Origin of the sequence: Bradyrhizobium sp. PMVTL-01, assembly GCF_051861855.1 — a bacterium.
GTDB lineage: Bacteria > Pseudomonadota > Alphaproteobacteria > Rhizobiales > Xanthobacteraceae > Bradyrhizobium.
Window position 1 is genome coordinate 2260346 of sequence record NZ_CP193982.1, and the last position, 115343, is coordinate 2375688.

Consider the following 115343-nt stretch of genomic DNA (forward strand, 5'->3'; position numbering starts at 1 on the left):
TAGCGAGTTGCGACACGCCTGAAATCCTTGAGGCGGCAGAAACAGCGCTCGATAACGTTGCGCCCCTTGTAGGCGCGTTTGCTGAAGCTGTGGAGAGTGACCCTGTTGGATTTGTTTGGAATGACGGGCTTGGCACCACGATCGACGATTTCGGCTCGAAAGCCGTCGCCGTCGTACCCTTTGTCGCCAATGAGGGCAGACATGGGTGGCGCGAGTTCCAAAAGGGCTGGCGCTGCGGCAATATCAGCGTCCTGGCCTGGAGTGAGATGAAATGCGCAAGGTCTGCAGTCAGGGTCGCTCAGCGCGTGGATTTTCGTGGTCCGCCCGCCGCGCGAGCGGCCGATCGCTTGTTCATGCTCCCCCCTTTTCCGCCGCTCGCCGAGCGATGCGCTTTGATCGTGGTGGAGTCGATGGACAAAGTCACGCCGTCTTTGCCGCAGCGGGCGAGCGCTTCAAAGATCGCCCGCCAATGTCCGCGCTTGGCCCAGCGATTGAAACGATTGTAGATCGTCGTGTACGGACCATAGTCGGGCGGGCAATCGCGCCAGCGTGCGCCGCACTGAAGCATGTGAATGATACCGCTGATGACGCGTCGATCGTCGTCGCGCACCGGTCCGGTCTGGTTCGTTGGCAGATGCGGCTCTATCAGAGCCCATTGCTTGTCGTTGAGCCAGAACAGTCCTTTGCGCATCGAAGTCCCCCGCGTGGAATCAACCCGCTGCGAGGGAATCACAGTTCGCTAATTAGGTACAGACCCTAGTTTTAAAGGGCGTCCTACGAGTAGGCGACGCGATCATGGCTGCGAAATTGGGCGCCGACGGCATCGTCGTCTCGAATCATGGAGGCCGAAATTTGGACAGCTCCGTGGCGCCGATCGAAGTAATTGCGGAAATAGTGAAAGCGGTTGGTGAGCAGATGACAGTCATTGCCGACAGCGGAGTTCGGCGAGGCAGCGATATCCTCAAGCTCCTTGCAGCGGGGGCTAAGGCCGTTATGGTTGGCCGGATGATGCTATACGGCACCGCGGTTGGCGGAATGGGTGGCGCGAGCCGAGCAATCGGGATTTTGCGACAGGAGCTGGACACTGCAACGGCCATGAGCGGTTGCGACGATATCCGCAAATTGAACAAGGACCTACTCCAAATGCCAGATCAGTCTGGCTAGAAGTGGTGGCAAGCGTGAACGCGAAGTCGGGGCGCTTGTTCCGTGGTGCCTCGTCTTGCGCAGCACCGCCGCCTCCTTGTGTAATCGAAGCTTTCTTCGCTTCGCTTGCGGATGCGCTGACTGGATCGTGTAGACGGGGATGACGCGTAGTGCGGCCGTCCATCGAGGTTGGTTTTGCCGGTCTCTTAGTGAGATACGCCCGATATACGGCGTCACGCTTTCCCGTGCGGACGCCGCACTTGTTCCGGGCGGACGAACCTCCATTCCGGCCCCATCCGGCCGATCTGCTTGACCGGAAAAAACGCACTCTTTGCCGCTCACGAGCTCGGTGCCCAAAACTGGGCTTTGCTCGCATCCATCGTAGCCACTTGCAAGCTGAACGATGTTGCCTACATCGCCAAGAGCGATCATCTCCGGCCATCCCAAAGCAAAATCGCAGACCTCCTGCCGTGGCGATTCCAACGTCAAGCCCGCATTAATAGGGTTGCGGCTAAGCGCCTACTGAAGACCTGCACGTACCGGTCTATCCGGCGCGTACCACGCGCAACTAAGCTGCCCCCGGTATATCCGAAGGCGGATGATCCTCACGCGTGCTTGCAGTGGCTGCCATGAAAGAAAGAGATCGTCCAATGCGCGATCAAGGTCTTAGATGTTTAGTCCCGGGCTTTGATGGTGCATCCTTATCGCACGATTCGAAGGAAGCGCTATGGGACAAATTTTACACGGCTGCGCCACCACGACGGAAGCGTTAAAGTGGACCCCGGGACCAGGACCACTGACGCCGCCTTCTTAGTTGGCAGTCTCGCCGCTCCGATTTTCTGATATCAGGCCGCGAGGGCCTCTGTCTGCGTCTGTTGTTGAGGTTGTGGGCATGTGGGCAACGCCTCTTCGGCGTTGTCCAGCATGTCCACAGCCTTTGCTGTAGCGCCGGCGCGCCAGACCGCCATCGGGGTGCGATAGCCGTGTGCCTGGTGCGGGCGCTCCTCGTTATAAAAGGCGATCCAGTCGGTGAAGCCCGCGTGCAGCTCTTTGCCGTCGGCATAGAATTTGAGATAGACGTCCTCGTGCTTGAGGCTGCGCCACAGCCGTTCGATGAACACGTTGTCCATCCAGCGGCCGCGACCGTCCATCGAGATCCGAATGCCGGCGGCCTCCAGCACGCCGGTGAAAGGCCGCGCTGGTGAACTGGCTGCCCTGATCGGTGTTGAAGATTTGCAGCTTGCCGAACCGCGCCAGCGCCTCCTCCAGGGCGTCGATGCAGAACGACACGTCCATCGTATTGGACAGGCGCCAGCTCAACACGGCCCGGCTCGGCCAATCGATCACAGCCACCAGATAGAGGAAGCCGCGTCCGATCGGGATGTAGGTGATGTCGGTCGCCCAGACCTGGTTCGGCCCGTCGATGGTCATGCCGCGCAGCAGATAGGGATAGATCAGGTGCCCCGGCGCAGGCTTGCTGGTGCGCGGCTTAGGCCCCAGTGCCTCGATCCCCATCTTGCGCATCAGCCGCTGCACGCGCTTGCGGTTGATCGGAACGCCATCCTCGCTCAGCAGCCACGCCATCCGCCGCGAGCCCAAAAACGGCCGCGCGGTGAACAGTTCGTCGATCTGGCGCACCAGCGTCAGATCGTCGTCATTGGCCGGCTGCGGCGTCCGGTAAACGCCCGAGCGCGACAGCCCGAGCAGCCGGCACTGGTGGCGGATCGACAGCACGCCATGCGGGCGGTCGAGCTTCGCCCTGCGGTCCGGGACGCTCATCTTCCGGACCTCTTCGCTAAAAAATCCCGCTCCACGACCAACTGCCCGATCTTGGCATGCAGCTTCTCGATCTCACGGTCGCGACCAACGTCCGCCGGCTCCCCAGCGGGATCAAAAGCTCTGGCCGCCTGATCCAGCAGTTGCTTCTTCCAGGAATAAATCTGGTTGGGATGCACCTCGTAGCGCTGCGCCAGATCGGCCACGCTCACCTGTTCACGCAGCGCCTCCAAAGCGATCTTCGCCTTCAGCGCCGCGTCGATCTTCCGTCTCGTCTTCTTCGTCATCGTCCGCTCCGTTTACCAAACGGAACGGCTACATTCCAACTAGGCTTCTGGTCCCAAATCCGGGGGCCACTTCACCACAGCGGTTGCTTATCGAGAAACATCACATCATCTGGCGCCGTGGCTCCAGGTGTCCGCCAAGTGGCATAGGGGGGCGAAATGGCAGCAGGCATCGCGATTGTCGGACTGTCACCAGGGACTAAGGGCTTGAAGAGATCATCTAGGGCGACAGCGCGACAGGAGTCGCCTGGGTACGTTCAAGCACGCCGCGTGACGTTCAGGCGTCAACTCGAAGAAGCGAGTTGGCGCGGTCGTTGCACCTGAAGGATCATCAAGGTGATGGAGAAGAAGATGCGAGTTCCTAACGAGCGGTCCTTTGGAAGCTTTTCCGAAGTGGCAGAGTTTTATCCGGAGTTTCCCCCTATTCGCGACGGGTCCTTAACATGCTTCTTGATCAGGTAAGGCACCTAACCGAGAGTCCGGTTTTCGGGAATATCGGCGCGGGCGCGGGCCTGATCACCTATGCTTTAGCTGACGAAGGGCTCTCAGGCTACGCAGTCGAACCGGACAGTGAGATGTTTGTGGTGGGGCAGAGGCTCGGCCGAGCTTATCCAGCAGTATCTTGGATTAATGCGTCGGGAGAACATACGGGGCTTGCAGAGGCTTCGCTCGATTGGGTTTGCTATGGTATGTCGTTCCATCTGACGAATGCGCGCGAAGCACTCCGTGAAAGCATGCGAATCTTGCGGCCTTGCGGGTTCTTCACAATTGCGACCATCTTTGCAGATCTTGAGACCGATCCGTTTCAACTCGAAACCGAAAATCGGATTCGCGACATGGCTCCCGCTCTACGACGGGCGCGTACTCCACTCATCGGCCAGATGGGAATGTCCGAGGCGCTCCTCAACCAATATCTTGGAAACTGTATTTCTCTCGCTACCACCGAAGCAGTATCCATGAGCGAGGAGAGCTATGTCGTATTGGTCAGGGAGGCATGATATCCCGAGTCAGGTCTCTCCTGAGGTTTGGAATTCCATATTGCAAATGATCGCGGAGACCTTCCGAAGGCGGCAGCCCGCCAGCCTCCAAATTCGTTGTACGGCGTGGCGCTCAACGCGGTTGAACTGATTGCATGCGCCTTGGTTCTTAGTCCCGGCATTTGCTGCAGCAGCGGGACCGACAGTCTGCGCGGCTCCCGCGCGTAGGCGATGCGCTCCGGGATCGTGCTGTGGCCGCGCGTCACCCCGTAGAAGAATCGCAACGCACAGACGATCTGGTTCAGGCCAGGCCATTAGATCCCCGTGACCACCAGATGAACTGGAACGCGTGACAGTCCTCCAAGCCTAAATGGTCGTCGACCGGCCAAAAACTTTCGGCTGAACTTCGATACCACGTTCAGATACGATCGTTTGCGTCGGCGTCAACAAATTATGCACCGTCATGTCCTCGATCATGCGGCGGCCGAGAGGGCTCATCTGGGCCATCGGAAAACCTCCTGTCTGAAGGGTTGGGCTCTGAGAACCCTGCATCCTCTCAGACGGGAGGCGGCCGTTACTAACTCTCCTCACATGCCGCGCCAGCGGCTTCGTTCAATCACGCTGCCCGTTTTCCGGTAAATCTGGTCATGGCACTTCACGGACCGCTTCAGTAATCAATCCGACATGGCCGTGTTTAGTTGAGGACAGCATGTTCGAAGTCTGACACTAGAAGGCGCCTCAGCCAGCCCGGCCGGCGCCCAGCGTACGCCTCTGTGTCTTTGCCAAAGCTGGCACGTTTGTTGCTGAGAGTTGGCAAAAGTGCAGTTAACTGGACGGACTTCACTGCCAGGCAGCATTGCCATCATTACCCTGCATGAAGGATGAAAAGCATGGAAAATGCGCCCCATGTCTCCGACGCGTACGGACAAGCAGAACCTTCCTGGATAGGTCCAATTGCGTGGAGCGGAGGATTGCCAACGATTTTCCGATCCAAGGACCCCATAAGGCGATCCATGTCGGGACCGGTATGTGTAGGGAAGGTCGATCCGGCAAACATCAGCTTGTGCATGTCAACCGAACGCCCCGATCACGGCGGTCGATCGTTTTGCAAGATCGTTTTCCGGAGAGGTGCCATTGAGGTACCGCGGAGACGAATTCGAGATCGGATGTCATGTAAGGAGTCTCCATATTGTGGCCGGGCGAGTTGATGGTGCTTTGCGAGACCAACGCTCCCAACGCTCATTTATGGTCGTGTACAAAAAGGGCGGCGCAGCCATAACGAACACCACAATCGAACGCTGGCAGACCAACGGAAACGACAACATGCAGGACCCGGATCGGCCCGCAGATAATCTATGAGGCTGCTATCGAACTGGGCAGGCTGCAAAGGACAAAGCTAACGAAAGGAAGGTCGCGTGAGATCAGTTGTCATTGCAGTCGCAATAACGGGGTCAGTTCCACGCAAGCGCGACAATGCCGCCTTGCCTGTGTCAGTCGCCGAACAAATCGAGTCGACACACGCCGCTTTCGAGGCTGGGGCATCGCTGGTACATATTCACGTTCGGAATGCGGACGAAAGCTCCTCGTCAGATCCAGAGCTCTTCGCTCAGGTACAGGAAGGTATTAAACGCCACTGTCCAGGGATAATTGTGCAATTTTCGACGGGCGGGCGCGGTCGAGATCCGAGCGCGCGCGGAAGTGCCCTTTATCTCAAGCCGGATATGGGCTCGCTCTCGACTGGTTCGATAAACTTTCCGACAATTGTGTATGAGAACTCAGCTGCTTTGGTCAAGGATCTAGCGACCCAGATGCGGAAATGGGGTGTCCGAGCAGAAATCGAAATTTTTGATTTGTCCCATATCCATGGTGCACGTCTGCTGGTTGATCAAGGACTGATCGACGATTACCCCCACGTTCAATTCGTCATGGGCATTCAGAACGCGATGCCAGCAAAAGAGCATTTGCTCGACATCCTTGTGGGCGAGCTCAAGCGTGTCCTTCCCAACGCAACGTGGACAGCAGCGGGGATTGGCCGCCACCAGAACTCAGTCATGAATTGGGCGTTGGCTCGCGGTGCCCACGGGGTTCGCACGGGTCTGGAGGACAATATTCGCATCAGCAAAGATCGACTGGCTAGCAGCAACGCGGAGCTCGTCGAGATCGCCGTCACTATTTGCGCGCAGCACGATACACGGCCCGCTACGCCGCAAGAGGCGAGAGCCGCGTTTCGTTTATCGAACTAGCGCCCAGTCGAAAGTGCTCTGAATGTTGCTAGCGGCAAGCAAGCGTTCTGCGGGTGAATGGCAACTGCCCTTGAGATCGCCATGTAGGAGTAATTGTAATTAAACGACACGACCGAAACGTGAGTACGTGGAACAGAAGCCAATTGAACGAAATTGGGCCTGCTCGAATCGATCAATAGCCGATCTCGGCTTCTCCAGAAAAGCCCGGCGTCATTTGGCAAAGGAGAGCGTCGATTGGTCGTGCTATCCAAAGGAAGTTCGCTAATGATGTCGCTGCTTCGACCGGGAGAGCGACAATTCCGAACTCCTCGCCGAAATTCCTATCGCAACTGAAGGTTATGTATTGAAACAGCTTGTGCGAGCTCACAACGGCCTTGTGTGCTGGGGCGGATCGCGATGAGTAGCTGGTACCCAGCGGCCTCGAAGTAATTTTGTGCACTCGCGCGGCGTGAAGCGTCCTTCTGTCTGCTGGGATTATCCACGACGCACGGCCACCGGGGGACGACCACCTTAGTCGCCTGCACCTGTCGGGCATGGTCGCCCCGATGGTCGTCAATGGGCCGATCAACGGGCGAGCGTTCCAGATCTACTCGATCAGGTTCTCATTCGCGAATTGCGGAAAGGCGATATGGTCGCGCCCACCACGAGCGGCTGCGTGCCTCCAGGCCGCGCGTGCCCACGAGTCTGCGCCATATCGGTCGACGCCCATGGTCGGTATTCAGATTTTCACCCCGAGGCTCTTGAGCGTTTCGGAGGTCGTGATCACGCCTTTCAGGCGATCATAATCACTCATTCCAGAGCTTACCGTTTCCAGCGATCGTGATCAGGCAGTCGAATAGCTGTTCGGGCGTTTCCGTGGTGGAGCGCTAAAGCGGGTTGGCTGCGCATGTTCGAAGCGCTGCCACATGATTCAAAGTTTTGAATGCCTGGTTGTCGGCCACCATTTGTCTGCGCGCATCAGCACGCCCATGGTGCAAAGGTATGGCCCGTCTAATGGGTAAGCAGTCTCCACAAACCTATCCAGCATATCGGTCCGATTGCCCCCGAAGATGGAGACCGGCGTCTCCCATCCTCATAGAGCGGCCGGCCCGAGAGGGATTCGACGCCAGAGAGGCTGTCGGAGCACAGTTGACTGTCAGGCCATCTTCCTTTCACCGCTGCCCGCCCGCGCTACCACAACATCACCGTCATCTCCTTAGCCGCAAAGATGGCGCAACGTCTGCGTGCTGCTCCATTACGGTCGGACTTATCAGGGCGAGCCGATGATGGCCTCACGAACCTACACCCGGAGAACACTTCGCCGGACGCAACGAACCAGTGCGATCTGCGCTTCAGCCGCGTCAATCTTCGGTCTCGTCCTCTGCGTCATTCTCCGCTCAGTCGGTTGCGACGGAACGGCCCAAAAAATACAATTAGTTCCCCTCCGATTTTCTGAGTCCACGAACACCTTCACCAAGCTGAAAGCACACTTGCGAAAAGCCGCTTAACGCAGCGTCGCTGTCCGCGGGACGCGATCGGGTGCATCATCCACACCTACACGCCAATAGAATCTAAGAACAGCCCGTGCAAAGAAGCGACTGCTCTGTCTGATAGCGACTATTTTATGAGGTAGTCAATCATGCGGCTTCTGATCATTCCGATCGGGCATAATCCATAGAGAAACCGCCGTTCGTCATTAGGCGAAATCGTCACTGATACACATCAGCCATCGCCAAGGACAGTCGAGCAGTTACTTCCGCACGCGGATATTGTCGCGACAGTGAGCCAGTCCCGAACTGCTCGGCCGACCGTGTCGAAGGAAAGCTCCGCTGCGGTCGCTTTGTCAGAACATTCCGGATCGAGTTACTGCTCAGGCAACGGAAAGCCCGCCTACCAGGTCGGAGCTTCACGACATGTGCAAGGCAATCCCGGAGAACGGCATCGCTGCGCCCACAAGGGCATGTACAAGATCTGGTAGGTGCCAACTACTCTACGTCTGTTACAAATACACTCCGCTTGCGCTGCTGCTGTTTGCCGGGTTGATGTTGAGCATGGAACCAACGCCCGCGGCTACAGCGCGCAATCGATCAGATGCTAGGGCGGAAATATTCGTACGGTCTCCGCACCGTTGCTGAGGAATTCGGACAATACCCGGCGTGCAGGATGATGACGGCTCGGATTAAGTTATCGAAGCGTAACGAGGTTGATCGCGCCTTTAGCCGTGCGAGGCTCGATGCGCTGGAATCGCTTTTGAATTCGAAAGTCGAGTGGGTGCTGACGCGCCACGAGCAGGCCGCGTTGTCCACGCGGCGACTTACGAGCGGTTTGCTGACCACCGCCCGGACGCGTACATTGCACCTCGCGGACTTGGCGCTCTTAACCTCTCGATCGCGGCTGGCCATGCTCAGGTTCGCCCAAAGTCGATGGCACCCGATAGGCGATCATGAGCAGTCGAGAGCGATGTTCTCAGCACGTCGGTTCGATCGTATCGATGAAACCAGGTACGAGGGCGTCGTGACAGATCGCATGTTTCGCGAGTATTGTTTCGGTTGCGAGGATCGGCCACGCGCCTGCATTTTGGTGACGACCAAGCGGAAACTCGCAAGGCCCGTTGCTGGACATTATCGAGCAACCGGAGCGACGCCGGACGCTGATAGCGTCTCGGTCCAATCGAGACGGTTCGATCGTCTACGCGTTCGACATCCATCTCCAGGAGATTGTGAGATGATGTTCTTCCACGTTTGAGATTTCGATTGCGTTTAAAAAACCAGCTTCGGCTTGGGAGGACGACTTGGCGACAGAGAGTGAAATCTTGACATCGGTAAGGCCGGGCAGACCCCCAGCGGATTCTCCCGTGCTTGGTACATGGCGGCTCTGTTCCTACGTTCGTGAACGATTGTCGGACGGACATCGTCACAATCAATTCGGCGAGGGCCCGGTCGGCTACATTGGCTACGCAGCGGACGGCAGGATGTACGCTATCTTCACGCGGGATGATCGGGTCGTACCTCGCAATGTGGTGCCCACCGCTGAAGAAGGCGCGGAACTGCTTGGCACCATGGTCGCCTATGCTGGCGCGTTCTCGTTGGGGGAAAACGTCGTCGTCCATCACATCGACACATCGTGGAACCAGACGTGGACCGGCACCAATCAAATACGATACTTTGTGCTCGAGGGAGATACCCTGACTATCACGACCGCTCCGTACAAAAGCTATCTGGACGGCACCATGGGGCGATCGATACTCGTGTGGAACAGGGTCAAGTAATGCCGCTGCCTCAGGTTACGCGAGATCTGCGGGGCGTATGTCGCGGTCGCAGGTCGCTTGAGCGCTCTTGCGGGTGCTCGCGTGCTGCCGGGCAGCGGAAGCTCTGACTAAAAACAGTCAATGACGTTACTGTGGCCAAGGGCTAGGCATCTGGAATGCAAAATTTGCCACGCAACGGAGCGCCGACCTCTGGAGGAGAGCGCATGTGGGAAATGCAGCTATGAGAAACTGGCCGATTGCACCGTTAGCGTTGGCTCAGCAAGAGCGAGCGTACCTGGAGCGGCAAGTTCATCTCATCGTGCTGCCCGGTCGTGGATCACCGAGCAAGTCTGCGGCATCCAGCGTCGCATCGCCCAGAATTTCTATTTCACTCGCACCGCACCTAGTCACGGTGTCGGGCGTTGTCGACCTCGGATACGCGTCCGATGCTGCTCCAACCGCCCCTCAACCAGATGCCGGCGCTCGGACTAGCCGGCATCGCGGCCCTTACCGGAAAGGCGGAACAGGGATGCCGCCGATGTCAGCCGGAAGAGTGGCTGGCCTAAGGCTCGGTCGCGAAGCCGCCAAGTGCGCTGACAAACGCCTGATCTGTCGCCTAGCCGCAGCAAAACTGCGCTTTGTCGATGCTATCGAAAATCCCGTCGCACCCACGGGCTTGACTGGCGTAACAACCTCAGCTGGCGCGCAGGGCGCCTCGCTCGAACCCATGCGAAACCCGATCGTCACGGTCAGACCATTTTACCGGCAAATCCTGCCCTCCTATTGCTCGAGTTCCTCAGCTGGTTGCGAGACGATACACTTGTTTCCAGCCGTGACGTCTGATCGATTGCGGCCACAATCGGCAAGCACTTCGAGACTGCCTTGAGATCGACGACGCATCCTGCCGGTGCAATCGGAATCGTAATCCAGTGGGGCCTCAAGTTGGGGGCAGCTCGACTTTTGGGATATTGCCAACATCAATTCCGATTGCCTGAGCCTTCTTAAGGATCTCCATGGCAGTCCGAACAAGTGCATAGTCCACTACCGTCGTTGACTTGTACCGAATCGCGCCCTCGCCGCGGGCGGTAGCCTCCGCCAAGGCGGATATGACGTCACACGCCTCATTGATCTCATCCTGCGTTGGCGAATAGACCTCATTAATGACGGGGATATGACTGGGATGGATCGCCGACGCAAACGATGCGCCCATGCGCTTCGATCTTTCGCCGATTCGACGCACTAACTCGAGGTCACCCAATCGTCCCGTCATGGCGCCTTCGACCTGTATAATCCCGGCAGCGCGAGCCTGCAGCGCGGAATAGGCTCCGAAGTAAATCCCCTCTTCAGTCGCGTGGTTAAGGCCCAGGGAGCGAGCCCCGTCTCCACCTGGGGTCGGACCGCCAGAACAGCCGGCGCGTTTGACTCGCTGGGATGCCATGCAGAGATGGTAAATCCTGTACATCCCCAACGCAGATTCCGGGTGCGGCCAAATCTCGATTCGGCCGGCCGGCAGCCCCCGCGACCTCTCCATATCCCCAAGCACAAGGTCCAGAGCGGCAATCTCTTCCGGATCTTCAGTTTTAGCCGGTGCCACCCCGTCGAGGCCATCGACTACAACCGCATTAAGATCGTCTAGCAGATGGCCTGTTCGCCAACCATTGAGCCTCACAAAACGCCCGAAGGGGCCAGTGCTTAGGTCCGCGATAGCTGCCGCGACCGCCTTGCGAGCTCCAGCCTTCTGAGTAACCTCGACCGAGTCTTCGAGATCGAAGATTAGGGCATCCGCTCCATATTTGGGCGCCTTTAACATCCAGTCGAGTTTGTCTCCAGGCACGTAGAGCATCGAGCGATACCAGCGAGCGTCTCGATATGTCTGTGGCATAATCTCTTCCTCGTTTGGAACTCGCATTACTAACGCCACATCAAGGTGAGAGCCTTTTGTCTGGGTCGATCGTTGTGGCTTGGCTATCGTTTGCATATCGGAATTGGCTGCACACCTACCTTTCCTTGTAGGCTGACATCGCGAGATCAAACTAGGCTGCACACTGACGCCACAGGTCTGCACATGAAGGCCTGTCACCTTCCGTTCAGCACGAGCTGTGGAGCAGGTTGCGTAGAGCTTGAATCGCAACGGTTTCTGTTTCTACCAAAGTGACGCCGGTGCTACCGGTCTCACTGATCGGCTTTACAATTGCAGGCAAGCCGACCCGCGCAATGGCGTGCCGAGCCACGATCTCGCATTTGCGGAAATGGGTCGGTGTCACTTCGATGCCGCTGTGGCCGGCTTCGACCACGAAGTGCCCCATGCGGCTCGGCTCCAACATGACGCGGGCGACCGATCTATCGGCGTATGGGATGTGAAGTGAGACCAGCGCCCGTACCGTTCTGCGACGCCCCGCTTCTCGGACTTCGAGGGCTCCTTGGAGCAGTTCGCCGAAACGCAGGTGGCAGAACCCTATGCCGCATGTTTTCGCGACCAAAGGATGAACACTCCTGTGCGTCTGAAGTTTCAGTGGGATCTCGATCGCGCCTTGCCGTGGCGGCGTGACCAAGCCGCAAAGGGCCGGTACTAGCATTACAGTTGGTGCGCCGGGAGACCGGCAAGGAGTAAGTGGTGGAAGTCCACTGCGATGAAGGAGTAGCGACCCACATCGGCCCCGAGCCGTGCGCAGGCGTCCGCGAGGATGTCGGCGAAGCGTCGGCAGGGGAGCGCATAGGCCAGCCATCGAGCCGCGAAAGAATGTTTTCCCGAGAGCCGACGCTGTCAACTGAGCGGAAGGCAACACGAAGGGGCGCGATATCGCGAGCGCCCGGTCGTCTCGGCGTGGTCGCAGACCCTGGCATGTGCAGAAGCTTCTTGTACGGGAACCGGGAGCTCTCTTGGTCGGCCAGATGCTCATGGAAGCAGCCTGGTCCGCGGCGGGAAGGCGAGGAGCTGTAGCCGCCGATGAACGATCAGGAGAAGTCTGACTCCGCCATAGTAGCTATGAAGTCGCCGAACAATGCCGGAGGTGCGGTGGCGGAGGCGATGGAGCGAAGGGCGGGGACCAAGGGAAACGCGAGACAGCAAAGCACACTCCGGACACGGGGCCGGGATCGTGTGATCCAGGAGCTTGATCGCGTACGGCAAGCCGCAAGGCAGAGGAAGAAGGAGCGGTTCACCGCGCTTCTCCACCATATCAACACAGACACGCTCCGTATGGCTTTCTACGCGCTCAAGCGCAAAGCAGCCCCCGGCGTGGATGGTGTGACATGGCAGGACTTCGAGACAGATCTGGAGCCTCGGCTTGCGGATCTGCACCGGCGGGTCCACGGAGGAGCGTACCGTCCCCAGCCGTCACGTCGGACGTACATCCCGAAGACTGACGGCCGGGAGAGAGCGTTGGCGATCGCTGCCTTGGAGGACAAAATCGTCCAGGGCGCGACCGTCATGGTGCTCAACGCCATCTACGAAGGCGACTTCGTCGGCTTCTCATACGGGTTTCGACCCGGTAGAGGCCCACATGATGGGTTGGACGCCCTGGCGGTAGCGATCACCACGCGGAAGGTGAACTGGATACTTGACGCCGACGTGCAAAACTTTTTCGGAAGTGTGAACCAAGACTGGCTGGTCCAGTTTCTGGAACACCGCATCGGCGACAAGCGCATCATCCGCCTGATCCGTAAATGGCTGAAGGCGGGCATTCTCGAAGACGGGGTCGTAACTGTGGACGACAGGGGCACGGGGCAGGGATCGGTGATTTCGCCGCTGCTCGCCAATGCTTACCTGCACTACACGTTTGATCTCTGGGCCGAACGCTGGCGACGGCAAGAGGCCCACGGCGACATGATTATCGTGCGCTATGCCGATGATCTCGTGGTTGGCTTCGAGCATGAGGACGACGCTCGCCGTTTCCTTGATGCGATGCGTGAACGGTTTGAAGCATTCGCGTTGACGCTCCATCCAGACAAGACCCGCCTGATTGAGTTCGGTCGCCGTGCGGCGGCCAATCGCAAAGGGCGCGGCCTTGGCAAACCGGAGACCTTCATGTTTCTGGGCTTCATCCACATCTGCGGTAAGTCACGCCGGGGGAACTTCCTGCTCGAAAGGAAGACCCGTCGCGACCGTCTGCGGAAGAAGCTTCAGGACATCAAGGAAGAGCTGCGACGACGGATGCACCAACCGATCCGTGCCCAGGGTGCATGGCTGAGACAGGTCGTCACCGGCCACTTCGCATACTATGGGGTTCCTACAAATGGGCGGGCGCTCTCAGCGTTCCGCTACTGTGTGACCGATCTTTGGCGTCGAACGCTTCGGCGGCGAAGTCAACGAGGCGGCTTCACGTGGGACCGTATGACGAGGTTGGCGGACGAATGGCTCCCACAACCCCGCATCCTCCATCCCTGGCCACAGCAACGCTTCGCGGTCACATACCCAAGGTAAGAGCCGGATGCCTTAATTGGGCTCGTCCGGATCCGCGCGGGGGGCGCTCAGCAATGAGCGTCCCTACCGCGAACAATTTTTTCCTGAGATGGGCTTTGCGCGCGTTGGCCTGGTGGGCCCTACGCCAAGACGACCATGCGAGGATATGGGCGTGCGGGATGCGCCGCTGGGCAAGCTTCATGGCGAGGCGCCGGATTTCCTGGATCGACCAGCGGATCAAGAACGATGCTTCGGTCGAGGCCGCGGTCGTGTTTTTTTAAGCAACGACCCGGTGTTGGCCCGATGACGGATGACGGCCATCATGGCGAAGGCAAGCATGACGAGTGCGACATGGCGATGCCAGCCATGCCAGGAGCGGGTTTCGTTGTGATCAAGGCCGAGCTCGTTCTTGGCGGTTTCGAAGCTGTCCTCGATGGCCCAGCGATGGCCTTCCACCGACACCAGCTTCTGCATGGACGTGCCTTTGGGGCACCATGTGGAGAAGAAGGCCAAGCTGCCGTCGGCGATGTTGCGGCGGATCAGAAGACCCCGCGTCCATTCCCCGGCAAGGTCGTCGTTGTATTCACCGGCGTCGAGATCGGCCAGCTCGAGATAGGCCCAGTCGTGCCAGCGCGGCCCTTTGATCCCCTCGCCGGACGCCAGGCGGCGCCAGGCCTTCTTGGGAAGGCTCTGCGCAATCGCGGAGGCGGTGCCGGCGACAGGCTGCGGCTTGCCCCAGGAACGGAACACATGATTGGACGCAACACCCAGAACATAGCCCTTGCCCTCCTTGCGCAGCAGGGTTTCGATCTCACCGGTGCCATACACGCTGTCCGCGGCCACGAACGCGAACGGCACCTGTGCGGCGATCGCGCCAGCGATCATGTGACGCGCGATCTTGGGCTTTGTCGCAAAGCCCGCATCGCTCGGGACATGCGCAGCCTTCAGGCGAGCGGGGTCGTCCGTCCAGTCCTTTGGCAGGTAGAGTGCCCGGTCGATGAAGGCATGGCCATGCCGCGACACGTAGGCGGCGAACACTCCGATCTGGCAGACCGTATGTTCGTTGTCAGAGAGGTGGCTCGTCCGCAGTATGCGATGAGCGAGGGTTGCGCCGGGTGGGCCGGCACCGAGCCTCTCGCATAGGAGGACGAGCCGTGCGGCAGGATAGCAAAATCTACGTGGGACTGGATACGTCGAAGCTACAGATCTCGGTAGCCGTGGCCGAGGCGGGACGCGATGGCGACGTGCGCTTCATCGGAGAGATCGATAGCGCGCCTGATGCGGTGGAGCGACTGGTTACGAAGCTCGCCAAAAGGCACCGGGACCTCGCCTTTTGCTACGAAGCCGGTCCGACCGGCTACGGTCTCCATCGTCAGATCACACGGCTTGGCTACGACTGCATCGTGGTTGCACCATCACTGATTCCAAAGCGGCCTGGAGAACGGGTCAAGACCAACCGCCGTGATGCGCTGACCCTGGCCAAGCTGCATCGTGCGGGAGAGCTGACCGCGGTCTGGGTACCGGATCCGGAGCACGAGGCGGTGCGAGAACTGGTGCGTGCCCGAGAAGCCGCGATGGAAGATCTGCGGCGGGCCCGTCAGCACTTGCAGTCCTTCCTGCTACGTCACGGCCGGGTCTTCACCGGCCGTCAAGCGTGGACCAAGGCGCATACACGATGGCTGTGCGAGCAACGCTTCGAGCATCCGGCGCAGTATCTCGTGCTGGCCGAGTATCGCCAAGCGATCGAGGCCGCCGAGATCAGGCTCAAGCGCCTGGACGAACAAGTTGCCGAGGCGGTGAGCTCATGGTCCATGGCTCCAGTGATCGCAGCCTACCAGGCGCTACGCGGCGTCGCCTTCCTGACCGCGATCACCTTCGTCACCGAAATCGGCGACGTGCGCCGCTTCGACAGCCCGCGCCAATTGATGGCGTATCTCGGCCTGGTGCCTTGCGAAAACTCCACGGGGGAACGCATCCGGCGCGGCGGCATCACCAAAGCTGGTAATGGCCGGGCGCGCCGCGTGCTCATTGAGGGCGCCTGGACTTACCGTTTTCCCGCCCGGATAAGCCGCCTGCTGCAGGAGCGGCAGGCCGGCCTGACGAAAGCGGTGTGCGACATCGCCTGGAAAGCCCAAGTCAGACTCTGTGCTCGCTATCGCAAGCTGATGGCACGTGGCAAACGCCAGGCAGTCGTCACCGTGGCCATCGCCCGAGAACTGGCCGCCTTCCTCTGGGCTATCGGCCGAAAGGTGGAGCCGCACAGCGCAACCTGATCGCTTACCGAATTAGCCAACGCTTCCTTCCACCTCAACACAGGAGAACTCTCAGGAGCGACATCATTGTTGCGCATCGCTGGGGGCAGAGCCCCGGTTGGGGAACTCTCGCACCAATTGTGTGGCCGACATTGTCGATGCCCGCTGGCAGATCGAGGCAACCCCGGACGAACAAACGGAAATGCGGTATCCAACCCGCGTATCAGAGTCTGCAAACCGTCGTCTCAGCGGCTCTGCCTCCTGCGCTGCGTAACAATCATCCAATTGGCAACTCCGGGATAAACGGAGATCGCACTCTCATGCCAATAGCCCTGGACTGGTGATCTTGCCCGCCGAGCCAGTGTACTGGCGCGCAAGCTCGCATAACGCTTTGCCCCGTTTCAAAAAGCCGGTCTCATCGATGACCAGAACCGCGTCCTCATCGGGCAGCGTTTCCAGCACGTATTCACGGACAATATCGCGCAGCGCATCGGCGTCCCACTGCCCCCGACCCAGGATCGCTTGCTGGCGCCACGGGCCTGGATCGCCGGCCGCTTCCGCCCGCATCCAACCTGTCTTGCGCGGCTCGTTGCCCAACAGTCCGTCGAGAAACTGCCCCGCCGCGGCCGCGACACGCTCCTGCGTAAACAGCGGACGGATGCGTTGCTTGATATCTCGCAACGCCGAAGCCCACAGCGTCAGCGTATCTTCAACTGACGCGCCACCAATCATCAGATCCCGAATCATGGTCGCCCATGGATTCAGAACCTTCAGGAAGATGCAACTGTAATGCTAGGGCTCGGACTCAATTGATCCAATAGGCAACGATGGCGGCGAGATGGACGGCAGCCAAGAAGTTCCTGGCTAGTTTGTCGTAGCGAGTTGCGACACGCCTGAAATCCTTGAGGCGGCAGAAACAGCGCTCGATAACGTTGCGCCCCTTGTAGGCGCGTTTGCTGAAGCTGTGGAGAGTGACCCTGTTGGATTTGTTTGGAATGACGGGCTTGGCACCACGATCGACGATTTCGGCTCGAAAGCCGTCGCCGTCGTACCCTTTGTCGCCAATGAGGGCAGACATGGGTGGCGCGAGTTCCAAAAGGGCTGGCGCTGCGGCAATATCAGCGTCCTGGCCTGGAGTGAGATGAAATGCGCAAGGTCTGCAGTCAGGGTCGCTCAGCGCGTGGATTTCGTGGTCCGCCCGCCGCGCGAGCGGCCGATCGCTTGTTCATGCTCCCCCCTTTTCCGCCGCTCGCCGAGCGATGCGCTTTGATCGTGGTGGAGTCGATGGACAAAGTCACGCCGTCTTTGCCGCAGCGGGCGAGCGCTTCAAAGATCGCCCGCCAATGTCCGGGCCCAGCGATTGAAACGATTGTAGATCGTCGTGTACGGACCATAGTCCGGCGGGCAATCGCGCCAGCGTGCGCCGCACTGAAGCATGTGAATGATACCGCTGATGACGCGTCGATCGTCGTCGCGCACCGGTCCGGTCTGGTTCGTTGGCAGATGCGGCTCTATCAGAGCCCATTGCTTGTCGTTGAGCCAGAACAGTCCCTTGCGCATCGAAGTCCCCCGCGTGGAATCAACCCGCTGCGAGGGAATCACAGTTCGCTAATTAGGTACAGACCCTAGTCCCGGCATTAGCTGGAGCGGAGTCCTGCTGTTCGGGTCGCAGGTTTGTGCCGCTCTTCCGACTACAAAGGAGCTGCCCATGACGGAGATCGTAGATGAAGAGTGGCGGCCGGTCACAGCGTGCTCGTGGAACGAATGCTGGCGCTGGCATCGGCGCGACGGATCAGAACTATCGCAGAGCGGGCGCAACGATCGTGGGCTCGGCATGGAGGGGCAGGGCAGGGACATCATCTACGATGGCGTATCGCCGGTTATCTGATAGGCCTCGGTGCTATCTGGGAAGACGTCGCACGGGCGGATTGAACGCAGCCGTCAAGCACGCCACGAGTTTCGTCCATAAGGACCGAAACAAGAGCCTGTCGGACTACCACGCGATCCGGCAGGAACTGGGTGCGGCAAAGGTCCTCGTCGAGACATTACCGCCGTGCGGCTGGAGCTTGCCTCAAGCTCGATGAGCTGTGGCGGGCGGTAAGCCGCACAGCGATATCCTGTTTCCTCTGACCGAGTTCAAGGTGCATGCCACCGAAGTTGCCAACAAGGTTGCGGCAGCCGCGCTCACAGTCACGGGAGGTTACGGTTACCACCGCGCGCAGTGTCGCGATGCTCATGCGCTATTTCGAGCACATCGCCGCCGCCCGCGCCACGATCAAAATAGCTGCCGAGTCATTCTGCCGCGGTTATCCCGCCACCTGCGGGCGCCGTGCTTCTTCCGGGCGGACCAATCTCCAATCCAGCCCTTCGAACAAGGCAGCGAACATCGCCGGCGACATGCGCATCACCCCGTCCGCGATCGTTGGCCAAACGAACTTGCAACCTTCGAGGCGTTTGTGCACCAACACCAGACCCGTTCGATCCCAGACCAAAATCTTGATCCGGTCCGCTCGTTTCGATCGGAACACGAAGGCTGCGCCGCTGAACGGATCGAGACGAAGCATCTCCTGTACCTTCGCCGCAAGCCCGTCGTGGCCACAGCGGAAGTCGATCGGCCGCGTGGCAACGTAAATCTTCAGATCAGCACCGGCCGCGATCATCGTGACGCTCGCACCGCACGGATCACCCGGGATAGCTGGTCAGCATCTATGGCTGTGTCAGTCCGCAGCACGACATCGCCGATCGCAATCTCAAGCTTGACCGCCGGAGCCCGACGCTCCTCCAACGCATCTTCCACAACCAGCGGCGCAAACGTTGGTGGAGACGCCTCGCACGGCGGCAACATACCTCGCTGTCGAAGCCGCCGTCGCCAATCGTAGACCTGCCAGCGCGTCACTCCGTGCCGCGCGCTACCTCGGATACCTGGACGCCGGGCAACAGACTCTCCGCGGCGATCCGAGCTCTCTCAGCTTCCGACCGCACACGACGTCCTGACGGCCCTTCAAGAATCTCCAGCCGGCTCACCGACCCCGCCGATGAGCCGTCCAAATAGACGTCCTTTTTGCTGTCCAATCCCATCCGAAGCCTCCGTCCTAACCGGAGGCTTCTTCGCACAGCCATCCCAGTCCCGAAGCAAGGGTTCCCGCTTAGCGCTTACTGTTGATCTGCGACTTGCGGAGCTCAGAGAAGATCATCCAACTCAAATCCGCCGAGTTTTCAAATTGGGACCTTGATTGCTGGTCAGAATAGTCTGCCGCCTTTGGGTTGGTTTGCAAGTTTTGCGGCACCTCTGAAGCAATCGGGTCCACCCGCGGAAGTGAGCAGCGCGTGCGCTGGCGCATCAACGCACTCGATATAGAGCCCGGCGTCACGCTCGACCCGCCGGCGTGGAGCGGGGGCGCACGGCTCTTGAACGCCGTCGTGGGCTATAAGCGTTCAGCTCCCTGGCTACTTGACGCATTGCCTAGGAGATAAAATGCGTAATGATTACTGAACTAGCGCAGGATTTGCGCGGTATCCTGTCGAATTTGAAGAAGTTCAGCATGGGAGTAATATACAACACGCGACTGTGATCCCATCGGGCCCCGTTGTCACGCGGGTGCGGCGGGATGAGATGAAGCTCTTGTCTTTGAGCGAGTGTTGGATCGGGCGGCTAACGAGGGACACGCCAGTATGTTGGTCGAAGTAGGTGAGCGGTTGAATACCGATCAAAACGGTCACACAGAAGAATTGTCTCAATTCGAGCATGTGCGCCGGAAGCATATCGGCCGCTATGTCAGCGCTGCCGTGGTTCTCGCGGCCGCTTTATGGATCATTCGGGCATTCGCCCATGGTCAGATCGAGTGGTCTGTTGCTGGGCAATACCTCACGGCGCGAACCATCCTGGTCGGACTCGGTAACACCGTATTGCTGGCAGTTTTGGCAATGTTGCTCGGTGTTGCGATAGGCGTGGCCGTCGCGATCATGCGGTTTTCGGCCAGTCCGATCATCAACTGGGCGGCGCTTGGTTATGTGTGGCTCTTTCGCGGCATCCCTTCATTGCTGCAGCTGCTGTTGTGGTTCAATCTTGCGCTGGTGTTTCCAACGATGGGGATCCCAGGATTGTTCGAATGGCGCACGGTAGATGTGATGACGCCGTTTGTTGCGGCATTGCTTGGACTGGGGATCAACCAGGGTGCTTATACATCGGAAGTGGTGCGCGCCGGACTGTTGTCCGTCGATGATGGGCAATACGAAGCCGCCAGCGCGATCGGAATGCATCGTCTTCAAGCGCTGCGCCGAATAATCCTACCCCAAGCCATGCGCGTTATCCTGCCGCCGATCGGCAACGAATTTATCGGCATGGTCAAGTGGACGTCGCTGGCTAGCGTCATCCAGTTTTCCGAGGTTATGTATGCGGCAGAGACAATTTACTACGTGAACAGCAGGGTCATCGAACTGCTTTTTGTCGCGGCCTTTTGGTATTTGATCGTCGTCACGGTGCTCTCTTTCTTGCAGACACGAGTGGAGCGGTATTTCGCCCGTGGGTCAGGACGTGCTGCTCAATCACGCTAACCGGGACAAAAACATGGACCGTATCCTTAAAGCCGTTGACGTGCGCAAGTCCTATGGGTCGTTCGAGGCGCTTAAGGGCATCGATCTGGAGATCAACCGCGGCGAGGTTCTGTGCCTGATAGGGCCATCTGGCTCGGGGAAGAGCACCTTCCTGCGCTGCATCAACCAGCTGGAAGTTATCAATGGCGGAGCGTTGTGGATCAACGGGGAGTTGGTCGGCTACCGCCGCGTCGGCCAAAAGTTATATGAACTCTCGGAGCGCGAGGTCGCTCGGCAGCGACTGGCGACCGGCATGGTGTTTCAGCGCTTCAACCTGTTTCCGCACAAGACGGCCTTGCAAAACGTCATCGAAGGTCCGATCCAGGTACTCAAAGTTGAACGTAGGCAAGCCGAGGCAGCCGGTCGTGAATTGCTAGACCGTGTGGGACTTGCGCAAAAATGTGACGCGTACCCGGTCGAGCTCTCTGGTGGGCAACAACAGCGTGTGGCGATCGCCCGCGCGCTTGCGATGAAGCCAGCGCTCATGCTGTTTGATGAACCCACTTCTGCACTGGACCCCGAACTGGTTGGCGAAGTGCTCGCGGTCATGCGCGACCTCGCTCGGTCGGGGATGACGATGGTCGTCGTTACACACGAACTCGGCTTCGCGCGCGAAGTTGCAAACCGAGTGCTGTTCATGGACCATGGGCTCGTCGTCGAAAGCGGGCCCTCCAACCAGATTCTCGGTAGTCCGACACACGCTCGCACTCGAGACTTCATCTCAGCCGTCCTGAGTTGATTGAGCGTACAGAGCCTTTCGAAGTGACACAGAAGGGCGCTTATATGCCACGAAAAATTGACGTTTGTCTCGTGATGATTGGACTTGCCCTCGCGGCAAGCCTTGCCACCGGGACGGTGTACGCCCAGGATGCACAGAAGGTCATCAATGCGGGCACGATCACCTATTATCCGCCATTTGCGTTCAAGGATCCCAAAACTAATGAGCTAATGGGATTCAACCACGACTTGTTCGAAGCCATGGCAAAAAAGCTGGGTGCCAAAGTCAACTGGATCGAATTCAAATACGCGGACCTAGCCAGCTTTGCTCCGCTTAGTTTCGTAAACGAAGTCGATAAAACTCACGCCGACTTTGCGCCTTTCGGGCGTATCGGTCAGCGCATCGCCGGCATCCGAAAAAAAGATCTCGGCGAAACGCTCAAAAAGGCGCTGGATGAGCTGATCGCCGATGGCACCTATGTCAAGCTACTGCAAAAGTGGATGATTGTTCCATTGGGACCAACGTCCTCGATCAATGCGGGCCCTCAGCTATGATAATCCCAAGGTGCGGCTCGAGTCATTGCCTCGGGATGAGCGCTTGCGGTCGCTAACTCGGCGAATTCGACCATCGAATTCCGCCGGTCCTTTGCCAAGAACAAGGACCGGCTAGGCTTGGGTGTAATCCACGGGCGATTCATATCCCCATTCTCGCCGGATAGTAGGAGGTAATAGGCATCCCGAGCGCGTACGGCCGGCGGAGCCAAACTAGATGCGGTAATGGGCCCGGCTCCGGAGCAAGGGGTCATGATGGTGGCTGTCCCCCGATAGATGATGAAACGGGGTCACGACTTGAGTCGGCCCCAAGCATCTGGAGACGGAGGACAGCCGTGGAGAATTATGCCGGAATCGACGTGTCATTGGAACTGTCGAGCGTGTGTGTTGTGGACGCCCAGGGTAAGATCCTGAAGGAAGCGAAGGTCGCAAGCGAACCCGACGCCTTAGTTGACTTTTTTGAGACGCTCGGCTTTGCAGTGAAGCGGATCGGGCTGGAGGCTGGGCCGCTGTCGCAATGGCTGCATGCAGGCCTGAAAGGTGCAGGATTTGAAACAGTTCTGCTGGAAACGCGGCACGTGAAGGCCGCATTATCTGCAATGACGGTCAAGACGGATCGCAAGGATGCCCGCGGGATCGCCCAGTTGATCCGGATGGGATGGTTTCGGCAGGTACACGCAAAGTCGGTTGATGCGCAAGAGATCCGGGCACTCCTGATCGCACGCAAACAGCTTCTCGGGCGGCTGATCGATGTAGAATTAAGTATCCGAGGGATTTTGCGCGGCTTCGGTCTGAAGGTTGGCCCGGTGACGCGAAGGAATTTTGAAGCGCGGATTCGAGAGTTGGTTGCAGGCCAGGCGACATTGGAGCGCATTGCTGGTGCGATGCTTTCGGCACGATCGGCCCTGAAGGCAGAATACGGAAGACTACACAAGGCTGTGCTGGCAATTGTGCGTGATGATGCAGTCTGCCGCCGGCTTATGACAGTACCAGGCGTTGGCCCCCTGGTGGCCATCACCTACAAATCGGCGATTGATGATCCTCATCGCATTGTAAAGTCAAAGGCAGCAGGCGCGCTGTTCGGGCTCACGCCAAAGAAATATCAATCGGGAGAAAAGGACGTCACGGGCGGAATCACGCTGGCCGGCGATGAGACGGTGCGGACGGCCTTGTATGAAGCCGCCAACGTTCTGTTATCGCGCATCACGCGGTTCTCAAAACTCAAACGCTGGGGGATGGACGTCGCCAAGCGGAGAGGCTCGAAGCGCGCAAAGGTCGCCTTGGCACGCAAGCTCGCAGTGATCCTGCATCGGATCTGGGTCGATGGCACGACTTACCGATGGGCCGAAGCGGGCTCAATCGCAGCATAGAAGACGTGGAGGAGATCGAGAACGCAACCGGGATGAACTGAAGCCCGGTGCCCGAAGTCCCGTCGCCGGGACGGTGGATGCGGTGAAGCCGTTACACACCCAGTGGCCGTCGTCCGACGAACCACGCGTATCTAGATAGGCTCTACCGCTCCCTCTGACAGCATGATGTGGCGGCCAGGCGTCGACCACGAACAGAAGCATGAGCTCGGCGGCGTGGCGTTCACTCGGGAGGCTTGACATCATCGGGCCCATTACAGAAGGGTCTGTACCTAATTAGCGAACTGTGATTCCCTCGCAGCGGGTTGATTCCACGCGGGGGACTTCGATGCGCAAAGGACTGTTCTGGCTCAACGACAAGCAATGGGCTCTGATAGAGCCGCATCTGCCAACGAACCAGACCGGACCGGTGCGCGATGACGATCGACGCGTCATCAGCGGTATCATTCACATGCTTCAGTGCGGCGCACGCTGGCGCGATTGCCCGCCCGACTATGGTCCGTACACGACGATCTACAATCGTTTCAATCGCTGGGCCAAGCGCGGACATTGGCGGGCGATCTTTGAAGCGCTCGCCCGCTGCGGCAAAGACGGCGTGACTTTGTCCATCGACTCCACCACGATCAAAGCGCATCGCTCGGCGAGCGGCGGAAAAGGGGGGAGCATGAACAAGCGATCGGCCGATCGCGCGGCGGGCGGACCACGAAAATCCACGCGCTGAGCGACCCTGACTGCCGACCTTGCGCATTTCATCTCACTCCAGGCCAGGACGCTGATATTGCCGCAGCGCCAGCCCTTTTGGAACTCGCGCCACCCATGTCTGCCCTCATTGGCGACAAAGGGTACGACGGCGACGGCTTTCGAGCCGAAATCGTCGATCGTGGTGCCAAGCCCGTCATTCCAAACAAATCCAACAGGGTCACTCTCCACAGCTTCAGCAAACGCGCCTACAAGGGGCGCAACGTTATCGAGCGCTGTTTCTGCCGCCTCAAGGATTTCAGGCGTGTCGCAACTCGCTACGACAAACTAGCCAGGAACTTCTTGGCTGCCGTCCATCTCGCCGCCATCGTTGCCTATTGGATCAATTGAGTCCGAGCCCTAATGCAGTCCGGCTGATTTTGGCAAGTCTACGAGACCACGCAAGAGCGGCCCTTGATTTGGAGGCTGCGCGCTGGACACCGAGGGGGGGCGAAAATTCTCTGATCTGACATAGCTCAGGAGTGTGGATAGCGGCCCAACAGTCAAGCACATCGATGCTACGTTGGCCGTCGAGCGGGACGTCAATGGCTTGCTCCACAAGAGCATCTGAGCATACGCCACGAGCGTCGGCAACCTTGGTCGTTGAGCTCGAGCTCTGGTTGCTGAGAGCAGTTAATTGAGCGATCTATTACGGGACAATACCTCACGGTGCGGACATCCTGATGGGACTCGGCAACATTATTGCTGGCAATGTTGTTCGGTGTTGCGATAGGCATGTGCAAAGGATGTCGACCGAATCGTGCGACATCTTGGCTGCTGGATTGCGTGACAGCTATACTAATATCACCGCTTATTAGCTTGCTTCTGCCCTCCTCGCGCAGCAGTGATCTCGTCCGCGCATTCCGCCCAATAGCGAATGGGAGATGGAGCAAAATCAGTCTTTTTCGATGTACACGTCGGCGAATAGCATGTCGTTCAGCGAAGCCATCGTCGTGACCCCTGAGGGAGGGACGCGCTTTACCAAAATGGACAGCAGACTCTCTTCTGACGCCAGCGGCTCAGAGCCAGGTCCATGGCGGAGTTCGGACGCGTCACCGCTCACTTCTGAATCGCGGTCAAGGGGCGAGGACGGCGAGGCATCACCGGACATACGCGATTACATTGGAATAGCGGATCGCGGCGAGAGCGCCAGCCGTGAGCAGGCTGCACAGACAACAATCTTGTTTGACTTGCCAAGTTGTCCTTGTCCCCGCTCGCGGGACCAAGCCAATCCCAGTCCAATCGCGCCCAGCTTTTTGCTCATGACCTGCGCAATCGCGTGAGTATCTACTACCCGGCACAGCCTTTTGAAGCAGATCTCAGATTTTGGATCTGGGTGTCTGTTGATGCGCTTCGCTATGCTTGAAATCGATGGCCTAAACTTCGTTAGAAATGCGATCAGGCCCGTCGTGCTTCCCGCGCACAGATCGGAAGGGTTGCTCAAGCATGCGGCGGACCCGCACAGGCTCAGGACCAATATGGTACGCCATCGCCTGACGGTCCAGGTCACGCTCCGAGAGCGTCGAGCGGTTGCGCTGGCGCAAATAATCTAGCCAAGTCGGGCAATGAAAGCGCTCCGTCCACAGTTCGGGATTAGCGATGTCGCGCGCGATCGACCACGCATAAGCGCCGTTGCGTTTCCGGAACATTTGCACCTCCTGCATCAGATTGTGAAATGGGCGCGCTTTGTCTTGCGCAACGCGATATTCGATCTCGACAACAAGCGGCCCGCTCCGCCCACTGAGCGGAAGCCGCACCGTGGGGACGGCCAGCGCCTCGCCATCGTCTTCTCGCGCAATAATCGGGGGCATCTTCAGCCAGAGCCCTAGAACCGGTGAGGCGACCATCAGGGCGGCCGAGATTAGGAGTGCCATTTCAACCCCCACAGCATCGGTCAGTTGGCCCCATGCCCAGCTACCAACAGCTATGGCGCCCGAGCTCGCTGTTTGATAAGCGGCGACGGCGCGCCCAGCTACCCAGCGCGGGGCCGCTAGTTGCACGCCAATGCTGAAGAGCACCCACGCCATCATCCACACCGCACCTGCCGAGACCAGCGCGGTTGCCGTCAATACCGGGTCGCGGCTAAGCGCCACTGCAGTAACCGCCCCGCCCATCGATAGCGAGCAGGCTCGGATCGCAGCTTCGCCGCTCATCCGTTTGCACAGCTCGTTGATGAAAAGCGAACCGATCACTGCGCCCAAGCCAAAAGCACTGAGCATGATGCCATAAGTTTGCGCGCTGCCATGCAGGAGATCCCGCGCTACCAGCGGCATCAGCGCTGTAATAGCGCCGCCGATTAGGCCTGTCGCTATTGAACGAGTGAGCACGATTCTGGTCGCTGGCGAATTAACGATGTAGCGCACTCCCGAAACGATGGCGCGGTTGAGCTTTTCGGGCGGCAGCCGCGATGGCTTGGAGATGCGTTTCCACAGGGAGAGGGCGAGCATCAGCGGCAAATAGAGCAAGGCGTTGAGCGCGAACGCGGCCATCGCGCCCCATGCAGCCACCACGATTCCGCCGATGGCCGGACCGATGCTGCGTGCGATGTTATAGCTGATGCTGTTCAATGCCACCGCCGCAGGCAGAACTTCCATTGGGACCAACTCGCGCACCGAGGATTGCCGCGCGGGCCCTATCAGCGCCATACTGGTGCCGAGGGCAAAACAGAGTGCTAGTAAATGTTCGGTGTGACCAAGCCAAGCCATGTGAGCATCGTCAGGAAGGATGCGCCGACGAACGCAATGCCTAGCGAGACTAGCGTAACAACCCGACAATCGTGCATGTCTGCAATGGCGCCAGCGGGCATCGCGATCAGCACTACAGGAAGCAGCAAAGCCGTCTGCACCAGCGCCACTTCGTTGGCTGATGGCGTCATTTCGGTCATTGCCCAGGCGGCGCCGACGCCCTGGACCATTATGCCCAGATTAGAGAATAAGCCTGCCAGCCAGATGTTTCGGAAGGTGGCATAGCGAAGCGGTGCGGTGATGAAGAAGTCGACGCTCGACGTCTTTGAATGGGACGGATCAGTCATCTCGACTTTCGGAACGCCTGCGCTGTCTTCTTTTGGACTCAACAATGGTAGTGCAAAGAAGTGTGTCGTCAGCAACAGACAAGCATTTTTTCTAGTCCGATAACTTTGCGCAAACTGGTATGAGGCCTTAAACTCCCGCACGAGCTAGCTCAGCCAAGACGGCCAACTTCACGCCACGCGAAGCTTCCTCTTTCGTCCTGCAATTTCCACGATAGCCTTGTTACCGAATTATTGCAGCCTCTAATGTTAGCCAGAACGACAGCACTTTCCCAGACTATCTACCGTGTTGTTCTTTCCTTTTTGCTCTTTCTTGCGCGCGGCGCGCTCAATTCTGACAGAAACCGCGGTGATCTTGTCCGGCAATGCAATTTATCGGAATCAACAGGCTTAACAACATGAGCAGCAGCATCGAGCCGGGAAGGTTGAGGCTCGCAGGTCATGTTCAAACGACGCTCGAAGCGATCTCGCTAAATCTTGATCTCTTTTGAACAGCGATTTGAAGAGCTCTTCAGCCTAGAAATCTGGAAACATAATTGTAGACGGAAAATGGTGCGTGTTTTTTGCATTTCTATGCGCACACGCGACGAAAAACCGCCTGACGAAAGTGGAACGGGCGCTGTCAATTCTCAAACGGAACACCGCCATTTTCGCGATCAATTATTATCAGCCCCTAAATCACAGCAAGTGGAAATCGAAATACCACGTCGTGCTCATTCCCAAATGCCGCGAAGACGCACTACAGCGAGCCGACGCAGCATCTCGGGGAGGTGTTCCGTAGACTTAAGATGCAGAAGGAGAGCAGAGCCGAGGAAGGTGATTTGATGCCGGATCACGTTTAATGGTGACCTCGATCCCATCCACATAAGCTGTTCGCAAGCGATCAAGTACATTAAAGGTAAGAGGGCAATCCACCTGACCAAGTCTAGGGAACGAAAGCGCAACCTAAAGGCCGCCTTCATGCGGCCAACAAATCGTCGAGGCGTTGGCGTCTCGTTGCCGCCTTGAGCGGCTCAATTCCTAAAGCCCCCGAATTAGCCGGAGCTGCTCCCGAGAACAAAATCCGGAACGGCCGTGCTGGGAAGCACTTCCATGGCCAGAAACGTTCGAACGACCCTCATGCTTCGATCGCTTGTGGCGCAGAACGCCAGCGACCGCAGCTCTGCGAGAACTAACCTGTACGGCGGCTATACCGTGAGCCGGCGCATCCGCAGGCGCGTCGGGGAGCCATGACGCCCGGCACCAGAGAACCCAGCTTTGCGGCGGTGATTTGATCGGTTGGGATGGGCTTTCGCCTTCGTTGCCCCCTACAATGTGGTGTGATTGGCCACGTTAATAGTGGAGGCTGATAGCCAAGGTGTCCGGCTTCGCCAAGAACTCTGCGATCCGTGCTGACGCATCGCAATGGACAACTGAGTCAGTGACTTCCTCGATCTTGTCGAAGAGCCCGAGCCGCCGCCGGCGTTGATCAGCGCGCCGACATCGGTATCGCGCGCCGTCACCACGCCGTCGAACGGCGCGGTGCCATCTCACTTCGGCGGCAAGTCCGATGATGAAATTGCCTTCGGTGCGCCGAAGGGGTTCTTGGAATTCGTTGGTCAGCATGAAAGCAGCCGCTCTTCAGTTCGGCCGACTCGCATAACGCCGAACCTGGTGCGGGCGAACTCAGTGCCTTCTCACGCCGCAGCGACGCGCCGATCATACGGTACAGCTCGGCCTTTATCGTAGAGCTGCAAACAAAAGACATCGATCACGAAGACTACGTAATCTAGCAGACGTCATCATCAAGATCGCCGGCTGCACCGGCCATCGGCGAGCTCCTGGAGCAGCTGCCCTGGCATCGCTTCGTTCGCAACGGGGTCGGCGGCCTGCGCTTAGCAATGAACTTGGCTTCCGCTGGCCTGGAGCGTGGCGAAAACGTTACCTTGCGCCCGAAATAGAGCGGATTTACTGCGAGGAAGGCCGGAAAACAACAAAAATATGCGCAACAATACAATAGTCTCTGGTTCGGCCATCAGCTCACAAGAACCAGCAGGTCGCCCGGGTTATTGATTCGTAGGAAGCCGTTGCGACGGAAAGATTGAGAGAGCGGAGTGAAATATCGCAGCTTGGGTCTAGGGTTGAGGGTTTCGGCCATCGGCATCGGTTGCGCTCCCATGATCCGCAATGGCAATTTTACCTATGGGTATGCTGATGACGATGAGTCTGTACGCACAATACACGAAGCGATAGATCGTGGTATCACTCTGTTCGATACCGCCGACGCCTATGGGCCCTTTCAGAACGAAATGCTGCTTGGTCATGCGATTAAGGGAAAGCGCGCCGGACTTGTCATCGCGACCAAATTCGGCGATCGCTGGGACGGCTCAAAGTCTGTTGGCGTTGACGGCAGTCCGGAGAATGCCCGTCGGGCTTGCGAGGCCTCGCTGACACGGCTCGGCATCGACACAATCGATCTATTTTATCAACATCGCGTCGATCCCAAAGTCCCGATTGAGGAAACGATCGGCGGGATGGCTGAACTGGTGAAGGAGGGCAAAGTCCGATTTCTCGGATTGTGCGAAGCCGCCGCCGCGACGGTTCGTCGGGCGGCCAAGATACATCCGATATCGGCGCTACAAAGCGAATATTCCATTTGGGAGCGGGACATTGAAAGGGACATCCTGCCGACCTGTCGCGAACTTGGAATCGCATTCGTCCCGTATTGCCCGCTCGGACGCGGGTTCCTGACTGGGGATATTCGCAGCCTAGACGATTTGCCTCCGAATGATCGTCGCCGTGAGGACCCACGCTTCTCCGCCGAGAATCTCCCTCACAATCTTAGGATCGTCGACGCGGTCGCAATGGTGGCGGCTAAACATGGCGTCACGATTGCTCAGGTGGCGCTCGCTTGGCTTTTGGCCAAAGGCGACGACGTGGTGCCGATTCCTGGAGTCAAACGGCGTGAGACGATGCGCGACAGCGCCGAATCTCCAAATCTCAGGCTAACAAAAGAGGATCTCTTGACCATTGAGGAAGCCGCGCCCGTCGGCGGCACGCATGGGCCGCGATATGTACCGTCGAAGCTGGCGCAGCTCAGGCTCTAAATGTCGAAAGGTTTGTGCGGTTCGGATTTCAGAACGGCGAGATCATGGCGTTACTGAGCGAAAAGGCACTGTGGTATGAAGACTCAAATCTTCGGCGACTTCCGCGTCGACTCCATCAACGAGCTCGAATTTTCGGTCGATCCGGGCTGGTTGTTCCCTGGCGTGACGCCGGAAGACGTTGCGAAACATGAGCACTGGCTGGGGCCCCGTCTCGTGGAACCGGAAACGCGCAAATTGAAACTTCTTTCGCATGCGTATCTGATACGCACGCGACACCACACCATCCTATTCGATACATGCTGCGGCAACGACAAGGAGGCTCCAAGCACACCCTGGCATCGATTGCGGACCCTCTTCATCGAGAACCTTGCGCGAGCAGGCGTTCTTCCAGAACAGGTCGACTACGTCATGTGTTCGCACCTGCACGCCGATCATGTCGGCTGGAACACGCGGCTACAGAATGGTAAATGGGTGCCCACATTCCCTAACGCCCGATACCTGATCAGCAAAGGCGAATTCGAGTTTTGGCGCAACGCCATTGAAACGGGCAGCACGCAACCGAGCAGGAAACAGCCTTGGACCGAAAGCGTCTTACCTATAGTCGAGCACGGCCTTGCGACGTTCGTGGAAGATACCCACGGCTTCGAGAACGAGATGCCGGACGAAATTCGGTATATGCCCCTGTACGGTCACACCAAACATCACTGCGGGCTCTACCTCCGATCTGGGTCCCAGGATGCGATCTTCTCCGGCGACGCCATCCATCACCCGATCCAGCTCGCGCGCCCAGATTTTATTCATGCCCTTGACCGCGAGGCGGGGATCCAGGTGCTACGAGACCTGATTGCCCGCTGCATCGATACGTCGACGAAACTATTGCCAGCCCATTTTCCTTCGCCCACGGCAGGCCACGTGGTCAGCGAGTCGGGCCACGCCCGTTTTCGCTTTGACGCTGATTAAGAAGGAGCATCAGTAAAAGGTTGGTTTTGTGAGCAACAAGCCATTTCGGCCGGGCGCCCGAAGGAGCCCCGGTGGTTGAACAGCTAGGCCTGCGGCTGGATTAGTCGTGCGTTAAGAAGCCGAATTGAGCGGGGTTCGACGGGCGAGCATGCGCCATAGCTGGCACAGGACGAGTGCGGGCATCACGACGATTGCATCGGGCGCCGAACTGATACATTGCGACGCGGCCGATTAACTTTGGCTGTGGCTGCGAAGCTGCAAGAGACGTTGGTGTCGTCCGTGAACAAGCCTCTAAGCGATTGTACGGGAGTCTGTTTTTTGGATGCGGAGGCATTTGAGATTGCAGGGATTGGGAGTTTGAGAAGCCCAAACCGTGCAATTTTGTTTTATGGATTTTCTTTCATTGACGGACCATGATTCTGTGTTGCATCGGAGGGGAACGATGCGGCCGAGGAAGCATAAGACAACGGAATCGAACGATCTGTTCGGGGCACGGCTGGACCAGATCATCAACATGAAGCAGGAGCTGGTTCTGCTCGCTGGCAAGGTCGATTGGGACTGGATCGACGGCAAAATCGCGCTATAGCGAGAACGGCCGGCCCGGGATCGAAGACCCGCTTCTTGATTGGGCTTTTGCTCAAGCACATTACGGGTTGTCCGATGAGGGGGGTACGACCGCCGGTCCATGACCGCAAGCGGCTCGGCGACAAGCTGGAGCTTTTGCTGGCCAAGAGCCTGCGGGTGGCTCACGAGGCGGCGGGTACGTGGCCAAGACCTCCACCGGGTCGCTGTGGACACCACGGTGCAGCCGAAGCGCCATCACCTTTCCGACCGATGCCAAGTTGATGCACGCCGCCATCAGCGGCAATCGTATTCTCGCGTGGCCAAGCCCGCCGCGATGATGGCAGGACGCTACGCCCATGCAAGCAGTTCAGATGGCATCAGCGGCAGTTGCGTATCTTGCGAAGCCGGCTGGGCCGGATCATCTGCGGCATTCGCCGGAAGATCGGGGGCCAGCCTGCGCTGCAGGAGGCGTTCACCCTTCCGCTGAGCTTAGCCACCCGATCCGCTCGCAGCAGCAGCGCCGTAGCGTCGTTCTCAGGCCACGGCTTTGAGGGCTTGATCGCGGTATCCCCAGGCAATAGCCGCGCCTGCTCCATCTACAATCCGCCGGGAATTGCCACCATCTGGTCACAGCGGATCGTTTGTTCACGGACGAAAACCACAGCGCTGTGCTCGATTCCGGGAGGTCCGGCAGATCGCACAGCTTTACCTTGTCGAAGCCAGTGCGGCTCATTGCGGGACATCCCGTTAGAGCGTTTCACATTTTGATTGAAGCATAACCGGCGCTGGCGAAGTAGTTGGCGCATTCGCGAGGCTGGATGTCTTGGACGAGGTGACCGATATGGCGCCAAGTCTCCTCGATTGAGCGCTTCTGAGCTTGCCGCATCCAGTGTTTGATCTTGGAGAAGGCCTGTTCGATTGGGTTGAGGTCGGGCGAGTATGGCGGCAGGTACCAGAGTCTGGCGCCAGCAGCCTTGATCATTTGCCTGACGGCTTTCGACTTATGGCTTCCGAGATTGTCGAGAATGACGATGTCGCCTTCACGCAGGGTTGGCAGGAGAATGTGCTTTACGTAACCACGGAAGCATTCACCGTTGATCGGGCCATCGAAGACGCAGGGTGCCGTGAGTTGGTCATGGCGGAGCGCGCCGAGGAATGTGAGGGTACGCCAGTGACCGTGCGGAGCGAAGCCGCGCAGGCGCGCCCCTTTGGGTCCCCAGCCTCGCAAAGGGGCCATGTTGGTCTTGATCCAGGTCTCATCGATGAAGACGAGCCGGCCCGGATCGAGCCCGGCCTGCCAGGCTCGCCAACGCAAGCGCCTACGAGAGACGTCGGCGCGAGCCTGTTCGAGGGCGAACAGTGTTTTTTTTGAACCGCAGCCCTTCCCGGCGCAGGAACAGCCAGACCGCATTGTGTGAGACCTTGACCCCACGGGCTGCCAGTTCCGCCTTCAGACCATGCAGCGTCAGGTGCGGCGTCTGAGTGATCCGCTCGACGATGAAGGCGCGGTGCGGATCAAGCACAGGCTTGCGGTGACCACCCATCTTGCCAGGCGCTACCGAGCCGGTCGTTCGATAACGCTGTGACCACTTCACAACTGACGAGACAGCAACGCCAAACCGTTCCGCCACAGATCGGCAGCTCTCACCTTTGGCAACAGCGGATACCGCACGCTTACGCAAATCGTTGGAAATTGGTCGGACCATCGGATGCTGGCCTCCAGCCCAGCCAGCATCTTGAATCATATTCGTCCCAGACCCGGAATCCCTTCCGATTCAATAAATCCGTGAACCGCTCTAGCCGCGCGCAGGGACCATGCTCTGCCCATCCTCCCCGAGTTCGTTCGAGAAACAGCTGTCGATGATCTCCAGCGGGCTCGACCTTGACGGAGCTTCCAGCGGTTCGCTCACACCCTCAATAGCACCAGAGCTCGTCGGGCAGATACAAGACAGGATTTCCAGGGCCCTTACGGAGAAAGCCCGACTAAGAAAGAAACCGATCTGCATAAATCCGTCTGAAAATGCTTCACGACGCGGGAATCCAGCAAAAAATCCCAGAAAATAACAATAATAATAAGGCAAGAACGTTACGATGATCCCCGATCAAACCAGCAAATAGAATTTGGAGCATCGCTTGCCCAGACATTTCGAGAGGTCGCCCAGAGCGACGCGATGGCCTGGATCAAAAAAGCCTAAGGTGCGGTGGTATCCCTACTAGCTAGTAAAAGGGCTGTGTGGCGTTGAATTCGTTGACACTCCCGGGCTCGTAGAGGTGAGCGCGCATGTATCCGCGTATCTAGGTCTATTAACCCGTACCTAGGTCTAGTGTCGCGAGCGCTTACTCAACAAGGAGAGACGTGTGCCGACCAGGAAATCAGACGTCACCACCGCTTTTGCTGAGATCTTACAGAGTTCCGTGAAAAAAGCATCGCGTCCTCTCGCGCTGCAAGCTGCCAAGGAACGCATCCTCGATGCGTTGAGCGTGACGTTCGACGGGTTGGACGAGCCGGCGTCGGGAGTTGCATTTCGCTCTATCCATCCAAGCGTCGGGCCGTGTACTTTGATCGGCCGCAACGCGTCTGCGTCCCCATCGGATGCGGCGTTCGTGAATGCCGTTGGCAGCCACGTCACCGCCCAGGCGGACTGTGGGGGGGGTGGGCATCCTGGAACGTTCGTTATCCCGGTGGCACTGGCGATCGGCGAGTTGCGCCGATCGCCCGGAATTGAGGTATTGAACGCAATCGCCGTCGGCTACGAAGCGGCGCAGCGAATGCATACCGCCGTTGGTGCGGCAACTCATGCCAATGGATTTCGCGCGCTACCGACGATCGGCGTCTTCGGTGCGGCCGCCACAGCGTCGATCTTGTCTCGTCTTGACATCGGCCGATTCGCAACGGCGCTTAATCTTGCCGCAGACATGGCAGGCGGTATTTACCCGTCCTTGGCCGACGGCACGATGGAGCTTCATTTCCAGGCGGGCCTTGTTGCGCGCGCGGGGATCACCGCCGCTGCCCTCGCGGAGGCCGGGGGGGAAGCCTCTGCCGGCGCGATCGATGGTCCGCACGGTTTCATCGCGACACTGGCTCGCGGTCGCTACGATGCCCGTCCGTTGACCCAGGGAGCAGCGGAACTTGCCCTGCTTGGTGCGAAGACCAAGCCATTTCCGGCCTGCATGGTCAATCTGGGCACGATGCTCCTGATCCGCTCGCAGCGGCCAGAAGGGTTTGTGCCTTCCGATATCGAACGTATCTCGCTCACCCGACCTGCGGGCGGGTGGAATGGGCTCGAAACGCCGGGGGTGATGAACGAGCCGCCCTATCGAAATGCGTTACAGGCGCAGATGTCGGCAAAGTTCACCGCCGTTTCCGCACTGCTCGGGAAGCCGATCAGGGAATTTCGTCATTACCGGGAGGCCTGCGGCGATCCGGATATTGAAGGGCTCGCAAGGAAGATGTCCTTGCGCGTCGATGGCTCCGAAGGTGATGCGATTGCCCTCGAAGTCACACTGAGGAACGGCCAGACAGTCACCATGCGCTCTGCCGACGCGCGTACCGACGAGTGGGAGAAGGACATCGAGGCCATGTTCGAAAGGCTCGCATCGCCGCGGCTCGGGAGCGGAACGCGAGAAGTGCTCGAACATGTCGGCAGCCTGGAGGCGGCCCCCGATATCAGCAGGCTCATGCAACTTGTCCGAGGGTCGTGATGGCGGCGAGATACATGGAGGAGAGAAGATGACCGGGGCCCGTGTGACTCTCATGACAATCTCGGTCGCCGCGGAGGTGAAGGGCGTGGCGCCTACCGATTTTCCGCGCCGGGTGGTACGCGTGACCGCTGGCCTGATCAACCCATACCCGGCACAACCGGCCTGAAACGCTCATGTCCAAGACGCTGACCGAAAAACTCCTTGCCAAGGCTTCCGGGAAAGTCGCTGTCTCCGTAGGCGATGTCGTGACCGCGAAGATCGATCTGATATCGATCAGCGACGGCTTCCGCGACGACTGGATTGTCGAAAACGGTCTGAAGCCATGGGATCCGAAGAAAGTGGTCTTCTCGTTCGACCACTTCACGCCTCCGGCCAAAGAGCGGGTGATCCGGTGGTGGGGCGATGCCGAGGATTCTCGGAGGTTCGCCGCGGATCTGGGCGTACCGAAGGAGAATATCTACGACGTGGGCAGGCACGGCCTGTCCCACCAGGTACCGGCCGAGGAGGGTTGGGTCTTGCCGGGTACCTTCTATCTCGCCGGGGACACGCAAGGCGCCACGATGGGCGCGCTGAACTGCTTCGCAATCGCAGGACTCTTCTCGACGTGGCCGGCATTGGCGACAGGCGAGATCTGGATGGTCGTGCCGGAGTCCGTCCGAATTATCCTGACGGGAGAGATGCCCAAAGGAATACTTGGAAAGGACATCTATTTTCGGCTCCTCCAAGACCTTCAGGGGCGGGCCGATAGCCGTGTGCTCGAGTTCGGTGGGCCGGGGTTGCGGTCACTGCCTATCGACGTGCGCATGGGTGTTGCCAATGGTTCGAACCACATCGGCGCCATGACCTCGGTGTTCGAGGCGGACCAGAAGCTTCTCGACTACGTGAGGCCCAGGGCCAGGGGACCGTTCGAGACCGTGACCCCAGACCAGGATGCCGAGTACGCCGCGTCCTACGAATACGACTTGTCTACGTTCGAACCTTTGGTTTCTGGTCCTGGAGACATTTCGAAGATTCAGCCCTTAAGTGAGGTGAGCGGGACAACGATCCAGGCAGCGTATATCGGTTCGTGCTCAGGTGGAAGGATGGAGGATCTTAAGCTCGCGGCGGAGATTCTGGACGGACGCAAGATTTCACCTGATGTACGACTCGTCGTGACCCCGATTTCATCGAAGGTGCTACGGGACGCCAACGAGAACGGCGTGCTGCAAGCACTTGTGCGGGCGGGCGCGACCGTGACATCACCGGGCTGCGGAGCGTGCGATGCGGGGAATATGTCGCCGCTGCGGCTTGCCGATGGAGAGACGTGCATCACTGCTTCCGTCGAGAACTATCCCGGGCGGATGGGAAGCAGCCAGGCGAAGATCTATGCCGCGAATGCAGCGGTTGTAGCCGCTTCGGCGCTTGCGGGAGAGATCACCGACCCAAGGGACTATCTCGGATGAACACTCTGGTGCTCAAAGGCAAGGTCTGGAAATTCGGCGACCACGCCAGCGTGTATGACTTCTTCCCCGCCAAGTACGAGATGCTGGGTATCGCCAACGACCCGGCAAAACTCGCCAGACATTTTCTTGAAGAGCTCGATCCGCATCGGGTTCGGCAAGTCGAGCCTGGCGACGTGCTCGTGGCGGGGAAGGGCTTGGGGCAAGGCAAACATCACTTCTATTACATCGATGCATTCCGCGAGTTGGGAATCGCCGGTTTCGTAGCCGAGAGTTTTCACCCGCAGTTCCAGCGCGAGTGCATCGACCGAGGGATTCCAGCGATCGCGTACCGGGACATTCCATCGACGGTGGAGTCGGGCGATCTTCTGGAGTTGGATCTCAGGACGGGAAAGGGGAAGGTCCTGAACCGGGCGGTGGCGATTAGCGTGGGGCCCGCACCGCAAGTCTTCCTCTCGATTTTGGCAGCTGGAGGTTTGAAGCCCTACACCATACAGAGGCTTGCCGCCGGAAGCAAAAGCTAGACGAATTTCGCTGGACCCACCACGCGTGATGGACGATTCGATCTGCAACCACGCACAAATTAAATGAGACATCGTGGTTTTAAATATCGCAGAACTCATTGTCATGAGTGCCGCCTCGAATGAAAAGAAGACCATCTGTGGGCACCTTCTTTGAGGGCTCAATCACGGCAACGCGATACTAGTATAAAGGAGACTCCATGATCCGGTCGTTAAAATCTGGGGGGGCGCGCCTTGGTGTCGTCAGCACAGACTTCATTGACTGTCGCAATACGATTGACTTGCCTGATCCCTTTAACGGACCCGCCGACACCCCCGGACGAACCGAGCGGATTTTTTATGCACCCGGACTTTTGGCCCGTCCCAACAGCATTTGCTATCGCCCCCGGTACCACGGGCTTTGGACTGCTTGAAGGAAAGCCGGCCGCTGTCGAAGCCGTCGCGAACGCCGTCGACCGGTTGGCCCCACACTGCGATCTAATCGTCGGAAATTGCGGCTATATGTACTATGCGCGATCGGCAGTCCGCTCGATGACGCCCACATTGCTAAGCGCCTTGCAACTTCTACCCTATGCTCTTGAATCGACCATTCGACCGGTGGGGATCCTCACGTTCGACAAGCATTTCACTCAGAAGATGCTAGCTGGCTATCCGGATCTTTCTCGACTTCGCATCGTGGGGGTCAGTGACCTCCCGAACTGGTCGGTCCTTTCCCACAGGGACTGGCTTATGCGAGTAGATATTGACGCATGGCGCTGGGAAATAGTTGAACTATGCTTGCGAGAGCGTGACGCTGGTGCCTTCACTGATATTGGCTCACTCGTCCTGGAGTGTGCCGCGATGCCGCAATTCAGGGCGGATATCGTCGCAGCCCTCAGGGTACCTACGTGGGACATTGCTGCTTTTGCTAAGACCTTGCTCGGCGCGTAACACCGCAACTCTCTTCGAGCTAGCCGTGTGCTCGAGTTCCGGGGTTGCAGTCACTGCCTATAGACGTGGGCAGGGGTGTAGCAAATGGCTCGAACCACATCGGCGCCATCACCTCGGTGTTCGAGGCGGACCAGAAGTTCTCGACTACGTGAGGCCCAGAGCAAGAGGGCCATTTGAGACCGTGACCGCAGACCAAGATGCTTGGTACGCCGCGTCCTACGAGACTTGGCATCCGTCGAGAACTATTCCGGGCGCATGGGAAGCAGCCAGGCGGAGCCGGGGCGATCGCCTACGCGAATCAGTCCGAGGGTGGATCTACCAGTGGCCTCTCAACAAGAACATGTACGGGATGGCGTTCCTGAACGAGAAGAAGGAATTAGGTGAGTCGCTCCTGGAGGCGCTGAACGAGCTGATCGCCGACGGCACTTACGTTCAGTTGTTGAAGAAGTGGAATCTCCCTGAGGACAGCACGATCGGCAAGGCCACCATCAACAACGCACCGGATCCGTTCTGACTACGAACGAGTAGGGGGGCTTATGCAGACTGGGAAGTCAGATCTTACCTCCATTTTTGCTGAAGAACACAGTGTAGCGACCACGGCATTCCGTCCTGACGCCATGTCGAGCTGGTGGCGAAGCGTCGCCGCGCGCACTCGATGTCCCACACGGATTCTTTAGTGCTTTCGCGTGCGGCCAGTATGACGCCGGCGCTCTGACAAATGAAGCAGGAGAGTTTGGAATCTTCCGCGTGGGGTCCAAGCCATTTCCCGTTTCCGGGGCCAACATAGATGCGATGCTTATCATCCGTTCGGTCCAGCCCGCCAGCTTTCCCCCGTCTGAGATTGAGCGCATCGTGGTGACCCGACCTGGAAGGGGATGGAATAGTTGCAGCGTGCCTGGTGTTCTGGCTGACCCGCCTTATAAAAACATGTTGCAAGCCCAGATGTCGGAGAAGTTCACTGCCACTGCTGAACTACTCGGCAAGCCCATCACGGAATTACGATACTTTCGTGAGTCATTCGCAGATCAGGATGTTGCGGAAGTCGCAAAGAAGACGTCGGTATTCGTCGATCAGACGGCTGCGGATGCAATTACTGTTGAAGTGCTGCTGAAAAGTGGTGCCAAGGTCACCATGCGTTCTGCAGACGTGGCCGACATGAGTTGAGCTATGGACATCGAGGCTATGTTCGAGCGGCTTGCGTATTCGCGACTTCGTGGTGCCGCTCGCAGCGTGCTTGATGTCGTGGGCAGCTTAGAGTCTGCTCCCGAAATTGGCAGGCGGTCCGGGCCTAGCGTCGGTGGGCGGATGCAACGAATGGGCGCAAGCGTGGGGAGCCCGCACCGCAAGTCTTCCTCTCGATTTTGGCGGCTGGAGGTTTGAAGCCCTACACTAGAGAAGCTCGCCACCGAATCCGGACACTGCGCTCCGGACCAGTGATCCCTCCACGGTAGCCATCTCACTGAATGGTCAGTTGGTGATCATGTTCCACATGCCGGCCGACGAACTCATTTCTAACCCGAAAGCACCCAGGGAGTTTATGGACATGAAACCCACCGTCACAGTCGCGTCCATCCTATTGCCAAAAACGCCCGCCGATGCACTTGAGGCTGAGGCCGCACGTGCACTCCCCATTACGACGTTCTACGACACGCCAACAAATCTAGGGGCGAGCAGCTCCGGCGATCTTCTGCGCAACGAGGGCGCCACCGAGTACACGCTGCCCGAAGGCACGAAAGCGCAGCGAATTCTCTACCGCTCGCTGAGCGCCGAAGGCAAAGGTGTGGTGACTTCGGCCGTGCTCCTGCTACCCCCAGGAGGCGCACCTCGAGATGGCTGGCCTGTAATCGCCTGGGCGCACGGCAGTACCGGCCTCTCAAGACAATCTGCGCCATCGCTGATACGGGACTATTACGGCTCCCCCTTCTCCGATTTCCTGGAAGCTGGCTTCGCCGTGGTGGCCACTGACTATCACGGGCTTGGCACGGAAGGGGTTCATCAATACTGCAATGGGGTCGCACAAGGACGCGATATTTTCTATTCGGTGAAAGCCGCTCGCGCCGCCGAGCCGCTTCTCGGCAAACGTTGGGTTGTCGCGGGCAGCGGCGGCGCCTGGGGTATGGCCGCGGAGCAACATGAGCAGAATGATCCGGATTATCGGGGCGCAGTAGCCATCGCCGCCGGTCTGCAAAAAGATCGATTGGTTGCAATTTATTCAACGGCCACCGACTCCATCAACGCCGCCTTGATCGTGATGACCGCGCTTGCAGTGAAGGCTCGCACCCCTGATTTGGACCTTGCAAGCATGCTAACCAATGCGGGCATGGAACACGTGACGGAGGTCGCCACGAGAGGCGGCTTTAGCTATGCCGCCGCACTGTATGCCAACGCGGAGCCGAATACTTTGCTCCAACCTGGCTGGGAAAACCTCCCGGCGGTAGAACGTTGGTTCGCCGAGCTCGTACCCGGAGAAAGACCGCTCCGGGGATCAATCCTAGTCATCGCAAGCACGGGCGACACAATCGTGACAGGTATCGAAGAGACGGTGGCCCGGGTCTGCCGCGCCGGCACGGCAGTCACCTTCCGCAAGTATGACAATCTCGACCATCTCCAGGTTCGTTATGAGACGGTTCCGGACCAGCTCGCTTGGATCAGGGACCGATTTGCAGGCAAACCCACGGCGGGCAATTGGCCAGCAACATAACGATTGCAGTGTCCATCGGCTTAGGAGCGAGATTCAGGGACCCTGCCTTCTGAACTCACTCTTTTTAGTGACGAAAGGAGTGCGGGCGTAGATCTTCATGGCACCCATTCGGCACGGCGTGTCAAAGACCTTGCTGCTGAGACGATGCGGACATATCTCTCACGCTCGCAAGCCGCATTGCGCGAGCCCGTTTCAGAGACGGTCGCTCCTGCGGAGCTTGCGCAAGCACTTAAGATGACGCCGCACTCGGACTCGCCGCCAAGCACATGCAGAATCTTCGTGCGCCGTTCAATCAGGGTCGTCGGATCCACGAGTCGAGTCGACTCGTGCGCCAATCGAAGCTTGATCAACTTCGGCCATCTCAGCGACGGCAACTTGCACTGCAAGATACAGGCACAGGCAACCTCCGGGTTCAAGACGCACGCTTTCCCAGCGGCGACCTCGACGTCAGCGCGGTAGAGAGCGAAGTAGTTGATACCGCGGTCACTCAACTAAAGAACCGACCGGATCATTGAGATGCTTCTGCTTGAGTACGGCGACCTGCCGCCTTACCGCGCTCGGTCGAGCAGCCGACCGGCGTTCCAGTCTTTGGAGTTTACCTCCATGATCGAGTTCTTCATCGTGGGTTGATCCGCAACTCACCTGATGGCCGCCGCTCCAATCCGCGAGGACCTGGGCCGCGCCTGCGGTCCCGCGAACCACAAGGAAACGGGCAGACCACGAACAGCAACGCTCATCGCGCTATGGCATGACAAATCAATCGTCCTCTGCAACTCTACACATCGAAAACGGAGTCCGGCCGGCCCCACGAGCGCCTCGCCTCCCGCTTGCGGATATCTTCCCTGATCACTGCTTCGCCTCGAACGACGGGGCGAGCGGGTTGTGTCTCGCGGACGCTGTCATGAAGAAGCAGGCTCGGAACGCGCAAAGGGTAGCCTGGACATTCGGATCTGCAGCGGCGGGCGATTCAGAAACGAGGCGATCAGGCTGGCTACCCGGAACAGTGTATACTTGCGACGGATTGCCGCAGTGAAAGCATGCGGCGCGGCGGCACATCGGCGCACTTCTCCTGAACAACCAATTCAACATTCGCGTAAGTTACACCGTTCGGCCTTATCTCCCGCAAGGGCCTGGTGTCGATCGACAAGGAGGAGCCGAGGTTCATCCAGTCTGATGCGCCAGCAACCATCCTGGGAACGGGGGTAATGTATGCTATACGGACCATTTTATCGGCAAACGCTTGAACGCTTCGACGCGGTGATCGATTTCATTCGTGGACCTTGCTTTCAATGCGGGGCCGCGGGCTCGATCAATCCTATCGCTTTGCTCGCGTGCCCGGAGACGGCGAAAGTCGGTCGCACAAAATCGCTTAATTCTCGGGCTCGAGCGCAGAATTCCGTCCTCTCTGAGCCGCCATATTGCGGAATTTGAGCGACGGGATCGAATAGTATCATTTATCGAATGCAAAAGAATGGCATAGAAGCGCAAATGGTCAGCGGGAAGCAGCCAGACTGAAGGAAACTAAATGCTTTTCAAGATCGCAGACCGTCTCCTAATGAGGGGGCTCACCGTGGTGAGCCTTTTTGCAGGCACTGCATATGCACAGAATTCTCCGAAGGTAATCACTGCCGGCGATGTCACCACCTATCCGCCGTACGCATACAAAGATCTGAAGACTGGCGAATTTACCGGCTTCGATCGAGACCTGTTCGAAGCCATGGCGAAGAAGATCGGTGCGACTGTCAAATGGGAGTTTTTTAGCTACACTGACCTGGCGAGCTTTGCACCTCTGAAAACCGGGCGCGTCGACATCTATGGCGGCGGTGCGATGCAGGGCCATCCGGCCAGGCGAGCACAAGGCGTCAGCTTCATCGACTTCGTGTACGAGCCCTACGTGTTTTACGTGCTTAAAGCTAACGCGGGCCTGATCGAGACTCCCGATGCGCTGTGTGGGAGGCGTGTTGCCACGTTCCGGGGCTATACCGGAACCACGGCAGTGGTCAACAAGTGGAACGAGGAAGTCTGTAAGAAGGCGGGCAAGCCTTCACTGGTCCACGTCGAGATCGATGGTGGGACGCCGACGGCGAAACTGGAACTAAAGCAGGGCCGTGTCGACGCTGCTATCGGGGGAGCGGGAGCGATAGCGTATTCGAATGAATACGAGGGCGGCAACTACCTCACCGTTCCTCGGCCCCTGAGCAAGAACATGTACGGAATGGGGTTTCCGAATGAGAAAAAGGAGCTCGGGGAATCGCTCCACAAAGCACTAAATGAGCTGATTGCCGATGGAACCTACGTCCAACTGCTAAAGAAGTGGCATCTGCCCATCGAGGACAGCCATATCGGTAAGGCAACGATCAATAATGCGCCGGAACCCGAGAAGTCATGACCGCACCATCGTGGCGTTCGATGGCGGACTGCCAGGCGCGAGAGAGCCTGCCAGTGCTCACGTCGAGGTGGAACGACAACGGCGGCCGGTTGCGGCCGAATGCGCCTGACGCGAACGCGATTGACGCGTTTTTCTGCACTTTCAAAAGCTAAGTGGTTCGTACCCTATCGTGGGTAGCTCCGCCACTGGCGACAATGCGCAGTGTCGCCCTCAAAACATGAGAAGGCGAGGACGCGTATGTGCAAGCGCTCGCGCGGCCGGACCGTCGGTCGAGGACTCGATCTCATGTGCGCGCACATTCACGACGAACTGTTCGGTTGGAAAAGACGGCAAGGCGGCGAAAGGGCCCGAAGGTCGTCTACGCGAACGTCCGCGTCGCGATAAATCTCCTCAACAAAGCTCAGCCCGCCGGAATAGACGTTGGCGAAATCCCGCACATCGAGATTCCCTCGCTCTGAATCAAGCAATCCCAAGCAGGAAAGCAAACATGGCAGATGCCCTTCAACGGATCGTCGTCCCGCCTTGAAAGCGTAGCTCACGTGGCGCGTCTCCAGAAGCTCAACCACCAAGCCAGCCTCCTTTCATCCCAGCTTAAAACCACTGGGACGGGCGAACTACTCCGATCTCTACCTGCCGGCCACGACCATGCTGGTGTGTTCGATCCGAGCGCGCTGAAGTCGATCACCCTCACAGGAGTTGCACGATCACCATGGTCGTCAAGAACTGGTGGCAACAGCACGGCCTGGCACCGATCATCACCAATGACATAACGTCAAAAGTCAAGCACCGCGGTGCGGGCTCAATGTTCGTCGTGGAAGAGCTCCGCAGCTGTTGAGTGGGAGGCGATTTTTCGGACGCGGCAATGTTTGAGATTGCAAGCCTTTGAGGTGCGAAGTCTCAAAAGCTCGCAACGTCGTTTTTGGGAGTTTCTCCTTCTCGGTGTCGATGTCTCCTTCTTCACCGTTGCGCTCGGAAGGGATCCTGCTCGATAGCGTCGAGCAGCGGGGGGCGAGTGGGTTTCCAGCCGAGTTCCTGGCGGGCACGCACGGCTCTAACTCGGCCATTCGACCCATAATACGAATACGACGTAGCTTGCCACCCGAGTTCGCCGAATTCTTCAATGGCCTGATCCTTGGTAAGCGATACAACATCGCCCCGGAAACCGAGCATGTGGCTAACGTAGGTCGCCAGATTCCGCCCCGTGTGTTCGCCATTTTCGGCGAAATAGCACGCGCCAGGAGGCGCCCCGTCGAGGGCAAGCAGGTAAAGGTCCACAATGTCGTCGATATGCACGTGCGACCGGACGTTCTCGCCGGCACCCATATAGACGCCCGCGCGATGCCGCTTGGAAATATCGATGAGAGGGGGAAACACGCCGCTGACCTTCCCAAGACCGCTTGCGTTGCCATAGACCACCGACGGACGTATAACAGACGATCTCACCCCGTCATTAGCAGAGTCAATGACCAGCTGATCGATGGCAACGCGGGCAACCCTACCGACAGTAGGCTCGAACGGTGTGTACTCGTCATATACCTTTTCCGAGGACGCGCCCCACGCGAGGTCACAAATGACGGTGATCCCGCTGCTGTGGACGAAGGGCTTGTTGCTACCTGAAAGCGCGCCCGTTATGGCAGTTACAGAGCCTCGATGGTCTGAGAGTGATGAGTTGATCACCGCATCGCTCTCGCGTGATAATCTCGCCAGGAGCTCAGCGTCGTCCAAGGAGCCGACGACCGCGTTAATCCCGATATCGCGCAACGCCGAGGCCTTCTCCTCCGAGCGGACGAGGCTAGTCACCATGTCGCCTCGCCTAAGCAGCGCGGCCGCAACCGATCCGCCAATAAAGCCGGTAGCTCCCGGTAGAAAGACCTTCATCTGCTCTCCTTTTGCTGAGCGTACCGGCCAGAGTGTGTTTTTGACCACCTCGTCACAAGATAATGTGATCCGCGGTTTAAAACGCGCTAATTACGAGCTCGTGCGCAGGAATTCAGTGCCGGCGCGGTCGATCACGTGCATTCACTGCATCCGCCGAGAACTAAACTCAGCTGGACGGGATGTGAAGCCTCAAGCCGTTGCCGACCGTCTCTGCATTGGCGCAGCGATTGTGTGTCCTTCTCGATCCATCGACCATACTCCTTGGGTGTTTTCCCGGATGATCCTCGGTCGCGCGTTCGCTCTTGCGTTACGCGTGACAGGCATCTGCCCGGTTACCCCTTTGCGCTCTGGATTACCGCCATGGCCCTCTCGAATGTAATGGAGGATATCCTCAAGCCTCACGCGACCAGCAGCCTCGGCTTGGGGGGGGGCACCGCCCAGAGTATCTGGAGTATTTTTTTCCTTTGAGCATATCGGGCGTTAATTTCCGCCGGGTTGAGAAGCTTCGGCGCTGCGCAACATCCGGGTTGGTCTGGTTGTCAGCACCTTAGGCGACGCCGTGCGTCAGTAAATACTCTTATGACCTTGATCACACTTCGCATTCGCTGGTTCGTAAAAGGTTTGCGCGCGACTGAATCTAGGGTATGGCCCTCGAGACCAGTGACACGAACACACCGGTGATTTTCGATCGTCTGCGACAGCGGCTTCGGTCATTACTGGGAGTTTGGAGACACTCGTGCGACCCAGAGGCGACGCTTGATTACGCAAAAGCGTCGAATCCTCTAACTTGGGCGAGTATTTTCGTACTTGCGAGCTCCACATTGTGGAAATTCGGCGATCGATTCTTGTAGCATTTCCGCCGAACCCTTTTGCGGCCATCAAAGTCTCTAGCATTTTACCCTTAATTGGAGTTCTCTGACATGGCAAAGCAGGTCGCACCGACCGATGGGCCGGTCGTCGTAACTGGAGCTTCCGGATACGTGGGCTCACATCTGGTGGCCGCGCTCGCGCGGCGCGGATACGATGTTCGGGCATGTGTCACCGATCGCGACGATCCAAAGAAGACCGAGCATTTGCGCGCAATAAACCGAGAGGACACGTCGGGCCGAGTCTCGTTGTTCGCCGCGAACGTCATGACGGACGGCAGCTACGATGAGGCGATGGCAGGCTGCTCGGCGGTTTTACACGCCGCCTCGCCGCTGCGCGGAGGAGAGTCTCCGCGACAAATCTACGAGGGCGCTCTAGAGGGAACGAAGAACGTAGTGCGCTCGGCCCGCAGGGTCGGAACGGTGCGGCGCTTTGTCTATACGAGCTCGTTCCGGGCGGTCCTACACCCCGCCGGCGCGGGTTACCGGTTCACCGAGAGGGACTGGTGCTCCGACAACCGTGAGAACGACCCGACGTGGAACGACATCGGAAAGGGCACGATGGGGGATGTCGCCTACGCAATGGCGAAAATGGCCACCGAAAAGTGGCTTTACGGCATTGGCGAGGAGGATGGCGAGTTCGATGCGATCTCGGTCTGCCCGTCCTTGGTTCTGGGACCAGTGATGGCGCCCACGGCGATCGTGGGGCGTGGATCATGGCCGTACTGGATCGGACGGATGGTGATGGGCGAGCCCTGCGGGCGCGGATGGCAGCACCTTTGGAACATCGTCGACGTGCGCGACGTGGCCGAAGCCCACGCGCGCATCCTCGAGAGCGAAATCTGTCGCAATGGCGACCGCTATCTGCTCACGGCGACCGATGGGTCGGGAGAGTTGAACGTCGCCCAACTCCATGCGCTTCTGGCCAAGCTCTTTCCGGACTACGACATTCGCGGTCCGTCCGAAGAATATGAGGCTCTGATCAGAGCGCGCGGGGCTCCTATTGATCCGCGCGTCCGCTGCGACAAGGCGCGGCGCGATCTTGGCCTTAAGACCCACGCGATCGAAGACACTCTCTTCGAGACCGGTAAGAGTTTGGTTGACCTTGGGGTGGTTAAGCCCCGACTCAAAATTGCCTGACCCCGGTTCGTTCTATTCCGCCGGCCTCCTCGTCAAGGCCGCACCGGTCGTCGAGATTGGCGAGCTTGCTGCGCCCCTCTGAGCGCAATGTGAATTTAAGAGAACGCCGATGCCGTGTTGCGCCAAGCGACGGGACCGCTGGTCGCCGGGGCGTTGGCTACGTCAGATCGCGCGTGCTCGCCGCGCCAATACGAAGTAACGGGCTTGCTTCACTAACGTCGACAACCCCGAAAAACCAAAGCACTTGCTAGCGATGAGAACATGGGCCCGGCGCGTCGAGTGCGTGCAAACCTGATGGTCGAGAGGCGCTGCGAGCAGGCCCCGTCGCCGGAAGCTGCGCTGTGCGTCGCGTCTGCAGGCGCTTGGGACACCACGGCGGCAGGGCGCGGTAGTCTAGGACGGCGCACACATCAGGACCGAGAGCCTGCTTGGCTCGGTGCGGGGTGTGACAGTTGGTCGATTGGCCTATGCCAGCTCTTCGCGGCTGTGGGTCATCCTTTAACCCGTGCAGTGAGGCGAACTGGGCCGCAGACAACCGCGACGGTGAACCCGTGGTCAATTCGCGCATAGGGGCTGAATGCGCTAGCACATGATCTGTATCGTCATCCCGAGGAGCAAACGCTGCTCCGGATCGGCGAGCGCAAGACAAGTCAAGAAGTTCGGGCACGCGCTAACATCGAAGGTTGAGCAGGACGCAACAGCGCCCAGAATTGGTAGTGGCGCGGCATCATGTCGACTTTCGACGACGCTCGTTGAACCAACGGGATCTCGACACCACAGCTCCTCACCGTCTCATCAGACTGCGCCAGGCAAGGCCATCCATTGTTGGCCCAAAGAACATCTCCAGGTTCATAGGCTCGTTGCGCCCAGCCATCGCAATGTCATGACGATCAGCACCACGCCGTTCATTGGGGGGGGCCCGGCCCGTCAGCCCACAGTGGAGCTGGCCTCCGACTGTTATGCCGGCGACCGTGGCCGCTCAAGCCCGAGATGGTCGCGCAACGTGGTGCCCTCGTACTCGGTGCGCGCGATGCCGCGGCGCTGCAGTTCGGGGACCAGCAGCTGACAGACTGCGTCGAGCGCCTCGGGCACCGCGGGGGGGGTTACTGTCCAACCATCGCAAGCCTCGGCCTCGTACCACTCCTGCATCACGTCGGCGACTTGGCTGGCCGACCCGACTGGAGCAAGGTGGCCATTGTCTCGATCCCTGCTCACGATCATCTGACGCAGCGTCATCTTTTCCTTGACGGCCATGTCATAGAAGTTGCGATAGCGACTGACACTGGCCTGGAATCGTTGCGACAAAGTACTTTCGAAGCTGGGATCGTCGGGTGAGACGAGCCGCTCCGCCGGAATCGGCTGATCGGGATCGAGGTCCTCCAGCTTGGCCTGAAAGATCTCCTGCATGCGATCGATGCCAATGTTCAGCGGCGTCCACTCGTCGAGCTGGGCCTCGAACGCCCGCGCCCGCTCGGCCGTCTCAGCCACAATCGGAATCAGGCCTGGCAGGACCTTGATTTTATTCGGGTTGCGCCCTGCTGCTGCCGCGCGGTCCCTGATTTCGCGACGAAACGTCTTGGCCGCCCCAATATCGTTTTGAGCAGTGAACACCACCTCCGCGTTGCGCGCGGCGAAATCCAGGCCCGCCGAGGACTGCCCGGCTTGAACGATCACGGGTCTTCCCTGAGGGGATCGGTGCATGAACAGCTGGCCCTGAACCTTGTAATAGCGCCCCTCGTGATCGATCGGGTGGATGCGTTCGGACCGCGCCCAAAAGCCGCCAATGCGGTCATTGATGACTGCGTCATCTTCCCACGCGTCCCACAGGCTGTTGCAGACTTCCAAGTACTCGTCCGCGCGCGCATAGCGCTCCTCCTTGGGTGGCAGCTTGATCCCGTAATGCTGCTCCCCTGTAACCGAGGTAACGACATTCCAGCCCACGCGGCCGCGACTCAACCAATCGAGCATGGTCAGGAACCGCGCGGCGTTGTACGGATGCTCAAACGTCGTCGATGAAGTCGCGACCAGCCCGATCTTCTCCGTCCGAGCCGCGAGCGCACCGATTAACGTAAACGGCTCGTACGCCCCCGTGAACGGCTTTTGGCCCAACTCCCCGTTCTCAAAGGCGAGCCAGCTGCCAAGGATAATCGCGTCGAACTTCGCCTTCTCGGCCTCTTCCGTCATCTTTAGCGGAAGGTCCAGGGTCCACAAATCCTCGATCCGCGACCTCGGGCTGCGCCACGCCCAGCCCCGACCGGTCATCTGCAGGAACATGACTAAATTCATTACGCCATCGCGCCGCTGCATCACGCTGCTCCATTTTTTTGGACGATTTGCTCCGGCGTCACCGGCACATGCTGACCGGTTGGCGCCGCCCATCTGCCTGTGACTGCACAGGTAATGAATACCTCGGGAATCATTCCCACCTTCTCGTTCAGCGGGCGACGCATTTCAGCCTCTAGGAATAGTACCGCGAACGTGATCCGAATTTGATTGATGTGGGCCGTTGCGACGCAGAAATTCGGCGCAAGTCCGACGCAACGCGAAGTTCTTATCCCATCAGTTTGGCCTCTGATGCGAGCAAACAACGACAGATCGTCTGAGCTTTAGGACTGGCACTCCAATTGAAGGGGCCGTGATCCAGGCTCACCGACTTACCCGAACTAGGGGGGGACAGCTCCTGAACAAACTCGCCGAGCAGTCAGCGAATTAGCCGGCTCTGTCGCGCGATAGCGAAGCATCGGCATCTCGGTACACGCACGTCGATGGGGAGGACGAGCGGGTGGTGCTGTTCTCCGAGCCTCGGGGCCGCTTCAAGATCTCCTCAAACGAGATGAGTTCGACGTTCGTTTCGCAAGTTCAAGCTCGACCACAAATTTGGCAATGCTCAGGGTGTGGTCGCGGTTATCGCGGTCCGGTCCCGGCTCTTCCAGTCTCCGGAGCTCACCAACAGCGCGAGGGATTGCGCCAAATACCTCGCACCCACAGGACGGATCTTCGAATGTCTGGTACGTGCTATCGCGCTTTTTAGAGACGAAATCGGGATGCAATGCCGCTCATTTTGCGGAATTGCTGCAATGATAGCCGATCTTCGCTGATTTTAGGGGTGTCGCTCCAGGTTTAATGACGTTGATGGGCTCGCCAGTCCCGGAAAATGACAACAGGCCCTGCGCGTTCACCTAAAAACCGACGCTGCCATTTGTCAATTAGCGCCGGGTTGCCGAACATTCGTTAGACGTAAGGAGGGATTTTTGTCAGGTGATACACTCTCCGCGGATAGCTCGTTCCGCAGTGTAATGCGGAAGCTTGCTTCTTCTGTCGTTGTCATTACCGCGTGTAGTGGGAAACAGAAGAATGGGTTGACTGCAACGGCGATGTGTTCGTTATCGACCGATCCCCAATCGATCCTGATCTGTGTCAACAAAGACGCATCAGCGACAGAGATCATTCTGCAAAGCCGCTGCTTTGCGGTTAACGTGTTGGCGGAACACCAGCAGGAGATTGCAAGCCTTTTTTCAACGCCAAAGCTTGCGCCCGAACAGCGGTTTTCGGGCGCTTGCTGGCATGAGCTGAAATCTGGGGCGCCTGTCCTTACAGATGCTCTTGCCAGCTTGGACTGCGAAGTGGCCACTCATTTTCTGTACGGAACTCACTATGTATTCGTTGGGCGCGTTCTGGCGATGCAGAGCCGAGAGGGTTTAGGGCTCCTCTACTGCAATGGTCAGTATCGAAAATTGAAAGAGTCAGCCTGAGCAGAAACCGATTAACAGCTCTGGTCGCGAGCCGCCGTGGCCGCCCGATTTTGGAATTGATTCATGCGCTGCGTATCTGGGCCAGCAGCGTATTCTCCTCAGGCTGGTCAACTATGGAATCTCCAGAGTTCCAGCCTTGGAGGCATTTATGGATAAGGCCATCGATACAAAAACGTTCTGGCAATTGCTTGGGATGCGGGCTGTCGGTGCGGCCCTCGTCACCGCCCGCGGATCGCAGGGACCAGCAGGATTTCTTGCCTTGTCTGCCACACACGTAACCGCAAGCCCACCTACCATGCTGGTGTCGATCGGTCGGAGGACATCGGCACTTTCCGCGATTAAAGAAAGTGGCAACTTCGCAATCAATTATTTGCCCAAGGAGCACGAGGATCTAGCGATCATATTCGGAGGTCAAGGTAAGGAGAAGGGCGCTGACAGGTTTAAGCCCGGAGAATGGACGGTTCTTGCCACAGGTGCGCCAGTTCTCGTTTGCCCGGTCGGCAGCATCGACTGCCATGTCGAAAACGCGATCGAGTGTCACGACGCGATCATTTTCCTTGGGCGAATTGTTGATTGGGTACAGAATGCCTCACAGTTACCGTTGATAAGCTTCGCTGGACGATACATCTAATGTCAAGGTGGGTCACCAAACTCGCGGGAGCGCGTTCATTTGAAATCGAATAAGCTCATGTCTCTGCTGAAAATGCCGTCGCGATTTGCTGGCTCAGCGTCGAGAACATTCGTGTTGGCCTATTTGCCGCGCCCAGCATCGCGAATTGGGACTGGCAGATGGCGCTTGCTTGCGGACGGTGCGGACCGGATACACTTGCGGACAGTTGGAGCACAGTAGATCATGAATGCGCTCGAAAGGGAGAAGGCCTGGCGCATTACCTTCAGCGAGGTGAAGGCGGTCGCGGAGGACATCATAGCAGAGGCCCGCAGGGGCGGAATGTTCATTCTTGTCGATGACGAAGACCGGGAAAACGAGGGCGACCTGGTGATTCCTGCCCAGTCGGCGACCCCCGAAGTCATCAACTTCATGGCCAAACACGCGCGCGGCTTGGTATGTCTCGCTCTCACCCGGGAGCGTGTCGAGCAACTTGGCTTGTCGCTAATGTCACCATGCAATAGCACCCGCCATCAGACGGCGTTCACCGTTTCCATTGAGGCTCGCCAAGGTGTCACGACAGGCATTTCCGCGGCGGATCGCGCCCGTACAATTGCCGTCGCCATTGATTCATCGTGTGGCCCACAAGACATCGTGACGCCTGGCCACGTCTTCCCGTTAGTGGCGCGCGAAGGCGGTGTGCTCGAACGAACTGGCCACACTGAGGCAGCTGTCGACATCGCCCGCTTCGCGGGCCTCACGCCAGCAGGCGTGATCTGTGAGATCATGAACGACGATGGCACAATGGCTCGCCGCAACGATTTGATTGCATTTGCCAAAAAACACAATCTCAAGGTTGGCACCATCTCTGATCTGATCGCGTACCGCAGGCGTCACGATTCGATCATCCGGCGCGTCAGCGAGGCGTCGCTCGACAGCGCGTGGGGAGGGGACTTCCAGTGCATTGTTTATCTCAATAAGGTCACCAAAGCGCAACATGTCGCTCTCGTAAAGGGAAATCCCTCCGTGGGAGGACCGATCACCGTGCGCATGCACGCGGTCAACCTGTTCACAGACGTAGTCGGGCAGCGGAGTGGCGGCCGCGGCGGCGAGATCGAGATCTCCATGAAGCATATTGCCGAGCTGGACCGGGGCATCATCGTGCTGATCCGTGAGCCGCTCACTATGCTACTTTCCGAACAGCGCCGCCGTGCCGATGAGCCGATCGCTCCGGCAGGCCAAGAGCTGCGCGATTACGGGGTAGGCGCCCAAATCTTGATCGACCTCGGAGTCCGCGAGCTAGTGCTGTTGACCAACCGCAAGAAGAGTATGGTCGGCCTTGAAGGTTTCGACCTCAAGGTGGTCGGCCAGAAACCCATTCCAGGTCACGCGAATCTCTAAAAAATCGATAAGACCTTGCCGCGCCTTCTTCGGCGCCGGCCGGGCAAACAGCGTGGCGTCGTACGCGAGATGCGGCGACCCGCGCACTGCGGCGAGGATATCTGGCGGGTTTGTCGCGTTGCGATCCGCCTGAAGTGCGACCGCGGCTTTGTCCGAAACCTGTCCAGGCGGAGAGTAGGATACCCAACGCAATCCGTACGTATATAGGACGAAGGCCGCGAGATCGGCGCACGCGCGTGAGAGCGGCGGCTGTGCGTTGTATGAATCCAGGCGACCTGCTGATCGGCGGACTTGTCGGCTTTGCGCAGGAGCTTCCACGCACAGGGCAGCAGTACGTGCAGACGCGAGGCGAGAAGATCGCCGATGCGAGCGAGTATGTCGGCGAACCAGCTTTTCGGATCGACGTCGGTGAGGCTGACCTTGCCCCACGGGCTTAATCCAGTTTGAAGTTCGCTCCGGGCCACATAAGGACCAGAGCATGAAGCGCAGTCGCTTTACGGAAGAGCAGATCATCGGGATTTTGAAGGAGCACGAAGCTGGCGTTTCGGTCGCCGATCTGTTCCGCAAGCATGGCGTCAGTGACGCCAGCATTTACAAATGGAAGGCAAATTCGGCGGGATGGAGGTGTCGGAGGCCAAGCGGCTGAAGACCCTGGAGGACGAGAACACACGGCTCAAGCGACTCTTGGCCGACGCCATGCTGGACAATGCGGCCTTGAAAGATTTCTTGGGAAAGAAATGGTGATGCCCGCTGCCAAGCGGAAAGCTGTCGCCCATCTCGTGTACGTCTACGGAATGAGCGAACGGCGGGCGTGTAAAGCCATCGGCTGCTGCCGCATGACGATGAGATAAAGGCGACCCGCGCGGATGATGCCGGCCTTCGCCAGCGCATGAGGGCGATTGCCCAGGAACGTCGCCGTTTCGGTTATCGACGCCTGCACGTGCAGCTCAAGCGGGAGGGCTATCTGGTCAACCACAAGAAGCTCTTCCGGCTCTACCGGGAAGAGAGGCTCGCGGTACGCCGCCGTGGTGGCCGCTGGGCAATCGGGACCAGGGCACCGATGATGGCGCCGATGTCCCCCAACGATCGTTGGTCGCTCGACTTCGTGTCGGATCAGCTCACCGACGGCCGTAGCTTCCGCATTCTGACCGTGGTCGACGATTGCACCCGCGAGTGTCTGGCGCTGGTGGCCGATACCTCGCTCTCGGGCACCCGGGTGGCGCAGGAACTGGACCGCCTGATCACCGGGCGCGGCAAGCCCAAGACGGTGGTCAGCAACAACGGCACCGAACTCACCAGCAACGCCATTTTGACGTGGGCCGATCAGAGCCGCGTCGCTTGGCACTACATCGCGCCGGGCAAGCCCATGCAGAACGCCTTCATCGAGAGCTTCAACGGCCGCTGCGGGATGAATTGTTGAACGAGACGTTGTTCACCTCGCTGGCCCAGGCCCGCGTCGCGCTCGGATGCTGGCGCGCCGATTAAACGACACACGACCACACTCACGGCTCGGATGGAGGACGCCGTCCGAGTTCGCCACCACCTGCAACCCGCGACGGGATCTGGCGCTGCGCTATGCTGAGGGCTCCGCGCCAGCTCCCGTCGCTACCACCGCCCAAATGGGCAAATCCACGATCGGGGCGAACTCAGGACTGGATAACACTTGGGGGCAAGGTCACGCCTTCCCAGCGCAACGCCGTCCAACGCGCTTTCGGCCGTAGCTGAAGCAAATCTTGCGATCGTCGAGAAAGCGGGAGACGGATGCTTGCCGCGTTTTGCTGCACATTGAGCGCGATGCTCTTGCTCGTTGCCTACTGCCCTCCGGACGGCGCCTGTGGGGCAAATTCCGTGGGCGCCAGCACGCTAGTGCGCCGACGCAGGAAACGTAGGCAGTTTCCCGATGTCCGTCGGTTCATGTTGAATCACCAGTGTAGCCTTCAGGTTACTGATACTACCTTCTGGATACGGTCCATGGATGCGAGTGTGTCGGCTCGGTCCTGACCTCGCGGCATTCCATTATGATTTAGTTCTTCGGAGATATGCCAAAGGTCTCCACTCAATACCACTGCCCCAAACGTCGGTAGGTGAACCAGCAATGAATAGTGTCCCGCCGTGTGACCAGGCGTTGCTAGCATAACGACTGTGCGGTCACCGAATAAGTCTTTATCACCAACGAGCTCTTCTACATTAACCCCCGAATCTAGCCATCGAGCGATGTCCTCATAATTGTTTGGATAACGAGGGGCGAGTGACTGCTTGCTCGCCAAGTTAATCTGACTTACCCATCAATAGCCGTCCATTCGGGAAGTCAGCGGCCTGGCCAGTGTGATCCCAATGCCAATGGCTCAATCCAATGATCGAAATCTGCTCCGGCTTGACATTAATTGTCTGCAATTGGGAGGCTATCGTCTGATTCATTCCCAGTCGTCTCGACTTACCGTATTCGCTGGTGACGGTTGATAATGAGAATCCGGCATCCCACAGCATGAACTGCTTTTCGTGCCGAATCAGATAACAGCTGTTTGTCAGGTTTTTCTTCTTACCTGGATAGGCAAAGACATCGGACAGGGCTTCCATGTCGAAGTTCCTGAATTCTCCGCAGTCCAGTCGCCACATCTCGACGTCCGGCGGTGCTGCCATAACCTGTGTCACGCCAGCCACCGCGAGGAGCGTTAGTAATGCGGCGATGACCAGCCTCCATCTTGGCCTCGACGCAGTGATGAATGCGGTCAGCAGCCGGCAAAATTCGCGCGGAATCATGTTAGGTGTCTCTCAATGTTCTCAAAGTCGTCTGGCAGGCGGTCCGCCGGAGCGATGTCAGTGACAGCGTACGGCCAGAGCGGCAGGCTAAGGCCATCAGGTGCACGAATGTAGTATTGGCCACGCCATCCGCACTGACTCGACAGGATTCTGATCGCGCCGTAATAGATACGCGCCCCGTCCGCTGCCGCGCCCCCATAAGCCGCATGGCCTTCCTTCGAGTCCTAAGTGTTCATGACAGTGTAACGAATGCTTTTGCCAAATCGCTGCAAAGATCGGGAGTGAATGCAGCAAATCTGCGCTTCGCGGATGTGATGCGAGAACCCGCCACCTAAACCAATGGCTTCCGAAGCGCCGCAGTCAGATTTAGGGCTGATTACCCTTGAGTTTCGAACTCTGAGTGCTACATGGCCATTGGCCATCATCTATCGCGACAAAGCGGTCTCGTTGAGACGGTATGTATCCGCGGCTCGGTGTTCTCTGGATTTGCGCCTCGTTGAGAACATCAAGAGTTCGCTCTCTGCCAGTCGCGCTTGATCTTTTTTGCTAGCGACCATTTGTGCACCTCTGTCGGGCCATCATATATGCGAAATGCGCGGACTTCGCGGAAAACCTGCTCGACGATCGTGTCATTGGTTACGCCGGATCCGCCCATCACCTGCACGCAGCGATCAGCGACTCGCATGAGCGCCTCGCTGACTGCAACCTTGGTCATAGAGCTTTCGCTCGTTCCGAGGGACCCCGTGTCTAAGACGCTCGCACACCAGGAGATCATCAACTCAGTCTGTCTAAGGTCGATGAGATTATCGGCAAGCATGAAGCCAACGCCCTCATGATCGACAAGAGTCTTCCCGAAGGCTTGTCGCCGATTGGCATAATTGGTGGCGATTTCGTTGGCACGAATGCAGGCGCCAAACCAGCGCATGCAATGCGACAATCTAGCCGGGGATAGACGAACCTGCGCGTATTTAAATCCGTGACCTGGCTGTCCAAGCATCTGATCGGCTGGAATGCGAAGGTCGCGGATAGTCACAACAGCGTGCCCGCCCGGCATTGAATTATCGATCGTGTTTGGCACATGGTCGATAGTGATCGCCGGATCCGGCAGATCGACGAGGCACATGCACGCACCTTCTTCGGACTTCGCCATCACGATGCCAACTTTGGCTCCGTGTGCCCCAGTAATGAAGGCCTTGCGTCCATTCACAATCCAATGGTTGCCGTCCGGACGACAGGTCGTCATCATCATTGATGGATCGGATCCTGCGCCGCCTGCCTCGGCAGGTTCGGTCATAAAGAATGCGGAACGAGCGCGGCCCTCGATGAGCGGCTTCAGGAAGCGCTCTTTGATTTGAGGGGAGCCAATCTTGCCGAGAAGGTACATGTTGCCTTCGTCGGGCGCCGCCGTGTTGCACGCAATTGGTCCAAGCGGCGATAAGCCCGTCTTGGCAAGAACGAGTGCAGTTTCGGTCTGCGAGAGATGCGAACCGTCGGCTAAGACATGCGGCGTCAATACGCCCGCGGCACGCGCCAATTCGCGCAATTCGGCGACTAACTCATCAGTCGGGCAATTGTGATGATCGCGGCGCGGATCGTGCTCGAACGGAACGACGATGTCCCGAACGAAGCGTTCGACGCGCTTAGCAATCACCTGACTGCGCTCTGCACCGATCACGCTCATGACGATTCCATTCCGGCGGTTTGGAAAGTTGGATTAACTACCACTCTGTGTCCCGATTTGAACATTCTGTGACCCTCCTTGTCGTTGGTTTAGCGAGATCACCTAGTCTAATTCCTGGATAATCACCTTCACGGCGATGATGGACTCGGCGCTTGCGTGGAGCTGATTGACGTGCCGTGGCATTCGGCGCGCAGCACGTCATAAATCTTCATGACTTCGACGACCGCAAGCGTCTCGCCGGCCTTGATACCCTTCGGTTGTGAGTTTCTGCAAGGATCGTTTGATAGCACATCCTGATTTCTCTCCGGGTAGGCGGTCATCTTTGAAGCGATGTGCTTGTAAACTCTGGCCCCATCCGATCGATGATCCAGCACGTGATGGAGATGGCATTTGCAAACCGGAACGATCTGCAACCGCCTTGACGGCAATGGTAGGTAATCGGGTCAGTGGCACCTCCCTCAAGGTGCCTCCGAATGTGCTGACCGCGGTGCGCATCACGTCTAGAACGACAACCTCTCTCCACGCCGAAGCACCAATTGGCTGGTGAAAACTCGGGAGGGTGACTAGTGGCCGATAAGAGCCGATCGCTGGACACAGGAGCGTTGCCGGAACAGACGAGCCGCGAATCGGCTGTCCTGGGAGTCTCGCAATCGAGGCCGATGTGCTTCAGAGTATCCCACCGTATGGTGGACCAGCTCGTCGGCCCCCCGAGATCAATCTGGTCATCATGCCCAATAGCCAGTGACCGCTGTGCTTTGCACAATGCAGTGGCAACGCTAAGGGAGGAGACGCTAGATAGGAAAACCGGGACATGTACCGCATCGTGGACTGCATTTTGGTATCGGATTGGTATCCGCAACTGCAAGTTATCGATTGCCGCGCTTCCCTGAGCAGGTATTCTAGGTAAGGAACGACGGAAACGGACGTTCTCCTCGTGGAAGACTACGGCCGCAGCCCTGCGAGCCGGCCCGCCGTTCGCGGGGAATGTGTAGGGTTGCACAGCCGGGTAATTTGTACTTCCATTGACGTATGGGGGTTTGAGCGTTGCTGCTCTTAGTCTCCCGTCATCTTGTGTTTTGTTCCGACCGAGGGCTCGGCCCCGGCCCCTGCGGCTTGGGCCCGCGGCCCTCAGGTGAGTCCCGTGAAGGGTTTGCGGATCAACCCACGGATGAAGAATTCGATCATCGAAGTAAAGTCGAAGACTGGAACGCCAGTCGCCTGCTGGACCGACGCAGCGTAAGGCGGCAGATCGCCGCACTCAAGGAGCAGCATCCCAATGTCCGGTCGGTTCTTTACTAGCACTACTTTGGCAGATTTGGTTTGTGCTGTGGTTTTTCACGGATTCGTCTTCTGCAGTGCGGGCATCGCTGCGATGGCGGCCGGAGAATGAGATCGACGATGGCGTGGCGTACGGCGGGCATGGTTGGTTGAGGCGGAGGCCCGTTGATTCTTTTTTTTCCGCCCCGCGTATGCGAGGCGACGATGTTGCAGGAAGGCGTAGGCAATCATTGTCATAAGGGCGTGGCGATGAAGACCTTGCCATGATCGCCCTTCGAAGTGATCAAGTCCAAGCTCCTCCTTCAACTGTTGATGCGCCTGCTCACAAATCCACCGTGCCTTGATGGTAGCGGCCAGCGTGCGCAGATCCGTCGCCGCCGGAAGATTGGCGAGATAGTATTTCTTCTCCCCGGAGGCACGTTGCTCGCCAATGAGCCAGGCTTCGTCGCCTGGGAGATGCTGCTGACCTTTATCCCATATCCGCTGCGCAGGGCCGTCTGCGGTGCGGACACGGAGAGCAGCAAATCGGGCTTTGAGCCGACCTTTCGTCCCGCTACGCCAAGTCACCGTTTTCCATCTGGCGCCGGCCAGCATTTGTTCCGCCGCAATCGATAAGGTATCGGGCACGTGGTGCTTTCGTGGTTTGCCACGGACTTTGGTGATCGGCCAAATGAGCTTCACATCAACCGGATACACTTTCTGGTGCCGAGCGATACCGACAGCCCAGGCCAGCCCGCGCTCTGTTAGCCCTTGTCGAAACGGTGCGCTGAGGCCGTATCCTGCATCCGCCAGCACACATCCAAAGCGCACGTTGGCTGCCATCGCGCGGTCAATCTCGGCCAAAGCGATCTCCGGCTTGGACCGTGGCGTTCGGTGTTCGACTGGCACGCGAGCGCGCTTCAAACGAGGCATGTCGCTTGTCCAGCTGTCAGGCAGAAAGAGACGTAACGCGACCATCACTGGCACTTCCCCGCGCGCAAGCGTTAAAGACACCAGCGTTTGGCAATTTGCAGTTTTACCGAGAGCCGACGCGTATTGAGCCGCAACACCGACTGAGCGATCGCCCTTCTTCGGCAGCGAAGTGTCATCAATAACCAGCACCGCATCCCTGCCGCCGACAAGTCGGTCCGCCTGGTTGAGCAACTCTGTTTCCAGCGGCGTCGCGTCCCAGACACCGTCCGCAATGAAATGGTGCAACTGGTCGTAGTTGCTCGTGGCAAGGCGTTCGGCCATCGGCTGAACGCTCTTGCGATCGCCAGGGCCGATCAATCCAGCCACATAGAGAGGGCACATCCGCTGCCGGGTCTTATGACCCAGCCGGTCCAAGAACGGTATCAGCCAGCGCTCAAGTTCGTCCTTCCATCCCGGCATGGTCAGCCCTCCAAGAGCCGACCACCCATGAATCATTGAAAAATTGATTCGGGAATCCTATAAAGCACCGCAAAACCAACATTCTGCCAAAGTAGTGCTAGGGCTCGGACTCAATTGCTCCAATAGGCAACGATGGCGGCGAGATGGACGGCAGCCAAGAAGTTCCTGGCTAGTTTGTCGTAGCGAGTTGCGACACGCCTGAAATCCTTGAGGCGGCAGAAACAGCGCTCGATAACGTTGCGCCCCTTGTAGGCGCGTTTGCTGAAGCTGTGGAGAGTGACCCTGTTGGATTTGTTTGGAATGACGGGCTTGGCACCACGATCGACGATTTCGGCTCGAAAGCCGTCGCCGTCGTACCCTTTGTCGCCAATAAGGGCAGACATGGGTGGCGCGAGTTCCAAAAGGGCTGGCGCTGCGGCAATATCAGCGTCCTGGCCTGGAGTGAGATGAAATGCGCAAGGTCTGCAGTCAGGGTCGCTCAGCGCGTGGATTTCGTGGTCCGCCCGCCGCGCGAGCGGCCGATCGCTTGTTCATGCTCCCCCCTTTTCCGCCGCTCGCCGAGCGATGCGCTTTGATCGTGGTGGAGTCGATGGACAAAGTCACGCCGTCTTTGCCGCAGCGGGCGAGCGCTTCAAAGATCGCCCGCCAATGTCCGGGCCCAGCGATTGAAACGATTGTAGATCGTCGTGTACGGACCATAGTCCGGCGGGCAATCGCGCCAGCGTGCGCCGCACTGAAGCATGTGAATGATACCGCTGATGACGCGTCGATCGTCGTCGCGCACCGGTCCGGTCTGGTTCGTTGGCAGATGCGGCTCTATCAGAGCCCATTGCTTGTCGTTGAGCCAGAACAGTCCTTTGCGCATCGAAGTCCCCCGCATGGAATCAACCCGCTGCGAGGGAATCAGAGTTCGCTAATTAGGTACAGACCCTAGCATTACAGTTGGTGCGCCGGGAGACCGGCAAGGAGTAAGTGGTGGAAGTCCACTGCGATGAAGGAGTAGCGACCCACATCGGCCCCGAGCCGTGCGCAGGCGTCCGCGAGGATGTCGGCGAAGCGTCGGCAGGGGAGCGCATAGGCCAGCCATCGAGCCGCGAAAGAATGTTTTCCCGAGAGCCGACGCTGTCAACTGAGCGGAAGGCAACACGAAGGGGCGCGATATCGCGAGCGCCCGGTCGTCTCGGCGTGGTCGCAGACCCTGGCATGTGCAGAAGCTTCTTGTACGGGAACCGGGAGCTCTCTTGGTCGGCCAGATGCTCATGGAAGCAGCCTGGTCCGCGGCGGGAAGGCGAGGAGCTGTAGCCGCCGATGAACGATCAGGAGAAGTCTGACTCCGCCATAGTAGCTATGAAGTCGCCGAACAATGCCGGAGGTGCGGTGGCGGAGGCGATGGAGCGAAGGGCGGGGACCAAGGGAAACGCGAGACAGCAAAGCACACTCCGGACACGGGGCCGGGATCGTGTGATCCAGGAGCTTGATCGCGTACGGCAAGCCGCAAGGCAGAGGAAGAAGGAGCGGTTCACCGCGCTTCTCCACCATATCAACACAGACACGCTCCGTATGGCTTTCTACGCGCTCAAGCGCAAAGCAGCCCCCGGCGTGGATGGTGTGACATGGCAGGACTTCGAGACAGATCTGGAGCCTCGGCTTGCGGATCTGCACCGGCGGGTCCACGGAGGAGCGTACCGTCCCCAGCCGTCACGTCGGACGTACATCCCGAAGACTGACGGCCGGGAGAGAGCGTTGGCGATCGCTGCCTTGGAGGACAAAATCGTCCAGGGCGCGACCGTCATGGTGCTCAACGCCATCTACGAAGGCGACTTCGTCGGCTTCTCATACGGGTTTCGACCCGGTAGAGGCCCACATGATGGGTTGGACGCCCTGGCGGTAGCGATCACCACGCGGAAGGTGAACTGGATACTTGACGCCGACGTGCAAAACTTTTTCGGAAGTGTGAACCAAGACTGGCTGGTCCAGTTTCTGGAACACCGCATCGGCGACAAGCGCATCATCCGCCTGATCCGTAAATGGCTGAAGGCGGGCATTCTCGAAGACGGGGTCGTAACTGTGGACGACAGGGGCACGGGGCAGGGATCGGTGATTTCGCCGCTGCTCGCCAATGCTTACCTGCACTACACGTTTGATCTCTGGGCCGAACGCTGGCGACGGCAAGAGGCCCACGGCGACATGATTATCGTGCGCTATGCCGATGATCTCGTGGTTGGCTTCGAGCATGAGGACGACGCTCGCCGTTTCCTTGATGCGATGCGTGAACGGTTTGAAGCATTCGCGTTGACGCTCCATCCAGACAAGACCCGCCTGATTGAGTTCGGTCGCCGTGCGGCGGCCAATCGCAAAGGGCGCGGCCTTGGCAAACCGGAGACCTTCATGTTTCTGGGCTTCATCCACATCTGCGGTAAGTCACGCCGGGGGAACTTCCTGCTCGAAAGGAAGACCCGTCGCGACCGTCTGCGGAAGAAGCTTCAGGACATCAAGGAAGAGCTGCGACGACGGATGCACCAACCGATCCGTGCCCAGGGTGCATGGCTGAGACAGGTCGTCACCGGCCACTTCGCATACTATGGGGTTCCTACAAATGGGCGGGCGCTCTCAGCGTTCCGCTACTGTGTGACCGATCTTTGGCGTCGAACGCTTCGGCGGCGAAGTCAACGAGGCGGCTTCACGTGGGACCGTATGACGAGGTTGGCGGACGAATGGCTCCCACAACCCCGCATCCTCCATCCCTGGCCACAGCAACGCTTCGCGGTCACATACCCAAGGTAAGAGCCGGATGCCTTAATTGGGCTCGTCCGGATCCGCGCGGGGGGCGCTCAGCAATGAGCGTCCCTACCGCGAACATCTTCCTGAAGGTTCTGAATCCATGGGCGACCATGATTCGGGATCTGATGATTGGTGGCGCGTCAGTTGAAGATACGCTGACGCTGTGGGCTTCGGCGTTGCGAGATATCAAGCAACGCATCCGTCCGCTGTTTACGCAGGAGCGGGTCGCGGCCGCGGCGGGGCAGTTTCTCGACGGACTGTTGGGCAACGAGCCGCGCAAGACGGGTTGGATGCGGGCGGAAGCGGCCGGCGATCCAGGCCCGTGGCGCCAGCAAGCGATCCTGGGTCGGGGGCAGTGGGACGCCGATGCGCTGCGCGATATTGTCCGTGAATACGTGCTGGAAACGCTGCCCGATGAGGACGCGGTTCTGGTCATCGATGAGACCGGCTTTTTGAAACAGGGCAAGGCCTCATGCGGCGTCGCGCGCCAGTACACCGGCTCGGCCGGCAAGATCACCAATTGCCAGATCGGAGTGTTCGCCGCCTACGTGTCGCGGCATGGCCATGCCTTCATCGACCGGGCACTCTACCTGCCAAAGGACTGGACGGACGACCCCGCTCGCCTGAAGGCTGCGCATGTCCCGAGCGATGCGGGCTTTGCGACAAAGCCCAAGATCGCGCGTCACATGATCGCTGGCGCGATCGCCGCACAGGTGCCGTTCGCGTTCGTGGCCGCGGACAGCGTGTATGGCACCGGTGAGATCGAAACCCTGCTGCGCAAGGAGGGCAAGGGCTATGTTCTGGGTGTTGCGTCCAATCATGTGTTCCGTTCCTGGGGCAAGCCGCAGCCTGTCGCCGGCACCGCCTCCGCGATTGCGCAGAGCCTTCCCAAGAAGGCCTGGCGCCGCCTGGCGTCCGGCGAGGGGATCAAAGGGCCGCGCTGGCACGACTGGGCCTATCTCGAGCTGGCCGATCTCGACGCCGGTGAATACAACGACGACCTTGCCGGGGAATGGACGCGGGGTCTTCTGATCCGCCGCAACATCGCCGACGGCAGCTTGGCCTTCTTCTCCACATGGTGCCCCAAAGGCACGTCCATGCAGAAGCTGGTGTCGGTGGAAGGCCATCGCTGGGCCATCGAGGACAGCTTCGAAACCGCCAAGAACGAGCTCGGCCTTGATCACAACGAAACCCGCTCCTGGCATGGCTGGCATCGCCATGTCGCACTCGTCATGCTTGCCTTCGCCATGATGGCCGTCATCCGTCATCGGGCCAACACCGGGTCGTTGCTTAAAAAAACACGACCGCGGCCTCGACCGAAGCATCGTTCTTGATCCGCTGGTCGATCCAGGAAATCCGGCGCCTCGCCATGAAGCTTGCCCAGCGGCGCATCCCGCACGCCCATATCCTCGCATGGTCGTCTTGGCGTAGGGCCCACCAGGCCAACGCGCGCAAAGCCCATCTCAGGAAAAAATTGCAACTGTAATGCTAGAGTCACTGCGGTATCAACTACTTCGCTTTCGACAGCGCTAACGTCGAGGTCGCCGCTGGCGGAAATAAAGGCAGTGGCGAACGCCGGAGCCCCCTCGAGACCGACGATGACCCTAGGCCCGGAGTTGTCTCCCAGCCCGGCCGCTTCCAACAACTCTGGAGTCAGTGAAGGCAAACTCCCAACAATGATGCCGAGCGATTTCCCTCGGGGAAGCATCCGTTCAAGGAACTGAGCTAGGAGAAGGCTAGATAGGAGAGCGGGCACGTCTACCGCAGCGCGGACTGCTTCTTGGTATCGGATCGAGTATCCACAGCCGCAGGTGATCAGTTATGCCCCCTGTCGGGCCCAAGAATCCGGTGGCCAGTGACGCTAGGCACCATCTTTTAGCGCGCAGGGACACTCCACGTGCTTGCATTGCCGGTATCCCCAGGGATGTAAGGGCGGAGGCCAGGCGAGTGGACGCGCTCAAGCATCAAAATACCAACGGGTGCACCGTAGAACGTCAATCCAGGCTTCACCGAGACGAACTGCCGCTTACCCTGGGAAAGAGGAGAATCGATCACGTGTTATCTCATCAGTAGCCCATACCTTCTGATGGGCGGTCGGCGTCGCGAGTTCCTGTACCATGCTGCTAGCGCAGGATTCGAGCGATATCGCTGTCGAATTTGAAGAAGTACAGCGCGCGTGTTGGGCCATGGGCTCGTAGTATCCGCCCCAGATTGGTCGCCGCGACGCGCCGCACTCGAGAGTTCATCTCAGCAGTGCTGAGATGATTGGGCGTATAGTAAATTCGTTTGAAGAAGGGAGACCAAAGAAGAGAGGAGGCCAATATGTCGTTGAAAATCGCAGTTCGTCTCGTGATGTGGGGACTCGCTCTCGCAGCAAGCCCGGCCACGCGCACGGCATACGCGCTGGATGCAAAATTATGCCGCTGCCATATCCAAATGTTCGCCGGTCAAGTTTAAGGACCCCAAATCCGGCGAGCTGATCGGATCCAACGATGAGCTATTCGAAGCCTCCCAAAAAAGTAGGCTGGACTGAAATTCAGCTTCGCGGTGTTAGCTATCTTTGTGCTCTGCTCAGGGCCGGACGCAACGATAGCACGTCGGGGGTGAGGGGGGAGAGACCCGAAAGACGCGAAAACGGCTTAGTTTCCTCCACTTCCTTTACGACATGGTGAGCGAGTTGTACCTGATGCCAGTCTCGCAAGACGGCGGGACATGCGGATCCGCAGCGGCGGCCGATCGAGACACGAGGCGATCTCCACGCATTCTGATATTCAACAGAGACGATGACAATCGCAAAAGACCGCAGGCCTTTCCCGGAACGCCGGCGCGGGCCGGGCGGTGCCGAAGGTCTCTTTTTGTGACCTGCGGGAAACGCGTTACCGAGGCCGTGGCTGCGGGCGCGTCGCGGCGCGAGCGGATGAACTTGTGAGGTGAGCGTAGCATCGGCTGTCAGGTGGCTGCAGCGCTGGCGGACGATGACAACGCAGCCGCGAAGCCGCGCGGTGGAAGCGTTTGGTCACTCGAAGAGTTCGCGACCGAGGTTGTGATTGCTGAGCATCCAGACCTGAACTCTGGCGGAGACACTTCCAGAGCTGCGCAAGCGGCGAATTCGAACCAGCCGCAGCGCGCTCGGGCAGTTTTCTGACCGTCACAACATCACTTTTAAAAAAAAGCCTGCAAGCTACTGAACGGCAACGAGGGGACGTTGCGCGAACACGCCGATGCTGGATATGAGAGCAAGGCTTTCTTGATCCCGACACCGGCTCGTTTTATCGACAAGACTGGGGTCAACACAAATCTCGCGCGGCTCAGGGGGGCGTGCGCCAAGAGGTGTGTCAGGGAGCGGCGCCGTTTGGGGCATCGATCGGAGCGCGATCACCATCGTGGCGGCCTTGCGCCACAATAAAATAAAATAACCAACTCGATGAAAGTCGAAGGAGCTATGACCTGCCAATGCTCCTCGCCTATATTGAGGATTGCTTGGTTCCAATCCTCCGCGCAACCACATCGTGGTGAATTAACTTCCGGCTGCACACCGCTCCTGCCGTGAACGAACGACCGAGAAGGTAAGAAGCTGAGCGTGCGGCGTTTCCGAAGAATTGCCTGATCTAATCTGATCGAGCTGCGCTTGCTGCAAGTCAAGGCGTTACCTTCGTAACGTCGCTGCGAACAGTTCCGCATCGCACTCGCGCCATCCACGAATGCGCGAACAAGCAGACTATTTTTACAAATGAACGAATTCCGCTTTACTCTGCAGAGGCGGCGATAGTCGATTACGCAAAAGCTTCGCATTCTTCAGCTCGGGCGATGAATTCCGTCCTGGAAACGCGCCATATTGCGGAAATTCGGCCGAGGAAATCCCTTAGCATTAAAGTTCAGTGGGGAACAATCAGTCTGAGTGAAACCAAATGTTTTTCAAGATCGCAAGCCGTCTCTTAATAAGCGGGCTCACCGCCCTGAGCCTTTTTGCAGGCGCTGCATATGCACAGAATTCCCCCAGGGTGATCACTGCCGCAAATATCACCACCTTTCCGCCCTTCGCCTACAAGGATCCTCAAACTGGCGAATTCGCCGGCTTCGACCGAGACATCTTCGAAGCGATGGCAAAGAAGGTCGGAGCGACAGTCAAATGGGAATTCTTCGACTGGAAGGACCTGGTGAGCTTCGCGCCGCTGAAGACGGGGCGCGTCGACCTCTATGGCGGTGGGGGTATCCAGGGCGATCCTAAAAGGCGCGAGCTGGGCGTGAACTTCATCGACTATGTGTACGATCCCTACGTGTTGTTCGTGCTCAAAGCTAACGCGGACCTGACAAAGGCCCCGGAGGCGTTGTGCGGAAAGCGTGTTGTCACGTACCGGGGCTCGCCTGGAACGACTACTGTCGTCAATAAGTGGAGCGAAGAAGTCTGTACCAAGGCTGGCAAGCCTTCTCTGGTTCAGGTTGAAATCTCCGGCGGAACACCCATGGCGAAACTGGAGCTACAGCAGGGCCGTGTCGATATTGCAGTTTCGGGGGCGGGGACGGTCGCCTATTCGAATCTCTCGGAGGGCGACATCTACGCCACTGTCCCGCGCACCCTCGCCAGGGCCGTGTGGGGGATGGCATTCCTGAACAGGGAGCTCGGGGAATCCCTCCAGAAGGCGCTGAATGAGCTGATCGCCGACGGCACCTACGCCGAGCTGCTGAAGAAGTGGCATCTGCCTGCCGACAGCAGCATCGGCAAGGCTACCATCAACAACGCGCCGCTGCCTGAGAAGTCATGACCGTCCACGGGGCGTGCAGCAATGCGTCGTCCGCTATTGCGACAGGTTCACGTCCTGCAATTCCCCTCGCCGTCGGCCGGCTGCTTGTCGAGGTCGGGCGATGCATGATTCAACTACGAGTGAACAGCAATGCCTCAGACCCATCGCGAAGCCCGCTGGTATCGCTCGATGCTCTATGTGCCCGGGAGCAAACTGGAGTGGATGCTGAAAGCGCCCAAGTACGGATCGGACGCCTTGATGTTCGACCTCGAAGATGCGGTCGCAGTCGGTGAGAAGCCGGCCGCCCGCAAAGCGATTGCGACGGCCATCAACGAGCTGCGCACCAATCGCATCGGGCGTTTCGTGAGGCTCAATGCATGGCGAACCGGCTGCGTGCTCGAAGACCTTAACGCGGTCGTCGTAGACGGCCTCGATGGCGTGGCGCTTGCCAAGACTGAAGAGCCGGAAGACATCTCGGCACTCGACCTGGTGCTCGGTGAGCTGGAGAGGTCGCGCGGCCTGCCGCTCGGAAAGATCGAGATTCTTCCGCACGCGGAAACCGCTTTGGCGCGGCACAAATTCTTCGACATCTGCATGGCCTCGCAGCGGATCAAGCGAGCGGGTTGTGCCGGCATCGTCGCCGGTGGTGATGTGTGCCGCTCGCTGGGCTTGCAGATTGAGGATGACGCCGACGAAGGCTGGTACTTCGGCGTCGGCTCCGTGCAGCAAGTCCGCGCCGCCGGCATCCTGTATGTTGAAGGCAGCATGACAGGGCGCATCGACGACCTCGAGCTAGTGCGGCGGATCGCGCAGAAGTCCAAGCGGCTGGGAGCGTCCTTCGGGGCCGCGATCCACCCAAGCCACATCCCGGTGATCAATGAGGTCTACTCGACCACGCAGACTGAGATCGACGATGCGCGCGAACTCATCTCGGTCTATGCGGCGGCGCTTGCTCGTGGCGAGGCGGCGGTTCGCCACAACTCGAAGCTGGTCGACTACGCGAACGTCCGCGTCGCGATGGATCTCCTCAACAAAACTCAGTCCGCCGGAATCGACGTTGGCGAAATCCCGCACATCGAGATTCCCTCGTTCTGAATCAAGCAACCCCAAGCAGGAAAGCAAGCATGGCAGATGCCCTTGAAGGGATCGTCGTCCTCGACCTCACCGCCTATCTCGCGGGCCCATACGGCTGCGCGGTGCTGGGCGATCTGGGAGCCGACGTCATCAAGATCGAGCCGCCCGGCGGTGACGCGGTGCGCCAGTACCCGTCGACCCTGGAGGAATGCCGCGCCTTCCTGGGCACGAATCGCAACAAGCGCTCGATCGTGATCGACCTGAAGAGCGCCGAAGGTAAGGCCGCGTTCTACCGGCTGGTTGAGAAAGCCGATGTCGTCGTTCAGAACTTCCGCCCCTCGGTGGCCCCCGCGCTCGGCATCGACTACGAGACACTTAAGGCCAAGCGCCTCGACCTCATCTACTGTTCGTTCACCGGGTATGGCGACACCGGCCCGCTCAAGGATCACCCAGGCTACGACCAGATGCTGCAATGCTTCACGGGCGTCGCCGCGATGCAGGGGATAGACACGGACGGGCCGCAGATCATGAACGGCTCGATCGTCGACTACTACTCGGCGGCGATGACCACGATCGCGATCCTCTCGGCGCTGGTCCATCGGCTGCGCACAGGCGAAGGGCAGCATGTGAAGACCTCGCTGCTCCGCTCCGCCATCGCGATGCAGGCCGGCCAGTTCATCTGGGCCGACACCGAGCCGCGCGATGTCAGCCGTTGGTGGGGGGCGAGCTACTCCGGCATCTACCCGACCAAGGAGGGCCACCTCTACCTGCAGGCCACGACGGCGGCTTTCTGGAAGGCGCTGTGTGAATTCCTTGGCTTCCCGCATCTGGCAGACCACCCCGACTACGACACACTCAAGAAGCGCACCGCGCTCAAAGACCAGATCCGGCCGATGATCCGCGAAGCACTCATGCAGCGCACCGCTCGCGAATGGGAGGAGCTGATGATGGGCAAAGTCCCTTCCATTGCGGTGCGATCGATCGGCGACATGTTCGACCACCCGCAGGTTCTGGCGGAAGAACTCGTGGTTGAGCTGGACCACCCGCGCATAGGCAAGTACCGCACCGCGGGCAAGGCCGTGAAGATGGGAGTGGGGGGCAGCCCGATCCGGCGCGCTCCGCTGCTCGGCGAGCACACCAATGAGATTCTGGCGGACTTCGGATTCGACGTCGACGAGATCACTGCGCTGCGCGCGAAGAGGGCGGTGGCATGAGAACGCAATTTTTCGGTGACATTCGCGTCGACTCGATCCCCGAGTTCGAGTTTTCTCTCGATGGGAGCTGGTTCCTGAATGGCATGACGACGGAGATCATCCGGGAGCACGAGCACTGGCTCGGCCCCCGTCTCGTCGAGCCGGGGACGCGCAAGCTCAAAATGATTTCGCATTCTTACCTGATCCGTACGCGACACCACATGATCCTGTTCGATACGTGCTGCGGAAACCACAAGGAGGCTCCTGGCCTTCCCTGGCATCAATTGCGGACACCCTTTCTCGACAACCTCGCGCGTGCGGGCGTGCAGCCTGAGGATGTCGATTTCGTGATGTGTTCGCATCTTCACGGCGATCACTTTGGTTGGAACACGCGGCTGCAGGATGGCAAATGGGTGCCCACCTTCCCCAATGCCCGTTATCTGATCAGCAAGGGCGAGTACGAATTCTGGCGCGCCGACATCGAATCGGGAACAGCGCATTCGATGAGAAAACAGCCATGGACGGAGAGCATACTGCCCATCGTGGAGCACGGCCTGGCGACGTTCGTGGAAGACACGCACGGGTTCGAGAATGAAATGCCGGACGAGATTCGCTACATGCCCCTGTACGGTCACACCAAACACCATTGCGGGCTCTACGTCCGGCACGGATCGAAGGACGCGATCTTCCCCGGAGACGCCATCCAACACCCGATTCAGCTCGCGCGCCCGGATATTGTTGGCGCTTATGACCGCGAGGCGGCGATCCAAGTGATGCGAGACCTGATTGCCCGCTGCATCGACACGCCGACGAAACTATTGACGGCTCACTTTCCTTCACCAACGGCGGGGTGGGTGGTGAGTGAATTGGGGAACGTCAGGTTTCGCTTTGATGCCGACTAAAAGGCAGTTCGCGACCAGCCCGACTGTTCGTTGTCGAACTACCAAATTCGTCGACAAGGCTCGTTCTTGCAGAACCTTAGGCCCTTGGGCTGTCAAGGAGCCTAAAGTCCATTCCAGACTTTTTCACTCTTAAACCACTAGGAGATCTATCAGGTGCAAAATGTTGGTACAAAGAAAAGGCCCATGCTCAAAGGGAAGATCGAGGAGATCATCTACGCGCAACTCGAGCATGGCGAAGACCTTCTTCGAGGCATTTGGGACGTCTGCACGCAAAACGATGTCAAGACAGGAATCCTTCTGGACGCGACTGGCTGTATGAAGAACCTTAGGGTGCACAAGATATCCAAACAGCCGGATGCCCCTTTTGGGGTCGACTTCGCTGAGATTCCTGGACCCTTGGAGGTGAGCGCGCATGGTGTCATCGGAATGGGCTGGGTTCCGGACAAGTCGCTGACGCCGCAGGAAGTGCCGGGGCTGATCCGCGGCAGTCAAGATACAGGCTTCGGTGGTTCAGGGTTCGTCGGACACGAAAGCCCATATTGCCACGTTCACATTACAGGCTCGAGCTCCTCACAGACAATCTGCGGACACTTGCTGGAGGGGTCATTCACAGCCACTCAATACTTCGAGGTTGCTATCGCAAAGGTTTCCGGGGTCGTTTTGAGGGTTACTTGGGACAAGAGGGGCTACCCCGCAGGCTACTACCACGAACTCGTCCGGGCATAGACTCGTCCTAAAGGAACTCTGAGAATCGCAAAAATACGGTACAGGTCCTTTTAGCCGATGGCAGTTGCGTTCAGTTGTTAAAGAAATCGCAAGTGCCCGCGAGAGTAGCGCATTGTACGCCGCCGCCGAGTTTGCCGGCGACCATCTTCGAGCGCGGCGCGATCATCGCGCCGCGCGGATTAGAGCGGTTCACGGATTTATTGAATCGGAAGGGATTCCGGGTCTGGGACGAATATGATTCAAGATGCTGGCTGGGCTGGAGGCCAGCATCCGATGGTCCGACCAATTTCCAACGATTTGCGTAAGCGTGCGGTATCCGCTGTTGCCAAAGGTGAGAGCTGCCGATCTGTGGCGGAACGGTTTGGCGTTGCTGTCTCGTCAGTTGTGAAGTGGTCACAGCGTTATCGAACGACCGGCTCGGTAGCGCCTGGCAAGATGGGTGGTCACCGCAAGCCTGTGCTTGATCCGCACCGCGCCTTCATCGTCGAGCGGATCACTCAGACGCCGCACCTGACGCTGCATGGTCTGAAGGCGGAACTGGCAGCCCGTGGGGTCAAGGTCTCACACAATGCGGTCTGGCTGTTCCTGCGCCGGGAAGGGCTGCGGTTCAAAAAAAACACTGTTCGCCCTCGAACAGGCTCGCGCCGACGTCTCTCGTAGGCGCTTGCGTTGGCGAGCCTGGCAGGCCGGGCTCGATCCGGGCCGGCTCGTCTTCATCGATGAGACCTGGATCAAGACCAACATGGCCCCTTTGCGAGGCTGGGGACCCAAAGGGGCGCGCCTGCGCGGCTTCGCTCCGCACGGTCACTGGCGTACCCTCACATTCCTCGGCGCGCTCCGCCATGACCAACTCACGGCACCCTGCGTCTTCGATGGCCCGATCAACGGTGAATGCTTCCGTGGTTACGTAAAGCACATTCTCCTGCCAACCCTGCGTGAAGGCGACATCGTCATTCTCGACAATCTCGGAAGCCATAAGTCGAAAGCCGTCAGGCAAATGATCAAGGCTGCTGGCGCCAGACTCTGGTACCTGCCGCCATACTCGCCCGACCTCAACCCAATCGAACAGGCCTTCTCCAAGATCAAACACTGGATGCGGCAAGCTCAGAAGCGCTCAATCGAGGAGACTTGGCGCCATATCGGTCACCTCGTCCAAGACATCCAGCCTCGCGAATGCGCCAACTACTTCGCCAGCGCCGGTTATGCTTCAATCAAAATGTGAAACGCTCTAGTCGCGCCGGGTGTCGAGCTCGTTACGTGCAAGGCGTTCTGCCGCGTCTCTCGTTTCGTGCCGGCGCTCACCGAGTCCGTCAACGGCGGCACGTTCAAGGAGGAAAGGCGGCTAGAATTCCCGAGTGTCTCCGACGGCGACCGCCGTTAGACTGGCGCGGTTACTCGTCAATGCGATGCCGCGCGTTCCTCCGGTAGTGGCAGCACCAGGGCATTCCGACCTGGCTCGTCGGCGATTGCCGCCAGGGCGCCGCATACTCGCACCGCCGCAGTCACAAAGCCGTCAGCCAATTGACGCACCATCCGATCACTAGGGGAAGAACGCATGAGTTCGGTTTCACTGCCCAGCATCGACGCCGCGACCGCGCAGGCGGCCATCTCCGCCGCGGCGAACCATGCACAGGCGCATGGTCTTCGCATGTCAATTGCGGTTTGCGATAACGCTGGCCTTCTCAAGGCATTCATGCGAATGGACGGAGCATCGCAGATGTCGCTCGGCATTGCGCAGGACAAGGCCTACACGTCCGCCGCGACGGGCGCGCCGACGCACCGTTGGTACGACTCATCAAGGACGATGCGTCGCTCTTGCATGGCATCGTCCATACGCCGCGGCTTGTCGTGTTCGGCGGGGGCTTTCCGATCGTGGAGAACGGCGTGGTGATCGGCGCGATCGGCCTGAGTGGCGGCCACTATTCGCAGGACATGGAATGCGCGCGCGCGGCGCTCGCGGCAATCGGCGCAGCCTCGACCGACTAGCATCGCAGTTGCAATTGATTGAGGATCCTGACTTGGGTGACCATGGATCTGATGATTGCAGTGCGTCGGTTAAGGATACGCTGACGCTGTAGGCTTCGTCGTTGCGAGAGGCCAAGCTAACGCATCCGTCGGCCGTTTACGTAGGAGCGGGTCGCGGCCTCGCCGGGACAGTTTCTTGAAGGACTGTTGGGCAACGAGCCTCGCAAGACGGGTTGGATGCGGCGGAAGCGGCCGGCGATCCAGGCCCGTGGCGCCAGTGAGGACCCTGGGCCGGGGCAGTACTGGGACGCCGACGCGCTGCGCGACATTGCCCGTGAATACGCGCTGGAAACTCTCGGCGAAAAGGACGCGGTTCGGGTCATCGATGAGACCGGCTTTTTGAAACGGGGCAAAGCGTTATGCGAGCTTGCACGCACAGTACACTGGCGCGGCGGGCAAGATCACCAACTCTAATGTTCGTTGTCCAGGGCTATCGGCATGAGAGTGCGATCTCCGTTTATCCCGGAGTTGCCAATTGGATGATTGTTACGCAGCGCAGGAGGCAGAGCCGCTGAGACGACGGTTTGCAGACTCTGATACGCGGGTTGGATACCGCATTTCCGTTTGTTCGTCCGGGGTTGCCTCGATCTGCCAGCGGGCATCGACAATGTCGGCCACACAATTGGTGCGAGAGTTCCCCAACCGGGGCTCTGCCCCCAGCGATGCGCAACAATGATGTCGCTCCTGAGAGTTCTCCTGTGTTGAGGTGGAAGGAAGCGTTGGCTAATTCGGTAAGCGATCAGGTTGCGCTGTGCGGCTCCACCTTTCGGCCGATAGCCCAGAGGAAGGCGGCCAGTTCTCGGGCGATGGCCACGGTGACGACTGCCTGGCGTTTGCCACGTGCCATCAGCTTGCGATAGCGAGCACAGAGTCTGACTTGGGCTTTCCAGGCGATGTCGCACACCGCTTTCGTCAGGCCGGCCTGCCGCTCCTGCAGCAGGCGGCTTATCCGGGCGGGAAAACGGTAAGTCCAGGCGCCCTCAATGAGCACGCGGCGCGCCCGGCCATTACCAGCTTTGGTGATGCCGCCGCGCCGGATGCGTTCCCCCGTGGAGTTTTCGCAAGGCACCAGGCCGAGATACGCCATCAATTGGCGCGGGCTGTCGAAGCGGCGCACGTCGCCGATTTCGGTGACGAAGGTGATCGCGGTCAGGAAGGCGACGCCGCGTAGCGCCTGGTAGGCTGCGATCACTGGAGCCATGGACCATGAGCTCACCGCCTCGGCAACTTGTTCGTCCAGGCGCTTGAGCCTGATCTCGGCGGCCTCGATCGCTTGGCGATACTCGGCCAGCACGAGATACTGCGCCGGATGCTCGAAGCGTTGCTCGCACAGCCATCGTGTATGCGCCTTGGTCCACGCTTGACGGCCGGTGAAGACCCGGCCGTGACGTAGCAGGAAGGACTGCAAGTGCTGACGGGCCCGCCGCAGATCTTCCATCGCGGCTTCTCGGGCACGCACCAGTTCTCGCACCGCCTCGTGCTCCGGATCCGGTACCCAGACCGCGGTCAGCTCTCCCGCACGATGCAGCTTGGCCAGGGTCAGCGCATCACGGCGGTTGGTCTTGACCCGTTCTCCAGGCCGCTTTGGAATCAGTGATGGTGCAACCACGATGCAGTCGTAGCCAAGCCGTGTGATCTGACGATGGAGACCGTAGCCGGTCGGACCGGCTTCGTAGCAAAAGGCGAGGTCCCGGTGCCTTTTGGCGAGCTTCGTAACCAGTCGCTCCACCGCATCAGGCGCGCTATCGATCTCTCCGATGAAGCGCACGTCGCCATCGCGTCCCGCCTCGGCCACGGCTACCGAGATCTGTAGCTTCGACGTATCCAGTCCCACGTAGATTTTGCTATCCTGCCGCACGGCTCGTCCTCCTATGCGAGAGGCTCGGTGCCGGCCCACCCGGCGCAACCCTCGCTCATCGCATACTGCGGACGAGCCACCTCTCTGACAACGAACATACGGTCTGCCTGATCGGAGTGTTCGCCTCCTATGTGTCGGGGCATGGCCATGCCTTCATCGACCGTGCGCTCTATCTTCCGAAGGAGTGGACCGACCAAACTGCTCGCCTGAAGGCAGCGCATGTCCCGCGCGATGCGGGCTTTGCGACGAAGCACAAGATCGCGCGTCGCACGATTGCTCGTGCGATCGCCGCAAGGGTGCCGTTCTCGTTCCTGGCGGCGGACAGCGTGCATGGCACGGGAGAGGTCGAAACCGTGCTGCGCCACGCGCGGGCAAAGGTGTTGCTTCCAATCACGCGTTCCATTCCTGGGGCAAGCATTAGGCTGTCGCCGGCACCTCCTCCGCGATCGCGCAGAGCCTTCCCAATGAAAACGCCATCGACTGGCACTTCATTGCGCCGGGCAAGCCAATCCAGAACGCTTTTGTCGAGAGCTTCATGTATAGACGGCCCCGCGGATGCAAGGGTTAACAGCATTTTGGATATCGGTCGGGTGCGTTCATGTATACGGCCTGTCATTGCGACCGATAGCATGGCCGCTGGCCCTGATGGAGATCGCGGATCGAGGCCTCATCAACAGGTCGCGCTTGTTGCGCTTAAAACTCTTCGGGCTTTCTCGATCCCCACAGCTCCGCCGGTTTCCATCACGCTGTCATCTGCCCTCACACTTAGGGTGGCCAAAAATCGCGGCAGCTCAGGCCGCGAGCTTAGGCCGATAGAACTCACCGGTCGTCATCATTGCCCAGATGATCCGAGCCAACTTGTTGGCGACAGCGACGGCAACAACCATGGGCCGACGACGTTCAAGCAGAGCTTCGATCCAGCCACCTCCGACCCGGGACCGGGCCTTCGGATAGCGAACGACGTTGCGTCCCCCGATGACAAGCAAGTGCCTGAGATAGCCCTGCTTTGTTATGCGGCCGAGCCTATCCTTCCCGCCGGTGGAATTCTGTTTAGGCGTCAGGCCAAGCCAGGCCGCGACCTCCCGCCCGGAGCGAAAAATTATCGCGTCCGGCACGGTCGGCGAGAGCTGTGGCCGTTATGGGACCGATCCCGGGGATCGAGGACAGCAACTTCGCCATCGGATTTACGCGCTGGAGCGCCTTCCGATCAACGACGTTGGGATGGAACTGCTCGGGGCCATCGCCCGGCGCGCGAAGAGCGCCGGGATGACTGTAGTCGGTTCGAGAAGAGATGCCTCTCGCTCGATCGAAGGTGTAGACCGGTTGTTCGGTTCTGATGAGCTGCAGGACTTGCTGCAGCTTTGCGATTTCGTGGTCTTGGCCGTGCCGGCGACGCCCGAGACGGTAGGTGTCATCGGCTCGGCCGAGATCGCGTGTATGCGGTGCGAGGCTTTCTTAATAAATATTGCTCGGGGCAATGTCGTCGTTGAGACTGAACTGATCAGGGCTCTCCGCGCCAATGCAATCGCAGGTGCGATGCTCGACGTGTTCGAACGAGAACCGCTGCCGAAAGAAAGTCCGCTCTGGGATATGCCAAACGTGATTGTTACGCCCCATGTTTCGGGAGTTCCGACGAACTATACGGAGCGGGTATTCCCCATTATAGCAGACAACATCGAACGGTTTCTAACGGGACAGGCGCTTAAGAACGTGGTGGATCTCGGACCCGGCTATTGAAGCAAGCCGCCAATCTGACGGCCCGTTGACAAGAATGCAATCGGCGGTACCCGTAGCATCATCAACATGATCAAACCATCCTTAAGCTGAGGATGTCCCTCACCGAGCTCGTTTGATTGTATCGAAAACACAAAACAAGTGCCGCCAAAGATGCAAAATGGGTAGGCCTGCCGGAGAGCCAAAAGGAGTATTCTAATGACCGCACGGCACGCCAAACCCGATGATATCCGCGACCTATTCTCGCGCGCCTTATCGGACACGTACCGCACGGAGGTCCCGCAACACGGGACGCTCCTGGAGCTTGTCGCAGACGTCAATGCAGAAACATTGCGCGCCGATCCTCAGATGCTCGCCAGGCTCGATCAGAGCGGTGACGTCGCAAGGCTGGTGTCGAACGTCACGGTGCCATCCGGCTCGGCACTGCGCAGGAGCTATTCAACATTCGCCGCGTCCTCGCGGTCATGGGCATGCATCCTGTCGGATATTATGATCTATCGGCGGCCGGCGTTCCCGTTCATTCGACCGCCTTTCGCCCGATCACCGAGGAGGCGCTGCCCCGAAACCCATTCCGGGTCTTTACATCCCTGCTTCGGCTCGAGTTGATCGAGGATCCCGGGCTGCGCGCCGAGGCTGCTACGATCTTGGCTGCACGCCGGATTTTCACACCGCGAGTCCTCGAGCTTATTGCGGTGTTCGAAGCCGAAGGCGCGTTGACACAGCTGCAGGCCACGGAGTTTTGTGCGCGAGACACTGGAAACCTTCAGCTGGCACAGTGACGCGACGGTAGACTTTGCACCTATCGAAAGCTGCATCGGGCCCACCGATTGGTTGCGGAAGATTCAAGAGCCTCTTATTGGATCGTCATTGCGAGCGGCATGGTCAGGGAGTTGAGCTCCGCCTCGCAGCCTGTCCGATAAAGTTCTCGGCGACAGCAACTAGCGAAACCCAAGTGGCCCATGATCGGACAGCATACAGACGAGATACTATCGGAACTCATTGGACGTCGAAGGATGTAATCGAGACACTGAGAACCTGCAGCCTTATCTAGCCGCTAGGATGGCCGCTAAATCGGCACGCGGTCATCACACGTATTTGTCCGCGAAGAGAGTCTGATTGCGCCCAGGCTTGCGGCGACTTCGTCATGATGTCGTAGTGCTTGGTGGATAGTGAACCTCCAAACTAGCTTGCGGAATTTCATAGCTCTGAATGGAGCTTTGATGCGCAGGAGCTAAGCATGGAAGGATTTGCCGGTTGCGGGGCGTGCGACTGGCATCATCGCGAATATTTCAGCGCCTGCGTCGTTCGAGAGGGGATCATTGCTCGCTTGCGAACAACAAGATCGGTTTCGTTTCATTGACTGTACGTCGATCGCTCCTACGATATGTAGCGAGAGAAACGAGATAGTTCCCTATGTAGCCGAGTAGTAGCCACTACGAAGTGGTCCGTCTTCGCCCTCGGTTTCGCGGCCCACGCATGGTGGAGCGTCGTTCAGGGGTGCGGTTATGAAAATGTATCATGAGCAACAAACAATCTTTGATACCCTCGCGGGCGAAAACGTCATCAATCGTGCGGCTCGGCTTGGTGCCGAGATCAGGAATCTGAGGCTGTCGGCTGACTTGTCTGACGACGTCATCCGAGCCATCAAGCAACTGCTGCGTGAGCAGGGTGATCTTCTTTCGTGATCAGCGACATCTCGACGATGCGGAGCAAGAGCGCTTTGCTATGCGCGTCGGCAAAATGGCGCCGTATCCTATGGTCAGTACGAGCACGGGGCCGTTGACGATTTCAGAGCTAGAGTCAGCTCACGGCGATATTCGTGCAGACGCCTGGGGCGCCGATATTGCTGTTAAAGCATATCGCCGGATCTCCTCATTGCGCGGTGTAATGATGCGCGGTTATGGAGGCGACACCGTCTGGTCAGATGCGGCAGCTGCCTATCGAAATCTTCCGGTGTCACTGCGCATGCTCGCCGACGAACTCTGGGCTGTGTGCAAATGGGAATCCCTTGAACTCAAGCGTAATCGAGGCGGACGAAAAGTATGTTGATGAAGAACTCACGGGAGCGCTGGGTGGAGCCGAGTACCCGGTCGTTTGGGTTCATCCTGAAACCGGCGAGCGCGCACTTGTACTATCGTGCGAACAGGAGGTCGTAATGACCGGTCACCGCAATTGCGTGCAGCCCCTTATCCCCGCAGACCTGGAAGAGGGAGACGGCGTACGCCTTACGGTCCTCTTCGCTGACTCACTCTTTCCCGGACCAATTCCGGTGTCGCGCGGCGAGTGGAGCTGAAAATCGCACTGAAAAAAATGCGCGCTCCTGGAGAGCCAAGCGCGCTGGGCAGACAACTGGTAAAGGCGACAAACCTGGTTTTCGGTGCGGATACCCCGTACAAAAATACTTGATGCAATGAGGGTTCTTGCCGCCGCCGCACTTTTTGCACCTCGTAATGCAGTCCTCGTAGGTTACTCCCGGTCGAATTTGCTCTCTCAGAGAAGATTGAGCTCCCTTCTGAGCGGTCGCAGGTACAACGAAGAGCGCAAGAAAAAGGAATGCAGCACTCGCTTTGATCCGAAGCCTCCCGCCCCGAAGAGAACCGCTGGACAACTTCGCCATGCCACGCTCAGAGTTGAACTTCCTACTTGTCGCTCTTGGTCTGAGGACGCATAAGAACTGCAACAAAGCGCGTGGGAAGGTCGAACAAAGCGCATTGCTCAGGAGAGAACGTGAGGCCACCGCTAGCCGCACCTTCGCGTGCTCTGACGCATAACGATACCTAGCCACTGACGATCCCGCACTTGAGGGCTTCCAGCAAGCTGCCGCTATCGGCTCCTGCCGGGACTACTCTCATGCAGCAAGACATCGTTCTCCGAACGATCCGGAATCTCTTCGTTCCAGCGCACTGATCCGAACGGTCGCTCCAGCATGCGACGAACCCGCACAGGATGGGGGCCGACGTGAAAAGCTGCCGCCTCACGCTCCAGCGCGCGCTCCGATCTGGTCGTGCGGTTACGCTGGCGCAGGTAGTCGAACCAGGTGGGGCAGTGATAGCGCTCCGTCCAGGAGTCCGGATCGGCAATGTCGCGCGCAATCGACCATCCATACGCACCGTTGCGCTGCCGGAACAGCTGGACTGCCTGCATGGCATTGTGGAACGCCCTCGCATTCTTCTGCGCAACTCGATACTCGATCTCGACTACCAGAGGGCCGCTCCTCCCAGTCAGCGCCAACTTCACGTCTGGATCCTCGAGCAGTTCGGGCTCTTCACCCCGCGCGCCAACGCGCGGCATGGGTAGCCAAAGCCCTAGCAAAGGCAAGAGCAGCATCAAGACGGCGGAGATCAGGAGCGCTGTTTCCACACCGGCAACATCAGCCAGGCTGCCCCAGCCCCAGCTACCGATGGCAACCCCTCCTGATCCGGCCGCCTGATAGGCTGCCAGGGAGCGGCCGGAAACCCAGCGTGGCGCCGATAGCTGCACACCGACGTTGAACAGCACCCAAGCCATCGTCCACACGGTCCCGGCCAGGACCAGTGCAACCGCGGTCAGGATCGTATCCTGGCTCAGCGCCACAGCGAGGAGGGCGCCACCCATCGACACCGAGCAGGCGCGGATGGCCGCCTCGCCGCTTAGCCGCTTACGCATTTCGGGAATGTAGAGTGCGCCAATAACCGCGCCGAAGCCGAAAGCGCTCAGCAGAAGGCCATAGGTCTGCGCGCCACCATGCAGGAGATCTCGCGCCACAATAGGCATCAACGAGATGATCGAGCCGCCGATTAGTCCGGTCGCCATGGAGCGGACCAAAACGATCTTGATGGCCGGGGAATTGGTGATGTATCGCACCCCAGAGATAATGGCACGGTTAAATTTTTCGCTAGGCAGCCGCGAAGGCTGCGCCACGCGATTCCATAGAAACAATGCCCCCATGAGCGGAAGATATAACAGCGCGTTCAGTGCAAATGACGCTACAGCGCCAGCGGTCGCAACGACGATGCCGCCGAGCGCAGGTCCTACGCTGCGTGCGATATTGTAACTCATACCGTTCAATGCGACGGCAGCAGGCAGTGCATCGGGTGGCACTTGCTCACTTATCGATGATTGCCAGGTTGGATCCATTAGCGCCACGCCGCTCCCGACCACGAAGCACAGGGCCAGCAGTAGCATCGGCGTAACCATGTCGAACCAAGCAAGTGCCGTCAGCGCTATGGCGCCGGCAAACGCAATTGTCAGAGAACTAAGGGACACAATTCGGCGATCATACATATCGGCTATCGCGCCCGCAGGCATTGCCATCAGCATAACCGGAAGCGTAAGTGCAGTCTGAACTAGCGCGACCATGTCGGCCGATGGCGTCATCTGCGTCATAGCCCATGCGGCGCCGACGCTCCGAATCAGAGCGCCCATATTTGAGAGAAGACCCGCGAGCCAGACGCGGCGAAAAGTAGCATGGCGAAGCGGCGCTGTGATGCCGCCGCCGCCAAGCGTCTCGAGCTTTTGTACGTCAGTCATATCAGCCGCTGCCGTGCCTCTCTCAACAGAGCAGTCCATGGTCAGAACGAAGGCCTTGACGCTCCGCTTCTAAGCAGGCATCCGACAGGTCAATCTCGGCCATGCGGATCGACTTAAAGATAAAGGCACTCGCCCAATCGTGAAACGTTATAAGCAACAAATGCCTTGGGTGCAACTTCGCGCGCAGAATTCTGACTATCCTCGCCTTCTCGCAATTGGAGACCTTACGGATCTTGACAATCACGCACTCGATGTTCTTCGCATTCTTCGCTGAGGTTGCGCTGAGCGCTCAACTACAATCAGACTATAGCATTACAGCGCAAATTTATTGCGTTGTGGTCCAGTCGGGCGCTGAAAAAGCGCATGCCGAGGCACGCCTTCGCGAGATAGCGCATTCTGGATGAACCGCTGGTGGCCTGGACGAACGAGAGCGGCGACCTCGAAAGGATCGACGCTCTCCGCTCTGTCACTTTCGAAAGCGACCGCGTTTCATGCGGACCGGTGGTCTCCGGCAGCCGCTCCGAATTCGATCCTGAAGCTTCCATCGCGACAACGCTTTGAACCGGGTCCGTCGACAGTCACACGTATACAAATTGCATCATGTGATTTTCTTCGCTACTCGAGCTGGGGGAGCTGGAGGTCGACGACCACCTCAGGCGACCCGGTTTGCGGCTTGAAAGCGCCGGTAACCCAGCCGCCTGGAATGGTAGCCGTGCTACTGGTCTACCGAATATGAAGATCCAGGCCTACCTGACGGCCGCCGTCATCAATCTGAAGCGGCTGGCAGCCGCTCTGCTTGCGCTTGTTGTGCCTTGAATTGTCCTCACAGTGCGTTTCCGGCTTCAGATCGCCCCGTAGCGCGGGTTTTGGTGCGAGGGCCACGACGGGGCCGACGGCGGCATGCTGGCGTGGAACGGGACTGCATTCCTAGCTGGCACTTGCCGTCAGCGGCAGTTATGTTTGTCGGGCGCGGGCGACCTCATGTCGAAGCGTGACGCGTCGGCTGAGCTCTTCACGCTCTATGTCGAGAAAGTGTTGGCGCTCACCTTGGCAAAAGGCGAGGTCGTCATCCTCGACAACCTCGGCAGTCACAAGGGCAAGGCTGCCCGCAACGCCATCCGCGCAACAGGAGCGCATCTCCTCTTCCTGCCGCCCTACAGCCCCGACCTCAATCCGATCGAGCAGGTTTTCGCCAAGCTCAAACACCTGATGCGGGCCACCCAGACACGTGATGTCGAAGCGACGTGGCGCAGGGTCGGCGAACTCCTCGATATCTTCTCCAAAGAGGAATGCGCCAACTATCTCAAAAATTCAGGATATGTTTCCGTATAAAAACATCATGCTCTAGCGCTCTGCGCGATAGGAAGCACGCTTTCATTCGCATTAGTGAGCGCTCGATCAACGCGAGAGCGAAGCCGTTGGAGAAGTGTGTTTCCGCCACAGATTGAGCGCGGCCGCAAAATAAACAATCGCCGGTGGCATCTTCGATGGAGAATCGCATGTCTAGCAGTTTAGGTCACGAGGTCCGGCCGGCTGTGCAAGATTGGGGGCCCAATCAACTGCGCGAGCCGACTGGAGCGACGAACGTTGGCAGATCTGGGCGCCGGCATAGCGGCACTGGATGACCGGACCGCAGACATCGAGGAGCGACACGTCGGGTCTCATCGTAAGTGTGATTGCGCCATCCGATTGACCGCCACGATACGTAGGGGCGTTCCGGGGCATTTTGCTTGCCTCGTCTCAATTTCGCCTGACGGGAAGAGCGGACGTCCCATCTCGGCGAACCTTAAGTGCGCCTACTAGAACTAATAGTTTGCGGACAATTGGGACCTTCACCAATTTAGGTTACAGTTGCGGTCGACAACCAGCCGCAAGGGCCGTGATGCCGGTCGTCCCGGTAGAAAGAGGGTAACATCGAGGTTCGATGATCGCATACCTATCTGACCGCGCAAATGCCGTTACTGCCCTGGGGCTCCTCTGTTCTGGTGCAGCGACCGGGCTCGTGGTGAAAGGACACTATGAGGCGGGAGTAGCGCTCGGACTCTGGGCGATCATCTCTGATGACGTGGATGGCGAAATTGCCCGGTGCACCAAGCACCAAACGATGGCCACCAAAGCCGTTTGTAAAGCTCTCGATGCGTTCTCTGACCTTGTTTTTGGATCAGTCATCCCGGCAATTGTCATCGCATCTTTCATCGATCCTCCAGCATCTCTCGTGTTCACAGCGTTCTTGTTATTGATCGGCGCGCTTCGCCTCGAATATTTTGACTATTCCGGACTTGACGATCGCGGTTATCGCCTACCTCTCTCTTACGCTCTGCCTGTTCTCGCGGCAATCTTGCTGGTTAACGACACCATTGCGCCGCTTGAGTTAGGTATCGTTCTTCCTGCGGTCTTTGTACCGCTATCGTTGCTCCACATCGCCCCGTTCAAGATCGAAGCCTCAGGCACTCTTGTCCATGTGCTCACGATCGGCGCAGCGATCGCTGCGTCCGCGCTGATACGAGTAGGGTGGGCACCTTACTCCGGCGGCCTAGAACGTCATAAGGTTGAGAAATGTCGAGCTTAACTAACCGTGTGGTATTTGCCGGAACCAGGGGGCTTGCGACCCGCTGTCTTCTGTTTGTCATCGAGACCTGCGGCAAAGACCACATCGCGGGCGTTCTCGGCGCTTCGCGATACGAGAAAACATGGTGGTGGCACGAGACCGGTGAGGAGCTTTGGCAAGTCGCAGACCGCTTCGGAATACCATTTTTCGAGTCGATAGATAATGTTCCTCGTCTCGGAACGTTTCTCGTAAGCGTCATGTGGAACAAGATTTTTCCGCCCCATATCCTCGCACGTTTTGATGGAGGAGGCATCAATCTTCATCCAGGCCCACTCCCTGAATATCGCGGCAGTTTTGCGCGGACGCATGCCATACTCAACGGCGAGAAGAGCTTTGGGGTGACTGCCCACTATCTCTCAGAGCGGGTCAATAGGGGCGATATTATCAGCGAGTTGCAGTTCCCCGTGCTGCCTTCTGAGACAGCTCTCTCTTTAGACACCAGAGCACAACTTTATGCCTATGCGCTCTTCTGCCAGGTGTGGCTGCATTTGTTGGACGGATCGGCTACGTGTCGCTCACAAGACGAGTTGATCGCTCAAGATAAGCGCAAGCCTTGCTTCTATCCCATGCGCATGATGACGGCACTTTTGGGTTCGTCGGACGTTCCACGGAGCGCCGAAGAACTCGATCGGCTCTACCGGGCTCTATATCTTCCACCACGCATTGAACCTCCGAAGTGGCTCGTCGAACGAGTCATGACCAATGAGGTTCGGACGCTCATGCGGGATGTTTACCTCCAGGGGTAAGGGTTGACTTGGCACCCAACACGGCAGGTAGCCCGGCTGTTCTCGAGGACGTCTGCGAGGGCCAAAGTGTTGCATGTGAATCGCCGCTCATTGACTGTGCGTGGGCCTAGCTCTGCAGGTTGTTTTTGTAGTATTCAGGCTATCGAGAGGTGCCCGCGAGCCGGCGCCTGGATCAGATGGGAGCCGGCTGCACGCAGAAGAGGCTAGCTGTGTGGGATTTGCGGATTCATCGGACGGATTGCTGATAAGTCAGTGACCAAACGGAACCTCGCTCGCTCCGTTCAGGCGCTCGCTCATCGGGGGCCCGACGCGAGTGGTAGTTGCGTGACGTCGTCCTTTGCCTTTGCGCATCGAAGGCTCGCTATCATCGATCCGGATCAGAGGTCAAATCAGCCGTTCCTCGACGAGGAGCGCGGCCTAGCAGTCAGGTACAACAGGGAGATCTAGAATTACCGTGACTTAAGGCAGGACTTGCTCCGGCGCGGATACGAATTTCGTACAGAGTCGGATACGGAAGTACTTTGCAAGCCATTTGCTTGTTGGGGATTGATAATGTCAAACGTCAGCGCGGAATATTTGCTTTCGCAATCTACGATCAAAAGACGGGGACAGCGTTCCTTGTCAGAGATCGGCTCGGAATTAAGCCTTTATAGTACGCTCGCGCAGATAATGGCTTTGTCTTTGCCTCAAAGCCGTCAGGCATCCTGCATTGGAACGGGGTCCGATCGAAGCTCGGTCTGGTTGAATTATTAAGCTTCCTATCCTTACCGTGCCCTCTTCGGCGAGAGGGACGTTATCTGCAGATATTCGAAAACTGTAACTTGGAACCTGGCTGAAAATCACGGCGCAATCGCACGAGCATACGCGTTGGTGGGATCCTGCCCGCCTCGATGAGACTGATCATTGCAGTTCTCTCGAAATCTTGATCGGCAGCGCCGTGGAGGAACATTGCGCGTCGCGGTCGCCAATCCGAGGCTCGTTCGGGCGATTGCCTATGCGCGAGTCAAAACGGACAAGGTCGATGCTGGGACCCTGGCAAAGTTGCATGCTGCCGGCTTCTTGCCGGAGGTCTGGGTTGCTGACGAGGACACCTACAGCCGCCGGCGCCAGATGGCCGAGCGCGCTGGCGTCTTGGCGCAGATCATCCGCATTAAAGGACGCATGAAGGCCATCCTGCATGCTAACCTCATCCCGCCCTACAAAGGCTATCTCTTCGGCAAGCGCGGACAGCATTGGCTGAACAGTCTGCCTCTTCCATCGGAGGAGGAGCGTGCAATGCTCCGGCGTCTGATCGTGGAACTCGAACGCGTGACGAAGCAACTCGCGGAAATCGACAAGGTCGTGGCCCAGCAGGCTCTGGACGATCCACGGGCTCTCAAGCTGATGACGATCCCCGGCGTGAGTTCGGTTGTCGCATCGAGTGTACTGGCCTCCATCGGCGACATCGCACGCTTCCCGTCGCCGGATAAGCTCAGCAGCTATTTCGGGTTGACACCGCGGGTTCGGCAGTCAGGCGAGCACCCGGCACGGCATGGCCGGATCTCGAAGCAGGGCAACCGTGACGCCCGCAAGATGCTGGTTGAGGCGGCGTGGTCAGCCAAGACGGCGCCGGGTCCCTTGCGAGCATTCTTCAACCGAACGCAGAAAAAGCACGGGGCCGGGGTCGCAGCCGTCGCGACGGCGCGCAAGCTCGCAGTCATGATCTGGCACGTCCTGACGACCGGGAAGGACTACGCTTACGCGCGGCCAGCGTTCACAGCGATGAAACTCCGGAAGGTGGCTCTGAAGGCTGGGGCTCCCCGTGCCTACGGCAAGGCTGGCCCGGGCCGGGACTATTGGATCAAGGAAATCCGCGAACGGGAAGCTGGTTACGTCGCGCGCGTCGAGCAGGCCTACGAACGCATGGTGGCTGCCTGGAAGGAAAAACCAAAAAAAGTTGCCACGAACTGAAGGTAAGGACTTCTCAACACCATCCGTGGTCAAGCAGATTCTGCCATCGTCAAGGAAGTGGGCGAAGTCGTCCCAGCGCCTGAGCATGTAATTCATGGGCTTCAGAACCTCGGCAGAGCGCGAGAGGGTTTCTCGCTCGCGCAGCAGCCAGGCGTGCATGTCGTCGAGAAGCGGCTTGCTCTTTTCCTGGCGCACGGCACGCCGCTCGTCGGCGCTGCGACCGTTGATGGCGCGTTCGACCTCGAACAGCCCGTCGAGGCGCATGACCGCCTCCAGCGCGATCGGGGAGATGGGTTTGCCTTTCTGGCCTTCCCTGGCATTCTTCTCGATATCGGCCAGTTCGAAGAACCCCCGCCGCGCATGAGCGAAGCAAAATGCCGGCGTGATCGGCACCGCTTTCCTTTGCGGATCGAACATCGGCTCGAAGCCGCTGTAGCAATCGGCTTGCAGGATGCCGGCAAAGGCCGCCAGATGCCTCTGCGGGTGTTCGCCTCGTCGGTCGCTCGAGGCGTAATAGACCGCCGCCGGCGGCGCAGAGCCGGCAAAGGGCCGGTCATCCCGTACATAAGTCCAGATCCGCCCGGTCGTACACTTGCCCTTCGCCAGGATCCGGATGGTGGTGTCGTCGCCATGAAGGCGCTCGGCAGCAAGCGCATGACGTTCGATCAAGTGGAAGAGCGGCATGACGGCGAAGGTCCCGTGGCCGACCTGATCCGCCAGCGTCGACAGCGGCAGGTCGATCCTCTCGGCCTTAAAGCGCGCACTCTGGCGATTGAGCGGGATGTGCATACCGAACTTGTCGAACAGGATCGTCGCCAGCAATTGCGGGCCGATGAAGCCGCGTGGCGTGGCATGGAACGGCGCCGGCGGCTGGCTGATCTTCTCGCAATCGCGGCAGGTGAACTTCTCGCGCACTGTCTCGATGACCTTGAAGCGACGCGGGATCTCCTCCAGCGTCTCGGTCACATCCTCGCCGATCTTCGCCAGTCGCGATCCGCCGCAGCAGGCGCAGCTCGTCGGAGCGTCAATGACGACGCGCTCGTGTTCGCTGTCGTCCGGCCAGGGCTTGCGCACTGGTCGCTTGCGCGTGAAGGGGCGGACGTTTTGCGTCTTCGCCGCCGCGGCCTGCGCGGCAAGCTCATCCTCGCTCGCCGTGGTGGCAAGTTCTTCGAGCTCCAATTCCAACTGCTCGATTAGTCGCGCCGTGCGCTCGGAGCGCTGCCCGTACAGTTCGCGTTTGAGCTTCTCGATCCGCAGCTCGAGATGCGCGATCAGCGCCTCGTTATCCGACAGCTCCGCTCGCGCACTGGCAGCCATCGCCTCAGCTCGCAGCCGCGCCTCACGCTCGGCCTGCAGCGCTGCCAGGGCACTGACAAGGTCCGATGGAAGGTCGTCCGGCTTCGATATCATGAAGCTATTGAATCAGATCAAGCAGCAGATTCAAACCGTAAAACGACTATCCGACCCGCGTCGGACGCTGGGTTTCTTGAGGGTTGCGCCAATCGATTCCGGACAACAGGTAGCTCATCTGCGCCGGTGAGATCGTTACTGCTTCGCCGGCAACCGATGGCCAGATGAACCTTCCTCTCTCGAGTCTCTTGGTGAACAGGCATGCTCCCTGGCCATCGTGCCAGATCACCTTCACAAGATCGCTTCGGCGACCGCGGAAGACGAACAGATGACCGCTGAGCGGGTCCTTGCGCAGCACCTCCTGCACTTGGAGTGCCAACGACGGAAAGCCTCGGCGCATGTCCGTGTAGCCTGTCGCGAGCCACACTCGCGCGCCCGTTGGAACCGGGATCATCGGCGTACCAAAGCATCGAGAACGCGACGTAGCGCGTCTCCATCAACGTCGCCATCGACCCGGATGCGGTGCCCGCTACCAAGATCGATCTCGATGATGCCCTGGCTCTTCCGTCGACGCGCCGCCGTCGTCGTCAATGGCGCTTCGGCCACCTCCCGCGGCGGCGCAGACGGCCCAATCTCGACCGGCACGAACGGCGCTATACTCGCTTCACCTTGCTTACAAAGCTCTTTGCGCCACCGGAACAGCTGGCTCACATGAAGGCCGGCCACGCGAGCCACCTCGGAAACATTGGCTCCGGGCTCGAGCGATGCTGCTACTAGCCGTTCCTTCTCATCCTGCGACCACCGGCGCCGCCGCTCGACCGATGTGATCACCTCCGCCCGCGAAATCGTCATAGCGCTTCTCCTAGGATTACCCCTAGGACCTGCAGCGATCGCGTTCGTCAAACAAGGCGGCCTTTGGCGGCTTTCAATTACCCATAACTTTGACCACTCGGCCTGATTTGCTGATCGGCGAAATCTTGAGTCGAAAGGATCACTTGTGATTCCTTGCTGAGCACCTGATTCGCGAGGGGGGTGCTCTATGGGGCTGACATTAAGGGACCGATCGGCAAGAGGCCGGTTGCGATCCTTGGAGGGTGAATGTTGGATTGATCGAGAGACTAGTGGATGCGAGTTTAGGGACGCGCGGCTGGGCGACAGATTCCGCAAGCTGCTCACGCAGATTGGAAGCGCCATGGGACAAAGCATTCCGCTCGTCTGCCAGGATTGGGCGAATACCAAGGCAGCCTACCGCTTCTTCTCTAATGACCGGGTCAGCGAAGCGGACATTCTGGCCGGCCATTTCCAATCGACAAGTGATCGCGCCGCAGCCACAAAAGGTCTCGTTCTTGTGCTGCATGACACAACCGAATTTAGCTATCGGCGCGAAAATTCCGAAGCAATCGGCATCACCAAGAGCATAAACAGTGGATGGGATAAGGCGGGGCGCCTCAGATCTCACACGGTTTGCGGCATCCTCATGCATTCGAGCCTCGCAGTTACAATCGAGGGTGTGCCGCTGGGGTTGGCGGCCGTTAAGTTCTGGACCCGGAAGAAATTCAAGGGGACGGCAGCGCTTAAAAGGAAGATCAATCCGACCCGGGTTCCCATCGAGAAAAAGGAAAGCGTCCGGTGGTTGGAAAATCTCAAGCAGTCTACGCAACTCTTGGATCATCCGGGACGATGCATCCATATTGGTGATCGCGAGAGTGACATCTACGAGCTCTTCTGCGCAGCACAGGAGATCGGAACCCATTTCCTGATCAGGACCTGCGTCGACCGCTTGGCTGGAGACGGGGATCACACGATCGCTGACGAAATGGACGAGGTCGCCGTCAAAGGGCTCCATCGCATCGAAGTCAAAGACAGCAACGGCGATCCCGACCAGGCCATTCTTGAGATCAGGTATCGCAAGATTCGCGTCCTGCCGCCGATTGGAAAGCAGAAGCGCTATCCCGCTCTGACCCTGACGGTGATCCATGCCGAAGAGCGCGGGACGCCGAAAAACAGGAAGAAGATCGATTGGAAGCTGATCACCGACCTGCCTGTTGGTTCCCGCACCGACGCCATTGAGAAGCTGGAATGGTATGGTTTGAGATGGAAGATCGAGGTGTTCCACAAGATCCTCAAATCGGGCTGCAAAGCTGAGGAGTCGAAGCTCAGGACCGCCCAGCGTCTGACCAATCTGATCTCGCTCTTTTGCATCCTGAGTTGGCGGGTCTTCTGGATGACGATGCTCAACCGTTCCGCCCCAGACGCGCCGCCAACCCTCGCGTTGACTGCGACTGAAATCGGCGTGCTCGATCGCCTCGTCAACGATAAACCAAAAGCAAGACGCAAAACGCTCTCGCACTATCTGATCAAGATTGCCCGACTCGGCGGTTACCTCGCCCGCGCCAGCGATCCGCCGCCCGGCAATACGGTCATGTGGCGCGGGCTGTCACGCCTCACTGACATCGCACTGGGCGCCATGGTCGGAGGAGAATTTGTGGGTAATTGAAAGCTTTGGCGGAGGGATACAGTGGAGGTCGCGAAATCCCTCAAGCTCGCCCACCTTTTGGTCCGGCTCCCTGGGGCAACGAGCCTTGATGTCGTTAAGCGCCTTACCGCACTACGTGGTCATCCAATCGGCATGCACAACGAAGCAGCAATGTATTTGCTTGCGCGAGCGGTCAGCCACTCTCACAAGGTGCTCCTTACCGGCGAAGATGCCGACGAGATTTTCCTTGGATATAGCCGGATCTTCAGGTTGTCCTTCGACCTTCGTCGACAGGCTCTGCTAAGAGCTTTGCCAGATGTCATTCCGCCCGGCGCGACGTCATCTCGGCCTTCCCAAGTTCAAACCGAGCCAATTTGAGTTATTTCTTGCGCGGTACACCTACTTTCCCCAAGCTGAGAAGCTGGGGCTGGCGACACCGGCATGGAGAAAGGACATCGGTCACGATGCGGAGCTGGTGGGCTGGATGAACAATGTCTACCACCCAGGCGGCCCAACGCCGGTCGAGCGTATAAGGCAGTTCTTTGTACGGCATCATCTGTCGGCGCTGCTTTAAATGGTCGACAGCACCACAATGGCGGCGGGGTAGCTGTGAATTGTCATCAACGCATACACCTGCGAGCATCAGGCACAGATGTTTAGCCATGTCCGGAGCTGTCCAGAATGTTCGGTCGCGGCCTTGCCGGATGACACTGGAGCGAGACCGAGAGAAGTCAGGGGCGCATCGGCCGGGTTTTGAAGAAAGGAAACTTCAGGTGCCACCCCTGCTGAGATGGTCTAGCTGGGCTGCAGATATTGCTTTTCGGCCGCGGCGAGTTCGTCATACCTCAGGAGCTCGAATATCTCACTCAGCGGCGCGATATGAGATTCGATGCTCGCAACGCTTTCTTGAGCTGCGATACTATCGCAGACGCGCCGCATTGCAGATGCCGCAGCTCGCAAGGAGTGATTGGCCCAGACGACCGTGGAGATTCCCGCATCACGAAAGGTTGACACTGGTGTTCGATAGTACGTGGTCGGAACGATCACAACGGGTAGCCGGTTCCGCCACTCGCTGACAAACGAAAGCATTTCGTAAGCGGTACTTTTTCGCGAGTGAATCAAGATTGCATCGGCGCCTGCCTCGGCATAGGCATGAGCACGCAAGATGGCTTCATTCAATCCATGTCCAGCGATCAGCGCTTCGATCCTAGCCACGAGAACGACGTGTTCAGCGACCGTGTCCTTCACGGCCCGCAGACGACCGGAGAATTCATCGATATCGGCGAGCGGATGCCGCTCACCAATGAGCGAGTTCAGCTTCGGGAAGCAGCTGTCCTCAAGCGAGACGCCCGCCGCGCCAGCCTGATGAAGTTTGCGAGCGAGGAGGCGAGCATTGTTGAAATTGCCGAAGCCGCCGTCACCGTCAACGAGCACAGGTAGCTCGGTTGAGTCCACTATGCGTTCGACGCTCTGGACGAGCTGGGTCCATGAAGCTTCATTGGCATCGCGATAGCCGAGCGAACTGGCAATCGACAAACCAGAGGCCCAGAGCCCCTTGAATCCCGAGCGCTGGGCGATCGTGGCAGACAGGCCATCATGCGCTTCCATCAGAAACGACAGATCATCATTCGAGCACACCTGGGCGCGAAGCATTTCGACTGACGACGGCTGTGTGCATTGACGACCTGCGGTAGGCCGAACGGTTTGTGGTTGATACTGCATGCCTAAATCCTGGAAGCCGATCCTCGATTGGCGCAAATTTCACTGTTCATATCGTCTTGTCGTGAAGTCGATCAATGACCAGCGTTGGTAGTTTATTGGCGCGTAAAAGCTTGCATGATCGCCATGGGGTTGGCGCCGAACGCTAGCCTGTCGTCATGGTCGGATGAGCGTCGGCCGACACGCTGGAAAGGAGAGCTTTGGTGCATATGAAAGATCTGGGCTCGCGAGCCGCGTGCTACGGCCCTTCATAGAGCATTCAGCCCTGGCGGGAGGAGCGCCTCGTCAAAGGGGGATATCCAGCTCATACAGATATTGAAATATCGACTGCTACGATTGTCGTAAATGCTGCTATTGCGTTGCGACATATGTCGCAATCCCGTCGAGAGGGCTGCAGTTCGATGGCAGTCTCCCGAGAACGGCCCGACGATCTCCCAAGAACCTCTCCTGCCGCGAGAGTTTGCGTGTGCCACTGAGTGGCATGGCACTTGCTGATCTCGTTCTTGTCCTCTCGGCTCCAGGAGAAATTCATGGCGGATGTGCCAGAAGTTGTGCTGTCGGAACGGGAAAGACAGTGTTTGCGATGGGTGGTGAAGGGGAAGTCATCCTGGGTCATCGCAGTCATCCTGGGCGTGAGCTATAACACCGTCAACTTTCATATCAAGAATGCGATGCGAAAGCTGGAAACGACCAGCCGGACCCAGTGCGTCGTCAAGGCCCTACGTCTGGGTCTTCTTGACTAACGACCGCAGTTCCGTTGCCGCTGAAGAGGGCGCGCTTCTATTTCGTCGCCGATTGTCACGGGGCGCCGTGGACCACTAGGCGAGGTAAGATCACCGGCGCATACTCTTGAAAGCTCGACCGCGGGTCGGATCCCTATGTCGACGTTGTGATCGGTCCGTCCCGCCTTGCTGCGGACGCGGCGGCCGTATGCGTGTCGCAAGAAGAGAGGTGATCGTAGCGGCTTAGCTACTGAAGTCGTTCTCATCCGAACGGGGGGTAGGTGGCCTAGGCCGCACACGAAGACGGTGGTGATAGTTCGTAAACCCAGTTCCAAAAGCGTGCGTCTGGTAGACGTTGCACCATACGCTAGCGCTTTGCGCGCTCAACCAAGTGCGGACGATCCTCACAAGCGTAGCTAGCAGAATGAACTACCCTTTCGCGGACCGGTAATGCGAAGGTTGCGTTTCTCGATAATCTAGAGGATTCGAGTCATAAGTTGGATATGTTTGCGGCGGAGCCGCGATCCGGGTGTTTCTGGAGAGGCAGGTGACCCGAAGTCGATCTGACTGAGTTGGACCACGACCAGAGGGCGTCATCCATGATTTCGAAACTTGGCAGTATCGGGAGGGCGTTGAGAAGGATTCGAGGCGCGCAACACAGCTCATATACATCTCCGCGAGGTAGGTACGACTCGTACAGAGCCATTAACGACGCACGCCCCCGTTAAACTGGTCAAACATTGGAGCTGCAATTTCGCTGTCGCATAGTGGGGAGCCGGCCTCATTGTTTGTGCCGCCGGCAGAGCATCAAGCCGACCACATCGGAGGTATCCTGCTCACGGTATGAAAGGGGCATGTCATGGAAGGGGATTGTATCCCCGCACAGGGCCGCACCTGATCGAGCCAAAGTCGTAGCCGCAGCAGCCTGAAAGAAGCTCTCTGCAGGTTTCTACCTCGTATCGGATGCGCGCTGATGCGCCACGCGCGCACGAGCCAGGAGCCCTATGATGGCCGTCTATAGCGTACCGTCGCGATGCCGAAGCAGGCGGCCCGCCGAAGAACCTGATCTGGCGCTTGTACCTGTTGTTGATTGTTGGCTCAGTCTCAAGACGTGTTGCAACGTAGACCGTTTCTAGGCGCTTTTACTTTCCTCGTCTCGAGTGCAATCATCTCGGCAATCAGTCAACGAACCGATCTTTCGCCGTGACTAGTGGGTTTCGCGAGGAAAAAGCTCGTCCAAATCGGCAACGCTTGCAGTCAACGAGTCGGAGGTCGCCATGCATACCACCCTTGCCCGATGTCGACCTGGCTGCTGATCAATGCGCTGCTCTTCGTGGGAATGATGCCCGTCGACAAGTCTGCCCGGTGACGCCAGCGTGAAGGAACAAGCTCATATGCGGAGGAAAGCAGCATCGCTGCGTCCCGGGTTTTTGGCACTGAAGATCAAAAACGCTGGCGCTGTCTCGCAGGCGGTTGGCCGACACGCTGAGATATCCGCTTGGCAACCAATGTCGGCAACCGAACAGGGGCCTGCAGCTCCGAACGGCTGAAACTTGCACTTTTCAGCCGGCACGCAGCTTGCAGTGAACGGCCCGCGACATAGCGCAAGCCGCGCTATGTCATGAGCTTGCGTGCTCTCCGCCGCTTCTGCTTGACGCGTCAGGGCCCGCGAGCCTTGCCGCTCGACCTCCTCCGGAGCAAATCCATGAACAAATCACTCCTCTCCGCCACTTTGCTTTCGATTGCCTGCTTCGCCTCCACGGCGCTGCGAACGGATGCGGCGGTGACTGATGACCCATTCCTTTGGCTCGAGGAGATCGAAGGGCCAGACGCAGTGGCTTGGGCCCGCGCCGAGAACGAGAAGACGCTCGGGGTGCTCCAGTCAGATCCTCGCTATCCACGCTTCTTTGAACAGGCGCTCTCCATCCTGCAGGCCAAGGATCGGATCGCATACGTTTCGTTGGAACGGCGAGCTTTGGAGAATTTCTGGCGAGACGAGAACCACGTGCGCGGCGTCTGGCGGCGCACCACGCTCGAGAGCTATCGTAGCAAAGACCCACAGTGGGAAACCATTCTCGACGTGGACACCTTAGCGGTCGCCGAGAACAGGAATTGGATCTTTCAAGGTAGCAGCTGCCTTCCGCCTGAAGAGCGCCTCTGCCTGATTAATCTTTCCGATGGCGGCAAGGATGCCGCGTCCATACGAGAGTTCGACTGCGACGCCAAGAGCTTCGTTGCGGATGGCTTTTATCTCTCGGAGGGCAAGCAGCACGTCAGCTGGGTCGATCGTGACACACTCCTTGTTGCACGGCACTGGGGCGAGGGGACTGTGACGCAAGCCGGCTACCCCTTTGTGGTGAAGGAGCTCAAACGCGCTCAGCCGCTCAGTGAGGCTCGCGAGATGTTTCGTGGCGAGCCCACCGACGTTAGGGCGTCCCCCTTTGTGCTTCGTGACAGCGAGGGCAATATTCATGCGACCGGCGCGATCCGCGCAATCAGCACTTTCGAGTCCGAGCATGTGGTCTTCCGCCCCGATGGGCCCGTCAAGCTCAATCTGCCGAAGAAGGCCGCGATGATCGGTCTAGTGGGTGGTCGCCTGCTTGTAAGGCTTGATGAAGATTGGAGGCCGCCAGGCGATATCAGCTTCGCCGCGGGATCGCTGATTTCGTATGGTCTGGCCGAATGGAAACAGGATCCGCTGCGCGCCAAAGCCTCGCTCGTCTTCCAACCTGGGCCCCGCCAGGCCGTGAGCGGGTTGGGCGTCACAAAGAACTTGTTGATCATGACGATCCTTGAGAACGTTCAGAGCAAAGCGTTCGCTTATAAGTACGATCAGGGAGCTTGGTCGGCGACGCCGATCCCGCTGCCGGAACATGCAAATGTCAGCCTGTCAGCCACGTCCGATGAAGCGGACCAGGCGATGTTCGTGGTCTCGAGCTATCTCAGACCAACCTCAGTCTGGTATTTTGATGCCGAAAGCAAAAGCCTTGAGGAATTGAAGACGACACCGGCTGCCTTCGATGCGTCCAACCATGTCGTGGAGCAGCTCGAAGGCACTTCGCGTGATGGCACGTCAATTCCCTATTTTCTGGTGCGGCCGAAGAACGCAAGGTTTGACGGGGCGATCCCGACACTTGTTTATGGCTATGGCGGTTTCCAGGCTTCGCTTCTGCCCTCTTATCTGGGACCGGTGGGGCGGCTCTGGCTCGAACAGGGCAATGCCTATGTCGTGGCGAACCTGCGTGGGGGCGGCGAGTTTGGCCCACAATGGCATCAAGCGGCCCAGACGGCAACGAAGCAGACGACATGGGATGATTTCATTGCCGTTGCCGAGGACCTGATTCGCCGGAAGATCACAAGTCCGCGCCGGCTAGGAATCATTGGCGGCAGCCAGGGCGGCCTGCTCGTTGGCGCCGCAATCACCCAACGTCCCGAACTCTTCAACGCGGCCATCATCAAGGTGCCACTGTTTGACATGCTTCGATACACCAAACTGGGCGCAGGCGCCTCCTGGATCGGCGAGTACGGTGACCCTGCGATCGCCGAGCACCGTGCGTGGATCGAAGGCTACTCGCCCTACCAGAAGCTGATGGCGGGCAAGACTTATCCCGCTCCCCTAATTCTTACCTCGACCAAGGATGACCGCGTGCATCCAGCGCACGGCCGCAAAGCAGCCGCGAAGCTCGCCGCGCTGGGGCAGCCTTACTTCTATTACGAGAACATCGACGGGGGGCACAGCGCCGCCGCCAACCTCAAGGAATATGCGCGTCAACTGGCCCTTGAATACACCTATGCATCGAGGCGGCTTTGTTCTGAGTAAAATTCGCTCAGCGGGCTGATCGAGGCAGATAAAATGAGAGACCATTGGTGTTATCTCAACGTCTTCACGGTGCTCAGCTGAATTCATCGAATCCAAGGCGAGAGAGCTGATGAGGCGCCAGCAGAGGCGATGAGGGTCGTCAGATGCCCAAGTTACCCTGGTTTGAACAGCCTCCACCGCTGGCGAGCGGGTTTCCTGGCGTCCAACCACAACATGACGAGCGGGCGGTAAGTTGCCAGATGCGCTTCCTTGAGGATTGTCTCGCAGAGTCCGAGATGGCCGGCGTGCGGCTAATATCTAAACGCGAACAGCTAAAGCGCAGCTCTGGGACTATCTTCGTGCTTGAGAAAGCATGTCACATAGCTCAATGCAGGCATGGCGCGGATTGATTATCCTGATCCAGGCTGCGCGAAGGAGTTCACGGCCGCCCTGTTGCGACGATCAATCCGATTCGCTTTAGCTCGGCTCCCGATAAGCGCGGCGTGTTCGAGGCTCTGCAACTCTTCTGTAAGCCGCTAGCGCGCGACGAGTGAAGAAGGTCAAAACGTCATCCGGATCCTGAAGCCTTGAAGCGAAGTGTGGTCGACGTCACGGCGCTTTCTGTCATTTGCACAATGCGGCCGCAGATAGACCATGCGATAAAAAACGAGCACGTGACCAGCGCAGCGACGCTGGCGTTTTGGCCGGCAGACTCTTCGCTAGATCACAACGGTTCACTATGGAGATGTCGCCGTGGCAATGGGTATTGTGAAGTGGTTCAACTCGACCAAAGGTTATGGGTTCATCAGGCCTGAGGACGGAGGTCCCGATGTCTTCGTGCACATCGGTGCCGTCGAAAGGGCCGGTTACACCACTCTTGAAGAGGGGGCGCGGGTAAGTTATCAGCTCAAGGCCGGGCGTTCGGGCAAGATGTCAGCTGAGGATCTTCGGGTTGGCTGATCCGACTCGCCTCCGGAAACTGCTCTCTGCAAAGCGTGTTCTCGCACCTGTCCGGCGATGACTTGTCACGGCGCGCCGGGCGTTTGGCTTTTCGACGGTCTCTTCCAGCCATGAGGCTGTCTCGCAAACCGCATGACAGCGTTGATCTCCTGAGGCCGTCGACCGATCACTGCCGTCAGAGCTACAGAGTTGCGAGCCGATCGCAGTGTGGGCGTGGCAAGATATTCCTGCGCCCCGAACCGTACGCTCGTGACCAACGCGCCGGAAAGTGCACGCCGCCGGGCTGGTACTCCCCTGTCCAGGGGTGATGCATGTAGCTCATGAAGGTGCTCGCACAACCGGGTTCTTCCGTTATCGACCATACTGGCCGGCTGCGCTGAGGCAACAGCACGCCCGCAGCAGCTTCTCCGGCGGGGTCGACGGCCGCCCAATAGGCGAATAGAGCGCGGCAAACTCGCGCTTCAGCGTCGACTCGTTCACGATCGTCCGGATCGCTCGCAGCGGATGGTCACGCCGTACCCGAGCCTCCAGATCGACGTAGCTGAACAGCTCGCCCGTTCGATTGTCGCCGCCGCGCAGGCATCATCTCCGAATCTCGTCGGAGCCAATGAATCCCAGTCGCTGGTCGTTGCGAACACCTTTTTCAACGCCCTGCTAGAGGCGTACCTAGGTGCTGCCGCCAGGCTGCTCGGAATCCGATTGCAGCCGCCTGATGCCGGATAGATCGTTCCGGACGAGTGCGTGTCCGACACGTACGGTCACCGCCATCTCGATGCAGAAAGGAATCATGCAAAGGGCAGTTGCGACCTCGAAGGCAATCTGATGGGCGGCAATGGCTGTGGTGCTGATCACACCATCAGAAGCGCCGTCGCCGAAAAAAGGTTCGGTTCCATGAAAATGGCAACCGAAACCGGCGTCCCGATCACGATGAGCTGCCGCTGCCCACAAGATCGGGGAGATCGTTGTGGGCCAGCAGCGCCGGCTCGACACCGAGCGGACGCTAAGGACCATGCTTTGCTCGACGGGGATTAGCGCGGATTTTCCCGCCGGCATCTCCTTTTCAATTCACCCAGTTGCTCGGGAGCAGAATTCCCGATCGGTAACTTTCTGGGTCGATCAGCCTCGGTTTGATGCAAATGTTCCGTTCGGTAACCTTTGTCCTTCGTGGCAATGGTCTGGACCGTCCGGCTTGCCGAACTAACGAGAGAACGGCGCTCCTCCTCCATTCGCTTATGCTCGGGGCCGTCACCAGGGGCGGCAGTGACGCCAGCCAGATATCCTCCGTGGTCGCCCGGCCTGATATGCAGCTTGTCGGCGTAGGTAGCCCGTCGCAGCTTGCGTGCCCAGCGCACAACAGGTCCACAAGGGGGCCAGGTGCTGCTGTCAATCTAGTGGCATGAGAAACCGGCAGGCGTGAGCAGTGCATTGGTGTCATTGCCGGCGGACAGCACGACGGAGTCGAATACCTCAATTCCTGTCGTTAGGCGCAAGCGTGGCTTTGACTGCAGCCTCTCAAGGCCTTGTACTCGCTCCCGCCGATACCGAACCGCAAACCGTTTGGTAGAGCGTTCGATCAGAGCCCGGCATAGCGCTCCCGCATTCACCCATCCTTCTTCCGCGACAAGAACGACTTCGGCGGCCATTCAGTCCTGATAGATGGCTCGAGGCGACCTGCTGCGGCCGGTGAAATGAGTTCCACCTGACTTCCGTACTTGCAAAGGGCCTTGGCATTCTGTTCCAGTTGTGCAGCAGCATTCCCAAAGGAAGCGAGCCGCAGCGTTCCAGTCCGTGTGGAGGTGTCGCTCGCTTCCGACCTCGCGAGCGATCATGCTGTGGTACTTGATAGCGTCGAGCCTAAACGGCAGGTCGGCTTTGGCTTGGCCAAACGCATTAAGACATGCAAATGATGCGGACGAGACGCCGTTTCCAGGTTTGCCAATATCGAAAACGGTCACTTGCGCACCGGCCTTCCCGAGGTGATAGGCAATGGAGCTGCCGATGATACCAGCCCCGACGACTCCGATTTTCATCGGCTCCTCCTTCCTGGGAAATCTGCTCAAGTACTGGCGGTGAGCCCGCCATCGATGCGAAGAATCTGGCCCGTCACGAACCTGGACAGCGAAGACGCGAAGAAGTGCACAGCTCGCGCGACATCCTCAGGCGTAGCCAATCGCCCGTGGGTGCTGCGTTCGTTGCACAGCGCGCCTCGTGGAACGACGCTTTAAGCGCGGACAGGATGTATCGACTGCTGCGACAGAGCTGCGCCTAAACCCCATCAGTGGCAATTCGCCGAGCTTTGCCAATTGAAGCAGCACAGTCCGGACTTCGAATCCTGATTTTCGTTGGGCGGTTCGAGCAGATCGAACTGTTTCTCGGCGCCCATACCAGGCGCGCGCACGCGGTTCGCACAGTCAATCCTTGAGACGTTCTTTCGGCGATATTCGGTCTCTGTTTAATTCATCCGGACCTGTTCAGTAGTGTGGATGTCGATTGGGAGTGGCTCCTCCGAAGGGATCCCGTCTGTGTGATCCAAAGGTACGGGGAATTCGGAGCGCCTGCTCAGACGGCGTGGACAACTACGAGTAGAAACAATTCACGGTTCTGGCGACCGCCCTTCGTCCGCCTCGCAGCTGCGCGATGATCCATTGGCGAACTTTAGATTCACTGACTAGCGGGTGGCGGCGCACCCCTGGATAGCCGAACAGCGCCTGTTGGCGCTCAAGTCCGCTGATATAGGAGCGATCAACACCTGCATCGTGGGCCAATTGCTCTTGCGGAATACCCGCTCGACGCGGATCCGGCGCACATTGTATGCCACAAGCGCACGAGCTCTCATGCGCCAAGGCAGCCATTCGATAGTTATCATACCATTGGCTATAACCTACATAAAAACATCACAAATTTGGAGGTTTTCATCGAACTATTCGATGCGTGTCACCGAATGTTCTACTGGGGCGGGCTACACCAGCTCTGGTATGTCGATCGCCTATCAGTTGTGGCGGCGCAGGTTTTGCCGGCGCTGACCGGAGCTCGGTCGTTCCGCTAGCTCGGCAGCCGTTCGATTCCACGGGCAAAGATGCTGACTGAGAGGGCGCCCATGGTCCTCCATTCGAAATGGAGTTGCAATCCCAATGAATGAGCCGGCCGAATCGAGGAGATTGCAGCGACAGCCGATCGGGGAAACTTAGAGTTGGCTTTCAGCCCTGCATCAGCGCAGAAAGCGCATTTCAGCTGCCCTAATCTCGTCCATTCTCTGCAGTCTGAAGAGTTCCTCTACCGGTACTATATCCTTGTGGACGTTCTGGACGCCGCCATCAGCGATGATGCGGAGGAAGGTGTCTCTCATGGCCGTGCTTGAGGCCCGAATGGCGTAATTGCCATAGATCATCATCTGGACGTTGCCCAATGCCTTGACCCGACGAGCATCCAGATCCGGATAAGCATTTGGCACAATGGCCAGCGGCACTGAACCGGTCCAGGCGCGGGAAAAGCTTTCGATCTCGCCAGGATCCGTCTTCTTTGAATGGACCAGGATCATGTCGGCGCCAGCTTTCACATATGCTTGCGCGCGGTCTAAGGCTTCAGCTTCGCCAAGGCCAGCGATGAGCGCTTCGGTTCTCGCGATCACAAGAAAGTTTGGATCTCGTCTCGTGGCAAGAGAAGCCTCGATCTTGCCCTGGAATTCCTCGATGCGCAGCAGTTGCTGGCGGCCGTCCGCAGCAAGGCTTGTAACCTTCGGAAATGTCTTGTCCTCGATGACAACGGCGCTGGCGCCGGCCCTTTCATACTCGCCAATCGCATGGATGACATTGATGGCATTGCCATAGCCTGTGTCGATGTCGGCCACGATCGGTATCGTCGTGCGCCCAGCGATTGCCCGCAGCATATCCAGATGCTGTGCCATCGAGATCAGGCTCATGTCAGCCAAGCCATAAAGTGCGGAAAGTTCGAAACCGGAGGCCCACAGCCCATCGAAGCCGGCTTCCTCCGCGAGAATTGCTGAAAGTGGGCTGTGAGCTGCCATAATGTGGACAAGACCGCTTTCGGCCATCCGGGCGCGCAGACGTTTGGCAGGGGACATCCGAAGTCTTTCAAGATGGGGCGGTGCAAGCGATGATGATCCGATCGCAGGCCTGGGTGAGATTCTCAAGCGAGGAAGCATGGCAGATGCGAATGTCGGGCGAAGCCTGGAAGCTGCCGGGGCGCTACTACGGGGTCCCAAAGGCGTAGAGAAGAGATGGTGAACATGGCTGTCAGTCCGTCGCCTTCCGCCCGGCGCCATACGGAACGTGCCAACTCATCATTGCCTGGCTTTCGAATCGCCGTTGCCTGGCATCGACACTTGCAAAGTTCCCGCTGAACACGCCTGCTTCGAAGCCAAAAGACCCTGGTCTGATCCATATTGGAATCGAGCTTGTGATCGCGATGGAATTCCCGCGGCTTGCCCCGCGCAGCCGCCTGCTCCCGACGAGCGTGCTGCATTTCTTCGGCACGTCGCGGATTGCGCCAGATACCGGTCTGGCAGGCAGCAAGTAAGGTTTCGAATCGGGTTCGCCCTGACTGAGTCTGATCGCGTCCGCACTTTGGCGTAGCTCGGTTGCTCGCGCCGTCATGGCCTCGGCTTCTGCGGGAGGAACAAGCCTTGAGCTGTTCTGCTAGCAGAGACAATAGAAGCACCTGACGTTTGACGAGGATTGTTCATAGCTTCTACTCGTTGCGAGGTTGCAAACAAAACGGACATTCGTATTTGTTGAATTAAATCATCGCAACTTGCGATGCCTTGCTTAGGATCGCCCAAGACGACGGCCGCCTTTCGCGGGCCGCGCTTCACCAGCAGAGCAATTTGCTCCGCGCGTTACGCGTTGGATGCCGCGCATACGTGTGAATGCTCTTGTCAAAAATGAAACGATCAACAGGACTCGAACGCTTTTCCGCTCACGACGAAGAAATTTGCACGGCGCCCCTTAAGGAAGCAGCGCGAAGGCTCCCTCACTCGGGGCTGGTCCGTTGTCAAGCGACCTCTGTGAGGCTGCCTAGGGCTCACACTGTTTAGCTCCGCAGTCCCACGGCTATCGCATATTGCAGGGGCTTCCATCTACTTATTCGATACATGTCATCCAGCTGTAGCATGAAGGGTCTTGAAGGTCCGCAGCTTGGGCAAAGAATTTCATGGCAGCGAGGAAGTGATGCAATGGCATCTGTTTCGATCGAAAGCATCAGTAAGGCCTACGGCCAAACGCCCGTACTGCGCAGCGTCTCATTGTCGATAGCCGATGGTGAATTCCTGACGCTGTTGGGACCGTCGGGCTGTGGCAAGTCGACGCTGCTCCGTCTCCTGGCGGGACTTGAGGTGCAGGACGCCGGCTCCGTCTCGATCGGCGACCGCGTCGTGGATGGCGTCCCGCCGAAGCGGCGGGATATCGCCATGGTGTTCCAGTCCTATGCACTCTATCCCCATATGAGTGTCGCGTCGAACCTCGCGCTGCCGTTGCGGATGCGTCGGCTGTCGGCCTTACAGAGGCTCCCCCTTCTGGGCCGTCTTCTGCCTAGAACGCCGCAGATCGCCGCGGACATTGGAGTGGAAGTCTCCCGCACGGCTAAGTCCCTCGGGATCGGCCACCTGTTGTCGCGCAAACCGGGGCAACTCTCGGGCGGCCAGCGCCAGCGTGTCGCGGTTGGTCGGGCGATGGTGCGCCAGCCAGCTGTTTTCCTAATGGACGAGCCCCTATCCAACCTCGACGCCAAGCTGCGGGTGCAGATGCGCGCCGAGATCAAGGAACTGCACCAACGGCTCGGGGTCACCTTCGTCTATGTTACCCATGACCAGGCCGAGGCGATGACCCTTTCGGATCGTGTGGCGGTGATGCTCGATGGTGAGTTGTTGCAGGTTGCTCCACCGCAAAGCATCTATTCCGATCCAGACAATCGCCGCGTGGCCGAATTCATCGGCTCACCCAAGATCAACCTGCTTGATGGCGTGATGCGCGAACGCGGCCTAATCGACGTGGCTGGTTCGACGATCCCGATCGAAGCTCATGCCCTGGCGGGGACGCCGCTTTCACTCGGCATTCGCCCGGAGACTCTTTATCTCGCAGACCACGCTGGCCATGGGGTGCTGACAGGTTCGGTGCGAATGGTTGAGCACATGGGATCAGATCTCTTCGTACATCTCAATCTTGCCGGGATCGATCAGCCGTTCCTCGTAAGGCTGCCGGCCGAGCGAGCGCCGCATATCGCGCCCGGCCAGACCTTGCACGTTGGCGCGAGACCGGATCGCATTCTTCTGTTTACACGGGATGGACGGCGCTTACGGCGGGAAGCGGATCCCGTTTGCAGATACGTCGCTCCGTTCCGGGAGGCCGCAGGATGAGCGAGCCTCATGTTTTTTCCGATGCTTATAATCGCTCCTTCATGCAGCGTGGAACGTCATTTCTTGCGGTCTCACCAGCTCGTCGGCAAGCCTTTATGGTGGCGTTCACAGGATACGGGCTCGCTGGCCCGGCGGTCTTCTTTCTGCTGGTGCTGTTCTTGCTGCCGGTGGTTGGGGTGTTCTTCATCGCGCTCACCGACTGGCAGCTCGGGGCGGGCTCCTTTTCCTTCGTCGGCCTCGCCAACTACCGCGAGGCGTTCGCGGATGCCACCGTTAGAGCCTCCCTCGCCAACACCGCTGCCTATGTTCTGATCGTCGTGCCGGCTACGCTGCTTGGCGGCCTTACTGTTGCACTTCTGATCGAAAGCGGAAAATCCTGCCGCTCGTTTTATCGTGCCATCCATTTCCTGCCCTTTATGGCAACGGTCACGGCTATGGCCATTGTCTGGGAGGCGCTGCTGCATCCCACGATAGGCCTCGTGAACCAGATGTTCGCCGCCGTGGGCCTTCCGACCGCCAATTGGCTGCGCAATGAAAATACCGTCCTTCCGGTGTTGGGCGCTATCGGGATCTGGCAAAATCTAGGCTATGCGATGGTGTTGTTTCTCGCCGGCCTCAAAACCATCCCGCGAGATCTCTACGATGCAGCCGATGTCGACGGTGCAGACTTATGGATCGACCGCCTGCGCACCGTCACTCTGCCCTTGCTCGGGCCGGTCTCGATGTTCGTTGTCATTGTCGTGGCATTGCGGGCCTTGGAATGTTTCGACGCCGTGAAGGTACTGACGCAGGGTGGCCCTGGAGATGCCTCCGAAGTACTGCTCTACACGCTCTATCGAGAGAGTTTTGAGTATCTGCGCACCGGATATGGCGCCGCCATCGCCGTCGTCTTTCTCGCCATGGTCGGAACTCTCACGCTGATCAACGCCCTCGTCATGGACAGAAAGGTGCATTACCAATGAGCGCGTCCACTCCCGTCAAAGGCTTGTCGTCGCTTGCCGGCATCCTTCGCCATGCCGTGTTAGTCGTGACAGGAGCGTTGATACTCGTTCCCTTCCTGTGGATGATCTCGCTCTCGATCAAGGCGCCGGGCGAGATATTCCACGCGCCCTTCTCCTTTTGGCCCGCGCAATTCTACGGCATTGAAAATTATGAAAAAGCGCTGACCCAGGCCCCGCTGCTCCGCTATATGGGCAACGGCTTGATGGTATGCGGTCTGATCCTGGCGCTGCAAATTCTCCTCTGTGCTCCTTGCGCCTACGCGCTTGCAAAACTACCATTTTTCGGTCGCAACCTCGTTTTCGGCATGGTGCTTGCCGGTCTGATCCTCCCGCACCAAGTGCTTTCGCTGCCGCTATTTGTCCTCGGGTACAAGCTCGCCATTCTTAATACTTACACCGCGCTGATCCTTCCTTATCTCGTGTCACCCTTCGGCATCTTCCTGTTCCGGCAATTTTTTAAGACGATTCCGGATGATGTCGTGCATGCTGCACGTCTCGACGGTCTTTCTGAACTCGCTATCGTCTGGAAGGTCATGGTGCCGATGGCACTACCGGCCGTCGTCGCATTCGCAATCTTCTCGGTGGTCGGGCACTGGAATGACCTGTTCTGGCCATTGATCGCTGTACGTGATCAGTCCCTGATGCCGCCGCCGCTGGGTATTCTGGTCTTCAAGAACGAGGAGGCCGGCAGCGACTACGGTCCTCTGATGGCCGCATCCACTATTGTGGTACTCCCGCTCACCATCGCCTTCCTCGCAGCCCAACGTTGGTTCGTCGAGGGACTAACCGGAGGGGCCGTCAAATAATAGGCGAACCGAGCGACCGAAATTCTCCTCTCGTCGCATGCGCAGGCATTAAACCGGGAAGTGCTGACATGGATATGGTTGAAAAGGAACTCCGATGCTGACAATAGCAAAGCTTTCTTCCGCAATCGGCGCGGACGTCGCCAATGTCGATCTCCGCAGATTGGCGGAATCGAAAGACGCCACCGTTGTCGCTGCGCTTCGCGAAGCGCTTGAAACGCACCTTGTGCTTCGCTTTCGTGGCCAGCATCTGTCACCAAGCGAATTCGTCACGCTTGCGTCTGCCTTCGGCCAGACAAAGACGCTAAAGCGCGCCGCAGCGTCAAGTAGCGCGCATTTGCCTGGACATCCTGAAATCAAGGTTGTCTCGAATGTAGCGAATGATGATGGCCGACCTATCGGCGACGGTGGTTCGTCAGAGAATTACTGGCACACCGACGGCACCTATTTGCCACAGCCCATCAAGTTGACGTTCTTGTACGGACGCGAGTCGCCCAAAGCAAATCCACCCAAGACGTTTTTCATGAACCTGTCCGATGTCCATGATCGCCTGCCTCACTGCTTGACGTCCTATCTGAGCCGATTGAGTTGCATCCATTATTCGCCGTATAACTTCGCTCCTGAATATGCCGAGCAAATCGCAGCACTCCCCGAAGGGGCGGATCGTCGGCATATTGGGCCCAGCTTTCCGCTCGTGCGCCTCAATCCCCATAGTGGAAGACCATCCTTGTATCTTCCTAGACAGCGACAATGCCTTATCGAAGGCTTAACGCGCGCAGAGAGTGAGAAGCTCTCTGATCTGCTATGGACATACGTCGAAGCCTATAACGATACATGGGGCGACGTAATTGGTGTCGATGACCTCTTCGTTTTCGATAACAGTTACACGCTTCATAGACGTGAGGCGTTCGACTCGCGAGAACGGCGTGTCCTATGGCATATCACGACCCAGGGCGAACCACCGATTCCGTATGCATTGGCGTCCTAATCTAGTTCGCTAGGGCACAGTGGCAGCAGAAAGTGTTGCGGTGAGCGGTGCCATCCGCCCCGCAGCGATCATCCATACCCACGAAGACGAGCATACCCTGTCCGAGACCCCCGAAAACTGGCGGTCCGTTTTCCCGGACGACAAGTCGCGCGATCATTGGAGAAGTGCGGTGGTTCCCTGCTGGCCGACAATTTCAGGCGCCGGCCCGAGATCGGCCGCGGCACTATTTTCGAACGAGCTGATTATGAATGGCGGCACGTTTCCTTCCATTGTGTTTTGGCGTCCGCCAACCGGCACCAACCCAACCGTCGTTTTCTTGCCTGGCGGTGGCCATCTGGCCCGGGTCGCATATGGCCACCCGGGCGCGGATCCCCGGGACTTTCTCGACTTCTGGCTGCGCGAGGTCGGATGGGGGCTTCTGGCGCTCTCCTATCCGAGTGATCATCCCACCTTTCCACGGCTTTACCCCGAGATGACCGTGAGCGACTGGGGCGCGTCGGTGACGGCGATCACCCTTGGCCTTTTGGCCACGTGTCCGGCGCCACGGCGTGTCGTCGTGGCCGGCTGGAGCATGGCGGGCCGGGTTGCACGCTCAGTCTGCCGAGGCCTTGCCCGAGGCGGTTTGCCGCCGATCGGCTTTATTTCGCTCGCTGCGAGCGCTCCGTTTCCCGGCCTGGTGCCCGTATTCGAGAGGGGCGAGCCGGTGACGCAGGCGGGCTTGTGGGATCTTTCGGCCGATGAGCCCGGTCTACCAACGCGTCACTCAGATTGGTGTGCTGAACTTGCTGCCCAATCGGCCGACAACGACCGCGTGATCATCCCCCCAGATGTCTATCAACGCGACTATCGTGTAAATACGCCGCTTCTGCTGCGCGGAGAGCCGCAATTTCTCCGATCGCGCAGCGCGGGCGTTTCGGTGGCCGAAGTGACGGACGAGCTCGGCACTTTCGATTTTGGTTCCCATCCGTTGACGGGTGTAATAGCGCCGACGCGGCCTTCTGATGCGCGTCACGCGCTAACCGATACACTCACCTGGAGTTTCCTGAACGCACAGCACGTCTTCGAGCGCTACGTTAGCGGGTGCCCCGGTCTTTCCACTTTCCCTCCCCAGCTTTGGGAGCAGTTGCGGTTGCTTATGTTAGATTTGCCACGCCGCCTCACGCGTACTGTATCAGGCGGTCATTTCTTCTTCGTAGGTGAGCGCGGCGCCAAAGCAACAGCACGTCATCTGACAAATCTCGCAACTGAAATCGCATTGCTGCAGGCCGAAGTCTCGGCCATCGTCTGCAATCAACCGGCACCACCAACAAAATAGAATGACAGCCTTCAGCCGTTCCCAAGCACTCACTCGACGCATTTTTGACAATGCCCGCGCCCCTCACCAGGTGTCGCAAAAGCTGGCCCGCTCGACTAGTTCGATCACAGTCGGGCCCGCTACCGACGCAATTCCAACATGGTTGACGATCTTTCGATCGTGTTGCGGCAGGGACGAGGTGCTCGCTCCTCACCAAGCCGGGTAATGGGCGTCAAACGAAGGCCTGCGGCGTGCTGCTGGTACACGCCGTCCACAAAAAAGATCAGATCGGCGGTACAAGCGCGCGAGGGAACCGCGCCTGTACACGTCATCACTTCTTCAGAATGAGCTTGCGTGCCTCCTTGGCGGCGTCATCGAGCGCCGCTTGCGCCGAGAGTTTACTGCCCAATACCAGTTGCATTTTGTCCACGATCATCGCCGCGGCCTTCGTGCTGTTCTCACCGGGAAATGCATACCAAGCCACCAGATTACTGAGTTGCCCCAGCGGAACGATGTAGTTCGGCTTTTCCCGATAAAGCTTCTGTAGCTGTGGATCCGATAGGGCGGCCTTGTTGATTGGCGTATAGCCGGTCATCGCCGCCATGATCGCCTGTGCCCGCGGGCTCGCGGCGAACTTGATGTATTTCCACGCTGCTTCCTGCCGAGCGGGGTCCTTGGTTAGCATCATCATTCCGTTGCCGGCGGCCAAGGTTTTGCCGTCGTGAGCCAAGGGGATCGGCGTCATCGTAAGCATGAAATGCTGACCGATTTGCTGTTCGAAATCGGTGAGAAGGCTGCTGGACGTCAAGTAGATACCAATCTTGCCGCCGACAAAGGACTGACGGGCGTTGTCACGCGATAAGTCCATCATACCAGAATCTGCGGCGCGCGCTACGGTTGCCATAGCGGCAAGTCCTTGCCACTGGTCGAAGGCGATATCGTCCTCGCCCTTGGTCATCATCCTGCCGCCATGCGCAAAAAGCAGTGTTTCAAAGCCCCACGCGCCATTCGCATTATACTCCATGTAGAACCCACTAACGTTCGGCTCCAGCTTTGAGATCTTCTTTGCCAAATCGAAAATGCCGTCCCAGGTCGTGGGGAGCTTGGCAGGGTCTGCGCCAGCGCGGGCGAGAAGGGCATTATTGTAGAACAGCACTGGCGTCGTCAGCGAATAAGGGACGGCATAAGCTTTGTCACCGGGCGATCCGATGTTTCGGATGGCATCGACAACACCCTGCTGAATCCAATCCGGTTCGGCCGAGATGAAGCGGTCGAGCGGTACTGCAAGGCCACGATCGGCCAGCAGCCGTATATAATTTAGGCCCTGGTGCGAGACGTCGGGCGCATCGTTGATCAATTGGGCGCGCAAGGTACTTTGCAATAGTTCGTCGTAACTCTTCGCCGTTTCGAACTTGATTGTTATCTCCGGGTTCGCTTTCGTGAATTCAGCCGCGATTGCATTGTACATCGCGGAAAAATTGGCCGGCGAATAGCTCACGCGCAGTTCCATCGCGTTAACCATGCTCGGTCTCGCGATAACAAGCGAAAGCACCAAGAACAAAGCCACCGCAAGCAGACGTCTCATCGTTAGTCTCCAATCTAAAGTACAGCGAGCAAACGGCCTCAACCAGCCGCTCGTCGCGCGCGGGTATGCGTTTCTGCGGCATTTGCGCCGGTCAGCAGCAGTGAACCAAGGAGCAGGCGTCAGGGCTTGAGCGTTTCCGATCGCTCGGGTGTCAACGACGCGTTGCCATTGGCCCTCCACATCTCATTACAACGATCAATTCCTTGACCTCTCGAACGCGCTCGCGAACGACTTCAAGAGGTGGATAGCAACATGCAGATGACATACATCGAAAAATCATATGAGAAACGCGCAACATGTGAACATGGTGCGCTCTTGGGTTGCGTGATGATCATCGAATTTCGATTGTCGGCGAAAGCAACAGCAAATTATCTTCGCGGCCGAACGCGACCGGCGAAAGGTAAACACACGACACGTCCGCGTAGCAAGGTGTGGTGCATTGGGAGAGCGGCCAAGCCGCGGCTAGCCGGCTTGAGTGCCCGGCAAGAATTGCAGGAGTTCAGCTTGTCTCCGAAAGCAAAGGTCGCAAATACCCGTCGCGCGACCCGCTCGTTGGGGTGCTGCAAGCCAGGTCAGGCGTCGACCAAACCAATCAACTGCGAGGGGACGCGTTTGGCGTCGCCCTCGCTTACTCCGAGATTAACTTCATACGCATCACCGGCTCGCCCATTCCTCCCGGGGCTCTACGATTTCAGCTTATCCACTCTTGAGCGGCCTTCATCACGTATAACGCGAGCTACTCCGCTAGAAGAATATCGATGTAGACGCTGAGAAATTCAGGGCATGGCCGATTTGGGGCGTATATGTGATGCTTGTCGGGTGATCGATATATGTTAGCCCCAAGCTCGCGTATATTCCGGGGCCAAGATGCGCAGTATATGTTCCGGAGATTGCTTTCGCATCGCGATGAACAAGATTTCCTTTAGCCGCCGCAGCATCAACAGCAAATTTGCTCCAAACCGTGTCGGTAGCAACAAGCGAGATTTGATCGCTGGGCCGGCTATCAAAGAGTCCCTTCGCGTAAAGCCGTAGCTCATAATACCGAGTAACCTTATTGAGGTCAGGCGGAGCGCCCATAACCGATAATCCACCATAGATGCCACGCGATGCGGCGTCAGGGACATGGCTCTGCCAGAGTTGCCTGTCCGCAGCGACGTAATAGAGGCTATTCTCGTCAGCTCTCGGTTGGGTTGGATACGCCAAGTTCGTGTAGTGGCTGTTGTTGAAGCCAACACCCGCCCGCAACCAGGTCTCGGGTAAACCGGGAGCCGCGCTGTTGCGATACCCGCTCTCGTCAAGCAACAGAATGCCCGCGTTCGCCGTACTCCAGTCTAAGCCCGTTGAGTTTGCAGATATGTGCGCAAAGACCCCGTCTGGACTGGTAGAGCGTTGGAATGATACCTTGTTATACAGCCGGTCATCGAAATGGTAGGTGAGGTTGAGAGTAGGTGTCGGGGCGGGCGCGAAGTTCATCCCTCCTTGATAAAGCACATTCGATGAGGGTCCGAAGACGTTCGCTCCTGGATTTCCTCCGACCACCGTGCCGGCTAACTCATATGAGTTCATGAGGTAGCCGAGTTTGAGCTCGAGCTTCCGATTGAAAAAGGTTTGATAGTAGGCGACCGTGTTGATTCCCCATCTATCCGGGCCTCCGGGCTGCCATGTCCAAGATTGTTGCTCGGTTCCAACAATGATCTGGCCGTCCGGGATCCCATACCGGCTGAGATCATAGGTCACCATCATGTAATTTAGGGTATAGAATGTTGGATTCTGTCCGCTATAAAGTTGGTTTGCGATCGTGCTCCTGGCTGCATTCGGCAGCAGGTTGTTAACGTAAGTATTTTGCGTCCAAGCAATGTATCCGATCCCAATCTCTGCCAGCGCGGATCTGATGCCTCCTTTGTCCTGAACGACAGTATCGGCTGGACCAGGTAAGTTGACCTCCAATCCCTTTATGCGCAGATTTTCGAACTTTGCAAAATGGTCGGCCTGGCGCGTGATAGCTGAAGCGGGGCGAGCGCCAGGTCGCACTGTTCGTTTTTCAGCAGTATCACTCCCAAGTTGAATCATCTTTTTCTTTTGAACGTTCCTCTTGGTGATCTCGCTCGGAGTGTCGCTTTTCTGATTAGGCATATTGGTCGTTTGTGCCAGCGCCGCTCCGGAAACAAAACTAGCTGCCAGGATACATGCAGCTGATAGCTTCGCTTTTCGAATGGTTCGGAAGAAGATCCCATGTCCTGATGCCGAGTAGAGCGGTTTTGTCTGATCATTTTGTACATCGTTGTTCATCTTAACGCGCATAGAATCCCCCAGACGCGGTTCGAGCCGTTGCGAGCTGTGTTTGGCATCGCGACCGCAACTGGACGATGACAGGCATCGGATAATTCGATGTGACTGCCTGTAAGATGCGATGGCGCTAACCCGGATGCTATTGCGAGGGTGTGCCCGTGCGACTGCGGAGCGAGATCACTCTATACGCTGGCGGACAGTCCAAGTTGTCGTGCGGAGGCAATCTGAGTGTGGTCAAGTGAAGAGCACCCGGATTAGATGGCCTTTGGGATTATTCGACAGTGCATTTGAAGCTTAGTGCGTCCTGACCTCGGCCGGAATGATGCACATTTGATCAGGCGTATATATTCGGACGTCTGCTCAGTGCCAGGCGCTTTGTGGCGACAATAGAAACGGCTGTCGCGCAATCGGACAAGTTTGGGCTTGGTCCGGTGTCGCCTCCATCTCGGCCTCGAGCCGAGAATGTCGCCCTTCCGTTTTCTGCGCGAAGATCCGCGTTGGCTGAATTGGCCGGTCTAAATCGTCGCCCGTGAGAACCTGGCGCAAGCGAATTTTTCAGCTGATTCTTTATCGAGGAACGCGCGGACGATGAGGCGCAAGAGTTCTGCGAGCCAACGCAGCAGCAGGCCGAAGTTATAGCCGGCAGCAGTGAGAACAGCGTTGATGCGGTCGCCGAGGCGTCCCTTGAGATAATTTCGGTCCATGCGGTGCTGGGCCCTGACGTGGCCGATGACGGGCTCGACAGCGGCGCGACCGTTCATTTCGCAACGGATGGAAGTCGTGACGCGGCGGACCTGCCCCGAAATCCAGACCCAGAACCGATGCGGGTGGTTGTGACCGCGATATCCTTTGTCGACATGGATACGGCGAGCCGCCCCGCCGATGAGCTTCTCCATGTCGGCGATGACGGGACCAAGCGTGTGCCCACGAAAGGATTGCCATGCAAGGTCGTGGCATGGAGCACGAACTGGCCGGCCTTCGGAGACGCAACTGGGGTGGCGATGCTCACTTTGCAGTCGAACTCGTAGGGCGCGCCGGCTTTGCCCTTGCCGCTGCACTGAAGCTCCGGAGCATGTAACGCATAGACCTTCAGACCGCGCCGATGCTCATCCTGGCTGCGCACCTGTTGCGCTAAACCCAGCAACGCGCCGAAGCGCGCTTCGAGCACCGTATCGCGATCCAATCTTGCGGCGGATGTCCCGTGACGCCGCTGCTGAAGCAAAAGCTGTACGCAGCTTAAATAACTGGAACCGCTATTGAAGCCGGCTATTCCAGATGCGTTCAAAGACGACCAAGACGTAATGAGTGGATTCCCATCCGTTCACCGTTCCGGAGTAATTGGAGGGAACATCAAACGTTGCCGATCCGGCGATTGAACCGTCGACTCAGGGCGGGGCATAGTTGAAATGCGAGTGGCATTCGGTGACGGCTCCAACCCGGACCGACGGACTTGTTGGTCAGCGCCATGACGGGGTGCGCTCTGGCGATGCCTGCGAGGAGAAGAGAAAAAAGGCTGGAAAGGAGCGAAAAGCATTTCATGGCTTTTCCTCCGTGGCTATTTCGAGGTCTGCCGCGGCTTGCTACGGTGGTCGCAAGAATGGCGCGCCGATTGCCTGCGGAACGAGAGGCTGGAACAGCGTCACGTCAAAGGTCGGCGATAACATTCCAGTTAGACTAACGCCGCCGAAAGCGGCCTTTCGAGAGATCCGACCCTTCGATGGCCTTGCCGTTTCGACAAAGCTTTCGGCAACATCGTAAAACATCCCATGGCACGCTACCGGCAATTCGATCGGAGATCTCTTCGATCGACTGTTCACGAGCGGAAAGAGTTTCGAGCACCCGGTCGCGCAGTTCGGACTCACCGAGTTCTTCCTCGTCGAGCCACCAATCGTCGCCTCGCGGGCCAAACAAGAGGATTCTATTGCGCAAAATAATGAAATGACTCTTGCAGTCGGTATCGCGCCATACGGATGGATAAACGCTTGCTCCCCTCGGAGATTCGTATAGACGCCAAGCTGGACCAGTGCGTCGGTCTAGATTCACCGGCAGCTCAGAACCGCACCCGCACGGGCACAGCATGATTAGCCAACGCGGGCCTTTGCGATCCACAATGACAGCTTCTCCCCGCTGCTTGAGATGAGCGCTGGCTTCGGCGCGGGAGGGTACTCTGGCTTTGATGCGGAAATTCATGATCACTGTCCCGCATCCCCCGATTGACGCTGATGTTTGCCGGCTGTCGCCGCTGTAGTCTTGGCCATCGCCCGCAGAATCGTTTGACCAAAAAAGAATGCTATTGCTCTCGACATGTTCGGTTCGTTCGCGTCGAGATCGATGTGCGGGTTGCAGCCCTTACGGATCAGGCATAGGGCCAGTGTGAGCGCGTATTGTCCGGGCTGTTGTTCAGCTGACCAGCTCAACGTCCGGATTTGATTCACCGCATTATAGAACCACTCTGCGGGATCGCCGGGCCTACAGAAGGTCGTCTGGCCTCTCTTAAGAGCGCTTTCTTGATAGAGTGGCTCAATCAACTGCACGAGTTCTGTAAGCGCAAGTTTCCCTTTCTTCAGGTCCTCGATGAATCCTTCGACCAGAAGGCCTCCTTCCAGGGAAGCGGGGTCATAGGTGAGCGGGTAGTGCTGTTCCAACTTCTCAAAATCAATGAGGATTGCATCACCGTGTCGGATGAGAACGTTGGTGGCGTGCATGTCGCCGTGTGCCGGCGCAACTTTCGGCGCCGTGTTGCCGAGGTCATCGAATATCTCTTTCAAGGGTTCGATGCTAGTATCAGCACCTAGGTTTTGAACTAACGGTATCC

Annotated in this window: 79 protein-coding genes and 21 pseudogenes (2 of these 100 running past the window's edge); 62 read left to right on the forward strand and 38 right to left on the reverse strand. The window is 58.5% G+C overall.

Annotated features, from left to right (window positions below; translation table 11 throughout):
• Positions 1 to 691 (reverse strand): IS5 family transposase gene (locus tag ACRQ5Q_RS10280; protein WP_439375420.1). Its coding sequence is split into 2 segments (ribosomal slippage): positions 1 to 332 and positions 335 to 691, totalling 759 coding nucleotides (it extends 70 nt beyond the left edge of the window); the frame shifts between segments, so codons are not numbered across the junction.
• A gap of 104 nt (positions 692 to 795) precedes the next feature.
• Between ACRQ5Q_RS10280 and ACRQ5Q_RS10285 the strand changes: the two genes are divergently transcribed.
• Entirely contained in the window at positions 796 to 1164 is a 369-nt protein-coding gene (locus tag ACRQ5Q_RS10285; RefSeq protein ID WP_439397508.1) for an alpha-hydroxy acid oxidase, read from the forward strand.
• An 824-nt stretch (positions 1165 to 1988) separates the two neighbouring features.
• On the opposite strand, the pseudogene ACRQ5Q_RS10290 reads toward ACRQ5Q_RS10285, so the two are convergent.
• Positions 1989 to 3206, reverse strand: a pseudogene (locus tag ACRQ5Q_RS10290) (IS3 family transposase).
• A gap of 440 nt (positions 3207 to 3646) precedes the next feature.
• Between ACRQ5Q_RS10290 and ACRQ5Q_RS10295 the strand changes: the two are divergent.
• Complete coding sequence (locus ACRQ5Q_RS10295; RefSeq protein ID WP_439397510.1) at positions 3647 to 4201, forward strand: class I SAM-dependent methyltransferase; 555 nt, start codon at positions 3647 to 3649, stop codon at positions 4199 to 4201.
• 345 nt (positions 4202 to 4546) lie between these two features.
• Here ACRQ5Q_RS10295 and ACRQ5Q_RS10300 read toward each other — a convergent pair whose 3' ends face one another.
• Positions 4547 to 4687: a hypothetical protein gene (locus ACRQ5Q_RS10300; RefSeq protein WP_439397512.1), complete on the reverse strand. Its 141-nt coding sequence runs from the start codon at positions 4685 to 4687 to the stop codon at positions 4547 to 4549.
• A 908-nt stretch (positions 4688 to 5595) separates the two neighbouring features.
• On the opposite strand from ACRQ5Q_RS10300, the gene ACRQ5Q_RS10305 reads away from it, so the two are divergent.
• On the forward strand, positions 5596 to 6423 hold the full coding sequence (locus ACRQ5Q_RS10305; protein ID WP_439397514.1) for a 3-keto-5-aminohexanoate cleavage protein: 828 nt from the start codon (positions 5596 to 5598) through the stop codon (positions 6421 to 6423).
• A 2833-nt stretch (positions 6424 to 9256) separates the two neighbouring features.
• On the forward strand, positions 9257 to 9670 hold the full coding sequence (locus tag ACRQ5Q_RS10310) for a lipocalin-like domain-containing protein (protein WP_439397516.1): 414 nt from the start codon (positions 9257 to 9259) through the stop codon (positions 9668 to 9670).
• Between the two features lie 916 nt (positions 9671 to 10586).
• Here ACRQ5Q_RS10310 and ACRQ5Q_RS10315 read toward each other — a convergent pair.
• Entirely contained in the window at positions 10587 to 11531 is a 945-nt protein-coding gene (locus ACRQ5Q_RS10315; protein ID WP_439397518.1) for an HpcH/HpaI aldolase/citrate lyase family protein, read from the reverse strand.
• Between the two features lie 205 nt (positions 11532 to 11736).
• Entirely contained in the window at positions 11737 to 11955 is a 219-nt protein-coding gene (locus tag ACRQ5Q_RS10320) for a hypothetical protein (RefSeq protein ID WP_439397520.1), read from the reverse strand.
• A gap of 641 nt (positions 11956 to 12596) precedes the next feature.
• Here ACRQ5Q_RS10320 and ltrA (ACRQ5Q_RS10325) point away from each other — a divergent pair.
• Positions 12597 to 14072 carry a group II intron reverse transcriptase/maturase gene (gene ltrA, locus ACRQ5Q_RS10325; RefSeq protein WP_439397464.1) on the forward strand — a complete coding sequence of 492 codons (1476 nt, stop codon included), beginning with the start codon at positions 12597 to 12599 and terminating at the stop codon, positions 14070 to 14072.
• Positions 14073 to 14288: 216 nt separating this feature from the next.
• Here ltrA (ACRQ5Q_RS10325) and ACRQ5Q_RS10330 read toward each other — a convergent pair.
• Positions 14289 to 15107, reverse strand: a pseudogene (locus tag ACRQ5Q_RS10330) (IS701 family transposase); the annotation flags it as partial.
• A 98-nt stretch (positions 15108 to 15205) separates the two neighbouring features.
• Here ACRQ5Q_RS10330 and ACRQ5Q_RS10335 point away from each other — a divergent pair.
• A complete protein-coding gene (locus tag ACRQ5Q_RS10335; RefSeq protein WP_439397466.1) occupies positions 15206 to 16324 on the forward strand; it encodes an IS110 family transposase in 1119 nt (372 codons plus the stop codon).
• A gap of 315 nt (positions 16325 to 16639) precedes the next feature.
• Here ACRQ5Q_RS10335 and ACRQ5Q_RS10340 read toward each other — a convergent pair.
• Positions 16640 to 17050, reverse strand: a pseudogene (locus ACRQ5Q_RS10340) (transposase); the annotation flags it as partial.
• Between the two features lie 58 nt (positions 17051 to 17108).
• Positions 17109 to 17863: pseudogene (locus ACRQ5Q_RS10345) on the reverse strand (IS5 family transposase).
• A 148-nt stretch (positions 17864 to 18011) separates the two neighbouring features.
• On the opposite strand from ACRQ5Q_RS10345, the gene ACRQ5Q_RS10350 reads away from it, so the two are divergent.
• Entirely contained in the window at positions 18012 to 18191 is a 180-nt protein-coding gene (locus tag ACRQ5Q_RS10350) for a hypothetical protein (RefSeq protein ID WP_439397521.1), read from the forward strand.
• A gap of 418 nt (positions 18192 to 18609) precedes the next feature.
• Here ACRQ5Q_RS10350 and tnpB (ACRQ5Q_RS10355) read toward each other — a convergent pair whose 3' ends face one another.
• Positions 18610 to 18963, reverse strand: a complete 354-nt coding sequence (tnpB, locus tag ACRQ5Q_RS10355) for an IS66 family insertion sequence element accessory protein TnpB (protein ID WP_080134255.1) — start codon at positions 18961 to 18963, stop codon at positions 18610 to 18612.
• A gap of 1012 nt (positions 18964 to 19975) precedes the next feature.
• Here tnpB (ACRQ5Q_RS10355) and ACRQ5Q_RS10360 point away from each other — a divergent pair.
• From ACRQ5Q_RS10360 to ACRQ5Q_RS10380, 5 genes and pseudogenes are all read left to right on the forward strand, one after another.
• A complete protein-coding gene (locus tag ACRQ5Q_RS10360) occupies positions 19976 to 20857 on the forward strand; it encodes an amino acid ABC transporter permease (protein WP_439397523.1) in 882 nt (293 codons plus the stop codon).
• A gap of 13 nt (positions 20858 to 20870) precedes the next feature.
• Positions 20871 to 21635 (forward strand): amino acid ABC transporter ATP-binding protein, encoded by a 765-nt coding sequence (locus tag ACRQ5Q_RS10365; RefSeq protein WP_439397525.1) that lies wholly within the window; start codon positions 20871 to 20873, stop codon positions 21633 to 21635.
• A 23-nt stretch (positions 21636 to 21658) separates the two neighbouring features.
• On the forward strand, positions 21659 to 22168 hold the full coding sequence (locus ACRQ5Q_RS10370; protein ID WP_439397527.1) for a transporter substrate-binding domain-containing protein: 510 nt from the start codon (positions 21659 to 21661) through the stop codon (positions 22166 to 22168).
• A 332-nt stretch (positions 22169 to 22500) separates the two neighbouring features.
• Positions 22501 to 23535, forward strand: a complete 1035-nt coding sequence (locus ACRQ5Q_RS10375) for an IS110 family transposase (protein ID WP_439397461.1) — start codon at positions 22501 to 22503, stop codon at positions 23533 to 23535.
• 325 nt (positions 23536 to 23860) lie between these two features.
• Positions 23861 to 24621 (forward strand): annotated as a pseudogene (locus ACRQ5Q_RS10380) (IS5 family transposase).
• Positions 24622 to 25646: 1025 nt separating this feature from the next.
• Here the strand turns inward: ACRQ5Q_RS10380 and ACRQ5Q_RS10385 are convergent.
• A pseudogene (locus tag ACRQ5Q_RS10385) lies at positions 25647 to 27301 on the reverse strand (MFS transporter).
• 1329 nt (positions 27302 to 28630) lie between these two features.
• Positions 28631 to 28903, reverse strand: coding sequence for a hypothetical protein (locus ACRQ5Q_RS10390; RefSeq protein WP_439397529.1), 273 nt, complete (start codon positions 28901 to 28903; stop codon positions 28631 to 28633).
• 488 nt (positions 28904 to 29391) lie between these two features.
• Between ACRQ5Q_RS10390 and ACRQ5Q_RS10395 the strand changes: the two genes are divergently transcribed.
• The 4 genes and pseudogenes from ACRQ5Q_RS10395 to ACRQ5Q_RS10410 all read left to right on the forward strand — a co-directional run.
• A complete protein-coding gene (locus tag ACRQ5Q_RS10395) occupies positions 29392 to 30384 on the forward strand; it encodes an aldo/keto reductase (protein ID WP_439397530.1) in 993 nt (330 codons plus the stop codon).
• Positions 30385 to 30459: 75 nt separating this feature from the next.
• A complete protein-coding gene (locus ACRQ5Q_RS10400; RefSeq protein ID WP_439397532.1) occupies positions 30460 to 31344 on the forward strand; it encodes an MBL fold metallo-hydrolase in 885 nt (294 codons plus the stop codon).
• A gap of 442 nt (positions 31345 to 31786) precedes the next feature.
• A pseudogene (locus ACRQ5Q_RS10405) lies at positions 31787 to 31992 on the forward strand (IS5/IS1182 family transposase); the annotation flags it as partial.
• Positions 31993 to 32028: 36 nt separating this feature from the next.
• A pseudogene (locus ACRQ5Q_RS10410) lies at positions 32029 to 32432 on the forward strand (IS5/IS1182 family transposase); the annotation flags it as partial.
• 233 nt (positions 32433 to 32665) lie between these two features.
• Here the strand turns inward: ACRQ5Q_RS10410 and ACRQ5Q_RS10415 are convergent.
• Positions 32666 to 33614 (reverse strand): IS630 family transposase gene (locus ACRQ5Q_RS10415; RefSeq protein ID WP_439368321.1). Its coding sequence is split into 2 segments (ribosomal slippage): positions 32666 to 33277 and positions 33279 to 33614, totalling 948 coding nucleotides; the frame shifts between segments, so codons are not numbered across the junction.
• A gap of 652 nt (positions 33615 to 34266) precedes the next feature.
• Between ACRQ5Q_RS10415 and ACRQ5Q_RS10420 the strand changes: the two genes are divergently transcribed.
• From ACRQ5Q_RS10420 to ACRQ5Q_RS10450, 7 genes are all read left to right on the forward strand, one after another.
• Entirely contained in the window at positions 34267 to 35610 is a 1344-nt protein-coding gene (locus ACRQ5Q_RS10420; RefSeq protein WP_439397534.1) for an MmgE/PrpD family protein, read from the forward strand.
• A gap of 173 nt (positions 35611 to 35783) precedes the next feature.
• Positions 35784 to 37052, forward strand: coding sequence for a 3-isopropylmalate dehydratase large subunit (locus ACRQ5Q_RS10425; RefSeq protein WP_439397536.1), 1269 nt, complete (start codon positions 35784 to 35786; stop codon positions 37050 to 37052).
• Positions 37049 to 37573, forward strand: coding sequence for a hypothetical protein (locus ACRQ5Q_RS10430; RefSeq protein ID WP_439397538.1), 525 nt, complete (start codon positions 37049 to 37051; stop codon positions 37571 to 37573). The genes ACRQ5Q_RS10425 and ACRQ5Q_RS10430 overlap by 4 nt, the downstream gene beginning before the upstream one ends.
• Before the next feature lie 1276 nt (positions 37574 to 38849).
• Positions 38850 to 39014, forward strand: coding sequence for a hypothetical protein (locus tag ACRQ5Q_RS10435; protein WP_439397540.1), 165 nt, complete (start codon positions 38850 to 38852; stop codon positions 39012 to 39014).
• A gap of 233 nt (positions 39015 to 39247) precedes the next feature.
• Positions 39248 to 39664, forward strand: a complete 417-nt coding sequence (locus ACRQ5Q_RS10440; RefSeq protein ID WP_439397541.1) for a hypothetical protein — start codon at positions 39248 to 39250, stop codon at positions 39662 to 39664.
• A gap of 316 nt (positions 39665 to 39980) precedes the next feature.
• On the forward strand, positions 39981 to 41201 hold the full coding sequence (locus ACRQ5Q_RS10445; RefSeq protein WP_439399760.1) for an alpha/beta hydrolase family protein: 1221 nt from the start codon (positions 39981 to 39983) through the stop codon (positions 41199 to 41201).
• A 1525-nt stretch (positions 41202 to 42726) separates the two neighbouring features.
• Positions 42727 to 43590, forward strand: coding sequence for a transporter substrate-binding domain-containing protein (locus ACRQ5Q_RS10450; RefSeq protein ID WP_439397543.1), 864 nt, complete (start codon positions 42727 to 42729; stop codon positions 43588 to 43590).
• Between the two features lie 299 nt (positions 43591 to 43889).
• On the opposite strand, the gene ACRQ5Q_RS10455 is transcribed toward ACRQ5Q_RS10450, so the two are convergent.
• Positions 43890 to 44156 carry a hypothetical protein gene (locus tag ACRQ5Q_RS10455; protein WP_439397545.1) on the reverse strand — a complete coding sequence of 89 codons (267 nt, stop codon included), beginning with the start codon at positions 44154 to 44156 and terminating at the stop codon, positions 43890 to 43892.
• Positions 44157 to 44547: 391 nt separating this feature from the next.
• Complete coding sequence (locus tag ACRQ5Q_RS10460; protein ID WP_439397547.1) at positions 44548 to 45468, reverse strand: NAD-dependent epimerase/dehydratase family protein; 921 nt, start codon at positions 45466 to 45468, stop codon at positions 44548 to 44550.
• A 920-nt stretch (positions 45469 to 46388) separates the two neighbouring features.
• On the opposite strand from ACRQ5Q_RS10460, the gene ACRQ5Q_RS10465 reads away from it, so the two are divergent.
• Positions 46389 to 47474, forward strand: coding sequence for an NAD-dependent epimerase/dehydratase family protein (locus ACRQ5Q_RS10465; protein WP_439397549.1), 1086 nt, complete (start codon positions 46389 to 46391; stop codon positions 47472 to 47474).
• A 957-nt stretch (positions 47475 to 48431) separates the two neighbouring features.
• Here the strand turns inward: ACRQ5Q_RS10465 and ACRQ5Q_RS10470 are convergent.
• Positions 48432 to 49781 carry an NtaA/DmoA family FMN-dependent monooxygenase gene (locus ACRQ5Q_RS10470; RefSeq protein WP_439397551.1) on the reverse strand — a complete coding sequence of 450 codons (1350 nt, stop codon included), beginning with the start codon at positions 49779 to 49781 and terminating at the stop codon, positions 48432 to 48434.
• A gap of 944 nt (positions 49782 to 50725) precedes the next feature.
• Between ACRQ5Q_RS10470 and ACRQ5Q_RS10475 the strand changes: the two genes are divergently transcribed.
• From ACRQ5Q_RS10475 to ACRQ5Q_RS10490, 4 genes and pseudogenes are all read left to right on the forward strand, one after another.
• A complete protein-coding gene (locus ACRQ5Q_RS10475; protein WP_439397552.1) occupies positions 50726 to 51226 on the forward strand; it encodes a flavin reductase family protein in 501 nt (166 codons plus the stop codon).
• 148 nt (positions 51227 to 51374) lie between these two features.
• Complete coding sequence (locus ACRQ5Q_RS10480) at positions 51375 to 51857, forward strand: flavin reductase family protein (RefSeq protein WP_439397554.1); 483 nt, start codon at positions 51375 to 51377, stop codon at positions 51855 to 51857.
• A 222-nt stretch (positions 51858 to 52079) separates the two neighbouring features.
• Positions 52080 to 53234: a 3,4-dihydroxy-2-butanone-4-phosphate synthase gene (gene ribB, locus ACRQ5Q_RS10485; RefSeq protein ID WP_439397555.1), complete on the forward strand. Its 1155-nt coding sequence runs from the start codon at positions 52080 to 52082 to the stop codon at positions 53232 to 53234.
• Positions 53235 to 53712: 478 nt separating this feature from the next.
• Positions 53713 to 54865: pseudogene (locus ACRQ5Q_RS10490) on the forward strand (IS3 family transposase); the annotation flags it as partial.
• A 637-nt stretch (positions 54866 to 55502) separates the two neighbouring features.
• Here the strand turns inward: ACRQ5Q_RS10490 and ACRQ5Q_RS10495 are convergent.
• The 6 genes and pseudogenes from ACRQ5Q_RS10495 to ACRQ5Q_RS10520 form a co-directional block, all read right to left on the reverse strand.
• Positions 55503 to 55994 (reverse strand): MBL fold metallo-hydrolase, encoded by a 492-nt coding sequence (locus ACRQ5Q_RS10495; protein WP_439397557.1) that lies wholly within the window; start codon positions 55992 to 55994, stop codon positions 55503 to 55505.
• A 505-nt stretch (positions 55995 to 56499) separates the two neighbouring features.
• Complete coding sequence (locus ACRQ5Q_RS10500) at positions 56500 to 57675, reverse strand: acyl-CoA dehydrogenase family protein (RefSeq protein ID WP_439397559.1); 1176 nt, start codon at positions 57673 to 57675, stop codon at positions 56500 to 56502.
• Positions 57676 to 57803: 128 nt separating this feature from the next.
• On the reverse strand, positions 57804 to 57995 hold the full coding sequence (locus tag ACRQ5Q_RS10505) for a hypothetical protein (RefSeq protein WP_439397561.1): 192 nt from the start codon (positions 57993 to 57995) through the stop codon (positions 57804 to 57806).
• Positions 57996 to 58803: 808 nt separating this feature from the next.
• Positions 58804 to 58947 carry a hypothetical protein gene (locus ACRQ5Q_RS10510; RefSeq protein WP_439397563.1) on the reverse strand — a complete coding sequence of 48 codons (144 nt, stop codon included), beginning with the start codon at positions 58945 to 58947 and terminating at the stop codon, positions 58804 to 58806.
• 63 nt (positions 58948 to 59010) lie between these two features.
• A complete protein-coding gene (locus ACRQ5Q_RS10515) occupies positions 59011 to 60360 on the reverse strand; it encodes an IS701 family transposase (RefSeq protein ID WP_439397564.1) in 1350 nt (449 codons plus the stop codon).
• 74 nt (positions 60361 to 60434) lie between these two features.
• Positions 60435 to 61189: pseudogene (locus ACRQ5Q_RS10520) on the reverse strand (IS5 family transposase).
• 443 nt (positions 61190 to 61632) lie between these two features.
• Between ACRQ5Q_RS10520 and ltrA (ACRQ5Q_RS10525) the strand changes: the two are divergent.
• The 11 genes and pseudogenes from ltrA (ACRQ5Q_RS10525) to ACRQ5Q_RS10575 all read left to right on the forward strand — a co-directional run.
• Positions 61633 to 63108, forward strand: a complete 1476-nt coding sequence (ltrA, locus tag ACRQ5Q_RS10525) for a group II intron reverse transcriptase/maturase (RefSeq protein ID WP_439397464.1) — start codon at positions 61633 to 61635, stop codon at positions 63106 to 63108.
• 107 nt (positions 63109 to 63215) lie between these two features.
• Entirely contained in the window at positions 63216 to 64439 is a 1224-nt protein-coding gene (locus ACRQ5Q_RS10530; RefSeq protein ID WP_439399758.1) for an IS701 family transposase, read from the forward strand.
• Positions 64440 to 67013: 2574 nt separating this feature from the next.
• Positions 67014 to 67868 carry a transporter substrate-binding domain-containing protein gene (locus ACRQ5Q_RS10535; protein ID WP_439397566.1) on the forward strand — a complete coding sequence of 285 codons (855 nt, stop codon included), beginning with the start codon at positions 67014 to 67016 and terminating at the stop codon, positions 67866 to 67868.
• A 129-nt stretch (positions 67869 to 67997) separates the two neighbouring features.
• Positions 67998 to 68942, forward strand: a complete 945-nt coding sequence (locus ACRQ5Q_RS10540; protein WP_439397568.1) for an HpcH/HpaI aldolase/citrate lyase family protein — start codon at positions 67998 to 68000, stop codon at positions 68940 to 68942.
• Positions 68943 to 68971: 29 nt separating this feature from the next.
• Positions 68972 to 70135, forward strand: a complete 1164-nt coding sequence (locus ACRQ5Q_RS10545; RefSeq protein WP_439397570.1) for a CaiB/BaiF CoA transferase family protein — start codon at positions 68972 to 68974, stop codon at positions 70133 to 70135.
• Positions 70132 to 71016: an MBL fold metallo-hydrolase gene (locus ACRQ5Q_RS10550; protein WP_439397572.1), complete on the forward strand. Its 885-nt coding sequence runs from the start codon at positions 70132 to 70134 to the stop codon at positions 71014 to 71016. Before ACRQ5Q_RS10545 ends, ACRQ5Q_RS10550 begins: the two co-directional genes overlap by 4 nt.
• Before the next feature lie 183 nt (positions 71017 to 71199).
• On the forward strand, positions 71200 to 71742 hold the full coding sequence (locus ACRQ5Q_RS10555) for a PCC domain-containing protein (RefSeq protein ID WP_439397573.1): 543 nt from the start codon (positions 71200 to 71202) through the stop codon (positions 71740 to 71742).
• A 273-nt stretch (positions 71743 to 72015) separates the two neighbouring features.
• Positions 72016 to 72964 (forward strand): IS630 family transposase gene (locus tag ACRQ5Q_RS10560; protein WP_439368321.1). Its coding sequence is split into 2 segments (ribosomal slippage): positions 72016 to 72351 and positions 72353 to 72964, totalling 948 coding nucleotides; the frame shifts between segments, so codons are not numbered across the junction.
• A 333-nt stretch (positions 72965 to 73297) separates the two neighbouring features.
• Positions 73298 to 73486, forward strand: a pseudogene (locus ACRQ5Q_RS10565) (heme-binding protein); the annotation flags it as partial.
• A 38-nt stretch (positions 73487 to 73524) separates the two neighbouring features.
• Entirely contained in the window at positions 73525 to 73728 is a 204-nt protein-coding gene (locus tag ACRQ5Q_RS10570) for a heme-binding protein (protein ID WP_439397575.1), read from the forward strand.
• A 144-nt stretch (positions 73729 to 73872) separates the two neighbouring features.
• Positions 73873 to 74185: pseudogene (locus ACRQ5Q_RS10575) on the forward strand (transposase); the annotation flags it as partial.
• A 321-nt stretch (positions 74186 to 74506) separates the two neighbouring features.
• Here ACRQ5Q_RS10575 and ACRQ5Q_RS10580 read toward each other — a convergent pair.
• A complete protein-coding gene (locus ACRQ5Q_RS10580; protein ID WP_439397466.1) occupies positions 74507 to 75625 on the reverse strand; it encodes an IS110 family transposase in 1119 nt (372 codons plus the stop codon).
• A 104-nt stretch (positions 75626 to 75729) separates the two neighbouring features.
• On the opposite strand from ACRQ5Q_RS10580, the pseudogene ACRQ5Q_RS10585 reads away from it, so the two are divergent.
• Together ACRQ5Q_RS10585 and ACRQ5Q_RS10590 are read left to right on the forward strand one after the other, a co-directional pair.
• Positions 75730 to 76020, forward strand: a pseudogene (locus ACRQ5Q_RS10585) (transposase); the annotation flags it as partial.
• 38 nt (positions 76021 to 76058) lie between these two features.
• A pseudogene (locus tag ACRQ5Q_RS10590) lies at positions 76059 to 76160 on the forward strand (integrase core domain-containing protein); the annotation flags it as partial.
• Positions 76161 to 76416: 256 nt separating this feature from the next.
• Here the strand turns inward: ACRQ5Q_RS10590 and ACRQ5Q_RS10595 are convergent.
• Positions 76417 to 76801 (reverse strand): annotated as a pseudogene (locus ACRQ5Q_RS10595) (transposase); the annotation flags it as partial.
• Positions 76802 to 76846: 45 nt separating this feature from the next.
• Between ACRQ5Q_RS10595 and ACRQ5Q_RS10600 the strand changes: the two are divergent.
• The 4 genes and pseudogenes from ACRQ5Q_RS10600 to ACRQ5Q_RS10615 all read left to right on the forward strand — a co-directional run bounded on the left by ACRQ5Q_RS10600 (position 76847) and on the right by ACRQ5Q_RS10615 (position 79408).
• Positions 76847 to 77362 (forward strand): NAD(P)-dependent oxidoreductase, encoded by a 516-nt coding sequence (locus ACRQ5Q_RS10600; protein WP_439397577.1) that lies wholly within the window; start codon positions 76847 to 76849, stop codon positions 77360 to 77362.
• A gap of 195 nt (positions 77363 to 77557) precedes the next feature.
• A pseudogene (locus ACRQ5Q_RS10605) lies at positions 77558 to 78198 on the forward strand (2-oxoadipate dioxygenase/decarboxylase family protein); the annotation flags it as partial.
• Between the two features lie 666 nt (positions 78199 to 78864).
• On the forward strand, positions 78865 to 79044 hold the full coding sequence (locus ACRQ5Q_RS10610; protein ID WP_439397579.1) for a hypothetical protein: 180 nt from the start codon (positions 78865 to 78867) through the stop codon (positions 79042 to 79044).
• On the forward strand, positions 79028 to 79408 hold the full coding sequence (locus ACRQ5Q_RS10615) for a TauD/TfdA dioxygenase family protein (protein ID WP_439397581.1): 381 nt from the start codon (positions 79028 to 79030) through the stop codon (positions 79406 to 79408). Before ACRQ5Q_RS10610 ends, ACRQ5Q_RS10615 begins: the two co-directional genes overlap by 17 nt.
• 774 nt (positions 79409 to 80182) lie before the next feature.
• Here the strand turns inward: ACRQ5Q_RS10615 and ACRQ5Q_RS10620 are convergent.
• On the reverse strand, positions 80183 to 81868 hold the full coding sequence (locus ACRQ5Q_RS10620) for an MFS transporter (RefSeq protein WP_439397582.1): 1686 nt from the start codon (positions 81866 to 81868) through the stop codon (positions 80183 to 80185).
• Between the two features lie 999 nt (positions 81869 to 82867).
• On the opposite strand from ACRQ5Q_RS10620, the pseudogene ACRQ5Q_RS10625 reads away from it, so the two are divergent.
• The 6 genes and pseudogenes from ACRQ5Q_RS10625 to ACRQ5Q_RS10650 all read left to right on the forward strand — a co-directional run.
• Positions 82868 to 83200, forward strand: a pseudogene (locus ACRQ5Q_RS10625) (transposase); the annotation flags it as partial.
• A gap of 592 nt (positions 83201 to 83792) precedes the next feature.
• A complete protein-coding gene (locus ACRQ5Q_RS10630; RefSeq protein WP_439397584.1) occupies positions 83793 to 84437 on the forward strand; it encodes a CDP-alcohol phosphatidyltransferase family protein in 645 nt (214 codons plus the stop codon).
• Complete coding sequence (locus ACRQ5Q_RS10635; RefSeq protein ID WP_439397585.1) at positions 84425 to 85222, forward strand: formyltransferase family protein; 798 nt, start codon at positions 84425 to 84427, stop codon at positions 85220 to 85222. The genes ACRQ5Q_RS10630 and ACRQ5Q_RS10635 overlap by 13 nt, the downstream gene beginning before the upstream one ends.
• A 324-nt stretch (positions 85223 to 85546) precedes the next feature.
• Complete coding sequence (locus ACRQ5Q_RS10640; RefSeq protein ID WP_439397587.1) at positions 85547 to 85669, forward strand: hypothetical protein; 123 nt, start codon at positions 85547 to 85549, stop codon at positions 85667 to 85669.
• Between the two features lie 92 nt (positions 85670 to 85761).
• Entirely contained in the window at positions 85762 to 85875 is a 114-nt protein-coding gene (locus ACRQ5Q_RS10645) for a hypothetical protein (protein WP_439399762.1), read from the forward strand.
• 298 nt (positions 85876 to 86173) lie between these two features.
• Positions 86174 to 87172, forward strand: a pseudogene (locus tag ACRQ5Q_RS10650) (IS110 family transposase); the annotation flags it as partial.
• Here the strand turns inward: ACRQ5Q_RS10650 and tnpC are convergent.
• From tnpC to tnpA, 3 genes and pseudogenes are all read right to left on the reverse strand, one after another.
• A pseudogene (tnpC, locus tag ACRQ5Q_RS10655) lies at positions 87143 to 88582 on the reverse strand (IS66 family transposase); the annotation flags it as partial. The pseudogenes ACRQ5Q_RS10650 and tnpC overlap by 30 nt on opposite strands.
• Before the next feature lie 46 nt (positions 88583 to 88628).
• Complete coding sequence (gene tnpB / locus ACRQ5Q_RS10660; protein ID WP_439397588.1) at positions 88629 to 88949, reverse strand: IS66 family insertion sequence element accessory protein TnpB; 321 nt, start codon at positions 88947 to 88949, stop codon at positions 88629 to 88631.
• 23 nt (positions 88950 to 88972) lie between these two features.
• A complete protein-coding gene (gene tnpA, locus ACRQ5Q_RS10665) occupies positions 88973 to 89374 on the reverse strand; it encodes an IS66-like element accessory protein TnpA (RefSeq protein WP_128948459.1) in 402 nt (133 codons plus the stop codon).
• A 187-nt stretch (positions 89375 to 89561) separates the two neighbouring features.
• Here tnpA and ACRQ5Q_RS10670 point away from each other — a divergent pair, with 187 nt between their 5' ends.
• From ACRQ5Q_RS10670 to ACRQ5Q_RS10680, 3 genes are read left to right on the forward strand one after another with little or no spacing between them, the layout of a single operon-like run.
• The gene (locus ACRQ5Q_RS10670) at positions 89562 to 91019 is read left to right on the forward strand and encodes an IS4 family transposase (RefSeq protein WP_439397590.1); all 1458 of its coding nucleotides are present in this window, start codon (positions 89562 to 89564) and stop codon (positions 91017 to 91019) included.
• Between the two features lie 21 nt (positions 91020 to 91040).
• Complete coding sequence (locus tag ACRQ5Q_RS10675; RefSeq protein WP_439397591.1) at positions 91041 to 91376, forward strand: asparagine synthase-related protein; 336 nt, start codon at positions 91041 to 91043, stop codon at positions 91374 to 91376.
• A complete protein-coding gene (locus ACRQ5Q_RS10680; RefSeq protein WP_439399988.1) occupies positions 91315 to 91572 on the forward strand; it encodes a hypothetical protein in 258 nt (85 codons plus the stop codon). The genes ACRQ5Q_RS10675 and ACRQ5Q_RS10680 overlap by 62 nt, the downstream gene beginning before the upstream one ends.
• A gap of 221 nt (positions 91573 to 91793) precedes the next feature.
• Here ACRQ5Q_RS10680 and aepX read toward each other — a convergent pair whose 3' ends face one another.
• On the reverse strand, positions 91794 to 92651 hold the full coding sequence (aepX, locus tag ACRQ5Q_RS10685; protein WP_439399764.1) for a phosphoenolpyruvate mutase: 858 nt from the start codon (positions 92649 to 92651) through the stop codon (positions 91794 to 91796).
• Between the two features lie 596 nt (positions 92652 to 93247).
• On the opposite strand from aepX, the gene ACRQ5Q_RS10690 reads away from it, so the two are divergent.
• The 3 genes from ACRQ5Q_RS10690 (at position 93248) to ACRQ5Q_RS10700 (ending at position 98198) form a co-directional block, all read left to right on the forward strand.
• Positions 93248 to 93460, forward strand: coding sequence for a helix-turn-helix domain-containing protein (locus ACRQ5Q_RS10690; protein ID WP_439397593.1), 213 nt, complete (start codon positions 93248 to 93250; stop codon positions 93458 to 93460).
• Between the two features lie 1684 nt (positions 93461 to 95144).
• Positions 95145 to 97259 (forward strand): prolyl oligopeptidase family serine peptidase, encoded by a 2115-nt coding sequence (locus tag ACRQ5Q_RS10695; RefSeq protein WP_439397595.1) that lies wholly within the window; start codon positions 95145 to 95147, stop codon positions 97257 to 97259.
• Positions 97260 to 97991: 732 nt separating this feature from the next.
• A complete protein-coding gene (locus tag ACRQ5Q_RS10700) occupies positions 97992 to 98198 on the forward strand; it encodes a cold-shock protein (RefSeq protein WP_018645234.1) in 207 nt (68 codons plus the stop codon).
• Positions 98199 to 98588: 390 nt separating this feature from the next.
• Here ACRQ5Q_RS10700 and ACRQ5Q_RS10705 read toward each other — a convergent pair.
• The 5 genes and pseudogenes from ACRQ5Q_RS10705 to ACRQ5Q_RS10725 form a co-directional block, all read right to left on the reverse strand.
• Positions 98589 to 98777, reverse strand: a pseudogene (locus tag ACRQ5Q_RS10705) (IS5/IS1182 family transposase); the annotation flags it as partial.
• A gap of 87 nt (positions 98778 to 98864) precedes the next feature.
• The gene (locus ACRQ5Q_RS10710; RefSeq protein WP_439397598.1) at positions 98865 to 99209 is read right to left on the reverse strand and encodes a hypothetical protein; all 345 of its coding nucleotides are present in this window, start codon (positions 99207 to 99209) and stop codon (positions 98865 to 98867) included.
• A 632-nt stretch (positions 99210 to 99841) separates the two neighbouring features.
• Positions 99842 to 100228 (reverse strand): FAD-dependent oxidoreductase, encoded by a 387-nt coding sequence (locus ACRQ5Q_RS10715; protein WP_439397600.1) that lies wholly within the window; start codon positions 100226 to 100228, stop codon positions 99842 to 99844.
• 26 nt (positions 100229 to 100254) lie between these two features.
• Complete coding sequence (locus tag ACRQ5Q_RS10720; RefSeq protein WP_439399766.1) at positions 100255 to 100338, reverse strand: hypothetical protein; 84 nt, start codon at positions 100336 to 100338, stop codon at positions 100255 to 100257.
• 1068 nt (positions 100339 to 101406) lie between these two features.
• Positions 101407 to 102279 carry an isocitrate lyase/phosphoenolpyruvate mutase family protein gene (locus ACRQ5Q_RS10725; RefSeq protein WP_439397601.1) on the reverse strand — a complete coding sequence of 291 codons (873 nt, stop codon included), beginning with the start codon at positions 102277 to 102279 and terminating at the stop codon, positions 101407 to 101409.
• 1110 nt (positions 102280 to 103389) lie between these two features.
• Between ACRQ5Q_RS10725 and ACRQ5Q_RS10730 the strand changes: the two genes are divergently transcribed.
• From ACRQ5Q_RS10730 to ACRQ5Q_RS10750, 5 genes are all read left to right on the forward strand, one after another.
• Positions 103390 to 104568, forward strand: a complete 1179-nt coding sequence (locus ACRQ5Q_RS10730; protein WP_439397603.1) for an ABC transporter ATP-binding protein — start codon at positions 103390 to 103392, stop codon at positions 104566 to 104568.
• A 95-nt stretch (positions 104569 to 104663) separates the two neighbouring features.
• A complete protein-coding gene (locus tag ACRQ5Q_RS10735; RefSeq protein WP_439399768.1) occupies positions 104664 to 105530 on the forward strand; it encodes a carbohydrate ABC transporter permease in 867 nt (288 codons plus the stop codon).
• Entirely contained in the window at positions 105527 to 106375 is an 849-nt protein-coding gene (locus ACRQ5Q_RS10740) for a carbohydrate ABC transporter permease (RefSeq protein ID WP_439397605.1), read from the forward strand. Before ACRQ5Q_RS10735 ends, ACRQ5Q_RS10740 begins: the two co-directional genes overlap by 4 nt.
• Before the next feature lie 94 nt (positions 106376 to 106469).
• A complete protein-coding gene (locus ACRQ5Q_RS10745; RefSeq protein WP_439397607.1) occupies positions 106470 to 107360 on the forward strand; it encodes a TauD/TfdA dioxygenase family protein in 891 nt (296 codons plus the stop codon).
• 40 nt (positions 107361 to 107400) lie between these two features.
• Positions 107401 to 108675 carry a hypothetical protein gene (locus ACRQ5Q_RS10750; RefSeq protein WP_439397609.1) on the forward strand — a complete coding sequence of 425 codons (1275 nt, stop codon included), beginning with the start codon at positions 107401 to 107403 and terminating at the stop codon, positions 108673 to 108675.
• Between the two features lie 310 nt (positions 108676 to 108985).
• On the opposite strand, the gene ACRQ5Q_RS10755 is transcribed toward ACRQ5Q_RS10750, so the two are convergent.
• The 5 genes and pseudogenes from ACRQ5Q_RS10755 to ACRQ5Q_RS10775 all read right to left on the reverse strand — a co-directional run.
• The gene (locus ACRQ5Q_RS10755; protein ID WP_439397611.1) at positions 108986 to 110239 is read right to left on the reverse strand and encodes an extracellular solute-binding protein; all 1254 of its coding nucleotides are present in this window, start codon (positions 110237 to 110239) and stop codon (positions 108986 to 108988) included.
• Between the two features lie 744 nt (positions 110240 to 110983).
• Positions 110984 to 112528, reverse strand: coding sequence for a carbohydrate porin (locus ACRQ5Q_RS10760; RefSeq protein ID WP_439397612.1), 1545 nt, complete (start codon positions 112526 to 112528; stop codon positions 110984 to 110986).
• Between the two features lie 515 nt (positions 112529 to 113043).
• Positions 113044 to 113730 (reverse strand): annotated as a pseudogene (locus tag ACRQ5Q_RS10765) (IS5/IS1182 family transposase); the annotation flags it as partial.
• 472 nt (positions 113731 to 114202) lie between these two features.
• Positions 114203 to 114718 carry a DUF6527 family protein gene (locus ACRQ5Q_RS10770; RefSeq protein ID WP_439397614.1) on the reverse strand — a complete coding sequence of 172 codons (516 nt, stop codon included), beginning with the start codon at positions 114716 to 114718 and terminating at the stop codon, positions 114203 to 114205.
• 2 nt (positions 114719 to 114720) lie between these two features.
• A protein-coding gene (locus ACRQ5Q_RS10775) for a hypothetical protein (RefSeq protein WP_439397616.1) crosses the window boundary here: on the reverse strand, positions 114721 to 115343 show its 3' portion. Its footprint extends 1081 nt past the window's final position; the window shows 623 of its 1704 coding nt (coding positions 1082-1704); its start codon lies off the right edge, out of view; its stop codon occupies positions 114721 to 114723.

Bases quoted from the DNA above. Each gene is read 5' to 3' on its own strand.
- ACRQ5Q_RS10285 (WP_439397508.1), top strand. From the start codon at position 796: ATGGCTGCGAAATTGGGCGCCGACGGCATCGTCGTCTCGAATCATGGA.
- ACRQ5Q_RS10295 (WP_439397510.1), top strand. From the start codon at position 3,647: ATGCTTCTTGATCAGGTAAGGCACCTAACCGAGAGTCCGGTTTTCGGG.
- ACRQ5Q_RS10300 (WP_439397512.1), bottom strand. From the start codon at position 4,687: ATGGCCCAGATGAGCCCTCTCGGCCGCCGCATGATCGAGGACATGACG.
- ACRQ5Q_RS10315 (WP_439397518.1), bottom strand. From the start codon at position 11,531: ATGCCACAGACATATCGAGACGCTCGCTGGTATCGCTCGATGCTCTAC.
- ACRQ5Q_RS10320 (WP_439397520.1), bottom strand. From the start codon at position 11,955: ATGGGGCACTTCGTGGTCGAAGCCGGCCACAGCGGCATCGAAGTGACA.
- ltrA (WP_439397464.1), top strand. From the start codon at position 12,597: ATGAACGATCAGGAGAAGTCTGACTCCGCCATAGTAGCTATGAAGTCG.
- ACRQ5Q_RS10350 (WP_439397521.1), top strand. From the start codon at position 18,012: ATGACGGAGATCGTAGATGAAGAGTGGCGGCCGGTCACAGCGTGCTCG.
- tnpB (WP_080134255.1), bottom strand. From the start codon at position 18,963: ATGATCGCGGCCGGTGCTGATCTGAAGATTTACGTTGCCACGCGGCCG.
- ACRQ5Q_RS10360 (WP_439397523.1), top strand. From the start codon at position 19,976: ATGTTGGTCGAAGTAGGTGAGCGGTTGAATACCGATCAAAACGGTCAC.
- ACRQ5Q_RS10365 (WP_439397525.1), top strand. From the start codon at position 20,871: ATGGACCGTATCCTTAAAGCCGTTGACGTGCGCAAGTCCTATGGGTCG.
- ACRQ5Q_RS10390 (WP_439397529.1), bottom strand. From the start codon at position 28,903: ATGCTGACCAACGAATTCCAAGAACCCCTTCGGCGCACCGAAGGCAAT.
- ACRQ5Q_RS10400 (WP_439397532.1), top strand. From the start codon at position 30,460: ATGAAGACTCAAATCTTCGGCGACTTCCGCGTCGACTCCATCAACGAG.
- ACRQ5Q_RS10425 (WP_439397536.1), top strand. From the start codon at position 35,784: ATGTCCAAGACGCTGACCGAAAAACTCCTTGCCAAGGCTTCCGGGAAA.
- ACRQ5Q_RS10430 (WP_439397538.1), top strand. From the start codon at position 37,049: ATGAACACTCTGGTGCTCAAAGGCAAGGTCTGGAAATTCGGCGACCAC.
- ACRQ5Q_RS10435 (WP_439397540.1), top strand. From the start codon at position 38,850: ATGGCGTTCCTGAACGAGAAGAAGGAATTAGGTGAGTCGCTCCTGGAG.
- ACRQ5Q_RS10445 (WP_439399760.1), top strand. From the start codon at position 39,981: ATGTTCCACATGCCGGCCGACGAACTCATTTCTAACCCGAAAGCACCC.
- ACRQ5Q_RS10450 (WP_439397543.1), top strand. From the start codon at position 42,727: ATGCTTTTCAAGATCGCAGACCGTCTCCTAATGAGGGGGCTCACCGTG.
- ACRQ5Q_RS10460 (WP_439397547.1), bottom strand. From the start codon at position 45,468: ATGAAGGTCTTTCTACCGGGAGCTACCGGCTTTATTGGCGGATCGGTT.
- ACRQ5Q_RS10465 (WP_439397549.1), top strand. From the start codon at position 46,389: ATGGCAAAGCAGGTCGCACCGACCGATGGGCCGGTCGTCGTAACTGGA.
- ACRQ5Q_RS10470 (WP_439397551.1), bottom strand. From the start codon at position 49,781: ATGCAGCGGCGCGATGGCGTAATGAATTTAGTCATGTTCCTGCAGATG.
- ACRQ5Q_RS10480 (WP_439397554.1), top strand. From the start codon at position 51,375: ATGGATAAGGCCATCGATACAAAAACGTTCTGGCAATTGCTTGGGATG.
- ribB (WP_439397555.1), top strand. From the start codon at position 52,080: ATGAATGCGCTCGAAAGGGAGAAGGCCTGGCGCATTACCTTCAGCGAG.
- ACRQ5Q_RS10495 (WP_439397557.1), bottom strand. From the start codon at position 55,994: ATGATTCCGCGCGAATTTTGCCGGCTGCTGACCGCATTCATCACTGCG.
- ACRQ5Q_RS10500 (WP_439397559.1), bottom strand. From the start codon at position 57,675: ATGAGCGTGATCGGTGCAGAGCGCAGTCAGGTGATTGCTAAGCGCGTC.
- ACRQ5Q_RS10505 (WP_439397561.1), bottom strand. From the start codon at position 57,995: ATGACCGCCTACCCGGAGAGAAATCAGGATGTGCTATCAAACGATCCT.
- ACRQ5Q_RS10510 (WP_439397563.1), bottom strand. From the start codon at position 58,947: ATGCTGCTCCTTGAGTGCGGCGATCTGCCGCCTTACGCTGCGTCGGTC.
- ACRQ5Q_RS10515 (WP_439397564.1), bottom strand. From the start codon at position 60,360: ATGATTCATGGGTGGTCGGCTCTTGGAGGGCTGACCATGCCGGGATGG.
- ltrA (WP_439397464.1), top strand. From the start codon at position 61,633: ATGAACGATCAGGAGAAGTCTGACTCCGCCATAGTAGCTATGAAGTCG.
- ACRQ5Q_RS10530 (WP_439399758.1), top strand. From the start codon at position 63,216: ATGATTCGGGATCTGATGATTGGTGGCGCGTCAGTTGAAGATACGCTG.
- ACRQ5Q_RS10535 (WP_439397566.1), top strand. From the start codon at position 67,014: ATGTTTTTCAAGATCGCAAGCCGTCTCTTAATAAGCGGGCTCACCGCC.
- ACRQ5Q_RS10540 (WP_439397568.1), top strand. From the start codon at position 67,998: ATGCCTCAGACCCATCGCGAAGCCCGCTGGTATCGCTCGATGCTCTAT.
- ACRQ5Q_RS10545 (WP_439397570.1), top strand. From the start codon at position 68,972: ATGGCAGATGCCCTTGAAGGGATCGTCGTCCTCGACCTCACCGCCTAT.
- ACRQ5Q_RS10550 (WP_439397572.1), top strand. From the start codon at position 70,132: ATGAGAACGCAATTTTTCGGTGACATTCGCGTCGACTCGATCCCCGAG.
- ACRQ5Q_RS10555 (WP_439397573.1), top strand. From the start codon at position 71,200: ATGCTCAAAGGGAAGATCGAGGAGATCATCTACGCGCAACTCGAGCAT.
- ACRQ5Q_RS10600 (WP_439397577.1), top strand. From the start codon at position 76,847: ATGGAACTGCTCGGGGCCATCGCCCGGCGCGCGAAGAGCGCCGGGATG.
- ACRQ5Q_RS10610 (WP_439397579.1), top strand. From the start codon at position 78,865: ATGAAAATGTATCATGAGCAACAAACAATCTTTGATACCCTCGCGGGC.
- ACRQ5Q_RS10620 (WP_439397582.1), bottom strand. From the start codon at position 81,868: ATGACTGACGTACAAAAGCTCGAGACGCTTGGCGGCGGCGGCATCACA.
- ACRQ5Q_RS10630 (WP_439397584.1), top strand. From the start codon at position 83,793: ATGATCGCATACCTATCTGACCGCGCAAATGCCGTTACTGCCCTGGGG.
- ACRQ5Q_RS10635 (WP_439397585.1), top strand. From the start codon at position 84,425: ATGTCGAGCTTAACTAACCGTGTGGTATTTGCCGGAACCAGGGGGCTT.
- tnpA (WP_128948459.1), bottom strand. From the start codon at position 89,374: ATGACGATTTCGCGGGCGGAGGTGATCACATCGGTCGAGCGGCGGCGC.
- ACRQ5Q_RS10670 (WP_439397590.1), top strand. From the start codon at position 89,562: ATGGGGCTGACATTAAGGGACCGATCGGCAAGAGGCCGGTTGCGATCC.
- ACRQ5Q_RS10680 (WP_439399988.1), top strand. From the start codon at position 91,315: ATGTCATTCCGCCCGGCGCGACGTCATCTCGGCCTTCCCAAGTTCAAA.
- aepX (WP_439399764.1), bottom strand. From the start codon at position 92,651: ATGCTTCGCGCCCAGGTGTGCTCGAATGATGATCTGTCGTTTCTGATG.
- ACRQ5Q_RS10690 (WP_439397593.1), top strand. From the start codon at position 93,248: ATGGCGGATGTGCCAGAAGTTGTGCTGTCGGAACGGGAAAGACAGTGT.
- ACRQ5Q_RS10695 (WP_439397595.1), top strand. From the start codon at position 95,145: ATGAACAAATCACTCCTCTCCGCCACTTTGCTTTCGATTGCCTGCTTC.
- ACRQ5Q_RS10710 (WP_439397598.1), bottom strand. From the start codon at position 99,209: ATGGTCCTTAGCGTCCGCTCGGTGTCGAGCCGGCGCTGCTGGCCCACA.
- ACRQ5Q_RS10715 (WP_439397600.1), bottom strand. From the start codon at position 100,228: ATGAAAATCGGAGTCGTCGGGGCTGGTATCATCGGCAGCTCCATTGCC.
- ACRQ5Q_RS10725 (WP_439397601.1), bottom strand. From the start codon at position 102,279: ATGTCCCCTGCCAAACGTCTGCGCGCCCGGATGGCCGAAAGCGGTCTT.
- ACRQ5Q_RS10730 (WP_439397603.1), top strand. From the start codon at position 103,390: ATGGCATCTGTTTCGATCGAAAGCATCAGTAAGGCCTACGGCCAAACG.
- ACRQ5Q_RS10735 (WP_439399768.1), top strand. From the start codon at position 104,664: ATGGTGGCGTTCACAGGATACGGGCTCGCTGGCCCGGCGGTCTTCTTT.
- ACRQ5Q_RS10740 (WP_439397605.1), top strand. From the start codon at position 105,527: ATGAGCGCGTCCACTCCCGTCAAAGGCTTGTCGTCGCTTGCCGGCATC.
- ACRQ5Q_RS10745 (WP_439397607.1), top strand. From the start codon at position 106,470: ATGCTGACAATAGCAAAGCTTTCTTCCGCAATCGGCGCGGACGTCGCC.
- ACRQ5Q_RS10755 (WP_439397611.1), bottom strand. From the start codon at position 110,239: ATGAGACGTCTGCTTGCGGTGGCTTTGTTCTTGGTGCTTTCGCTTGTT.
- ACRQ5Q_RS10760 (WP_439397612.1), bottom strand. From the start codon at position 112,528: ATGAACAACGATGTACAAAATGATCAGACAAAACCGCTCTACTCGGCA.
- ACRQ5Q_RS10770 (WP_439397614.1), bottom strand. From the start codon at position 114,718: ATGAATTTCCGCATCAAAGCCAGAGTACCCTCCCGCGCCGAAGCCAGC.